We start from the raw sequence: 113,919 nt of genomic DNA, 5'->3' as shown, positions 1-113,919 counted from the left end.
GTCGGCCAGTTGCTGCGCGAACTCCTCACGCGCACTCAGGGCTGAGCGGTAGAAAAACCAGCCGCTGGCCACCACGATGGGCAACAGCACCAGCAGCAAGGCCAGGATCAGAAAGGTGCGGAAGGCAATGCGGCTGCGAAGGGACATGGCGCGAAAGTCAGGGCGCGAAGAACAGGGCGCAAAAAGGCGTCGGACGCCTCAGCGCTGCAGCGCCTTGCGGGTCATGCGATAACCCGCGGCCTGCAACTGGGCCACGGTCTCGCGCGAGAAATCGTAATCGCGGGAGGACGGGGCGTCATCGCTGTCCTCGCGCACGATGCGCGTGATGGTCATGGGGGCATCGTCACCCATCAGCTGAATGTAGCGCGGCTGATGGCGCAACCGCGCCGCGGCGTCGGGCGGCAGTTCGGCCATCAGGTCTTCCACCAGGCGCTGGTAGTCGCGGGCCTGCTCACGGGTGCGCACGTCGCTGCGCACCCGTTCTGAGTACAGGATCTCGTCGCGGCGGGCCATCACCTCACTCAGGTTACCGGGCAGGCGGCGGCGCTGGCCCGGGAACAAGTCGATGATGTAGACCTGCTTGCCCGCCGAACCGCAACGCTCGACCACGCGCTCCAGCGGCGAGTTGCTGACAATGCCGCCGTCCCAGTAATGGCGCCCATTGACTGTGGTCCAGGGGAAGGCGGGCGGCAGGCTGCCGCTGGCCAGGATGTGATCAGGCGTGAGCTCGTCGATGTAGCTGTCAAACACCACCAGCTCGCTGGTCTCCAGGTCAACCGCGCTGACCATCAGCCGCACCGGGCTGGCCTTGAGGCGACTGAAATCCACGTAGCGCGCGAGCAATGCCCGCATGGGGCTGGTGTCGTACAGGCTGGTCCAGTTCTGCGGCCACTGCGCCATGCCGAGCATGGGCTGCAGCCAGCGGGGCGTGAAGAACGGCTGCACGCCCCAGGTGGCAATCTGCTGGCAGGCCAGGGTCTGGCGCAGGGCTTCGTCGGGCACCGCCGGGGTCAAGGTCGCCAGCTCGGCCCAGAAGGCCTGCAGCGCCTCGGCCGGCCGATCGGGGTTGCCGGCGATGATGGCGCCATTGAAGGCCCCGATCGACACCCCGGCCACCACGTCGGGGCGCACGCCGGCCTCTTGCAAGGCCTGCACCGCGCCGCACTCGAAGGCCCCATAGGCCCCACCGCCCTGCAGAATCAGAAAGGTCTGATTCGGGATCTGCTGCAGCGTGAACTGCGGATCGGACAACTGCGGCTTGAGGCGGCTCAGGTTGACGCGCCGCTTGATCAGGTTTTCGACCAGCCGGGTCTCCTGCGAAGGCCGCCCCAGCGAGAACAAGGCCTGCGGCACGTCGTGGCGCAGGTAGAAAGCCGCAAACGAGCCCGCTTGCAGCGAGCCCCGGTCGATGCGCTGCAGACCGGGCTCGATCTCGCCCAGCAGGTTGAAGCTGTGCTCGAAGACCTGGCTGAAAAAGTAGCTGACCTCGTCATAAGGCAGACGCTGGCCCAGCATGTTGCGCGCCGCCAGGCGGCCTTGCTTGATGGCGTTGTCCCAGTGCTCCACCCGGTGGCGCCGGCCCAGCACCGGGTCGTCGAAGAAGGCCACATCGCCAGCGGCAAACACCCCGGGCTGGCTGGCCTGCAAAAAGCGGTCGACCACCACCCCCTCGTCAAGCTGCAGGCCGCTGCCCTCCAGAAAGCCAGTCTGGGGTTGCACCCCGGCACCGATCACCACCATGTCGCAAGCCAGCACCTGCCCGCCCTGGGTATGCACGGCCTGGACCCGGTCGCTGCCGCTGAAAAACACCGGGCTGTCACCCAGCAGCACCTGGGCGCCGCGCTCGGTGAAACAACGGTGGAAAAAATCGGACAAGGCCGGCGTGTTGAAGCGCCCAAACAAGTCGCCGCGTTCGATCAACGTGACCTCGATGCCGCGCTGGCGCAGCGAAGCAGCCACCTCCAGCCCGATGAAGCTGCCCCCGATCACCACAGCCCGGCGGGCCTGCAGCGCACTGGCCCGGAGGGCCTGGGCATCGGCCAGCGAGCGCAGGTAGTGAATGCCGGGCAGCTCCGCCCCGGGCAGTTCCAGCCGCAGGGGCCGGGCCCCGGTGGCAATCAGCAGTTGGCCGTAGGTCCATTGGGGGCCGGCCTCGGTGTGCAGCGTGCGCTGTGCCGTGTCGAGTCGACTGACGCGGCAACCCAGCACCAGCTCGATGCCCAGCGCTTGCCAGGCCCCGTCGGCCAACACGGTGCTGACGCGCGGGGGTTGGTTCAGTGTCAGGAAGCTCTTGGACAGCGGCGGCCGCTGGTAGGGCGGCTGGTCCTCGTCGCCCAGCACCACGATGCGGCCGGTGGCCCCCTCGGCCCGCAGGGTTTCGGCCGCGGTGGCACCGGCCAGGCCGGCGCCCACGATCAGGTAGTCGGCGTGCGGGTTGCTTGAGGGCGGTTTGGGAGCTCGGGTGGCTTGGGGCACAGAGGGCTTGGCAGCGCCACGTGGGGCTGGGCTCATGAACGACTCCAGAGGGCCGGGCCAGCGGTCCGGCAGAGGTTGGAAACCGGGCGAATCCGCATCACTTTGAGGCCATCCAGGCCTCGTAGCCGCCTTCGAGCGGTCGCACCGACAGGTAGCCCAGGTCCAGCAGGCGGCGTGCCGCCAGGATGGCGCCGGCATCTTGCGGGCAGGCGCACAAGGTCACGATGGGGTGGTTGCGGGGCCAGTCGCCCACAGCCTGTTCCAGCTGGCTGTGTTCGGCCACGCGGGCCCCTTCGATGGGGCCGGTCTGGGCCACCATCACGGCGCCGCGCAAGTCCAGCAACAAGGGGCGGGGCTCACGCGCCAGCGCGGCGCGCAACTCCTCGATGCCGATGCGGGGCACGGCGCTGAGGCGGCGAAAACGGTATTTCTGCCAGAACTTCCAGGCCAACCAGGCGGCGGCCAGCACCACCACCACGGTCAAGGCCTCGGCGGTGTTGCGCTCGAGCGCCGCAATCACCTGGCGCACGGTGTCGCGCAGCAGCCAGCCTGCCCCCAGCGCCAGGCCGGCCCACAGGCCCCCGCCGGTACCGGCAGCCATCAGAAAACTGGGCTGGTGCATGCGCAGGGCCCCCGCAATCGGTGGCGCCACGGTCGAAAAACCAGGCACGAACTTGGCCACCACCAGCGAGGCCGGCCCCCAACGCAGAAAGCGCGCCTCGGTCTGGCTGACGCAGGACGAGGGATTGATCGACAGCTTGCACAGGCCCGACAGCACCCGGTAGCCAAAGCGCTTGCCCGCGTGGTACCAGCCCCAATCGGCCAGCACGGAGGCCAGCATGGCGCCGGCCGCCAGTTTGCCCAGCGCCCCCGGCGTGGCGGCCAGGCTGCCCGCCAGCAGCAGGGTGGGCACCGCCGGCACCGGCAAGCCCAGTTGCTGCAGCAGCACGTTGAGAAACACCACGCCGAGCGCGTCGTGCTCCAGGGTTTGGCTGAGCTGCTGAAGGTCCATGGCGGAAAGGGTTGGGGAGTGGAGAGGCCGCTGGGCCTCAAACCGGCCCGCCCATCAGTTTAGCCCCAGGCTTCGAAGCACCGGGCCGCGGATGGGCCATGTCCCTCAGGCCTGCGAAGCTCGGTGCGCACAGTTTGCTGATCCAGGTGGGGTACCTCATGCGTCACGCTGAGCAGGTCCAGGCTTCTCGCAGCATGTCTAGAGGCTCTCAGAGGTACTCATCTTTCAAGCTTGCAGCGTCCTCGACCAGTTGCGTCAGCCGCCGGGCCTGTTCAGTGATGTAGCCAGCCAGGCCCTGCACAAACGCCCGTTCGGACTCGTCTTCATAGTCGGTACCCTGGGCCTGAGCCGCCGCCTCGGTGACGGCCAGCTTGGCCAGTCGCTGGCCTTCGCGGCGCATCAGCTTGCGGCTGATGCCACAGCGCGCCGCGAAATCCGCCAGGGCGAAGGGCGACACCTCGGCATGGCTGAACACATCGCCAAAGGCCATGGCCAACTCGGTGTCCAATCCGTCGTACTGCAGAACGCTCACCAGGTCGTACCAGGGTGCAGGTTCCAGCAGGCCGCCGGGGTGGACGAAAAATGAGAAGTTCTTGCCGTGCGCATCGCTGTTGCCAATCAGAAACTGAAAGAGGGCCCAGCGCAGCAGGGCCAGGCGCGCCGCAGCCGTGTTGGCTGCCAGCCCAGCGCAGCCGAACAGACGTTCAAAGCTCATGCCGTCGCGGATGTGTTGGACTGCAGGCGCGTTGCCCAAATACCGCTCATATTTGTAGGCCACCGGCAGGTCGCAAGCCTGGCAGGCATCGATGATGTGCCGACGGTGAACCCTGGGTGGGCCGTGATCGACTTCTACAGCACGGTCGAAGCGCCGAACGACCAGCACGGGTCGGGGCGTGCGCAGCAGCCCCACCTCGGCAGCCGGCAGGCCCATGCGGCGGGCGAGCGACATGCAAAAGTGCTCATTGACCGCCAGGTGCGGCGTTTTCGGATTGCCGGTGTCGGGCTTAAGGATGTGCGTCGACGCCAGGCCCGGCCCATCCACCAGGAACAGCCGCCCGCCATCATTCAGGGGTCGATCGAGATAGACCAAGAGCTTGTCCTGCAGGCCAGCCACCGACATGCGTACCCGGCCATCCCACACCGTCAGCGGCAGGTGGTCTCGCTCGCCGATGCGTTGTTCGAGTTCCTGGCGGGAGACTTCCCGCAGCACGGGTTCGCCCACCGGCAGCGCTGCCTCTGCATCGCCTGTGAAGCGCAAAGCGCCCGCGGTCTCGGCACCCAGTGCCCAGATCAGGCCAAAGAGGTTGGTCCTGTCCAGGCCGTTGTAGGCCACGGCCACATCCAACGCCCGACCTTCAGGCAACAGATGCTCGATGAAGCGTTTGATGGACGCAGAGGGCAGGTCAGCCGGCTGACGCGTCAGGGGCAGGGCCGGTGACAGGGGATAGGACTGGGCGTCAGAGACCCAGTGCCCGGCATAGCTCAAGCGCCAGCGGTCGTCCCGCCCCTCGTGTTCGAGGGTGGCGATTCGGTTCTGTTCGGCCCAGACGTTAAGTGCGTGGGTCATGACAGCCGCCTCATGCCTTGCCAGTGCTGAGCGGCTCCGATGCGTGAGCGCCGGCGGCCTCGCGGGCCCAGGGGTGCTCCTTGGGCAGCACCACCAGCGCCAGGCCGAGGCCATCGAGCACGGTCAGTGCCTTGTCCAGGCGCACCGACCCTTGGCCATTCTCGAGGCGAGACATGAGGTCCACTGAGACGCCAAGCAGCTCTGCGGCATCATCGATGCGAAGTGACTGCGACTTGCGTCGCTCACGCACGACCGGTCCCAACTCAGGGGCGGACATCAGTCGGGTGGGACTGCGGCTGGACGCATCACTCATTTCGGAATCTCCGGCAAAAGCCCCTTCAAGTGGACTCTGCAGTGAATATTTCTGCTATTCCGAAATATTAGGTGTATTTCTCGATTTTCACCAGTAGTTTCGGAAATTCAGAAATCACGAATTCCGATCGTCAACAAGAACAACTATTTCTGTTTCTCCGAAATCACCGCAGGGGTGTGGGTGGCAGCGCCGCCCCTCACGCGCCCATCGGCAATGCTTTCTCCAACATGGTGTAGTGCAGCGGCAGCCCTGTCGGCGGCGTGAAGCTGACCGGGAAGCGCCCGCTGACGGTGTAGCCCATGGCTTGCCAGAAACCGGCCACGTCCGTATCGGGTGGGTAGACCTTCAGCCGAATTCGGCGGGTCAGCGTCGACGCGATGGCCTCGAGTTGTTGCACGGCCTGCCGCGCCAGACCCGCACCTCGGAAACGTTCATCGATCACCAGAAAGTGGATGTACGCCCCGTCCCAATGGGCATAACCCAGGCCCAGTGTGATGAAGCCCACCGTTTTGCTGACGCCGTTGTGGAGATCGATGGCATAGACACGGTGCTCTGAAGCGTCGACATCGCGGTGCAGCAACTCAAAGAGTTGCGCGCCTTCAATGCCCACCAGGCGGTGACCAAATGACTCTTCAACATAACGCCGGGCATGGTTCAGCACCCCTTGCAAAAGCGCCTGGCCTGCCGCGTTCTCTTCAACCTGGGTCAACCCAATGTGTTGCACTACCACCTCGTCTCCTGCTCGCGATTCTTTCTGTTGCAAGGCATGCTAGGCTGGACCGGCGGGTGGTTCGCAAAGGCAGCAAATACATTTGTTACAAAGCATTTCTGCGATGAGAATCGATGACATAGCCCCGATTTGGGGCAGCGCCACACCATCACATCTGATCACTTCAATGGATTCATGACATGACTTTGCGCATCGTGAAGCTCGGCAGCCCCCGGACCGCGGACGAAGGCACCCGCATCGGCACGGTGCGGCGGCCCCCGCGGGGCGTGCCCAAGACAGAATTCGCCAGCCAGAACTGGTACGACGTCTGGTACCCCAACCTGTCCCCGACCCCCGAGACCATGAAGCTGGGCCAGGAGGCCGACACGCCGGCCCGGTGGCAGGCTTTTGAGCGCCAGTTCCGCAAGGAGATGGCCCAGCCCGAGGCCAGCCGCAGCCTGGACGTGCTGGCCGCCCTGTCCCACCACAGCAATTTCTCGCTAGGCTGCTATTGCGAGGATGAGGCCCGCTGCCACCGCTCGGTGCTGCGCGCCTTGCTGCTCGAAAAGGGCGCAGAGCTTGCGCCCTGAACTTCAGTGCAGGCTTGGCTGTGTCAATCCATGTGATGATCCAGGGCTGCAACCCCAATGGAGAGCCTGATGGCCAACTCACCCGATAACCTCAGCATGGCGCTGTTCTGTGATTTCGAAAACGTGGCGCTGGGCGTGCGTGACGCCAACTACGAAAAGTTCGACATCAAGCCCGTGCTCGAACGGCTGCTGCTCAAGGGCAGCATCGTGGTCAAGAAGGCCTATTGCGACTGGGACCGTTACAAGGGCTTCAAGGCCACCATGCACGAGGCGAATTTCGAACTGATCGAGATCCCGCATGTGCGCCAGTCCGGCAAGAACTCGGCCGACATCCGCATGGTGGTCGATGCCCTCGACCTGTGCTACACCAAGTCGCATGTGAACACCTTCGTGATCATCAGCGGCGACTCTGATTTTTCACCCCTGGTGTCCAAGCTGCGCGAGAACAACAAGCAGGTGATCGGCGTGGGCGTGAAGCAGTCGACTTCCGACCTGCTGATTGCCAACTGCGATGAATTCATCTTCTACGACGACCTGGTGCGTGAAAAACAGCGCGCCCTGGCCCGCCGCCAGCAGCCCGCCGATGCGCCGCAGCAAGCCCGCCGCACCCCGGAAGAGGAGCGCAAGCGCAAGGAAGCCAGCGACGCCCGGCGCAGCGAAGCGCTGGAGCTGGCTGTGGAGACCTTCGACGCCCTCATGGCCGAGCGCGGCGACAGCGGCAAGATCTGGGCCTCGGTGCTCAAGGAGGCCATCAAGCGCCGCCGCCCCGATTTCAATGAAAACTACTTTGGCTTTCGCACCTTCGGCAACCTGCTCGAAGAGGCCCACAACCGGGGCCTGATGGAGTTTGGCCGCGACGACAAGTCGGGCGCCTATGTGTTCCGCAGCAGTGGCGGCAGCAGCGCAGGCACAGCACCCTCGCAAACCTCCGGTTCCCAAGCCTTCAATTCGCAGGCCCCTGCCACCCAGGCGCCCCGCGCCGAGCAGCCCTATGAACGCCCGGTGTCGCGTTACTTCCCGCCGGAAGCATTCGCACCGGCCGCCGCCCCCACACCGGTCCCCGCCCCCGTGGCAGTCGCAGACCCGGTGGCGGATGCCCCAGAGGTCGAAGCCGAGAACGACGAGCAACCCCCAGCCAGTTATGGCCGCTCACGGGGCGGCCGCCGGGGTGGCCAACGTGACGGACGTGAAGGCCGTGAAGGCCGTGACAACCGCGACGGTCGGGACAGCCGGGACGGGCGAGAAAACCGCTCCGAAGCCGGTGCACCGCGTGGCGAGGGCCAGCCAGCCCAACAGCCCCCTCGCAGCCAGGGCCAGAACCCGCCAGCGCTGCCAGAGCATGACAGCGCCATTGCGGCGGCCGCCGCCGAGGCCGAAGCCCGGGCGCGCGCCCGCAAGGCCCGCGAACTGCGCGAGCGCCAGGAACAGGCGGCGGCCACAAGCCGCCGTACCGCAACTCCGACGCCCGAAGAAAACGATGCGCCAGCAGGGCTGCCCCCGGCCCCGGTGAACGAGCAGACCAGTGCCGCCCCCACCAATGAGGGCGCAACACCCGACGCCACCGCAGAAGACACCTCGACCCAGGCCTCGCCACGCCGCCGCAGCCGCGGTGGCCGCTCGGGCGCCAAGGCCCGCGCCCAGGCCAACGAAGCGCAGGCTGAGTTGCCCAATGACACGGTCGGCGCGCCGGTCGAAGCCGCCGAACCAGCAGCCACCGTCGTTGTGGCGTCGCCCGAGGCCACCCCGATCGATGCCGCGTCCGTGGACACGGCAGCGCCGGCGGCCAAAAAGGCCCGTCGCCCACGCGCTGCGGCCAAAAAGGCAGGCTGAGGCCTTCTTCAGCCTCTGGGCGACACCGGCTCGGCAAAGGCCGCGTCGGCCACCACCTCGCCGAGGCATTGGACAAAGCTCGCAGCCGCGGGTGACAGCTCTTTGCCAAGCTGGCTGTAGACACAGACCTCGCGGTAGAAGGCGGGCTCTTGCAGCGCCAGCATCTGCAGGCCATAGGCCTTCACCAGCGGCGCGGCATAGGTGGGACACAGGGTGACCCCCATGCCGGCTGAGACCAGGCCAAACGCGGTCGTGAAGTACGAGGTCTCCTGCCAGGGGTTCATCAGCAGGGCCTCGCTGTAGGCGCCCAGGCTGGCTTTCATGCGCGCAATGAAGTCGCGTGTGGGGGCGATGAAATGGCAGGCATCCAGGTCCTGCCAGCGCAACGGGTCTTGCGCGCACAGGGGATCGTCGGTGCGGCAGATCAGCCAATGCCGGTCCCTCAGAAACGGGTAGCGCCGCAAGCCGGCGTCGTCCAGCACGCCATCCGGACCGATGGCCAGTTCAACTTCACCGGCCTGCAGCCGCTCCATCAAGTGCTCAGGCAAGGTGTCCTGCAGGCGGATGTCCACGCCCGGATACTGCCGCCGGTATACCGCCAACACCCGGGGCACCAGGGTGCAGGCCATCAGTTGGGGCGCTGCCACGCGCAACACGCCTCGGCGTTTGTCGCGCAAGTCGATCATGCTGCCCACCGCCACGCTGAGCTCATTGAGCATGCGGCGCACATGCGGGTAGAAATCTCGCCCCGCCTCCGACAGCTCCACCCGCCGGGTATGGCGGTCAAACAACGACAGGCCGAGTTCGCGCTCCATGTCGCGCACCAGCACGCTCAGGGCCGACTGGGTCAGGAACAGGCGCTGAGCCGCTTTGGTGAAGCTGCCTTCGGCCGCCACCGCCTCGAACGCCCGCAACTGCCTGAGGCTCAGATTTCCATTCATATGAATCCTTCATCAATCGATGAAATTTTTTCGTTTGAATGATAAGACAGCTCTCGATGTAATGCGGTCCTCACCTCAAGGCCGCCCCATGACCGTCCCTGTCACCAACCCCATCACTGCATCGGAACCTGCCGGTTTCGTCCCCATCCGATCGCTGCATCACTTCGCCTGGCGCTGCCGGGATTGCGAAGAGACGCGCCATTTCTACGAAGACCTGCTGGGCCTGCCCCTGGTACACGTGATCAAGAGCGACGTGGTGCCCAGCACCGGCGAGTACTGCCCTTACGTGCACATCTTTTTCCAGATGCGTGACGGCTCGTACATCGCCTTCTTCGACCTGGGCGACGACACAACCGCCCAGCCCTCGCCCAACACGCCGGCCTGGGTCAATCACCTGGCCCTGCGCGTCGACTCGGTGGCCGAGTTGGAGCAAGCCAAGGCCCGGCTGCAGGCCGCCGGCGTCGAGGTGCTGGGCGTGACGGACCACCACATCATCCGCTCGATCTATTTCTTCGACCCCAACGGCATCCGCCTTGAACTCACCACCCCCACGGTGGACATGGCCGAAATGAACCAGTTGGCCAGGCAGGCCCATCAAGAGGTCCGTGAGTGGACGGCCTTCAAGGCCCGTCGCAAGGCCAGCCACTGACAGGACCGCCCTCCCCCCCCAGAACAAACCGGAGACAGACCATGACAAGCTATCGTTTTGCCCCGCCTTACGAGCTGCCCAGCTTCGCCTACACCCCCCCACCGGAGCACCAGGGCCAGGCCCCGGGCCGCTACTCCATCGTGATCGTGGGGGCCGGCCCGGCCGGGCTGACCCTGGCCTGCGACCTGGCCCAGCGCGGTGTGCGCAGCGTGCTGATCGACGAAGACAACACCGTGGGCGTGCGGGGCGCCTCCTCGCGCGGCATCTGCTACGCGCAGAAGTCGCTTGAGATCCTGGATCGGCTGGGCGTCGCCGAGCAAGCTCTCGCCAAAGGGGTGGCCTGGTCGCTGGGTCGCACTTTCTCGGGCACCCAAGAGGTCTACAGCTTCAACCTGCAAGACCACAGCGTCTCCAGCCAGCCCCCCTTCATCAACCTGCAGCAGTTCTATCTGGAGTGGTTCCTGGTGGATCGCATCCAGACTCTGGGGCTGACCGATCTGCGCTGGAGCAGCCGGGTGACGCAGATCGAGCCTCATGGCGACCATGTGCGCTTGCAGGTCGAGACCCCCGACGGCGCGTATGCCCTGGAGGCGGATTACCTGATCGACGCCACAGGCGCCAACAGCCCCATCCGCACCCAACTGGGCCTGGAAACACACGCCTCACGCAGCACCGATCGCTGGTGCATCACCGATGTGCGCTTCACCCACCCCTTGCCCACCGAGCGCTGGACCTGGGTGGACGCCCCGTTCAATGACGGGCGAGCGGTGTGGCAGCACCTGATGGCCGATGGCGTCTGGCGAATCGACTATCAAATGCCCGAGGATGCCGACCCCGAGGCCATCAGTCAGCCAGAAGTGGCGGGCTCCAGGCTGCGGTCGCAATTGGGGCCGGATGTCGACTTTGAATTTGTCTGGATCGGCCCCTATGGCTACCGAGACCACCTGCTGGACAACTTCCGGGCCGGCCGGGTGTTCTTCATCGGCGATGCTGCCCACGTGGTCAGCCCTTTCGGTGCACGGGGTGGCAACACCGGCATGCAGGATGCGGCCAACCTCGGCTGGAAGCTGGCCCTGGTGAACCAGGGCCAAGCCCCCGACGCCCTGCTGGACAGCTTCAGCGCCGAGCGCCGCGCCGCCTGTGTCGAGAACCTGCAGGTGACCAGCCGCTCGGCCCGTTTTCTGGCCCCTCGCAGCCCGGCAGAACACACCTTGCGCCGCGCGGTCCTGGCGCTGGCGCGCCAGCACCCCTTCGCCCGGGCCCTGGTGAACACGGGGCGCATGTCTGTGGCCAATGACTACCCGCCCTCAGCTTGCTTGCCCCAGGGGGCGCGCAGCGTGCAGAACCTGGCACTGCCAGACCGCCAGGGCCGCCCCACGACGCTGATGCACCTGCTGCGCCAGGGCAGCGATTGCCTGGGCCTGTGGTTTGCCCCCACAGCGGCCGCACGGGCCGAGACCGAGCGGCGCCTGCGACAGACCACGCTGCCGGCCCGGCTGCTGCTCATCGGGGGGCCCGAGGCCGACCTGCAAGACCCCGGCGGCGTGCTGGCCCGGCACCTGGGGCTCGACCCCGATCACAGCGCCGGCACCTTGTGCCTGCTGCGCCCCGACGCCTACCTGGCGGCCACCTTGCCGGCCTGTGACGCCGATGCCTTGATCCAGGCCCTGTGCCGCGTCACTGGCCAAACCACCCCGACCCTTGAACCCATGACCGCCTGAGCCTGGACCCCCATGAACACCAAACCCAACATCCCCGACCCGGACGCCTTCTACGCAGCCCTGGTGCAAGCCCATGAGGGCCTGAGCGAAGCCGCCAGCGCCGACCTCAATGCCCGCCTGCTGCTGCTGCTGGCCAATCAATGCGGGCAGCAAGACGTGCTGCTCGCCTGCTTGAACGCCGCCCGCGAGGCCGCCCCCGCCACCCCGACCTGAAAGCCCATCCATGAGCACCCATGCCCCTTCCTTTGCCTCGGCCTCCGACCTGCAGGAGCAAAAGCCCCAGGTCCAGACGCTGGCCCCAGGCGTCTACGGCTACATCAGCGCCTTCGACCCCAACTGCGGCTTTGTGGTCGGCGACGAGCATGTCGTGGCCATCGACACCCGCCCCACCCCCCGGCTGGCACGCGACTTCCTGGCGGCCATCCGCAGCGTCACCGACAAGCCTGTGAAGTTCATTGTGCTGACCCACTACCATGCCGTGCGTGTGATGGGTGCCAGCGCCTTCCCAGAGGTGCAGGCCATCATCGCCAGCCAGGGCACGGCCGACTGGGTGCGCACCCGGGGCCAGGCCGACTTCGACTCGGAAGTGGGGCGCTTCCCACGCCTGTTTGCAGGCGTCGAGGAGGTCCCCGGCCTGACCCGGCCCAGCCTGAGCTTCGAGCGCGAAATGCGTCTGAACCTGGGCTCGCGTGAGATCCACCTGCACTGCCTGGGCCGCGGCCACTCGGGGGGCGACACCGTCGCCTGGCTGCCCGACTGCGGCGTGCTGTTTGCGGGCGACGTGGTCGAGAACCGCTGCGGCGTGTATGCCGGGGATGCCTACCTGCAAGACTGGCTGGGCACGCTGGACGCCGTGCGGGCACTCCAACCACGCACCCTGGTACCGGGGCGTGGCGCCGTGCAACACGGCCAGGCCGCCTGTGCCGAAGCCATCGACCTGACCCAGGCCTTCTTGCGCACCCTGCTGGACAGTGTGCGACAGAGCCTGGCGGCCGGCCTCGGCTTGCGGGCCTGCTTCGAGAACGCGCAACAAGCCATGACGCCACGCTTCGGCGACTGGCCCGTGTTCCAGCACGTGCTGCCCTTCGACGTGGCCCGCGCAGTTGAAGAACTGCAAGGCACCGAGCATCCCACGATCTGGACCGCCGAACGCGACCAGCAACTCTGGGCCACGCTGCGCGGCTGAGGCCCGCCACCCGCCCACTATCGGCCCACCAACGGCCCCCAAGCACAACAAACCCACACCGGAGACAGACATGAACAAGCACCCTTCCCTGACCCGCCGAGCCTGCGCTGGCCTGGCCCTGACCTTGCTGGCTGGCGTCGCCGGGCAGGCCCAGGCCCAGACACCACCCTACCCCAACCAGCCCGTGCGTTGGCTGGTGCCCTACGCCGCCGGCGGCGGCACCGACGCCATGGCCCGAGCCCTGGCCGACGCCATGCAGCCCCTGCTGGGACAGCCCCTGATCATCGACAACCGCCCGGGCGCGTCGACCAACATCGCGGTATCGGTGTTGCTGCAGGCCAAGCCCGACGGCTACACCGTGATGCAGGCCGAAAACGCTGCACTGCTGTTCAACGAGCACATGTTCGCCCGCCTGCCCTACAAGCCCGCCACCGACTTCACGTACATCGGAGCCATCGGCCGCATTCCGGTGGCCCTGGTGGTGCACCCCGACTTTCCGGCCAAGACGCTGGCTGAATTCATCGCTTACGCCAAGGCTCACCGCGACGGGGTCAACTACGCCTCACCCGGCAACGGCTCACCTCACCATGTGGCGATGGAGCTGTTCAAGCAGAAGGCCGACATCAGCCTCACCCACGTGGCCTACAAGGGGGCCGCACCGGCCATGCAGGATGTGATGGGCGGCCAGGTGCCGGTGATGATGCTGGACCTGGCCTCGGGGCTGCAGATGATGCGCGCCGGCAAGGTGCGTGTGCTGGCCCTGGCCTCACCGCAGCGCGCCAGCGCCCTGCCCGACACCCCCACCTTTGCCGAGCTGGGCTACAAGGAGGTCAACGCTGCGGCTTTCCACGGCCTGGTCGGCCCTGCCGGCATGCCTGCCGAGGTGGTGAGCCGCCTGAACGCCGAACTGCGCCGAGCCACCCAGAACCCCAAGGTGGTGAAGCTGTTTGCCGATTTCGGCTTCGAGCCCCTGCCTGGCAGCCCGGCCGATTTTCAGGCCCTGGCCCGCAGCGAGAGCGCTCGCTGGGGCAAGGTGATCAAGGCCTCCAACATCCAGCTCGACTGAGGACACACACCATGCCCCAACACGATCTGCGACTGGCCACGCGCCACAACGGGCGCCGCGATGGCGAACTGATGCTGGTCAGCCCCTCACGCCAACGTTGGGCCCCGGCCGGCCCCGCCGCCCCCACCCTGCAAGCCCTGCTGGACGACTGGGCAGCGCTGGCCCCGGCCCTGGCCCGGCGCTCCCACAGCCTGGATGCCTCAGGTTGGCAGGGCTGCACGGCCTTGAAGCCGCAGCAATGCCTGGCTCCATTGCCCCGGGCCTACCAATGGGCCGACGCCTCGGTGTACCGCAACCACGCCCGCCTGATCTACCAATGGCGGCAGGAGCCCATCCCGCCGCGCTACGAAGACGAGCCCCTGGTCTACCAGGGCGGCTCGGACGTGATGTTGTCGGGCGCCGAAGCCATCGTGGCGTGCGATGAGGCCCACGGCATCGACCTGGAGGCCGAGATCGCAGTCATCACCACCGACGTGCCGATGGGGGTCAGCCCCGAACAGGCCCTGCAACACATCGCCCTGGTGGTGCTGCTCAACGACGTGTCGCTGCGCGGCCTGATCCCGGCCGAGCTGGCCCGCGGCTTTGGCTTCTACCAGAGCAAGCCGGCCACCAGCTTCGCACCGGTCGCGGTCACGCCGGCGGCCTTGGGCACGGCATGGCAGGGCGGCATGCTGCACCGGCCGGTGCACATCGAGCTCAATGGCCAATGGTTCGGGCAACCCGATGCGGGCGAAGAGACGGTGTTCCATTTCGGCCAGATCATGGCCCACCTGGCCCGCACCCGGGCCCTGGGCGCGGGCAGCATCATCGGCGCCGGCACCATCAGCAATGCAGCCCCCGAGACCGGCAATGCGTGCATCACCGAGGCACGGGTGCGCCAGATGCTGGCGGGCACCCCCGAGGCCGGGCTGCACCCCTACCTGCGCCACGGCGACCGTGTGCGCATCGAGGTGCGGGATACGCACGGTATTTCGGTGTTCGGAGCCATCGACCAGACCGTCCAGGTGCGACCGCGGGCTTGAGGCCGGCACCGGCCGCCCGGGGTCACAACAGGCCGCCCCGCTTGAGGCGGTAGGCCAGTTGGGCTCGACTCAGGCCCAGCACCCGAGCGGCTTCAGCCACGTTATGACGCGCCGCCACCCAGGCCTGGCGGTAACGCTGCAACTCGGCCGCAGCGCCTGCATCGCCGCCCGGGCCGCGGGCCTGCACGGCGGTCCCTGCATTTGATCGCCGCACGCGCCGGTTGAGCTCGGCGCCAGGCACCGGCGCCTGCGCGGTCACCTGGGTCAGTTGGCCACTCTCATCCAGGCCCAAGGCCTCGTGTGACAGCAACTCGCCCCCCCGGAACAGGTGGTGCACATCGATCGGTTCACCCGGCTCGACCATGATCACGCCGCGCTCCACCAGGTTTTGCAGTTCGCGGATGTTGCCCGGAAAGTCATAGCGCAACAGGGCCTGGACCGCCCGGGCCGTGAAGCCAGGAACCTCGCGCTGGTGCAGGGCGACATAGCGCTGCAGAAAATGTTCCATCAGCAGCGGGATGTCATCGCGCCGCTCCTTCAAGGGCGGCAAGGTGATGGGAAACACATTGAGCCGGAACATCAGGTCCTCGCGAAAGCGCCCGGCCCGCACTTCGTCGCGGAGATCAACATTGCTGGCGGCCAGCACCCGCACATTCACCGGGATGGACCGGGTACCCCCCACCCGCTCGATCGTGCGCTCCTGCAGAGCGCGCAGCAGCTTGCCCTGGGCCACATAGCTGAGCGAGGCCACCTCGTCGAGGAACAGCGTGCCCTCGTGGGCCCGCTCGAAACGGCCTGGCCTTGACACTGTCGCCCCGGTGAAGGCCCCCCGCTCCACGCCAAACAACTCAGACTCGATCAGGGTGTCGGGTATCGCCGCGCAGTTGATAGCCACAAACGGCCGCTCGGCCCGGGGGCTGATGCGGTGCAGGGTCTGGGCAAACAGCTCTTTGCCCACACCCGAGGCGCCGGTGAACAGCACCGTGGCCTGGGTCGGCGCCACGCGCTGGATCAGGTGGCACGCGGCACTGAAGCTCGATGAGATGCCGATGGGCTCGGACACCTCGGTGCCGGGCGTCGGGGCTACAGCCCCGGGCCCATGCAGCGTGCTCAAGGGGCTCAGGCCCGGGCCAGGGTTGAAGCCCCGGACTCTGGGTGCGCTGGCATCGGGCATGAAGTAATGCAGGTCCAGCTCAGGGTCCTCCCACTGGTCCGCGGGCCGGCCGGTGATGCGGCAGGCTTCGGCGCCCATCGAGCGGCAGGCGGTCTCCCGGTAGATGATGAGCTTGCCCATGAAGGCGCTGGCATAGCCGCTGGCGTAGCCCACCTGCATCCAGCAGGCCGGCTCGGTGCCGATGCCGAAGGCGGCGATGTGCTCGTCGTCCTCGCTGGAGTCGTGCCACCAGAAATCGGCAAAAAAATCGCCACGGGCGATGTCAAACTCGAAGCGGATGGTCTCGGGCCGCACCATGCCCTCCAGCCGGTGCAGGTTGGGCCCGGCATGAAAGGCATTGGCGGGATCGCTGTCCGGCCACATGCGGCGCACCAGTTCAGCGTCGCGGGCCCCCGCGGCATACCCCACGCGCGTCAGCAGCGAACGGGCCTGCTCCTGGCCCAGGCTGGCAATCAGTTCGCGGCGCAAAGAGCCATAGGTGGACGAGCGCCACAGCAACATGCGCTGATCGTTCATCCAGATGCGCCCATCGCCGGGGGAAAAGGTCAAGGTCTCGGCCAGGTCCCGCGGGGTGGGCACGGCCCCCTCGTCAAAGTCGGCACTGCTGCGCGACTGCAACAGGCTGTCTTGCAAGGCGGCCAGGCTGAGGCGGGGAGGCGTCTTTTTCATGGCGAGGGGGCTTTGCACCGCTGATTTGATTAAATTTTGATCATCATAATTGAATCAAAGCAAAGGCATTTGATTCAGGGTTTTTGCGGATCACCACTCGCAACCCATTGAAATCAAACCACTTTCTCACCAGGCCAGGCTGGCACCGCGATTGCATTGTCATGAGGGCATTCTTTTCATCACGACAACGGAGTCAACCATGCTTCAAGGCAAGAAAATCATCGTCACCGGCGCCGCATCGGGCATCGGCGCCGCCACTGCGGCTCTGCTCACCCGCCAAGGGGCAGAAGTCATTGGCGTGGACATCCAGCGCCCGACCCAGTTCATGGGGCAGTTCATGCAGGCCGACCTGTCGCGGCCGGACTCGATCGATGCACTGGTCGCCGCCCTGCCGAGCGGCCTCAATGGCCTGGCCAACATCGCCGGGCTGCCCCCCACCCGCCCGGCGCCGGCCGTGCTGCGCGTGAACCTGGTCGGCCTCAAATACCTGACCACCCAGGTGCTGCCCAAGCTGGCCGACGGGGCCTCCATTGTCAATCTGGCGTCACTGGCCGGCCTGGGCTGGGCCGATGCCAAGGACACCATCCTGGCCAGCCAGGGCCTGGGTTTTGACGAGGTGGAAGCCTTCTGCCAGCAGCATGGCATCGAAGGAGCACGCAGCTATTTCTTCTCGAAAGAGGCCCTGATCGCCTGGACGCTGCAGAACCGCTGGACCTGGCGTGCCCGCGGCATCCGCATGAACGCCGTGAGCCCGGGGCCGGTCGACACCCCCATCCTGCAAGACTTCATCGAGACCCTGGGCGCCCGCGCCGAAGAGGACATGCGCACCATGGACCGCCCCGGCACCCCGGCGGATATCGCGCCAGTGGTGGCCTTTCTGCTGTCCGACGGCTCGGGCTGGATCCGCGGCGCCAACATTCCCACCGATGGCGGCATGTACGCCAACGTGCTGTGCCAGATGAACGGGCTTTGAGCCACTGAAACAGGAGACCTCCGACATGAGCACGATTTCCATGCTGATCAATGGCCAGGCCGTGGCCGCTGCAGATGGCGCCACCTTCGAACGACTGAACCCGCTGGATGGCTCGTTGGCCACCACCGCCCCGGCGGCCAACGCCACCGATGCCCGCGCTGCCGCGGACGCCGCCGCCAAGGCTTTCCCGGCCTGGGCGGCCCTGGGCCCGGGCGAGCGACGCAAGCTGCTGATGAAGGCCGCCACCACCCTGGAGGCCCAAGGTGAGGCCTTCGCACAAGCCATGGCCCGCGAGACCGGCGCCTCGGGCCTGTGGGCCGGCTTCAATGTGCATCTGGCCGCCGACATGTTGCTCGAAGCTGCGGCCCTGACCACCCAGGTCAGCGGCGAGCTGATCCCCTCAGATATGCCGGGTAGTCTGGCCACCGCCGTGCGCCAACCGGCCGGCGTGGTGCTGGGAATCGCCCCCTGGAACGCCCCGGTGATCCTGGGGGTGCGGGCCATTGCCGTGCCCCTGGCCATGGGCAACACCGTGGTGCTCAAGGGCAGCGAGTTGTGCCCGGCCACCCACGGCCTGATCATCCAGGCCCTGCAAGAGGCCGGCCTGCCGCCCGGCGTAGTCAACTTTGTGACCAATGCCCCGGCCGATGCCGGCACCGTGGTCGAAGCGTTGATCGCCCACCCCGCGGTCAAGCGTGTCAACTTCACCGGGTCCACCCATGTGGGCAAGATCATTGCAGCCACCTGCGCCAAATACCTCAAGCCCTCGGTGCTCGAACTCGGCGGCAAGGCCCCCCTGCTGGTGCTCGATGACGCCGACCTGGAGGCTGCGGTCAACGGCGCCATCTTCGGCGCCTTCGCCAACTCAGGGCAAATCTGCATGTCCACCGAACGCCTCGTGGTGGACGAGTCGGTGGCCGACGAGTTCGTGGCCCGCTTCGCGGCCCGTGCCGCCGCCCTGCCCCTGGGCGACCCCCGCCTGGGCCCGGCCGTGCTGGGCTCGGTGGTGGGCCAGGCCACGGTGGACCGCTGCAACGCTTTGATCGACGACGCGCTGGCCAAAGGAGCCACCCTGGTGTGTGGTGGCCGCGCCGACAGCACGCTGATGCCCGCCACCGTGCTCGACCACGTCACGCCGGCGATGCGCCTGTACAGCGAGGAAAGCTTCGGCCCGGTGAAGGGCGTGGTGCGCGTGGCCGGCGAAGACGCCGCCGTGGCCTGCGCCAACGACAACCCCTTCGGCCTGTCGGCTGCGGTGTTCACCCGCGACACGGCCCGGGGCTGGCGCGTGGCACAACGCATCGAGTCGGGCATCTGCCACATCAACGGCCCCACGGTGCACGACGAGGCCCAGATGCCATTTGGCGGCGTCAAGGGCAGCGGCTGGGGCCGATTCGGTGGACGCGCCGGCATCGAGGCCTTCACCGAGCTGCGCTGGATCACGGTGCAGACCGGGCCGCGGCACTACCCGTTCTGAGTACCGCAAGCCCTGGCCAGGCCAGGGTGCCGCGCAGCAGCGTCGCGCGCGCGGAAACACCTCAGCCCCTTCAGATCACCCCCTCAAGTCGCCTGCGCGATGTTCAAACCACCCGCCACCCACAAAGGCTGGCCCGTCATGTAAGGCAGGCGCCCCTGGGCCAGGGTGCTGACGGCCAGGCCCACGTCTTCGGGCGTGCCCCAGCGGCGCTGGGGCACGCGGCCCTCTTCCATCCAGCGGTCGATCACCTCGGTGCCGGCCGAGGCCGTCATGGCCGTGCGCATGAAGCCCGGGCGCACCTCGTGCACATGGATGTTCTCGGCGGCCAGGCGCAGTGCGAACAGGCGGCTGACCATGGAGAGCGCCGCCTTGGTGGTGCAGTACTGGGCGCGGTCGGGCGACACCATTTCGGCCGCGATCGAGGTGATGAAGACCAGGCTGCGGTAGGCCCCCAGCTCGGCCGGATGCGCGATCAGGTGGCGCGCAAAAGCCTGGCTCAGAAAGAAGGTGCCACGCAGGTTGATGTCCACCGAGCGATCGAAGGCCTGCGGGCTCAGCGCCAGCAGGTCGGTCAATGGCCGCGCGGCAATGCCGGCGTTGTTGACCAGGCAGGTCAGCGGGCCCAGCGCCGCCTCAACAGCGCCCAACGCAGCCTCGTGGGCCCCCAGGTCGGCAATGTCCAGGCGCTGGTAGTGGATGCGCGCCTCAGGCGCCTCGGGCACCACCAGCGAGGTTGGATCCACGCTGCCGGCCTCGGGCAGGTCGAGCACCGCCACGTCAAAGCCATCGCGGGCCAGTTGCACGGTGATGCCGCGCCCCAGGCCTTGCAGGCCACCGGTGACCAGGGCCACCGGGCGTCGTGTGGCCGCAGACCCAAGGCGGGCCGTGGAAGAAGAAAGAACAGAGGTCGTCATGAAAAGGGTTCCGCTTGAAGAAAGAAAAGAAGGGCCGGGGGCAAGGCAGCGCTCAGTCGATCCACTCGCTCATCAGCGCGGCGGTCTTGAGCAGGCTGGGCGCCAGGGCCTGGACCCGGTCAGGGTTCAGGCGCGGCTCCACCGCCGAGATGGACAGGGCCATGTAGGGCGCCTGGCTGCGCGACAGCACGGGGGCGGCCATGCCCGCCACGCCCGGCATGACGGTGTTGGGGCCCGCGCAATAGCCCTGCCGCAGCGTGTCGGCCAGTTTGTCGCGCAGGCTGCGCTCCAACTGCACCCGGTGAGCCTGGATCCAGTCCTCAGGCGCATCCAGAGCCAGGCGATGCAAGGCCTCGCGTTGCAGCCCCTGATCCATGTGGGCCAGCAGGGCCAGGCCCGAATAGCTGGCCGTGAAGGGTTTGGTGTCGCCCACGCTGACCAGGTGGGTGCGGATGGGGTAGTCGCCCTCAGCACGCAACAAGTAGTGCACACCATGGAACTGACGCAGGCTCAGATAGACCACATCACCGCATTCGTCGGCGAGCGCCTGGGCCAGTGCACGCAGGCGTTGAAAGTCGCGGATCGGACTGGGTGCAGACAGGCCCAGCGAGAACATCGCCGGCCCCAGCGTGTAGCGGCGATCACTCCCTTGCTGCACCAGACGCACCGCACACAACTCGCCCAGCAGGCGGTGCACCGACGAGCGCGCAATGCCCGTGTCCAGCGCCAGGTCCTTCAGCCGGGCCCCACGCGGCCCCTCGCGCGAAATGCGTGACAGCAGCTCGGCCACCCTGGTCACCACCTGGGTCCTCTGCCCCTCGTCAGCAGGCGCCTCGTCCATCGGCTCGTCCAGGGGGTCATTCATGCAGCGTCTCCTTTTTGATGTTCCGTTATACGGACTTATTTGAGTGAAACAGCAGAACAGGCTGTCCTAGAATTTTTCACATCGTTGACATTGATCATAGTGAATGCACGGAGACAAGACGTGAAACAGTGCTGTTTGAGCTGGGTAAAGCCCGCAATTTTTATTCCATTCAACGGACTTATTATGAAAGGGCCAAAGCATGTCTGAGCCCTTGCCATCCGCCCTCCCCCTGTCCGGCCAGGTGGCCGTGGTGACCGGCGCCGGGGGCGGCATCGGCCGCGCCTGCTGCCTGCGCCTGGGCCGTGCCGGCGCCGCCGTGCTGGCCCTGGACCTGGATGAAGCCGCTGCCCATGAAACCGCGCGCCTGCTGCAGGCCCAGGGCAGCCCGGCCCTGCCCCTGGCCGCCGATGTGTGCGACCCAGGCCTGGGGGCCCGGGTGCTGGCCCAGGCCCTGGCCCACTTTGGCCGGCTCGACATCCTGGTGAACAACGCCGGGCGCGGCAGCGCGCAGCGCCCCTTGTGGGAGATCGAGCTGGAAGACTGGCAGCACGACCTGACGCTGAACCTCAGCAGCCAGTTCTACCTGTGCAAGGCGCTGGTACCGCACATGGTGGCGGCAGGCTATGGGCGCATCGTCAATGTGGCCTCGGCCGCCGGCATGGAGGGCCACCCCTTGAGCGGCGGCTACGCGGCCGCCAAGGCCGGCGTGATCGCCATGACCAAGACGCTGGGCAAGGAGCTGGCCACCCAGGGCGTGATCGTGAATGCCATCGCCCCCGCGCTGATCGACTCGCCCATGCTGCGCAGCGAGTGGTTCAGCGCCGAGCTCAAGCGGCAACTGCTGGAGCGCATCCCGATGCGCCGCCCCGGCCAGCCTGAAGAGGTGGCCGAGATGGTGCTGTTCCTGGCCAGCCCGGCGGTGAGCTTCTCCACCGGCGCGGTGTTCGACCTCTCGGGTGGCCGCGCCACCTACTGAGCCTCGCCGGCCGCCCCCGGCCCCTGTTTCTTCATTCGATGCTGCAACCCGCCCGGACGGCGGGAGGGCATCGCTTCGCCATCAGCAAAAGGAAAACGTCCATGACCCTCGCCTTGCAAGCCAGCGGCACCGTCGCGATCGACGGCGCCAGCGTGCCCTACTACGACGCCGGCCCCCACCAGAGCGGCCGCCTGCCCCTGCTGCTGGTGCACGGCACCGCCGGCAGCACCAACAGCCACTTCGGCTACCTGTTTCCCATGCTGGCCTACCGCCAGCGCGTGGTCTCTCTCGACCTGAGCCCGGGTGCCGACACCCAGGCCCCCCTGCAGGTGGAAGACCTGGTGCGCCAGGTGATGGCGGTGGCCGACCGGGTGCTGGGCCCAGGCCAACCCTTCGCCCTGGCCGGGTACTCCCTGGGTGCCGTGGTGGCCGCCGCCACGGCCGGCCTGCACCCCGACGTGGTGCACCAGTTGGTGCTGGTGGCCGGCTGGATCCAGACCGACACCCAGCAGCAGCTGCGCAGCCACGTCTGGCACGGCCTGCGCCAGGCCCTGCCAGACGGCCCGCTGCTGCGCGAGTTCATGGCCTTTTGCGCCTTCAGCCCCGCATTCATGCTGCCGCGCAGCCTGGGTGACCTGCAGGGCGCGGCAGCGGCCATCCCGCTGTCGCCCTGGGTGGACCGGCAGATGGCCCTCAACGGCCGGGTGGACATCAGCCCCCAGGTGGCTGCCATCCGCGCCACCACCTTGGTGATCGGTTGCAGCGAAGACCAGATGGTGCCGCGCCACCACAGCCTGGCCCTGTTCGGTGCCATCGAAGACGCGCGCTACCTGGAGCTGAGCTCAGGCCATGCCGTGGTGTTCGAACGCCCGGCCGAGTTGTTCCATGCCATCGACCAATTCACCCGCGCCCCACAGGCCCACGCAGCCGGCACGCGCATCCCCGCCACCCGTCCCTGAGCCAACCCCCTTTCAAATCCGGACCCACTCATCATGACCCCCTCCAACTCCACGCCTGACAGCGCCCAACGCCAGGCCCGCCTCATCATCATCGGCGCCGGCTTCGCCGGCCTGGGCCTGGGTATGCGCCTGCGCCAGCGCGGCGACACCGACTTTCTGGTGCTGGAACGCGCCGCCGACGTGGGGGGCACCTGGCGCGACAACGACTACCCGGGCTGCGCCTGCGACGTGCCCTCACACCTTTACTCCTTCTCGTTCCGCCCCAACCCGAACTGGTCGCGTGTGTTCTCGCCCGGCCCGGAGATCCAGCAATACCTGCGTGGATGCGCCCAGGAAAGCGGCCTTCTGCCGCACATCCACTTTGGCACCGACATGTTGGCCGCGCGCTGGCAGGCGGACCGTAGCCGCTGGGTGGTGGAAACCAACCAGGGAACCTACGAAGCCGAAGTACTGATCACTGCCACCGGCCACCTGGCCGACGAGCGACTGCCCGAAGTACCGGGACTGGACAGCTTCACTGGCGAGGTCTTCCACTCAGCCCGCTGGAACCACCAGGCCGACTTGGAGGGCAAACGCATCGGGGTGGTGGGCTCAGGGGCATCAGCCATCCAAATCGTGCCGCAAATGGCCGAACTGGCCCGTGAACTCGTGGTGTTCCAGCGCAGCGCGGCCTATGTGATCCCACGCGCCGACCGTTCCTACACCGCGGCAGAGCAGCGCCTGTTTGCCCGCGACCCCGAACGCATGCATGCACTGCGCTCCGAGTTCTTTTGGAATGGCGAATACAACTTTGCACAACGCCGCAATGTGCCGCGCTTTCTGCAAGAGGCCAAAGACCTGGCCCTGGGCCACCTGGCCCGCCAAGTCAGCGACCTGGCGCTGCGCCAAAAACTAACGCCCGATTACGAGGTGGGCTGCAAGCGCCTGCTGATCTCCAACGACTACTTCCCTGCGCTGACCCGCCCGAACGTCACGCTGGAGGCGTCTGCCCTCGCCCGTGTGGACGGATCACAAGTGGTGGCCGCCAACGGAGCCGCACATGAGTTGGACGTGCTGGTGCTGGCCACCGGCTTCGAAGCCACCCGCCCGCCCTTTGCCAAACGGGTGTTCGGCTCCCAGGGCCACAGCCTGGACGCCCAATGGGACCAGGGCATGCAGGCCTTCGATTCGATCGCCGTGAACGGCTTTCCCAACCTGTTCATCCTCAATGGCCCCAACACCGGCCTGGGACACAACTCGGTGGTCTACATCATCGAGGCGCAAGTGGATTACCTGCTCGAAGCACTGGACCACATGCTTGCACAGCAAGTGGCGGTGCTGGAGGCCGACGCCCAGGCAGAGAACGCCTACATGGACGCCCTGCACCAGCGCAGCCAGGGCACGGTCTGGCTGGCCGGCGGCTGCAAAAGCTGGTATGTGGACCCCCGCAGCGGTCGCCTGACCCTGGTCTGGCCCGACTACGCCCACGCCTTCCGCGATGCCAACGGGCACTTCCACCCCGAGGGCTACCGCCACACACCCTTGCACGCCTGAGCCTTACACCTTGAATGAAAGAGACAAAAACATGAGCAACCCACACACCACCACCTCCTCGCACCTGAGCCGCAGGGCAACCCTGCTGGCCGGCCTGACCGCCTTGGCCGCCACCTGCCTGCCTGCTCAGGCGCAGGAACCCAGCCCCGCCCGCATCCTGGTCGGTTTCCCGGCCGGGGGCGGCTTTGATGCCGTGGCCCGCCTGCTGGCCAACGAACTCAAGACCGTTCTCAAGCGGCCAGTCTTGGTGGACAACCGCCCCGGCGCCGGTGGCCGTCTCGCCGTCGATCTGCTGCGCGGCTCCAAGCCCGATGGCAGCGTGCTGATGTTAGGCCCCGATGCCCTGACGGCGCTGTATCCCTTCACCTACAGCAAGCTCAACTATGACCCTGCCAAGGACCTGGTGCCCGTGGGCACGGTGAGCGAGTTCCCCTTTGTGCTGGTGGCGGGCAGCGAGCCCCCGGTCAAGACCCTGGCCCAGTACATCGCCTGGGCCCGGGTCAACCCCGAGCGTGCCCAATACGGCGTGCCCGCCCGCGGGGCACCGCATCATTTCTTCGGCATGGCGCTGGGCAAGACCATCGGCGTCAAGCTGGAGGACGTGCCCTACCAAGGCAGCGCCCCCTTGATGCTGGGCCTGATGGGTGGCCAGGTGAGCTGCGGCATCGACGTGCTGGGCAGCGTGCTGGAGCAGTACAAGGCCGGCAAAGTGAGCCTGCTGGCCGTGTCCTCGCCACAACGCATGCCCCAAATCCCCGAGGTGCCCACTTTTGCCGAACAGGGGTTTCCCAGCATCAGCGGCATGGGCTTCAACGGCCTGTATGCCCCGGCCGGCACACCGCCCGCGGTGGTCACCAGCTGGAACCAGGCCCTGGCCCAGGTGCTGGCCCAGCCCGCCGTGCGCGAACGCCTGATGGTGTTGGGTGCCCTGCCGGTCGGCAAGAGCGCCGACGAGTTGAACCAACGCGGCCACGAAGCCGCCAAACGCTGGGGCCCCGTGATCAAGGCCTCAGGCTTCACGGCCGACTGATGGCCGCCCCCGCCCCTGGCGGGTGGCCCCCGAATCCCGTGCCGGGCCCGCGAGGCACGGCCTGGAAGCCAGGGCCTCGTCCGAGGCCCATTTTCAAGCACAGAAACCCGGTGCCACCCGGGTCACAAGGAGACAGAACCATGCCACGTCCACTTTCCATCTCTTGGGCCGCCGCTGCAGCCTTCGCTGCGCTGAGCAGCCTTGCGCTGGCCCATGACGGCCCCACCCCCGCGCCTTCACGCTTCGGCGCCGGCGACCAGATCGGCGCCGCCAACTACCTGACACCAGGCCTGGCGCTGCAGGCCAGCCGCCTGGTGCGCAGTGGCAAGACCTATTCCTTGGCCATCCCCACCACTCCTGACACGCCCGCCCTGGCGCCACGCAGCTTCCGCATGACCGTCGTGCAGCCCGGCCAGGTGGGTGGCGCCACCCTGGGGCCAAGTAAGTCCAGCTACAACGACGACATCCTGGCCGCCTGGGTGGCCGTGGGCACGCAAATCGACGGCCTGGGTCATGTCGGCATCGACAACGTCTACTACAACGGCAACAAGGCCAGCGATTTCGTGACCGCCACCGGCCTGACCCGGCTGGGCATCGAGGGCATTCCGCCCTTCGTGACCCGCGGCGTGGTGCTGGACATGGCCGGCTACTTTGGCAGCGAGCGCCTGAAGGAAGGCCACGCCTTCCAGCGCGCCGACCTGCAAGGCGCCGCCAAACGGCAAGGCATTGAGCTGCGCCGCGGCGACGTGGTGCTGCTGCACACCGGCTGGCTGGGCCTGATCGGGCAGGACAATGCCCGCTTCCTGGCCGGCGAGCCCGGCCTGGGCCTGGATGGCGCCCGTTACCTGACTGACCTGGGCGTGGTGGCCGTGGGGGCCGACAACTGGGCGGTCGAAGTACTGCCCAACGAAAAAGGCAATGAAGCCTTCGACATCCACCAGCACCTGCTGGCCCGCAGTGGAACCTACATCCTCGAATACGTGCGCACCGATGAACTGGTGCGTGACCAGGCCTGGGAGTTCATGTTCGTGCTGGGCACCCCGCGTTACGCGGGCGGCGTGCAGGCGGTGGTGAACCCGGTGGCGATCCGCTGATGGCCTGGGCCGGGCGCGCACTCAGTCCAACCGGATACCCCGCTCCTGGATGAGCGCGCCCCAACGCAGCAGCTCCTTGTTCAGGTGCTCAGCCAGCGCCTGAGGTGTCGAACCGATCGGTTCAGCCCCCACGCTTTCGAGCTTGCGCACGATCTCGGGCTGACGCATGGCGGTGATCAGTGCCTTGTTCAGCCTGGCCACCACGTCTGGGGGCGTCCCTGCAGGCGCAAACACGGCAAACCAGGGTGACACCTCGTAGCCCGGCACGCCGACTTCCGCGATGGTGGGCACTTCGGGCAATGCCGATGAACGCCGCGCCGAGGTCACGCCCAGCGCCTTCAACTTGCCCGACTGGATGTGGGGCCGCGCGGAGGTGATGCTGTCAAACATGAGATCGACCTGCCCACCGAGCATGTCGGTCACGGCCGGGCCACTGCCCTTGTAGGGGATGTGGAGCAGTTTCAGCTGAGCCATGGACGCAAACACTTCGCCGGCCAGATGGATGGACGTGCCGTTGCCGGCGGACGCATACGTCAGCTGGCCGGGCGCTTGCCTGGCGTGGGCCAGCACGTCCTTGACCGACTTGTCGCTGCTGCGGGCGGGATTGACCACCAGCACGTTCGGCACCACAGCGAGCAGGCTGACCGGCGTGAAGTCTTTCACCGGGTCGTAGCTGAGCTTGGGGTACAAGGCCTTGTTGGTCGCCATGCCGATCGAGGTGATCATGATCGTGTGGCCGTCTGCAGGCTGCTTGGCCACATAGTCAGCGCCGATGTTGCCCCCGGCGCCAGGTCGGTTCTCGATCACAAAGGCCTGCCCGAGGTCCTGGGCAAGGCGATCGCCGAGGGTACGAGCGATGACGTCCATCGCCCCACCCGGCGGGAACGGCACCACCCACTTCACGGGCTTGTTGGGCCATCGGGCTTCGGTCTGGGCTTGCGTGCCCCAGGGCAGCATGAGGCCTGCGGTCAGCATGGCCAGCGTTCTTCGGTTCATGGCCATGTCAGGCAATCGAAGACGGATGCTTGGCCAGCGGTGTGACCGTGATCTTCATGAAAGGAAACAGCGGCAGCTGGCTCAAGATGTCATGCAACTCGTCGTTGCTGGCGACGTCGAACACGCTGTAGTTGGCGTACTCACCCACCACGCGCCAGAGGTGAGGCCATTGGCCGGAGCGCTGAAGCTGCTGTGAGTAGGCCTTTTCGTCGGCCTTGATGCGGGCGGCCTCTTCGGGATCGAGGGTCGAGGGAATGTCGACGACCATGTGAACCAGGTACAGCATAGGATGTCCTCAAAGATCAGGAAGCTTGTTCCAGGGTTGCAAGAAACTGAAGCACCGCCTGATTGAATGCCTGCGGTGCTTCGAGGTTGGAAAGGTGGGAGGCCTCCAGCACGGACAGCTGGGCACCGGCGATGCTCGCCTCCATGGCCTGCGCATCGGCCACCGTGGTGACCGGGTCAGAGGCCCCCGCCAACAGCAAGGTGGGCGTGCTGATCCGGTGCAGCTCTGTGCGCAGATCGGACGTGGCCAGGGCCTCGCAGCAGGCTGCATAGCCTTGCGGCGCGATGCCGGCCATCCAGGATTGGGCACGTTGCACGACGGCCGGATGCGCCCGAACAAACTCAGCGCTGAACCAGCGGCCCGGCGCAGACTCGGCCAGGGCCAACAGGGCGGGTTTGCCGCCTTCACGCACCGCCTTGGCGCGCTCATGCCAGCCCTGCGCCGAACCGATCCGGGCCGCACTGTTGCAGACCGCAATGCCGTTGAACCGCTGGCCCGCATGGGCGCCCAGCCAAAGCCCGGTATGCCCCCCCATGGAGATGCCACAGAACGCAGCCTGCTCGATGTTCAGGGCGTCAAGCACGGCCAACACGTCCAGCCCCAGGTCCTCGAAGCTGAAGGACCCGGGCGTGATCGGGCTGCCACCGTGTCCTCGTGTGTCGTAGCGGATCAGGCGGTGGCTTTCTGACAGCGCCTCGACCTGCGGGTCCCACATCTCCAGGGTGGTCCCCAGCGAATTGGAGAGGATCAAAGCAGGCGCAGCGGCATCCCCATCGACGCAGACGCGGAACGTGCCGCGGGATGTGGCCAAGGGCGTTGGAAAGGAGGGGCTTGGTGGGGACATGGACTTCATCCTTCAAACACGTTCAGACACGTTCAAACATCGATCGAATGCAAGACAGCACACCGCCGTGCCGGCCGAAAGGCAGGCGGACAGTGTCGCCATTGAACACAGGCTCAGTCATGGGCCGTTCCACCGACTGAGGCCGGGCTGGGCGCACAGGGGGCAATGGGGACGATGGGCAGGCCCACGATGTTTTCCAGCGCCTCCCGGCTGAGCCCCTCGACGGCGTCGATCAGCTGCAACCCATGGGGTGTACAGGCCAACGTCGCGAGGTCGGTGTAGACACGCTTCACGCAGGCCAGCCCCGTCAGGGGGTAGCTGCACTGCGCCACCACCTTGCTCTGGCCCGACTTGCTCAGCAGGTCCATCATGACCCAGGTCTGCTTGGCGCCAATCGCCAGGTCCATGGCGCCGCCCACAGCGGGGATGGCGCCCGGCTCGCCGGTGCTCCAGTTGGCCAGGTCGCCCGTGGCCGACACCTGGAAGGCGCCCAGCACACAGATGTCGAGGTGGCCGCCACGCATCATGGCAAAGCTGTCGGCATGGTGAAAGAAGGCGCCGCCCGGCAGCAGGGTGACCGGCTGCTTGCCGGCGTTGATGAGGTCGTAGTCCTCTCGGCCAGGGGCCGGTGCCGGGCCCATGCCCAGGATGCCGTTCTCGCTGTGCAGCACCACCTCGACACCTGCGGGCAGGTGATTGGCCACTTGGGTGGGCATGCCGATGCCCAGGTTGACATAGGCGCCGTCGAAGATGTCCTGGGCGACCCGCGCTGCGAGCTGATCCTTGGTGCGAGCTTGGTAGTCCATGTTCATGCTGCCTTCTTGAAGCCGCCAGCCTGCGTGGCAACGCGGTCGATCTGCACGATCTTGTTGACGAAGATCCCAGGCGTGACGATGGTTTCGGGGTCCAGGGCGCCCAGTTCCACGATCTCGTGCACCGTGGCAATGGTGCGGCGTGCCGCCATGGCCATCACGGGGCCGAAGTTGCGCGCGGCCTGGCGGTACACCAGATTGCCCCAGCGGTCACCCGCCTCGGCCTTGATCAAAGCCACATCACCCCGGATCGGGTACTCGAGCACATGGTGTATGCCATCGATCTCGCGCGTCTCTCGATCACCCGCCAATTCGGTGCCGAAGCCGGTGGGGCAAAAGAAGGCCCCGATGCCCGCACCGGCCGCACGGATGCGTTCTGCCAGATTGCCCTGCGGAACAAGTTCCAGCTCCAGCTGGCCGGCCCGGTACAGGCCATCGAAGACCTGGCTGTCCGCCTGCCGCGGAAAGCTGCAGATGATCTTGCGCACCCGCCCGGTCTTGAGCAACGCGGCCAGACCGGTCTCGCCGTTGCCGGCGTTGTTGTTGACCACCGTGAGATCGCGTGCACCTTGCTCAATCAGGCCCTCGATCAACTCATTGGGAATGCCGGCCGTGCCGAAGCCCCCGATCAGGATGGTGGCCCCGTCGGGGATGCCGGCCATCGCCTCGGCCACCGAGTTGGCGATTTTGTTGATCATGAAAATCTGTCTTTCAAAGCAAGGATGGAAGAGGTCGCGGCAAAGCGTGGGCTCAGTTCAGCGCCACGCCAGCGGCCGGCACGGCCTTGGCTTGCGCAGCACGGCTGTGCTGGATGCAGAACACGGCCACCGCAGCGATCACAGCCGGCAAGGCGATGGCCAGAAAGTTCTTCTCCAGCGGCAAGGCCATGGCCACCAGGCTGCCGATGACGATCGGCGCCAGGATGGCACCGCTGCGCCCGACACCCGAGGCCCAGCCGATGCCGGTGGAACGCACAGCCATGGGGTAGTACTGACCGACGTAGGCATAGGTCACGATCTGGGTGCCGATGGTCGAAGCGCCGGCCAAGCCGACCAGAACAAACAACACCGAAGTGGGCACCGGATAGCCCAGCAGGGTGATCGACACCGCGGCCAGCAGGTACATGCCGACCAGCACGTACTTGATGGGAAAGCGGTCGGCCAGCCAGCCGCCACCGATGGCGCCGAACATGCCGCCGAAATTCAGCACCAGCACAAAGGTCAGCGCCGAACCCAGGGTGTAGCCAGCCCCCGCCATCAACTTGGTCAGCCACGAGCTCAGGGCGTAGACCATGAACAGGCACATGAAAAAGGCCACCCAGAACATCACGGTGCTGAAGCCACGGCCCTCTTGGAACAGCTTGCCAATGGGGGCACTCGCATCGCGGTCTTGCTGCGGCAGGTCGAAGCAATCACCCGGCTGCGGCTGGAAGGCCGGATCGAGCTTCACGGCAATGGCCTGCAGCCGGGCCACCTGCTGGGTTTTGATGAGAAAGGGCATGGACTCGGGCATGGCCTTCAAGATCACCGGGATCAGCAGCACCGGCAGGCCCGCGGCCAGGAACACCGAGGGCCAACCATAGCTCTCGATCAGCCCCTTGCCCACCACAGCCGCCAGCATGCCGCCCACGGCGTAACCGCTGAACATCAGCGTGACCATCGTGCTGCGGACCTTGCGGGGTGCGTACTCGGTCATCTGCGCCACCACGTTCGGCATCACGCCCCCAATGCCCAGCCCCGCCAAAAAGCGCATGACGCTGAAGGTCACCGGATCACTGCTGAAGCCCGCCGCTGCGGTGAACACGCTGAACAGGGCGATGCAGATCGCAATCGCCATCCGGCGCCCGATGCGATCGGCAACAGTGCCCAGGAAGATGGCGCCGAACATCATGCCGAACAGGGCTGAGCTGACCATGAAGCCCGCGTTGGTGGGGCTCACGCCCATCTGTTTCATGATCGAGGGCAAGGCAATGCCCGCCACGGCCAGGTCGTAGCCGTCAAAGATGATGATCAAGGCGCACCAGAGCAGCACGCCCCGGTGGAATCCGCTGAATCTGGCCTCGTCTGCCAGCTTGTGCAGGTCGATGTGTCTCATGGGTTGTCTCCGTTTTGTTGTTGTGGGGGTCAGCCCTGGTCGCCGCCGGCCACAGCCAAGACCGAGCCAGTGATGTAAGAAGACTCGTCGGACGCCAGGAACAGGATCGGGGCGACCTGTTCGTCGATGCTCCCGTAGCGGTGCATGAGGCTCGATTCCTTGGTCTGATCGATGACTCCCTGGTACCAGGCCGCCTCGGTGGCCGTGGGCTGGCTGGGAGCTGCCCGGTTGCGAGGCACGCGCCGTGGTGGGGCTTCGGTGCCGCCCGGGGCCGTGGCGTTGATGCGGATACCGTGCCGGGTGTGCTCCATCGCCAGGGAGGCCGTCAAGGCGTTCACGCCCCCCTTGGCAGCCGAGTACGGCACACGATGAACGCCCCGCGTGGCCACCGAGGACACGTTGACGATCACGCCCTGCCGGCGCTCCACCATGTGAGGCAAGACCGCCCGGCAGCACCACAGGGTTGGAAACAGCGAACGGCGGATCTCCGCTTCGATCTGCTGCTCTTCGTAGTGCTCGTAAGGCTTGGCCCAGATCGTGCCACCCACGTTGTTGATCAGCACATCGACGCGACCGAAATGGGCCAGACATTGCGCCACCGCGTGCTGCGCACCGGCATAGGTTTCGAGGTCGGCCTGGGCCGAGGCAACCACCCCGCCGGCTGCGCGGATCTGCGCCACCACCTCATCGACGATGTCGGAGCGGTCCACCGCCAGCACCAGGGCGCCCTCGGCCGCAATGCGCAGCGCGACACCACGTCCGATGCCCTGGGCCGCGCCAGTCACCAGCACCACCTTGTCTTGAAAGCGTTGCGTCTTGCTCATGCGGCCACCGTCTGGTTGGGGGTGAACTTCTCATAGTGGAAGCTGGCGGGCTCGATGGACTCGGCCCTGAAGTGCTTCTGCACCGCCTCCACCATCGGTGGTGGGCCGCACAGGTAGACATCGACGTTGCCGCCGTGCAGTGCCTGCGCCGGCATGTGCTGGGTCACATAGCCCTGGCGCTCGTGTCGGGTCTGCGGGTCCGCCACACAGGTGCCAAAGGTGAACCCCGGGATGCGCCGCGCGTACTCGACGAGCCGATCCACCATGACCAGGTCCTGGTCGCGCGTGACGCCATAGATCAGGTGCACGGCTTGCTGGGTGCCCTGCTGTGCCAGCACCTCGAGCATGGACAGGAAAGGCGCCAACCCGGTGCCGCCGGCCAGGAACAGCAAAGGCCGGGTCACGGCGCGCAGGTAGAAGCTGCCCAACGGGCCGCTCAGCTGCAGCGCCTGCCCTGCCTGGGCCGCCTCGAGCCAGCCGCTCATCAAACCCGCAGGCACCTGTTTGATCATGAAGCTCAGGCGCTGATGCCCTGGCGCAGAACTGAAGGAATACGCGCGGTGCTGGCCACTGCCGGGCACCTCGATGTTGACGTACTGCCCCGGCAGAAAGGCCGGGGCATCAGAGGCGACATCCAGCACCAGTTCGTAGGCGGCGTCACCAAAGGACGTGACCCCGCTCACCGTGGCAGCGAATCGAGCGGTGCCGGTCTTGCAGGCTGTCGATGGCACGGGCACAGCGATGACGCAGTCCGACGTCGGAACCATCTGGCAGGTCAGCACCAGGCCCTCGTCGGCCTCGTCCTGTGTCAACGCTTCTTCGATGTAGTCGTCGCCGAGCTCATAGCTGCCCGCTTCCGTGCGGCACTTGCAGGTTCCGCACACGCCGTCGGAGCAATCCATGGGCAGGTTGATGCGATGGCGAAAGGCGGCGTCCAGCACCTTCTCTTGGGCGCCGCACTCCACGAAGCGGGTCACCCCATCCTCGAAGTTCAAGGCGATGCGGTAGTTGTGGGTCATGTGGGTTCCCGCCTCTCAGATGTGATAGATGTCGACGACCTGGCTGATGTAGTCGTTCTTCAGCACGATCTTCTTGCGCTCAATCAGGTAGCCGGCGTCACCGCCCTGGCGCAGGGTCGCGTAGATCGTGCCGAAGTAGTGGTCGGTCGACTTGTAGCGGTGGCTGAGCGTGTGGAAGTTGTAGCGGATGTCCACGGCCCCACCCCGGTCTTCGAGCACCTCCACATTGGTGAGCATGTGGCTGGTGCGCGGCTCGGGCATGGAGGCGCTGGAGCGCTCGGTCTTGATGCGAAAGACCCGGTCTTCAAGCCCGTTGCGGTTCGGGTAGTAGATCAGCGAGATCTGGCTTTGCGGGTCGTCGGTGAGTTGGTCATCATCGTCCCAGGCCGGCATCCAGTACGTCACGTCCGGGGCATACAAGGCCAGCCAGGCATCGAACTCGCGGTCATCCAGGTGCCTGGCCTCGCGGTACAGAAAGGTGCAGATGTCTGCGTAGTTCGCGATCATGACTGAGCTCCTTCACGTTCCTGTTGCAGCCCTTTTTTCATGGTCTTGGCCCAATACTCGTGCTGGCACACGAACAGGCCTTCGTCTTCGCTGCGCTCACCACTGATCAGCGGCTTCATGCCCATCTTGCTGGCGTTCTCATCCGGGCCGGCCACCCACAAGGGGGCACCGCGACTCAGGTCGTTCCAGGGGGCTGCCTTGCCTGCATAGCCGGTCTGGCAGGATCGGAACTCCTCCAGATCATCGGCCGTGCCCATGCCGGACACGTTGAAAAAGTCCTCGTACTGGCGAATGCGCAATGCACGGTCCTCGGCGCTCTCACCCTTGGGGCCAAAGCAATAGATGGTGACCTCGGTCTTGTCGACGCTGATGGGGCGCGTCACGCGGATCTGCGTGGAGAACTGGTCCATCAGGTACACATTGGGGTACAGGCACAGATTGCGCGTCTGGCTGACGATGAACTCGGCCCGGCTCTCGCCCAGGCGCTGTTGAAGCTCCTCGCGGCGGTTGTAGACCGGGCGCACCTCGGGGTTCATGGTTTGGGTCCACAGCAGGATGTGGCCGTTCTCGAAGCCGTAGACACCGCCCACGCTCTTGCTCCAGCCATTGGCATCGACCGCCTTGGTGCCGCCGTCGGCGCGACGGCCCATGGTGGCCGCGTAGTTCCAGTGCACGGAGCTGACGTGGTAGCCGTCACTGCCGTTTTCCATCTGCAGCTTCCAGTTGCCGTCGTAGGTATAGCTGGAGTTGCCGCGCAGCACCTCCAGGCCCTCGGGCGCCTGGTCGACGATCTGGTCGATGATGACCTTGGTCTCGCCCAGGTAGTCATCCAGCGAAGGCACATCGGCGTTCAGGCTGCCAAACAGAAAGCCCTTGTAGCTCTCGAAGCGCGCGACCTTTTTCAGGTCGTGCGAGCCTTGCTGGTTGAACTGCACCGGGTACTCGGTGGTCTTTTCGTCCTTGACCTTGAGCAGCTTGCCGGTGTTGTTGAAGGTCCAGCCATGGAAGGGGCAGGTGAAGCTGCCCTTGTTGCCGTGCTTTTTGCGGCACAGCATCGCACCACGGTGCGCACAGGCATTGATCACGGCATTGAGCTGGCCATCCTTGCCACGCGTGATGACGATGGGCTGGCGACCGATGGTGGTCGTGAAGTAGTCGTTGATCTCGGGGATCTGGCTCTCATGAGCCAGGTAGACCCAGTTGCTCTCGAAGATGTGCTTCATCTCCAGCTCGAAAAGCGCAGGGTCGGTGAAGATGTCGCGACGGCAACGGAAGACGCCGGCATCTCGATCTTCCTGCAAGGCGTTGTCCAGCAGCTTTTCAACGTCGCCGTACTTGTCGGGGCTTGTGCTCGTGTTCATGGCTAGGTTTCTTTGGGGTGAGGTCATCCCCCACGACGAGCGTCGCGGCTTGCAGCAGGGGATGTGGGAGTGACTGCTGCGGCGGTGGCCTGCACCGCAGCACGATCACGCTCAGGCGGCCAGGCGGGGGCGGTCGACGATCTGGTTGTCAACGCCTTGGACCAGCGCGCTGAGGCGGATGTCAAAGACGATCTCGGCGAAGGGGCCGTTCAGCCCTTCTGCCTGGATGCTGGCCGCATCCGTGCGCTCGACCAGCGGAGGAACCAGGCCTTCGCGGGTGGCGTAAGCAAAGTCATCGAAGACCAGCGGATCACCGTCGATGTTGATTTGCGTGGTCAGCTTGCGATGACCTTCGGCCGTGACGAAGAAGTGGATGTGCGCCGGTCGATTGCCGTGACGGCCCAGCTGGTTCAGCAGGGCCTGCGTCGGGCCATCAGGCGGGCAGCCGTAACCCACGGGCACGATGCTCTGGAATTTGTAGCGGCCCTGTGCATCGGTGACGATGGTGCGGCGCATGTTGAACGGGCGCTGCTCGCCAGTGGGATCAAAGTGCGAATAGAAGCCCTTGGTGTTGGCGTGCCAGACCTCGACCGTGGCATTGGACACCGGCTGGCCGTCGGCGCCGTAGACCGTGCCGTGCATGATCAGAGTGTGGCCCTTGGCATCGCTGCCGTCATCGAGGCGGGCAAAGCCCTTTTCCACCGGAGCGCCAGCCACGTACAGCGGGCCCTCGATGGTCCGCGGCGTGCCATTCTCGACGCCCAGTGCGGCATCTTCTGCATCCATGCGCATGTCAAAGTAGCGGTCCAGCCCCAGGCCGGGCGACAGCAGACCGGCCTCGCCGCGTGCGCCAAGCTGATTCAGGTAGGCCATGCCGGCCCAGTATTCGTCCGAGGTGATGTCCAGGTCTTCGATGGCCTTGAACAGGTCAGAAAGGATGCGGAACACGATTCGCTTGGTGCGGGGGTTGCCGCCGTTCTGGTCCAGGCCGCTGGCCAGGCGCAGGAAATCCTGAACTTCCTGGGTTTTGAAAATTTGAACACTCATCGCAGTCTCCGTTGGGTAGGGGTTTGAAAGGGGTCAGGTGGGCCGCGCTCTGGGGCGCCAGGTCCCGTCAGCTCAGCGGCGCGGCGGCAGGGCCGACCGTTGTGCGGGTCCGGTCGCGGCGGAAGTGCTGGACACGATCCTCATCCAACGCGATGCCCAGCCCGGGCAGCGCAGGCACGGTGAGGTGGAAATCCTGGTACTCGAGCGGCTGGGCCAGGATCTCCTCGGTCAGCAGCAGGGGGCCGAACAGTTCGGTGCCCCAGCGCAGCTCGCGGAAGGTGGAGAACACATGGGCCGAGGCCATCGTGCCCACGGCGCCTTCCAGCATGGTGCCGCCGTACAGGTCGATGTGGGCCGCCTCGGCAATCGCTGCCACATGCTGGGCCGCCTGCAGCCCGCCGGACTGCTCGATCTTGATGGCGAAAACATTGGCACCGGCCACGCGGGCCAGAGCAAAGGCGGTCTCCGGCCCCATCAGGGATTCATCGGCCATCAACGCGATCGGGTACTTGCCTGTGAGGCGAGCCAGGGCATCCACGCTGGCCACCGGCTGCTCGACCAGCTCACAGCCCGCATCGACCAGGCCTGCCAGACCATGCTGGGCGTCCAGCTCGCTCCAGGCCATGTTCACGTCCACGCGCACCGAGGCCTGGTCGCCCAGCGCCTTCTTGATCGCGGCAACGTGCGCAACGTCCTCGCGCACCGGCCGGCGGCCGATCTTGAGCTTGAAAATCTGATGCCGGCGCAGTTGCAGCATGCGCTGCGCTTCGTCGATGTCACGACCGGTGTCGCCAGAGGCCAGGGTCCAGGCCACCGGCAGGCGATCCCGCAGGCGGCCGCCCAGCAGTTCTGACACCGGCAGGCCGGTGCGGTGGCCCAACGCGTCGAACAGCGCGGTCTCGACCGCACACTTGGCAAATCGGTTGTCGCGGATGGCGACGTTCAGGCGGGCCATCAAGGCGGCCACGCGGTTGGCATCGGCACCGATGAGCTGGGGTGCAAAGTAGGTGTCGATGGCCAGCTTCATCCCCTCGGGCGACTCGGCGCCATAGGCCAGACCTCCGATGGTGGTGCCTTCGCCAATGCCCACCGTGCCATCCGAGCAGCGGATGCGTACCAGCATCAGCGTCTGGCCGTTCATGACGGCCATCGACAGTTTGTGAGGACGGATCGTGGGCAGATCGACCAGCATCGTCTCGACACGTTCGATGACCACGGGGCCGGCGGCTGTTGGGCGGGCGGTGTTTTGCATAGCCCGTATTGAACGGAAACAGGCCGTTCAAGGCCAACACCATATTCATCTAATACGATACCTATTAGGTATGATCGCCATGCTTTTTGTTGAAAAACAAGCACTTAGATCAACAGTATCCCAACCGGCTATGGTTTTCCCCTATGGATCTGCGCCAACTCAGGTATTTTGTGGCGGTGGCCACCACCCGCAACTTCACACGTGCGGCCGAGCAGATGCACATCGCTCAGCCACCGTTGAGCCGGCAGATCCAGCAGCTTGAAGAGGAACTGGGCGTCCAACTCATCCAGCGCAACAGCCGTCCGGTGCGGCTCACCGAGGCGGGCAGGTTGTTCTACGAACAGTCGCTGCAGGTGCTGCACCGGGTCGATCAGATGAAAAGCACGGCACGGCAGGCCGGGCGCGACCACCGACAGTCGATCACGATCGGCTACGTGCCAACCACGCTGTACGGCGGTCTGCCGATGCTGGTGCGGATCTTTCGCCGCCGCTACCCCGACACCGATGTGCATCTGGTCGACCTGGGCTCGATCCAGCAGATCAGCGAACTCAAGTCGGGCCGCATCGACCTGGGGCTGGGGCGCCTGCGCAGCCATGACACCTCGGTGGCACGCAGGGTGCTGCGCGAGGAAAGGCTGGTGCTGGCCATCCCGCCGGCCTGGCCGCTGGCCGCCGAGAGCGGGCCAGTCCCGCTGCATGAGCTCGATGGCCTGCCCATGCTGGTGTTCCCCAAAGAGCCCCGCCCCAGTTTTGCAGACCATGTGCTGGGCCTGTTGCACGAGAAAGGCGTGAAGCTGGCCGAGGTGCACGAAGTGCGAGAGCTACACACCGCACTGGGCCTGGTCGCGGCCGAGGTGGGCTTGTGCATTGTGCCGGCGGCGGCGCGCCTGCGCTCTGATCTGGTCTATCGGCTGATCGCCGACGAGACCGCCACCTCGCCCATCATCCTGAGCCATCGCCTCAACGATGACTCGTGGTACATCGGGGCCGTCAAGCAGCTCATCGCGGAGATGTACGCCCAAAACCCGCCCTGGCTGGACTTTCAGACCAACGCCTTTCCATCGGATCTGACAACCGGTGGCGAGCTGAAGCTCGACCAGGATAGCGCCACGCTCAAGCAAGACCGCGGCAGCCAAGCCCACGGGCAGGATCAGGCAGCGGGCGTCAGCGATCCAAAGCGCTAGGCCGCCGTTCACGCCGCCATCCATCAAAAAGTCGCTGCCGGCGATGAAGCTGCCGGCTGGGCTCCTCATCTTCATCATCGATTTTTTTTCAGAAAGCAGGCCCTGAAAGCAGCCTGGCTCAGGATGCCGGGCGCTGCTGATATTGCGCGTCGGTCACGGCCTCCAGCCAGTCGGCGGCACTGCCGTGCAGGACCTCGGTGATCGCCGTGTGGGTCATGGCGCTGTCGGGGGCCGCCCCATGCCAATGCTTGGCATGGGGCGGGATGTGCACCACGTCACCGACGCGGATCTCTTCCACCGGGCCACCCCAGCGCTGGATGCGGCCGACGCCGGCCGTGACGATCAAGGTCTGGCCCAGCGGGTGGCTGTGCCAGTGGGTGCGAGCGCCGGGATTGAAAGTGACCGCGCCGGCCGAACTGCGCTCTTCGCCACTGGGCACTTGCAGCATCTCGACGCTGACACGGCCAGTGAAGTACTGCTCAGGGGCCGCATTGACAGGGCGGTGGCCCGCTCGGGTGATCTGCAGACCGGTGTCGGCGGCCAAGGCCGTATCGGGCGCGGCCTGGGGCAGGCCGCCAGCGGTGAAGAGAGGGTTCATGGGGTGTTCCTTGAAAGGGTTGGAGGTGATCAACGCCCGACACGAGCGGCCAGTTGCACAGGATAACGGGCGCCCTGCACAGGAATGCGTTCCAGCACCTCGGCGGTGTCGGAGAAGGTCACGCCACGCTCGATCGCCTGCCAGATCAGTTGCACGGCAGTCACGCGATCGACACCGGGTCCGTCGCCGTGGCCCATGCAGCCCAGGCCAAGGGCCGAGACTTGAAGGCCACTGCGGCCCGATTGACCTTGTTTCATGAGGCGTCCTTTCTGAAGCCGTGCGATGTCAGTACCACCGGGTCAGGGCCCCTGGCGGCGCGCTTTTGAAGCACAAACAGCAGCACCGTGACCAGCGACAGCGCCAGCAAAACCGCACTGGTGCCCAGGCAGTTGGCCACCCGATGGGCCAGGTCGGCCTTGCTGTCCGTGACGGAGCCCGTGCCTGGGTGGGCGCTGGCCGAAAACACCACGACCAGCCAAGCCAGGCCGAGCGAGCCGCCCAACTGATGCGCGGCATTGACCAGGCCAGAGGCCGCACCAGCGTCCTGGGCTCGCACGCCGGCCACTCCGGCGATGGTCAAGGGGCTGAGCGTCAGCCCCTGGCCCACCCCCAGCACCACCATGGGCCAGGCCACATTGGCCAGATAGCTGCCCTGGGGACCGAGCTGCGCCAGCCACGCCATGCCCAGCACCCCTTGCAGGTCTTGGGTCAGGTAGAACCAGAAGCCGATCACGCCGGCCAAGAACAAGACCCGGGCAGCATAAGACCCCGAGCGCACGCGGCTGTCAAAAAGCCGCAGCGGCAACAGAGGTTCTGCGGCACGGGCCTCATGGACGATGAAGCCGATCAGCAGCAGCCCCCCCAAACCCAGCGGACCCCAGCTGTGGGCCGACAGCCAGGTGGTCTCCGGCCCTCGACCAGGCCATACACCAGGGCCAGCATGCCCAGGGTGGACAACAAGGCGCCGGCCAGACATTGACAAGGCCCGGCACTGAGGCACCAAGCGCCCCCTGCGGACACGGTCAGCGCCAACTGACCTGCGCCATGAGCATGTAGCCCGCGCCATAGACGGTCTTGATGATTTTCGGGTTCTGTGGATCGGCTTCGAGCTTTCTGCGAATGCGCGAGATTCGGACGTCGATGGTGCGGTCAGCGGGCGACAGGTCGCGCTGGGCCAGCAAATGCTCGCGATTCAGGATCTGGTGGGGCCGCAACAGAAAGGCACGCAGCACCTCCGCCTCGGCCACGCCCAACAAGTGGGTGGCGCCATCGCTGCCCGTCAGGGTGTTGGACGACGCATCGAAAATCCAGCCTGCAAAGTGCGCATGACGCGCGGACTCTGCCCCCGGCGACGGGGCTCGGCGGCGACGCAGGATGCTGCGCACCCGGGCCACCAGCTCGCGCGGCTCGAAGGGCTTGACCACGTAATCGTCGGCACCCAGCTCCAGCCCCATGACCCGGTCGATCATGTGGCCGCGCCCGGTCAGGATGAGCAAGCCGCAACTGGACTGCAGGCTGATCTGTCGCAGCAGCTCGATGCCATCGATGTCAGGCAAACCGAGGTCGACGATGCACAGATCGGCGGATTCCTGTTTCAAGCGCCGCAGCACCGAGCTGCCATTGCGAAACCACTCGGTGGCAAAGCCGAACTCGGCCAGGCTGCGGGTCACGATCTGGGCCACGGCCTCGTCGTCTTCGATGACGTAGATCAGGGGCTGGGCCGGGCTGCCTGATGCTGGTTTCACCGGGCGCGTCATGCGCCGATCTCCCGCAACGCGGCACTGAGCTCGGCCTTGCCAAAGGGCTTGGCCAACAAAGGGGTGTCCAGAGGCCCTTCGGATTCTGCGGCGTACCCGCTCATCAATAGGATGTGCGCCACCTCGCCGGATCGTCGGGCATACCGGGCCAACTCCCGGCCATCAATGGCCCCGGGCATCACGATATCGGACAGCAACAAATGGATGTTGGGCGTCTGATCCAGGATGTCCCGGGCTTCGGCTCCGTTCTCGGCCTCCAGCACCGCGTAGCCCAGGTCAAGCAACAGGCGGCGCACCGTGACCCGGACCTGAACATCATCATCGACCAGCAAGGCCAACCCGGCCTGGGTCGGCGGCAACACGAGCGGCGCGGGGTCCAAGGCTTGCGCCACCGCATCAGGCGGTGCCTGCGGCAGCCAGAGGCTGACACAGCAGCCTTTGCCAGGACTGCTCTGGATGTCAATGCCGCCACCACTTTGCCGCACAAAGCCGTAGACCATCGACAGCCCCAGGCCCGTGCCCTGCCCTGCCGATTTGGTGGTGAAGAAGGGCTCGAACACGCGGGCCCGGGTGCTGGCATCCATGCCACAGCCGTTGTCACTGACCTGCAGGCAGGCGTAGGCACCAGGCTCCAGCCCCAAATGCGAGGCCTGAAGCCCATCGAGTTGCTGGTGCGTGCTGCGCACCTCGATGCGTCCGTGCCCGGCGGTGGCATCGTGAGCGTTGAGGATGAGGTTCAACAAGGAGTTCTGCAACTGCTGGGGATCAACCGACACCATGATCGGCGCCGGGCTCACCTGGGTCACCAGTTGCTGCGTGCTGGGCAAGGTGTGCTTGACCAGATCTTGCACCCCACCCACCAAGGGGTTCAGATCGACGATCCGTGCCTCAATGGCTTGCTTGCGCGAAAAAGTCAGCAAGCCCCGGATCAGCTTGGTGCCGCGGCGCACCGCCTCGATGGCTGGCTGGATGTACTCGCCCACGTGGGCCTGTGCCGGCGCCTGCTCCGCCAGTGCTGTGAGGTTGCCCAGCACGACCATGAGAATGTTGTTGAAGTCGTGCGCCAGGCCTCCGGTCAGCTGCCCCAAGGCCTCCATCTTCTGGGCCTGGACCAGCAACTCCTGGGCGCGCCTCTCTTCGGTGATGTCGAAGGTCAATTCGAAACAGCCGATCACCTGCGCATCGGCATTCAACTCGGGGATCAGCGTGGTCCGGGCCATCAAGGTTCGCCCGTCAATGGTGTGGATGTGGTACTCGAACGTGACCGGCCTGCCCTGGAGGGCCTGGGCCACATTGGGTTTGATCTGGGTGTAGGTCTCCAGGCCCAGGAACTCGCGGGCACTGACCTTTTCAGGTTGGCTGGGGTCCAGGCCAAACCAATCCTGGTAACCCCGGTTGATGAAGCGGTAATTGCGATGCTGGTCAAAGTACGCCACCAGCGCAGGGATCGAGTCGGTGATCAGGCGCATCTGCGCCTCGCTGCGGCGCAGCTCGATGGTTCGCTCTGCAACGCGGGTCTCCAGCAACGCGTTTTGATCGCGCATCATCTGCTCGGCACTGCGCTGCTCGGTGACGTCGGTGTACACGGTCAGAAATCCGTGCCCCGGCACACTCACGCCAGTGACCCGCAGCACGGCGCCTGAAGGCGTCACGTGCTCCAGCGAATGAGGCTCACCACGCCGCGCCACACGCAAGCGCTCCTGGATCAGGGCCTCGACATCGCCCCCCCCCTCATCGTGTCGGGCCGCGTTGAAGCGAATCACCGCCTCCAGCGGGCTGCCCCGCTGAACCAGGGCCGGGGGCAGGTCCAGCAGACGCAGAAAGGCCTCGTTCCAGGCCAGCAAGTGCAGGTCATCATCCACCAGGGTGAAACCTTGCTCGACCCGGCTCAGAGCGGCATACAAGGGCGTCGAGCGTTCCGCAGGGCGGATGGGCTCGACAGGGAACAGCGAACTCAAGAGCATCTCCTGCGCAGTTGAAATGCGTGCCGGCGGAATTGTAGGAGCAAGGCACGGGGCCGGGTTTGCATGCAAACATTCGTCACATTTGCCCAAAACTGCTGCAAACATGTTCTGTGAAGATCCTGCCCAAAAGCAGGAGACCCATGAACGAGCAGCGCGGCCACCCCATTGAAGACCCGAAGGTGAGCAGGCAGGCCGCCTTCGCCAAGCCCCTCACCGAAGCCGCCATCGTGCGGCTTGCCGGTGTTTCGGGTGGCCACAGCGCCGCATTTGCACACCTATTTGCGCACCTATTTGCGCACCTGTCCGGTCTGGTCACAGGGTGCCCCCCCCCATCACAGTCAAGCCCGTGGACCTCAAACAAGCCGGGGCGTGCCGCAAACGGCCTGTGACGTGAACAACACACGGGTGCATGACGGCAAAGCCAAGGCCATGCCCCCGTTCAGCGAACACAAAAAGCCCAACAACAGGAGCCATGAAATGAAGATTCTCGTCCCCGTCAAACGCGTGGTGGACTACAACGTGAAGGTCCGGGTGAAGTCGGACTTGCGCGGTGTGGACATTGCCAACGTGAAGATGAGCATGAACCCCTTTGACGAGATTGCCGTCGAAGAAGCGGTGCGCCTGAAGGAAAAAGGCGTGGCCACCGAGGTGATCGCGGTGAGCTGCGGCGTGGCCCAGTGCCAGGAGACCCTGCGCACGGCCATGGCCATCGGCGCCGACCGGGCCATCCTGGTCGAAACCGATGCAGAACTGCAGCCCCTGGCCGTGGCCAAGCTCTTGAACGCCCTGGTGGCCAAAGAGCAGCCGGGCCTGATCATTCTGGGCAAGCAAGCCATTGACGACGACGCCAATCAGACCGGCCAGATGCTGGCCGCTTTGGCCGACCTGCCCCAGGCCACCTTCGCCAGCAAGGTTGAAGTGGCGGGCGACAAGGTCAACGTCACGCGTGAAATCGACGGTGGCCTGGAAACCCTCTCCTTGAGCCTGCCGGCTGTTGTCACCACCGACCTGCGCCTGAACGAGCCGCGCTATGTGACGCTGCCCAACATCATGAAGGCCAAGAAGAAGCCGCTGGAGACCGTCAAGCCCGAAGACCTGGGTGTGGACGTGAGCCCGCGCCTGAAGACCCTGAAGGTCAGCGAGCCGCCCAAACGAGGTGCGGGCGTGAAGGTGGCCGACGTGGCCGCCCTGGTGAACAAACTGAAAACTGAAGCCAAGGTGATCTGAACATGACCGCACTCGCAAACATTCTGGTGGTGGCCGAACACGACAACGCGACCATCAAGGGCGCCACCCTGAACACCGTGACCGCAGCCATCCAGGCTGGTGGCGACGTGCACGTGCTGGTGGCCGGCCACAACGCAGGCGCTGCCGCTGCAGCTGCTGCTCAGATCGCCGGTGTCAGCAAAGTCATCCACGCCGACAGCGAAGCCCTGGCCCACGGCCTGGCCGAGAACGTGGCCGCCCAGGTGCTGGCCATCGCTGGTGCCTACAGCCACATCGTGTTCCCCGCCACTGCAGGCGGCAAGAACGCTGCCCCGCGCGTGGCAGCCAAGCTCGACGTGGCGCAGATCAGCGAAATCAGCAAGGTCATCAGCGCCGACACCTTCGAGCGCCCGATCTACGCCGGCAACGCGATTGCCACCGTGCAAAGCGCGGACGCCATCAAGGTCATCACCGTGCGTACCACGGGCTTTGACGCGGCGGCGGCCACGGGCGGCAGCGCCGCGGTGGAAACCATCGCAGCCCAGGCCGACAGCGGCAAAAGCGCCTTCGTGGGCAGCGAGATCGCCAAGAGCGACCGCCCCGAGCTGACGGCGGCCAAGATCATCGTGTCGGGTGGCCGTGCCTTGGGCAGCAGCGAGAAGTTCAACGAAGTGCTGACCCCGCTGGCCGACAAGCTGGGCGCGGCGCTGGGTGCCAGCCGCGCCGCGGTGGACGCGGGCTACGCGCCCAACGACTGGCAGGTGGGCCAGACGGGCAAGATCGTGGCGCCGAGCCTGTACGTGGCCTGCGGCATCAGTGGCGCGATCCAGCACTTGGCGGGGATGAAGGACAGCAAGGTGATCGTGGCGATCAACAAGGACCCGGAGGCACCGATCTTCAGCGTGGCCGACTATGGCCTGGAGGCTGATCTGTTTGCGGCCGTGCCAGAGTTGATCAGCCAGCTTTGAACGCCCCCCTGTGAGCCTTGACCTGAGGCCCCCGGCCTCAGGCGCCCCCGACACCCCAAGACACTCTGGAGAGAGACATGACATACCAAGCCCCCCTCAAGGACATGCTGTTCGTGATGGACCACCTGGCCGGCCTTGATGGCATCGCCGCCCTGCCCGGCTTTGAAGACCACGGCCGGGACACCGCCGAAGCCGTGCTGGAGGAATCTGCCAAGTTCTGTGAAGGCGTAGTCGCACCTCTGAACGCGCCCGGCGACAAGAACCCGTCGGCCTGGAAGGATGGCGAGGTCAGCACCACGCCGGGCTTCAAGCAGGCCTTCGAACAATTCGCGGCCGGCGGCTGGCAAGGGGTGGTGCATCCCGTCGAGCACGGTGGCCAAGGCTTGCCCAAGCTGATCGCCACGGGCTGCATGGAAATGCTGCATGCGGCCAACCTGTCGTTTGCGCTGTGCCCCATGCTGACCGATGGTGCCATCGAAGCCCTGCTGACGGCGGGCAGCGACGAGCTCAAGCGCATCTACCTGGAGAAGATGATCTCGGGCCAGTGGACCGGCACCATGAACCTGACCGAGCCCCAGGCCGGCTCGGACCTGGCCGCCGTGCGCACCCGGGCCGAGCGTCAGGACGATGGAAGCTACCGCGTGTTTGGCACCAAGATCTTCATCACCTACGGTGAGCACGACATGGCCGAGAACATCGTGCACCTGGTGCTGGCCCGGGTGCCGGGAGCGCCCGAAGGCGTGAAGGGCATCAGCCTGTTCGTGGTGCCCAAATACCTGGTGCAGGCGGACGGCAGCCTGGGCGCGCGCAACGACGCCCACTGCATCAGCATCGAACACAAGCTGGGCATCAAGGCCTCACCCACGGCCGTGCTGCAGTTTGGTGAGCATGGCGGCGCGGTGGGCCACCTGGTGGGCGAAGAAAACCGGGGCCTGGAGTACATGTTCATCATGATGAACGCGGCCCGCTTTGCCGTGGGCATGCAGGGCATCGCGGTGTCCGACCGGGCCTACCAGCAAGCGGTGGCCTTTGCTCGCCAACGCGTGCAAAGCCGTGACCTGGCAGGCTCTGCCGGGCCCGTGGCCATCATCGAGCACCCCGATGTGAAGCGCATGCTCTTGACCATGCGTGCGCTGACCGAGGGTGAACGCGCCCTGGCCTATGTGACGGCCGCCGCCAGCGACCAGGCCCACCACGCCCCCGATGCGCAGCGGCGTGCCCGGTACCAGGCGCTGTACGACTACCTGGTGCCGGTGGTCAAAGGCTTCAGCACCGAGCTGGCCATCGACGTGACCAGCCTGGGCGTACAGGTGCACGGCGGCATGGGTTTCATCGAAGAAACCGGCGCGGCGCAGCACTACCGCGACGCCCGCATCCTGAGCATCTACGAGGGCACCACCGCCATCCAGGCCAATGACCTGGTGGGGCGCAAGACCTTGCGCGATGGCGGCGCCATGGCGCAGCACCTGTGCGCCCTGGTGGCCAGCACCGAAGAAGACCTGGCCGTGCATGGCGAGCCCGAATGCGCGCTGATGCGCGCGGCCCTCACCCCGGCACGGCAGGCGCTGGAAGCTGTCGTGGCGCACGTGCTGGCCCATGGCAAGACCGACCCCAAGTCGGTGTACGCCGGCGCGGTGAGCTACCTCAAGCTGGCCGGCTACGTGTTGTGCGGCTGGCAGATGGCCCGTGCCTTGATGGTGGCCCTGGAAAAGCGCAACGAAGACCCCGCCTTCTACGGCGCCAAGGTGCACACCGCGGTGTTCTATGCCCAGTCACTGCTGCCCCTGGCCGATGCCCTGGCCAGCGCCATCGTGCAAGCCGGGGGCAACACCCAGGCCATGCCCGCCGATTTGTTCTGACCTGCCTCGGATCTGCCAACATGACACAAGACCTGCAGGCGCTCTACCGGCAAAAACGACTGAGCGCTGACGCCGCCGCGGCCCTGGTGCAATCGGGTGACACCGTGTTTCTGGGCGAATTTGCCCAGAGCGTGGAGGCCTTTGACGCGGCCCTCGCCCTGCGCGCCGGCGTGCTGCGTGACGTGAACCTGATCACCACCACCCGCGCCAAACCTCTGAAGTGCGTTGAAGCCGACCCCCAACGCGAGGCCTTCGTCTGGAACGACTGGCATTTCTCGGGCCTGGCACGCCAGGCCGCTGAAAAAGGCCTGGCCAGCTACATCCCCCTGTGCTACCACCAGGGCCCGCAGAACGTGATGCTGTACGAAGAGCCCGAGGTGGCGGTGGTGCAGGTCACGCCCATGGATGCCCATGGCTTCTTCAACCTCTCAACCAGTTGCTCGCTCACGCCCGCCTACCTGCGCAAGGCCCGCAAGGTGCTGGTGGAGGTGAACACCCGCGCACCGCGCTGTCTGGGCGGGCTCGATGAGGGCATCCACCTGAGCCAGGTGAATGGCGTGATCGAGGGCCCCAACAGCCCCCTTCTGCAACTGCCGGCCACCCAGGCCGGTGCGGCGGACACCACCATCGCCGGCTACGTCATGGGCTTGCTGGAAGACGGCGCCACGATTCAACTGGGCATCGGTGCCTTGCCCAACATCGTGGGCGCGCTGATCGCACAAAGCGACCTGAAAGACCTCGGGGTGCACACCGAGATGCTGGCCGACTCGTATGTGGACATGTACGAGGCCGGCCGCATCACCGGCCAACGCAAAGCGCTGGACCGCGGCAAGATGGTCTACACCTTTGCCATGGGTTCGCAAAAGCTCTACGACTTTCTGCACAACAACCCGGCCGCCGCCATCTACCCCGCGTCGTACACCAACGACCCCTGCGTGATCGGCCGCAACCCCAAGGTGGTGGCGATCAACAACGCCATCGAGATTGACCTGTTCACCCAGGTGTCCAGCGAGTCGACTGGCACCCGACAGATCTCGGGCACCGGTGGGCAGTTGGACTTCATCCTGGGCGCCTACAAATCGGAAGGCGGCAAGGGCCTGATCTGCCTCAACTCCACCTACCGGCAAAAAGATGGCACGCTGGCCTCGCGCATCGTGCCGACGCTGTCGCCAGGCTCCATCGTCACCTGCCCGCGCTCGCTGGTGCATTACGTGGTGACCGAGTTCGGCTGCGCCCAGTTGAAGGCCAAATCGACCTGGCAGCGGGCCGAAGCCCTGATCAACATCGCACACCCGGATTTTCGGGAGCAGTTGATCCAGGATGCCGCCCGCCTGGGGGTGTGGCGGCGTTCGCAGCGGGTGCTGTGACCTGAGGCAGCGGCCCGGGGGCCGTTTCAGGTCGCCGGGGCCTTGGCGGTGGCCCCCGCACATCGCTGCTGCGTGCCAGCGCCACAAAGGCCTGCAGGTAGTCCACCTGCACATCGGCCTCGCGGGCGCCCAGGTAGATCTGCTTGGCAATGCCTTGCTCGCCCAGGCGCACCGGCTGGATCGGCAAGCGGGCCGCGTACTCTTGCACCAGCCAGCGTGGCAGCGCGGCCACGCCCCGCCCGCTGGCCACCATCTGCAGCATGATGTCGGTGTTCTCGATCGGCTTGTGACGCCGGGGCAGCACGCCCGCAGGCACCAGAAACTGCTGGTAGATGTCGAGCCTTTCGGGCGATACGGGGTAGCTCAGCAGCACTTCAGACGCCAGTTCAGCTGGCTCGACAAAGAGGTGGTCAGCCAGCCAATGGCCCTGGCCCACCACCAGCACCTGTTCATAGTCAAACACCGGCTCGAAATGCAGGCCCGGCTTGAACACCGGGTCGGGCGTGACCAGCAGGTCGATCTCGTAGCCAAACAGCGCACCGATGCCCCCGAACTGGAACTTCTGCTTCACGTCCACTTCGACATCGGGCCAGGCCGCCAGGTAGGGCGCCACGATCTTCAACAGCCATTGGTAGCAGGGGTGGCACTCCATGCCAATGCGCAGCGTGCCGCGCTCACCCTGGGCAAACTGCTTCATGCGGGCCTCGGCCAGCTCCAACTGGGGCAGCACCCGGTTGGCCACTGCCAACAAGTACTGGCCAGCCTGGGTCAGGCGCAGGCTGCGGCCTTCGCGCAACCAGATGTCGGTGCCCATCAACTGCTCCAGCTTTTTCATGGCATGGCTCAGCGCGGGCTGCGTCAGGCACAGGGTCGAGGCTGCGGCCGTCATCGAACCCTGCCGATCCACGGCCTGGATGATGGCCAGGTGAATGCGTTCAATCATGCCGATCCATGAGCAAAATTTATCGAACTCTGAAATAAGATCATTTTACGTCATCGCATGTCGTCTCTAACCTTGCGTCATCTCCAACCTTGATGACATTGAAGAAGACAGCATGGTCCGCACACACAACCTCGGCTTTCCCCGCATCGGCGCCCAACGCGAACTCAAGTTCGGCCTGGAGGCGTACTGGAAGGGTCAATCCACACTGAACGATCTGAAGGCCTTGGGGGCCGCCCTCCGACAGCAGAACTGGGCCGATCAGGCCCCCCTGGACCTGGCCCCCGTGGGCGACTTTTCGTTCTATGACCAGGTGCTGGACCTGAGCTTCACCCTGGGCAATCTGCCCGAGCGGGTGCGCGGCTTTCAGGGCGACGCGCTGGACAACTGCTTCCGCGTGGCCCGCGGCCGCTCGGCACAGCCTGCCGAGGCCCATGCGGGCTGCGGTAGTGGCTGTGGTGGCGGTGTGGCGGCCGGCGAAATGACCAAGTGGTTCGACACCAACTACCACTACATCGTGCCCGAGTTCACGGCGGCCACCGCGTTCAAGCTCGATGCCAGCCGCCTGCTGGCGCAACTGGCCGAGGCGCAGGCCCAGGGCGTGAAGGCCAAGCCCGTGCTGATCGGCCCGGTCACCTACCTGGCCATCGGCAAGAGCAAGGACGGCTCGGATCGACTGAGCCTGCTGGAGCGCCTGCTGCCGGTGTATGCCGAGCTGCTTGACGCCCTGGCCGCCCAGGGCGTGGAATGGGTGCAGATCGACGAACCCATTCTGGCGACCGAGCTGGATGCCGATTGGCAACATGCCTTCAACACCGCCTACCACCACCTCAAAGCGGCCAAGGTCAAGCTGCTGCTGGCCACCTACTTCGGCCAGTTGCAAGAAAACGCCTACCTCGCAGCCAACCTGCCGGTGGCCGGCCTGCATGTGGACGCCATCAACGACCGCGAAGGCGTGCAACCCTTGATCAACCTGCTGCCCGCGCACAAGGTGCTGTCGCTGGGCGTGATCAATGGCCGCAACATCTGGAAGACCGACCTCCATACCACCCTGGACTGGCTGGAGCCCCTGGCTCAGCAACTGGGTCAGCGCCTGTGGATCGCACCCTCATGCTCGCTGCTGCACGTGCCGGTGGATTTGGCCAGTGAACAGAAGCTGGATGCCGAGATCCTGTCCTGGCTGGCCTTTGCGCGCCAGAAGCTGGTCGAGCTGCAGGTGCTGGCCCAGGCCTTGAACGAGGGCCGCGAGGCGGTGCGCGAGGCCCTGGACGCCAACCAGGCCGCCCTGGCGGCCCGCCGCGCCTCGCCACGCGTCAACAACCCCACCGTCAAACTGGCCGTGGCCCGCATCACCCAAGACCTGGGTCGCCGTGAAAGCACCTATGCCAACCGCGCCCCCAAACAGGCTGCGCTGCTGAAGCTGCCCAAGTTTCCGACCACCACCATTGGCTCGTTTCCGCAGACGGCCGAGATCCGCCAGGCACGCAGCGAATTCAAGGCCGGACGGCTGGACCTGCCGGCCTACCAGGCCGCCATGCGCCAGGAGATTGAGCGTGCGGTACGCGAGCAGGAGGCCCTGGGCTTGGACGTGCTGGTGCACGGCGAGGCCGAGCGAAACGACATGGTCGAATACTTTGGCGAGCAACTTGACGGCTATGCCTTCAGCCAGTTCGGCTGGGTGCAATCCTATGGCTCGCGCTGCGTGAAGCCCCCGATCCTGTTCGGCGACATCAGCCGCCCGCACCCCATGACGGTGGAGTGGACCACCCATGCCCAGTCGCTGACCCCCAAACCCATGAAGGGCATGCTGACCGGCCCGGTGACGATCCTGAACTGGTCTTTTGTGCGCGACGACCAACCGCGCTCGCAGTCGTGCCGGCAACTGGCCCTGGCCATCCGCAGCGAAGTGCTGGACCTGGAAAAGGCCGGCGTGCGCGTGATCCAGATCGACGAGGCCGCCCTGCGCGAAGGCCTGCCGCTGCGCCGGGCCCAATGGCAGAGCTACCTTGACTGGGCGGTGGAGAGCTTTCGCATCAGCGCCAACGGAGTGCGCGACGAAACCCAGATCCACACCCACATGTGCTATTCGGAGTTCAACGACATCATTGCCTCCATCGCCGACATGGATGCTGACGTGATCACCATCGAGACCTCGCGCTCAGACATGGAACTGCTCGATGCCTTTGACCACTTCAGCTACCCCAACGAGATCGGCCCCGGCGTGTACGACATCCACTCGCCCAACATCCCGAGCGAGCAGCACATGATCGATCTGATGAAGAAGGCCGCCGAACGCGTGCCCTCAGAGCGCCTGTGGGTCAACCCCGACTGCGGCCTGAAGACCCGCCAATGGCCCGAGGTGATCCCGGCGCTGACGCACATGGTGGCGGCGGCCAAGGCGCTGCGTGCAGAGCTGGTCTGATTGGGCTGTGTGGGACCCCCGGGGGGGGAGGGGCGAAGGCTGCGCACTGAGGGGGGATCCGAATATGCGCAACGAACCTCAACGACCGTTGTGCAGCGGGTGCTGTCCTACGACTTGATGAGTTCGACGCCTGACAGCAGCCATTCGCGAGGCGGCGCAGATGGCGCCGTCCTGACGGAGGACTGTGGAATACCCCGCGGGTGTGGCGACAGCCAACACATACGTCAATCAGGCCAGCCGCTTAGTAGCACTCCCATCCGACGACCTGTCCGCCATCGCCCTGGATCACAAGTAGGTTCCTTGCCGCGGCGGCTCTTGACCTGGCTGCGGTAAGAAGCACGTCTTTTGATGCCTCGATCTTTACCGCAGTGGATCGCCCCTCGAGCTCCTCTCGCCACTTACTCCCAGCGGGAAATACCTTTCGGATGGTGATGTCGGCGGCGCTTACCTTAGCTTGCCCTTGAAGATACGGTGCGTCGTGGAGACGTAGCTTTGAGAGCGCGCAGGACAGAAGGGCGTCGAAGCCAATTGCGATGGCAATAGCCTCCTTGCAAAACTGCTGTAAGTCAGTTTGAGGCGTGTCCGCGTGGGCGACATGCGCGGCGCGATGCCTCCGAATGGCGGCAGACTTGTAGGTCTCATCCAGGGGAAGTGCAGCAAGACCGAGACGCGACGCTATTCGAGTGATTTCACCCCAAGCATTGTCGATTTGAAAGCACTTCAGCATTCCCTTGATCGTCTCGTCTTGAATGTTGGCCTGGTCGTACCCAAGCGCAAGCGGCATCAAGTCGTACGCTGCCGTCGCCGTAGAGGCAATCTTTTGTGTGTGCTCCTGCACGTATGCAACGCGGTCGGGCTTATTGGGGCGAAGTCCCATCTGATAGCTGATCGCTGATAGGGCCTCGAATGTCACCGCATATTGCAGCTTCTCCGGAAGGCGACCAAAGGGGACGTTAGTTGGACCGACTTCGGACAGGACCTCAGAAATTCGCGACTTGATGAAATCTTCGAGGGCGGCAAAACCAACGACGGCCAAGCCGTTTCGGAGCATGCGCGCCACATCATTGTGCGCTTGTTCTGTCAACGGTCTCGCTTGGACTGCGTCAATTCTCAGCGAGTTGACCAGTGATGCAATCCTGGCATTGAACAATGAGCGGGCATTCGACATGATCAAGGTGCAGCAATGGCTCTCAGCATCTCGTGCATCCTTTGAACACGCATCCGAACGGCCGATGGCGTGTTCGTTCCTTGCGACACCGCCTTCGCAAACTCTAAGTCATCAAGAAAAAGTTTTTTAGTCCCGTTCACCACAAGCTTCTTGTGATTGACCAGCGTATTAATTGCGCTCTTTGGCAACATGGAAACGGCAATCATCTGCGCGTCATACAACGGTGAAATGAGCTGGTCACGCCATCCAGCGGCGTTGGGCTTATGAAAGGCGCGGTCCCCCCAAATTTGCTCGCATGTGCCCAGCGTATTGATGAATAGATTCCTAAGCGCTGCTGAAGCTTCTCCTCTATGCTTGGCCATGTAGTCATCCATAGCTTCGCTAAGCGAGCCACCTGTTGCCTGCCATCGCTCGTGGAGTGTGAAGAACCGGAGGACGTGCTCGATGTCATCCATGTTCCGGAACGCCGCGGACTTGTCATTTGCAATCTTCAGTCTCTCCCGAAGGAACGGTGAGGCTGAAAGTTCGAAGAGCATGTCATTGAGCGGTCCCGAATACGCCACATTCCGAATTTCTTGATCCTTCAGTGTGTCGCCGCCAGTGTTCAGTCGAAGGAACACCTCATACTTCAAGCTCGGGTCCGACTGCTTGAGAAGCGTGGTCACACGAATGTATGGACGAACCGTGAGTGCGTTCTGCAACTGGGCGGGAAGGTCGGCGAATCGTGCCCCCACCAACTCGGGAAACTTCTTGAGACCGCGAAGGCGCAATTCACCGCTCAAGAAATCCTGTATGGCTGTAATGCGCTGCTTCCCGTCGATGACGCTGTATTGCCCGTACTCGTCCTCAGACAAATAAACAGGTGGAACGGGGACATTCAGCAAAAACGACTCAATCAACGCTGACTGCTTTTCCGGGGGCCATCGGTCTCGACGCTGGTAGTGCGGTGAGACGTCGATTGCCCGTTTCTGGACCATGTCGTAGATGGCAAGCAACGAAAAGTCGGACTGCTGTATTACCAAGCTGTTCTGTGCGACCTTGAATCGATCAGTGATGTCTTTTTGCATTGATATTGATTCCCTCGCCGAATTGCAATGGGACATTATGTGGTCGATTTCAACATCAACTTGCGCTGGGCAAGTGGCGATGCGGGACGAGGTAGGTAGCCGAACCGGCGAATGTCTCTATTGGCGTAGGAGAGCACAGGCAGGTCAAAGCCCGTCTCACCCGATTGCCCTGCATGGTGCGGAGTTGCTTCGAAGCAGTCCTTGGTGGACTTCAACAACCAGCCTAAAGCTGCCCCCCGCTCCCAAAGGCCAGCAGACCGCCCCCGGGCCGATATTTCCCATTCGTCCGGACAATGAGCGAGAAAAGGGGTGCCCATCACAGGACCCGCCCCGTTGGCTTTGTCATACGCCTGTTCAGGCGCAACGCCACATGGTGCTCCTGGCTTGGACACGCCCGGCCCTCAGGTGTACTGCTTCTCCAGGGCGTCCCAGCCGGGCTTGCCCACCAGGCGTTGGCGCTCGGCAAACGGCGTGACCAGGCCGCTGGACTCGTGCACTTCCTTCTCGTCGCGCAGCACCGTCAAGGCCTTTTGCATGCCGGCCACCGCGCCTTGCAGGGCCGCGTTGGCATACAGCACGATGCCGTAGCCCAGTTCACCCAATTGCTCGGCATTGAAGATGGGGGTGCGGCCACCGATCACCATGTTCATGAGCTGGGGCTTGGCCAGGCGCTGGGGCAAGGCGCGCACCTCTTCGGCCTGGGTCACTGCCTCGACAAACAAAATGTCGGCACCGGCCTCGGCAAATTTCTGGGCGCGCTCCACCGCGGCCTCAAAGCCGTGGGTGGCGGCGGCGTCGGTGCGGGCCATGATGAGCAGGTTGGGGTCACGCCTAGCGTCGACGGCGGCCTTGATTTTGCTCACCGCTTCTTCGGTGGAGATGACCTCCTTGCCTGAAAAGTGACCGCAGCGCTTGGGCGCCACCTGGTCTTCGAGCTGGATGCAGTCGGCGCCGGCACGCTCCAGGGTTCGTACCGTGTGGTAGACATTGAGGGCGTTGCCAAAGCCGGTGTCGGCATCGACCAGCAGGGGCACGCTCACCGCATCGCGGATGCGCGCGGTGTGGTCGGCGATCTCGGCCAGGCCCATGAAGCCCTGGTCGGGCATGCCGAACCACATGTTGGTGACCCCGGCGCCGGTGACATAGATGGCCTGAAAGCCCAGGTCTTCGATGACTTTGGCCGACAGCGCATTGAAGGCGCCGGGCACGATCAGGCCACGGCGGGCTTCGACGAGTTGTTTGAGTTGTTGACGTGGGGACATGAACTGGAATCCGGTGAGGTTTGGAATCAAGGGGCGCGCGTTCAGAAGGCATCGCCGGGCACGCGCACCCAGCCTTCCATCAGCACGCGGGCGCTGCGGCTCATCAAGGCCTTGGTGACCAGCCACTGGCCGTCGCGCAGCTCGGCCTGGGCCCCCACGCGCAGGGTGCCCGAGGGGTGGCCAAAGCGCACCGCCTCGCGCGGGCCGCCGCCCGCGGCCAGGTTGACCAGGGTGCCTGGCACGGCCGCCGCCGTGCCAATGGCCACGGCGGCGGTGCCCATCATGGCGTGGTGCAGCTTGCCCATCGACAGGGCACGCACCAGCAGATCGATCTCGCCGGCCTGCACCGGTTTGCCGCTGCTGGCGGTGTAGCTGGCCGGCGGGGCCACAAAGGCAATCTTGGGCGTGTGCTGGCGTTTGGCAGCCTCACCCAGGTCGCGGATCAGGCCCATGCGCAGGGCGCCGTGGGCACGGATCGTCTCGAAGCGGGCCAGCGCGGCGGCGTCGCCGTTGATGGCCTCTTGCAGCTCGGTGCCGGTGTACCCCAGCTCGGCGGCGTTGAGGAAGATGGTGGGGATGCCGGCGTTGATGAAGGTGGCCTGAAAACGGCCCACGCCGGGCACATCCAGCGTGTCCACCCACTGGCCGGTGGGGAACATGGCACTGCCACCGTCGTCACCCTCGCCTTCGTCGGCCGGGTCGAGGAACTCAATCGCCACCTCGGCGGCCGGAAAGGTCACGCCGTCCAGTTCAAAGTCGCCCGTCTCCTGCACCTGGCCATGGGTGATGGGCACATGGGCCACGATGGTCTTGCGGATGTTGGCCTGCCAGATGCGCACGGTGCACACCCCGTTGTCGGGGATGCGGTCGGCCGGGATGAAACCGTTGGCGATGGCAAACGGCCCGACGGCGGCCGACAGGTTGCCGCAGTTGCCCGACCAGTCGACAAAGTCGCTGTCGATGGCCACCTGGCCGAACAGGTAATCCACATCGTGCCCGGGTTGGGTTGGGGGCGAGATGATCACCGTTTTAGAGGTAGACGAGGTGGCCCCGCCCATGCCGTCGACCTGCTTGGCGTAGGGGTCGGGGCTGCCGATCACGCGCTGCAGCAGGCGGTCACGGGCCGTGCCCGGCACCTGGGCCGCCGCAGGCAGGTCTTGCAGGCGAAAGAACACGCCCTTGCTGGTGCCGCCGCGCAGGTAGGTGGCGGCGATCTTGATCTGGGGTGCGTGGCTCATGCCGCGGCTCCTTGTAGTTGGGCCAGAAAGTCTTGGGCAAAACGTTGCAGCACGCCGCCGGCCTGGTAGACCGAGACCTCTTCGGCCGTGTCGAGGCGCGAGCGCACCGGCACCTGAAGCAGGCTGCCATCACGGCGTGTCACCACCAGGGTCAGGGGCGCGCGCGGCGCCAACTCACCGGCCACCGCGTAGGTTTCTCGGCCATCCAGGCCCAGCGTCAGGCGGGTGGTGCCGGGCAGGAACTCCAGTGGCAGCACGCCCATGCCGATCAGGTTGGTGCGGTGGATGCGCTCGAAGCCCTCGGCCACCACGGTCTCGACCCCGGCCAGGCGCACGCCCTTGGCAGCCCAGTCGCGGCTGGATCCCTGGCCGTAGTCGGCACCGGCAATGATGATCAGGGGCTGGCGTCGGTTCAGGTAGGTCTCGATCGCCTCCCACATGCGCACCACCTGCCCCTCGGGCTCGATGCGGGCCAGCGATCCCTTTTGCACCTGGCCGTTGACCACGGCCATCTCGTTGACCAGTTGCGGGTTGGCAAAGGTGGCCCGCAGGGCGGTCAGGTGGTCGCCCCGGTGGGTAGCGTAAGAGTTGAAGTCTTCCTCAGGCAGGCCCATGCGGGCCAGGTACTCGCCGGCCGCGCTGTCGGGCAAGATGGCGTTGGAGGGCGAGAGGTGGTCGGTGGTGATGTTGTCGGGCAGCAAGGCCAGCACGCGCATGCCCTTGAGGGTGCGCGGGTGGGCCGCCAGCGCGCCTACGCCCTCGGTGTCCCAGTAGGGTGGGCGGCGGATGTAGGTGGACTGCGGGCGCCAGTCGTACTGCGGACGCACGGTTTCACCGTCGTCGCGGCGCAGGGCGAACATGGGCTCGTACACCGCGCGAAACTGCTCGGGTTTGACGGCCTGGGCCACGATGGCATCGATCTCTTCATCGCTGGGCCACAGGTCCTTGAGGCGGATGTCACGGCCCTGCACCACGGCCAGCACATCGTTCTCAATGTCGAAGCGGATGGTGCCGGCGATGGCATAGGCGACCACCAGCGGCGGCGAGGCCAGAAAGGCCTGCTTGGCATAGGGGTGGATGCGGCCATCAAAGTTGCGGTTGCCCGACAGCACGGCGGTGGCGTACAGGTCGCGCTCGATGATTTCTTGCTGGATCTTCGGGGCTAGGGCCCCGCTCATGCCGTTGCAGGTGGTGCAGGCAAAGGCCACGATGCCAAAGCCCAGGGCCTCCAGATCGGCCAGCAGGCCGGCTTCTTTGAGGTACAGCTCGACGGCCTTGGAGCCCGGGGCCAGCGAAGACTTGACCCAGGGCTTGCGCGCCAGGCCCAGGCGGCGTGCGTTGCGGGCCAGCAAGGCGGCGGCGATCACGTTGCGCGGGTTGCTGGTGTTGGTGCAACTGGTGATGGCAGCAATGATGACAGCGCCATCGGGCAGCAGGCCCTGTGCCTCTTCGGCCTGGGCGGCAGCCAGCTTGTCGGGGCCGGCGATGCCGCGCTCCACCAGCGCCGTGGTGGGCAGGCGCCGGTGCGGGTTGCTGGGGCCCGCCATGTTGCGCACCACACGGGCCAGGTCAAAGCTCAGCACCCGCTCGTACTCGGCCGTGGCCAGATCGGTGTGCCAGAAGCCGGCCGTCTTGGCATAGGTCTCCACCAGCTGAAGCTGCTCGGGGCTGCGGTCGGTCAGGCGCAAATAGTCCAGCGTCTGCTGATCGATGTAGAACAGCGCTGCCGTGGCACCGTACTCGGGGCACATGTTCGAGATGGTGGCGCGGTCACCGATGGACAGGCTGTCGGCGCCTTCGCCAAAGAACTCGACATAGGCGCCCACCACCTTCTGCGCGCGCAGGAACTCGGTCAGGGCCAGCGCCATGTCGGTGGCGGTGATACCGGGCTGGCGGCGCCCCGTCAAGCGCACACCCACGATGTCGGGCAGGCGCATCCATGAGGCGCGGCCCAGCATCACGTTCTCAGCCTCCAGCCCGCCCACGCCCACGGCGATCACGCCCAACGCGTCCACATGCGGGGTGTGGCTGTCGGTGCCGACGCAGGTGTCGGGGAAGGCCACACCGTCTTGCACGTACACCACCGGCGACATTTTTTCGAGGTTGATCTGGTGCATGATGCCGTTGCCCGCCGGGATCACATCCACGTTGGCAAAGGCCTTCTTGGTCCATTCGATGAAGTGAAAGCGGTCTTCGTTGCGCCGGTCTTCGATGGCCCGGTTCTTGGCGAAAGCCTCGGGGTCAAAGCCGCCGCACTCCACGGCCAGCGAATGGTCGACGATCAATTGCACCGGCACCACCGGGTTCACGGCGGCCGGGTCGCCCCCCTCGTTGGCGATGGCATCGCGCAGGCCGGCCAGGTCCACCAAGGCGGTCTGGCCCAGGATGTCGTGGCATACCACGCGCACCGGAAACCACGGGAAATCGATCTCGCGGTGGCGCTCGATCAATTGGCGCAGGTAGCTGTCGAGCTGGGTCGGGTCAGCCCGGCGAACCAGGTTTTCGGCATGCACCCGGGCCGTGTAAGGCAGGCGCGCCCACGCGCCAGGCTGCAGGGCATCGACCGCGGCGCGGGCGTCGAAGTAGCTCAGGCCCAGGCCTGGCAAAGGGGATCTGAAACAGGAATTCATGGCAGGTTGCTGAAGAGGAATTGTGGCGCGGATGGGCTCAGGTGCGCTGATCCAGGGGCACGAACGCCTGATCTTCGGGGCCGACATACTGGGCACTGGGGCGGATGATCTTGCCGTCGATGCGCTGCTCGATCACATGGGCCGACCAGCCCGAGGTGCGGGCGATCACAAACAGGGGCGTGAACATGTCGGTGGGCACGCCCATCATGTGGTAACTGACAGCGCTGAACCAGTCGAGGTTGGGGAACATCTTCTTGGCCTCCCACATGACCGATTCCAGGCGCTCGGCGATGTCGTACATCTTGGTGTTGCGCTGCTCCAGCGACAGCTCATGGGCCACCTTCTTGATCACCCCGTTGCGCGGGTCACCGACGGTGTAGACCGGGTGACCGAAGCCGATCACCACCTCCTTGCGTTCGACGCGGTCACGGATGTCGGCTTCGGCCTCATCGGGGTTGTCGTAGCGTTTCTGGATTTCGAAGGCCACCTCGTTGGCGCCACCGTGCTTGGGCCCGCGCAGGGCGCCGATGCCACCGCAGATGGCCGAATACAGGTCAGAGCCGGTACCAGCCACCACGCGCGAGGTGAAGGTGGAGGCATTGAACTCGTGCTCGGCATACAGGATGAGCGAGGTGTGCATGGCGCGCACCCAGCTGTCGCGCGGCTTCGCGCCATGCAGCAGGTGCAGGAAATGGCCGCCAATCGAGTCGTCATCGGTCTCCACCTCGATGCGCTTGCCGTTATAGGCAAAGTGGTACCAGTACAGCAGCATCGAACCCAGCGAGGCCATCAGCTTGTCGGCAATGTCACGCGCGCCGGGGTGGTTGTGGTCTTCCTTCTCGGGCTTGACGCAGCCCAGCACCGAGACGCCGGTGCGCATCACATCCATCGGGTGGGTGGACGGGGGCAGTTGCTCGAGCGCGGTCTTGACCGCCGCCGGCAAGCCGCGCAAGGACTTGAGCTTGCCTTTGTAGGCGGCCAACTCGGCCTGGTTGGGCAGCTTGCCGTGCACCAGCAGGTGGGCCACTTCTTCGAACTCGCAGGTGGTGGCGACGTCCAGGATGTCATAGCCCCGGTAGTGCAGATCGTTGCCGCTGCGCCCCACGGTACACAGGGCGGTGTTGCCGGCAGCGGTGCCCGAGAGGGCGACCGATTTCTTCGGCTTGAAGGTGGCTGGCGCCGGGGCTTGCACGGTCTCGGTACTCATGTCGGGGTCTCCTGTTGGTTATCAAAACGATCCATCGCTGCGGGGCGGCCTGAGGCATCGACCGCCACCATCTCAAACACGCCCCTGAGGGCCTCGTCCAGCGGCACACCGGGCGCATCGGCTAGGCCGGTGACGCAGACCGTCATCGAGCTGCGCCCAACGCGACTGACCCAGGCCCGCAAAAGCAACTGATGGCCGACCGGCACGGGGTGGTGGAAATCCACAGCGCTGACACCGGCCATCACGACCTCACGCTGCGCCAGGCTGCGCGCGGCCAGAAAGGCCGCTTTGGCCAGCAGTTGGAGGCCCTGGCCTGCAAACAGGGTGCCGTGGTGATTGGCCAGGGCGGGCAACACCAGTTCTCTGAGCTCGACGGTTCCAGGGGGGCTTGTCATGCTTCGCAATTTACGCAAAATGCACCCGTTCAAACAGGCCTGAAAAGGCGAATATTTGCGAATGAATTTCGCAAATCAGCAAATTTTGCGAATTTTCAGGAAAGCCACTGCGGATGAAAAAGACCTTCATGGGCGTGAAACTGCGCCGACTGCGCGCAGAGCGCGGGCTGTCGCAGATCGGCCTGGCCCAGGCCCTGGGCCTGTCGCCGAGCTACCTAAATCAGTTGGAGCAGAACCAGCGCCCCTTCACGGTCTCGGTGCTGCTCAAGCTGAACCGGGCGCTGGGTGTCGACATCCAGGAGTTCTCTGAGGATGAAGAGGCCTGCCTGATGGCGGGGGTGCAAGAAGCCCTGGCCGAAGCCCCGGAGCCCATCTCGCTGCCAGAGTTCCAGGAGCTGGCCTCCCAGATGCCCGCGGTGGCGCGAGCGGTGATCGACATGCGGCGGCGCCAGCACGAACTGCAGGGCCGGTTGGAAGCCCTGTCGCTGCAACTGGGCGACAACCGAAGCCTGGATGAACCTGTCGTCCACCAACCTTTCGAGTTGGTGCGGGATTTCTTCTTCAACCACCAGAACCACTTCGACGGTCTGGACCGCGCAGCCGAGCGCCTGGCAGCAGAGGCCGACAGTGGGGATGACCCAATCGCGCGGCTCGCCTGGCTGACGCAGCGCCTGGCCGGGCACGGCATCCTGGTGCGGCACGATCCGGGGCCGCAAGGCAGCAAGCGCCGCTTCGATGCCAGGCACTCGACACTGACATTGGCTGGGCGCCTGGATCCCGCCCAGAAAGCCTTCCAGATGGCGACCCAGCTGGCGCTGACTGAGTTCCCCGCCGAGCTTGATGCCCTGACCCAGGTGGCCCCATTCACCCGCCATGAGCCAGCGCGCCAACTGGCCCGCCTGGGCCTGGCCAACTACTTCGCAGGCGCACTGCTGCTGCCCTATGGACGTTTTTTGCAGGCGGCCGAGACGTTGCATTACGACATCGAGCTGCTGGGCCGGCTCTTCGGCGTCGGCCTGGAGACGGTCTGCCACCGACTGAGCACTTTGCAGCGCCTGGGCGCACCGGGCGTGCCCTTCTTCTTTGTTCGGGTGGACCGGGCTGGCAACATCTCCAAGCGCCAGTCAGCCACCCACTTTCATTTCAGCCGCATCGGTGGCACCTGCCCGCTGTGGAATGTGTACGAGGCTTTCTCGCGCCCGGGTCAGATCCTGGCACAGCTGTCCAGCATGCCCGATGGTCGCCGCTACCTGTGGGTGGCACACGCGGTCACCCACGGCGAGGCCGGATATGGCTCACCGCGGCGCACCTTCTCGGTCGGACTGGGCTGCGATGTGCGCCACGCGCATCGCCTGGTCTATGCGCGCGGCCTGGATCTGCAAGACCCGGCGGCCGCCACGCCCATCGGCATGGGTTGCAAGGTCTGCGAACGACATAACTGCCCGCAGCGCGCCTTTCCCTTTGTGGGCCGCGCCCTGGCGGTGGACGAGCACGAGAGCCCGTTCGCGCCCTATGGCTCACTGGGCGGGGATGCAGCAGGGGGCGTTTGACCAGGCCCGCTGCCTGCAGCATTTCACACCGGCCTTTGAACCGGTGCCCTCGTCATACCCAAAGGCCTATTTTCAAGCTCCAACCTGCGTTCCATGTCTGCATGGACAATCGGGTGATCAGATGCCAACGATCTCACCCCCGATTGCTGCGCGACGCCTGCAACCATGACAGCAGTTTTCGCATTTGAGATGCGGCCTGCGAAACCTGCAAATATTATTTTTGGACATTTTCCCCATGGAAATCAAAGTCAACTTTCTGGATAAGCTTCGTCTTGAAGCCAAATTTGATGACTTCACGGTGATCGCCGATCAGCCCATTCGCTACAAGGGCGATGGGTCGGCCCCAGGGCCTTTTGATTATTTTCTGGCATCCTCCGCCCTGTGTGCCGCGTATTTTGTCAAGCTGTATTGCAACACCAGAAACATACCGACCGAAAACATCCGGTTGTCACAAAATAATATTGTCGATCCAGAAAACAGGTATCAGCAAATATTCAAAATCCAGGTGGAATTGCCACCGGACATCACGGCCAAAGATCGCCTGGGTATTTTGCGCTCCATTGAGCGCTGCACGGTCAAAAAAGTGGTTCAGACCGGCCCCGAGTTTGTGATCGAAGAAGTAGAAAATCTGGATGCCGATGCGCAATCGTTGCTGACGGTTAATTCAACCTCTGATATTGCCACCTACATCCCCGGAAAAGACCTGCCTCTGGAGCAAACCATCGCCAACATGTCTGGCTTGCTGGCCAACTTGGGCATCAAAATAGAAATTGCCTCTTGGCGCAACATCATTCCGAATGTCTGGTCGCTGCATATTCGCGATGCGCACTCACCCATGTGCTTCACGAACGGCAAGGGGTCCACCAAGGAAAGCGCCCTGGCATCAGCGCTGGGCGAATACATTGAACGGCTCAGCTGCAATCATTTTTATGCGGGCTCATTCTGGGGGTCAGACATTGCCGAAGCCAGCTTTGTTCATTATCCGAATGAACGTTGGTTCAAGGCCGGTAAAAAAGACAAATTACCACCTGAAATCCTGGATGAGCATTGCCTAGCCATCTACAACCCGAGCGGCGAGTTGCGTGCCTCGCATTTGGTCGACACCAACTCTGGCAACGCCGCGCGTGGCATCTGCTCACTGCCCTATGTGCGCCAGTCGGATGGCAAGGTGGTGTACTTTCCGTCCAATCTGATTGAAAACCTCTATGCCAGCAACGGGATGAGTGCCGGCAACACGCTGGCCGAAGCGCAGGTGCAATGCTTGTCAGAGATTTTCGAGCGCGCAGTGAAGCGTGAAATCATCGAGGGCGAGATGGCCCTGCCCGATGTGCCGGCGCAGGTCCTGGAGAAATACCCAGGCATTCTGGCGGGCATTCGAGCCCTGGAGGAACAAGGGTTTCCGATTCTGGTGAAGGATGCCTCTCTCGGGGGGCGTTACCCCGTGATGTGCGTCACCTTGATGAACCCTCGCACGGGGGGCGTTTTTGCCTCATTTGGTTCACACCCTAGCCTGCAGGTGGCACTGGAGCGCAGCCTGACAGAGTTGCTGCAAGGTCGCAGCATTGAAGGGCTCAATGACTTGCCTCAACCCACCTTCATCAGCAATGCGGTGACTGAACCCAATAATTTTGTGGAGCACTTCATTGATTCCAGCGGCGTGGTGTCTTGGCGGTTTTTCAGCGCGCAATCTGACTTTGAATTTGTCGAATGGGATTTTTCTGGCAAGGGTGAAAATTCCAATGCGCAGGAAGCGGCCACTTTGTTCGGCATCCTCGACAAAATGGGCAAGCAAACCTATGTGGCGGTGCATGATGAATTGGGCGCCACAGCGTGTCGAATTCTGGTGCCGGGTTATTCGGAGGTCTATCCCGTGGAAGACCTGGTCTGGGACAACACCAACAAGGCCTTGCTGTTCCGCAACGACCTGCTGAATCTGCATCAATTGACCGACGATCAACTGGAGGCCCTGCTGGATCGCCTGGAAAACGAAGAGCTGGACGAATATGGCGACATTGCCACCCTGATCGGGATTGATTTCGACGAAAACACCGTGTGGGGGCAACTCACCGTTCTCGAGTTGAAATTGCTGATCCAGTTGGCCTTGCAAAGGTTGGAGGAAGCCCACGAAGGGGTGAAGTCTTTCCTGCAGTACAACGACAACACGGTTGACCGGGGCTTGTTCTACCAAGCGTTGAATGCGGTGCTCGATGTGGTCCTGGACGAAGACCTGGAACTCGACGACTACATGGTCAACTTCCGTCGCATGTTCGGCGACCCGCGCATGGACGCCGTGACGGGCTCGGTCGACGGCACGGTTCGCTTCTTTGGCTTGACGCCGACCAGCCTGCAGCTCGATGGCCTGGACCGCCACAAGCGCCTGCTCGACAGCTACAAAAAGCTGCACGCCGCACGGGCGCGTGTGGCGCAACCCTGATGACTTGACGCAGGCCCACAGGCCACCCGGCCGCCAAGTGCTATCAGCCCGGCCTTTTGCCCAGCAGCCGCTGACTGCCCACAAAGACCAGCATCAGGCTGAACCCGGCCGCCAGCGTCGTCAGCCAGGGCCCGGGCGCCAGTGGCACAAAGTGGAACGGGGCCGCCAACCAGGGCACGGTGGTGATGGCACACAGCGCCAGCAGCGTGCCGCCCAGCACCCACAGGCTGACCGGTGTGAGGCCCTTGAACAAACTCAGCCCGTTCACGCGGCCCTGGCGGCTGGGCAGGATCAACACGGCATTGGCCACCACCAGCAACACAAAGGCCACCGTGCTGGCCAGGCCCGCCGGGTGGCCCTGGCTGAGCAGCCATGCATAGGCGCCCACCACCGCCCCACTGACCGCCCCCCCTTGCAACAAACTCAGCAACACGTGGCGCAGGCTGAGCAGCGGTTCGTCGGTGCGCCGCGGCGGCCGGTCCATGAGGCCGGTGGCCCCAGGCTCGGCCTCGAACACGATGGAGCAGGCCGGGTCGATCACCAACTCCAGGAAAGCAATGTGCAGGGGCGCCAGCACCAGCGGCAGGCCGAACAAAGCTGGCAGCAGGGCCAAAGCGATGATCGGGACATGCACGGCCAGGGTGTAGACCATGGCCTGGCGCAGGTTTGCAAAGGTGAGCCGGCCACGCGCAATGGCCTGCACGATCGCTGAAAAGTCGTCGTTCAGCAGCACCAGAGAGGCCGCCTCGCGGGCCACATCGGTGCCACGCTGCCCCATGGCGATGCCGATGTGCGCCGCCTTGAGCGCGGGTGCGTCGTTGACGCCGTCGCCGGTCATGGCCACCACTTCGCCCTGGGCCTTGAGCGCCTCGACCAAGGCCAGCTTTTGCTGGGGCCTGATGCGTGCAAACACACTGACCTGGCCCAGGCGGCCCGCGAGGTCAGTGGGGGACAGGCTGGCCAGTTCGTCGCCAGTGATGACCTGATCGTGCGCCATGCCCGCCTGGGCCGCCACGGCCCGGGCAGTGCGTGGGTGGTCTCCCGTGATCATGACCACCCGGATACCGGCCTGACGGCACTGCGCGATGGCGGCCGGCACCTCAGGTCGCAACGGGTCGGCCAGCCCGACCAGGCCCAGCCAGACAAACTCGAAATCGTGCTGGCCGGCCGGCCAGTCCTGGGCACTGCGGTGCCGGGCCTTGGCCACCCCCAGCACCCGCAGGCCCTGGTCGGCCAGTTGCGCCGCTTGCGCGCTGACCGCAGAACGCTCAGCCTCAGGCAGGTGGCACAAATCGGCCACGGCTTCCGGCGCGCCTTTGGAGGCCACCCAGTCAACCGGGCCGTTCTGATCACGCCACAGGTGCGACATGGCGAGCAAACCAGGCGACAGCTCGTACTCGCGCACCAGGCGCCATTCGGGGTGCAGGTGCTCGGTGCCCACCAGATGGGCCCCGGCAAAGCGGTGGAAGGCCTGCTCCATGGGATCGTGAGGGTCGATCTCGCTGGCCAGCACCGCGTACTCCAACAGCTCGTGGAAGGCCTCGGGCAGCGCGTCAGGGCCCTCTGCCATCGGGTCCAGGGTGTTCAGTGTCTGGGTGCCGGCACACAAGGCTGCCACGGCCATGCGGTTCTGCGTCAGCGTGCCGGTCTTGTCCACACACAGCACGGTGGTCTGGCCAAGCGTCTCGATGGCATTCAGGCGCCGGGTCAGCACCTGCTGGGCGGCCATGCGCCGGGCGGCAAGTGCCAGAAACACGATCATGATCACCGGGAGCTCTTGCGGCAGCAGCCCCATGGCCAGGGTGATGCCTGACAACACGGCCTGCAGCCAATCGCCCCGCAACACGCCCAGCAGGCCCACCAGCAAGGCGCACAACGCGAGGCCGATGAACACCAGCTGACGCGTCAGCCTGGCCATCTCTTCGCGCAGCGGCGAGGCCTGCAAGGCAATGGTGTCCAGCGATTGACCGATGCGGCCCAGCTCGGTTCGCTGGCCAGTCGAGGTGACCTGAAGCAGCCCTTGCCCGCTGACCACCAGGGTGCCGGCGTACACGGCTTGGCCAGGTTGTTTGGCCACCGATTCCGATTCGCCGGTGAGCATGGATTCGTCGGTGGCCAGCTCATGGGCCTGCAGCAGGGTGCCATCGGCCGGTATGCGGTCGCCTTCGGCAATCATGAGCAGGTCTTCGCGCACCACCTCGCGGCCCGCCACCCGCTGCGCCACACCGCCACGGACCACCAGGGCCCGCGGGCTGGACAGGTCGCGCAATGCGTTCAAGGCCTGGTCGGTGCGGCGCTCCTGCAGCACCGTGATCGTCATGATGACGACCACGAAACCCAACAGGATCATCGCCTCATGGGCATCGCCCATGGCCAGGTAAATGACGCCCGCGCCCAGCAGCAACAGGAACATGGGCTCACGCACCACATCCCAGGCCATGTCGCGCAGCGTGCGCCGCTGGCTGACACCGAGTTCGTTGGGGCCCTCGTCACGCAGACGCTGGGCCGCTGCGGCAGGCTCCAGGCCGGTGGGTGGCGTTGTCGCTTGGGAAGGCTCGGTCGGGGATGCGGACATGTCTGAAACTGTGGGGCAGGTGAGCGCCCCGAAGAATGACCTTGCGCAATTTATACGCCTGATCCGTGACACCGCCATCCGTGCAGCCTCGGCGCGGCGCTTATGCGGCCTTGTTGCGAGCGCCTTTTGCCTTTTGCCTCTTGGGCGGGGGATCCCCCTCCTCTGCACGGCCAAGCACCGGGTCAGGCCCTCGGCTCACCGCAAAACCCCATGAACGATTGGGATATTCACTGGCTAATAGACGACTGGTCTAATACATCCGTACCATTCACTCCTATGAAACCCGCCCACGCCGACACCCGCCAGCACATTCTGGACACTGGCAATCGCATCATTGCCAGCAAGGGGTTCTCCGCCGTGGGTCTGAACGAGATCCTGCAGGCGGCCGAGGTACCCAAGGGATCGTTCTACCATTACTTCAAATCGAAGGAGCAGTTTGGCGAAGCCTTGCTCGAATCGTTTTTTGAAGGCTATCTGGGCCGCATCGACAGCCTGTTCGAACGCACCGATCTGAACGCCCGCGAACGCCTGCTCGCCTACTGGCAGCAATGGCAGTCCACCCAATGCCCCAGCGGCGGCGACCAGCCCTGCCAGGTGGTGAAACTCAGTGCCGAAGTGTCCGACCTGTCTGAACCCATGCGCATGGCGCTGCATGACGGCACCCAGCGCGTCACGGCACGGTTGGCCGAGGTGATCCGCGCTGGGCAGACCGATGGCTCGATGGCCAAGCTCGAACCCGAGGCCACCGCGGGTCTGCTCTACCAGCTGTGGCTGGGTGCCAGCCTGCTGAGCAAGGTGCACCGGCAGACCCAATCGCTGGAGCAGGCCATGGCGTTCACTCGGCAACTCCTCACCCCTTGAATCGGCTCAGCCTTTCAGGATTTTTTGAAACCCAAACTAGACGACCGGTCTAATTTAAATGGACAACACTCACGCCATCACCCGCCGCACCCAGGCGCCCCGGGCCGTTGGCACCGCGGTCGTCCCCACCCTTTGCCTTTCTCTGTCTGCCTCAACCCGGGCCCCTGTGGCTCTCTCAACCTGAAAGTCCTTGACCTCATGACCACCTTGTTCGACCCCGTCCAAGCCGGCGACATCGCCCTGCCCAACCGCATCGCCATGGCCCCACTGACCCGCAACCGTGCCCCCGGCGGCGTGCCCACGGCTGCCATGGCCGACTACTACGCCCAGCGCGCCAGCGCTGGCCTGATCATTGCCGAGGCCAGCCAGATCAGCCCCATGGCGCAGGGCTACCTCGACACCCCCGGCATCTACTCGACCGAGCAAGTGGTGGCCTGGCGGCAGGTGACCGACGCCGTGCACGCCCAGGGCGGACGCATCGTGCTGCAGCTGTGGCACGTGGGCCGCATCTCGCACAACTCGCTGCTGCCGGGCGGCGCGGCCCCGGTGTCGCCCACCGCGGTGGCCGCCAAGACCCACACGTTCACCGCCGAAGGCTTTGTGCCCGTGTCCACCCCTCGGGCCCTGGCGGATGACGAGATCCCGGCCCTGCTGGAGGACTACCGCCGCGCCGCACGCAACGCCATCGAAGCCGGCTTTGACGGCGTTGAAGTGCACGGCGCCAACACCTACCTGCTGGAGCAGTTTCTGCGCGACAGCGTGAACGACCGCAGCGGCCCCTATGGTGGCCCGATCGAAAACCGCGCCCGACTGCTGCTGGAAGTGGTGCGCACCGTGGCCACCGAGATCGGCGCCGGCCGCACGGGTCTGCGCCTGAGCCCCATCACCACCTTCGGCGGCAGCGCCCCGGTGGACAGCCAGGCCCAGGCCCTGTATGGCCACGTGGTGCAACAGGTGGCTTCGCTGGGCCTGGCCTACCTGCACGTGATCGAGGGCGAAACCGGTGGGGCGCGCCAGCCTGAAGGGGCCCCTGCCTTTGACTACGCCGCGCTGCGACGCGCCTTCCCGGGCACCTGGATCGTGAACAACGGCTTCAGCCGCAGCGAGGCCCTGGAGGCCGTGGCCAGCGGCACCACCGATGTGGTGGCCTTCGGCCGCCCCTTCATCGCCAACCCCGATCTGGTGCGACGCCTGCGCGAAGACGCCCCGCTGAACCCCTTGCGCGCCGACAAGCTGTACGGCGGCGGGACCGAGGGCTACACCGACTACCCCACGCTGGACGCTGTGACGGCCTGAGCGTGGGCTTGAGTGGGGCTTTTCACGAGGGATGGCCTCGGTGTGAGCCGATCCGTGTGACATGCGGACCCACACGGCGCACCCCTGGCACCCCCGCCTGATCAAAGCGACCCCAAGTGCTGCCAGGGCCTCACGGGCATTTGATACTGCCCGCGCGGCCCGGGTCAACGCCGGGGCGCCAGGTGAATCCCTGCCAGCATGCAGCGCACCGAGCCACCGGCCATCTCAATGGTGGGCACGTTCAGCGGCAGCAGCCGGGCACTCTGGCCGATGAGGGCCTTCTGGGTCGGCGTCAGACTGTCGTGGGCACGCTGCGACAGGGCCAGCAGGCGCCCTTCCCGGCCCGACAACTCCAGCGCATTGCCCGCAAACTCGGCGATCTGGGCCGCACTCAGGGCGATCACCTCGCGGCCCGATTCCTCCAGGCGGGCCCGCAGTTCGGCGGCACGCCTGGCATCGGGGATCAGGTCCAGACCGACCAGCGCAAACTGGGTGGCAATGCACATCAGTACATTGGTGTGGTAGATCGGCTGGCCCTTGGCGTCGGCGGTGTCGAACACCAGGGGCTCGAAGCCGAAATGGGTGCAGAAACGCTCCAGGGCCACCGCATCGGCCCGGTTGGAGCGGGCCGTGTAGGCGACCCGGGCCACGTGGTCCAGCACCATGGCGCCTGTGCCTTCCAGAAACAGCCCGTCGGGCTCCAGCCCCGAGTAATCGATCACGTCCTGCACCCGATAAGTGCTTTTGAGCATCTCGATCACATCGCTGCGGCGCTCACGCCGGCGGCTGGGCGAGTGCATGGGATACAGCGCCACATGGCCGCCCGGGTGGGTGGAGAACCAGTTGTTCGGGAACACCGAATCGGGGGTGTCGCGCTCGCCATGGTCCTCAAACAGATGCACCCGCACACCCTCGGCCTCCAGCCGGGCCGCTGCTGCGGTGACCTCGTCACGCGCGGCTTCGGCGATGCGCTGGGCCGCCTCACGCTCGGCCGCCTGCTGAAAAGCATTGTCGGCCGCGGTTTCAGGGTTGGGGGTGAAGTGGTGCGGACGCACCATCACGACGGCCGCCGGGGCCTGGATCGAGGGCATGGAAGGCATGGGCTCAACGGTGTGCAAGCAACGGGAATAAGCGCGGGGCGGCCGTGGCCGCTCAGGCCACGCGGCGCAAGGCGACCCGCGCGGCACTGGCACGGGTGTGGCGAAACAGATCCTTGGGGTCATCGGCCTCAGGCACCAGCTCGACCTCCACGCCCAGTTGGTAGCGGGTGGACTGTGCCAGCACGTAGCGCAAGGTGGCGTAGTCCTCCAGCGCAAAGCCCACCGAATCAAACACTGTGACCTGTTCGGCACTCTGGCGCCCGGCTTCAGTGCCGGCCAGCACCCGCCACAGGTCCACCACCGGGAAGTCGGCCGGCAGTTGCTGGATGTCACCCTCCACCCGGGTCTGCGGCTCGTACTCGACAAACACGCGAGCGGCCCGCAACACATCGGCATGCAGCTCGGTCTTGCCCGGGCAGTCGCCCCCCACCGCGTTCAAGTGCATGCCGGGCTCGATCATCTCGGGCGTGAGAATGGTCGCGCAGCGCTTGTCGGCCGTGATCGTGGTCACCACATCGGCCCCGCGCACGGCATCGGCGGTCGAACTGGCGCGCCGGATCCGCAGCCCGGGGCAATGGGCCAGGTTGCGCACCAACTTGTCGGTAGCCCGAGGATCGAGGTCGAACGCGGCGATCTCATCAATGCCCAGGTGGTGGTGAAAGGCCAGGGCCTGGAACTCGCTTTGCGCCCCGTTGCCGATCAGGGCCATGCAGCGTGAATCGGGTCTGGCCAGCGCCCGCGCCGCCATCAGCGAGGTGGCGCAGGTGCGCAGCGCCGTGGCCAGGGTCAGCTCCGACAACAGCACCGGGTAGCCCGTGGCCACCTCGGCCAGCACCCCAAAGGCCATCACCGTGTACAGGCCCCGCCCCGTGTTGCCAGGATGACCGTTGACGTACTTGAAGGCGTAGTGCTTTGCATCGGACACGGGCATCAGCTCGATCACACCGATGTCGGAGTGGCTGGCCACGCGCGCCGTTTTGTCGAAATCGGCCCAGCGCACGAAATCGTCGCGGATGGCATCGGCCAGTTCGCCCACAAAGCGGGCTACGCCCACCTCCTGCACCAGGCGAGACATGGTCGGGACATCGATGAAGCGGGTCATGGCAGGGTCTTTCAGGCTGCGCTCAGCCAGTGGGGATGACAGAATTTTTCCCGTGAGACGCGCCAAAATGAACCCTTCAATCTGTCACTTTTTACGGTTTAATGCACAGATTGCTTTATTCAACCGTCAATCTGCCCATGGACGACATCGACCGCCAATTGCTGGCCCTGCTGCGCGACAACGCCCGCCTGCCAGTGGTCACCCTGGCCGCCAAGCTGCGCGTGGCCCGGGCCACGGTGCAGAACCGCATCGCCCGGCTGGAGGCCGACGGCACCATCGTGGGCTACACCGTGCGCCTGCGACCGGCCGCCGAGGCGCAGCGCATCCGCGCCATGACCAGCATCGCCGTCGAGGGCGCGCATGGCCCCGAGGTGCAACGCACCCTGCGCGGCCACCCCAACATCGTGGCCCTCTACAGCACCAATGGCCGCTGGGATCTGCTGGCCGAGATCCGGGCCGACAACCTCGAAGAGTTCGACCGCGTGCTGGGCACCCTGCGCACCGTGCCCGGCATCGCCAACACCGAGACCAGCCTGCTGTTGTCCACTTACAAGCTGGGATAGAGCATGTTCAGGCGCCACGACGTTCAGAGCCGGCGATCAGCCCCTTGGGCGCGACAAGCCCAGGTGGTCCCGCAGCGTCGAGCCCTCATACTCACGGCGTGCCAGCCCGCGCCAACTCAACGCCGAATCAACTCCGGCAGCACCCGCTCGGCAAAGTCACGCAGACCCTTGGGCAGCACCGGCGCCATCACATTGAAGCCATCAGCCCCATAGTTCACAAAGCGCTCTTCCAGTTGGTCGACACATCGCTGTGCGCCGTGCGGCTCAAGACTTCAGATCGATCGCCTCGGGTGCCCACGCCATTGGCCAGGAACAGCAGCTCGAAACGAGCCACCTCGGCGATCTCCGCCAATTCACGGTATTGACGGATGTTGAGGCCGGCGCCGGGCAAGGTATCCGGGTGGCGCCAGGCCGCGCTGTGATGCCCGGTGGGGTACAGAAAGGCGCCAAAGCGCAGAAAGCCAGGTCGCTTGGCCACAGGTCGGTCTCCGGGATGCGCTCAAGGCGCCAGGTCAACGTCAGCCAATCAATTGATGGGACGGTCGAATGGAGAACCTGAACCTCGGTCACAGTCCGAAAGCCAGGCCAGGCGACAGCATGCAATCAGCCAACGGCCAGCGCTGGATCGGCGAATTCAGACGGCGGCTGGCAGAACAAAAGGCACACGCCCCTCGACCGGGTGCCCGGGATCGGTATACCCAGGGGTAGAACTGTGACCAGCGGGCACCAGACGGTTCAACTGGGCTGCGCACAACGCAGCGCTGAAGGCACGAGGGTCGCTGACGATTTGGCTGGACAAAGGCATGCAGTGGTACGCCCCCGCCAATGGTCGCAGAGGTCGCCAGCGGGTCTTCTCCGACGCTGCCATCCGGTTTTGCCTGAGCATCAAATGCTTGTTTGGCCCGGCCCTGCGTCAAAGCCTGCTGCGCTTGGCGGGGCTGGCCTGGAAGGTGCCGGACTTCAGCACCGTGTTCCGGCGCCAGAAGACACTGCGGGTGCAATTGCCCTATCGATCCAGCGCCATGGCGCTGGACCTGCTGGTGCACAGCACCGGAAACATGGGCGTCAAAGTGGCTGGCGGCAGCGCCGCCGACCTGGCCACCAGCCTGCAGCAAGAGCGCCCACGCTACAGCCGGCCCATCCGCACGGCGGGGATCTCGCTGCGCTGAGGGGGCAGCCCCAAACCTCAGGCCAAGGCGCTGCGTTGGCTCAAGTGGCGAGCGGCAAACTCGACAAACCAGTCCAGGCTCTCGGGCTGCACCAGGGCGTCGCGGCGCACCACCTTGTCTGGCGCATGGCCGAGCATCAGCTTCTTCACGGGCAACTCGAGCTTCTTGCCGGTGATGGTGCGCGGAATGGCCGCCACCTGCACGATGTCGTCAGGCACATGCCGCACCGACAGCCCTGACCGCAAGGCCTGGCGGATGCGCTGGCGCAGAGGCTCGTCCAGAGTGAGGCCTGGGCGCAATTGCACGAACAAGGCCATCCAGGAAGGCTGGCCCAGATACTCCAGGTCGACCACCAGGCTGTCGGCCACCTCTTCGAGTTGCTCGACCACGCGGTACAGCTCGGCAGTGCCCATGCGCACGCCCTGGCGGTTGATGGTAGCGTCGGAGCGCCCATAGATCACGCCGCCGATGGCATCGGGCCGGGGCACCAGGCGCAGCCAGTCACCATGGCGCCACACCGCTTGGCCGGCCGCATCCTGGAAGGTCTCGAAATAACTTTCACGCAAGCGGCTGCCATCGTCGTCACCCCAGAAGTAAAGGGGCATCGAAGGCAGCGGGTTCACACAGACCAACTCACCGACCTCGTCGATCACCGGCCGCGCGTCGTCGCTCCAGGCCTCGACCCGTGCGCCCAGCGTGCGGCATTGCATCTCGCCGAGGTAGACCGGCAAGGTGGGCAGGCCGACCAGGAAGCCCCCGGCCAGATCGGTGCCACCAGAGACGACATTCAGCCAGAGGTCGAGCTTGACGGCGCTGTACAGCCAGGCGCACGCCTCGGGGGACAGCGGTGAGCCGGTGGAACCGACGGTCTTCAGGGCCGACAGGTCGGCAATGCGGGCGGGTATGACATCAGCCTTCATGCATTGCTGGTGGATGGCCGCGCCGGCGCCGAAGAACTGCACCTGAGTGCGCCCGGCCAGCCGCCACAGATGGCCCCAGTCTGGCTCGGCCCCCGCGCCTGTCACGCTGCCGTCGTACAGCACCACGCTAGCGCCGCCCAGCAGGCTCATGATGTGGGCGTTCCAGACCATCCAGGAGGTGTTCACCGCCCACAGCACGCGGTCGCCGGGGTGCAGGTCGTTGTGCAACACCATGTTGACCATGCCGTTGGCCAGCACGCCGCCATGGCCATGCACGATGGGCTTGGGCAGGCCGGTGGTACCGGAGGAATAGAGGATCCACAGCGGGTGGTCGGACGGCAAGGGCTGGGGCCTCAGCTCTGGGTCACCCGCCACGGCCTGGGCCCAAGGCAGCCAGCGCAATGGCATGGCGGTGGGTGGGGGCTCGGCCTGGGCATCGAGGTGCGCCACCCACAGCACGGCCTGCACGCTGGGCAGGCCCGCCAGGATCTCGCCCAACGCGGCGCGCCGATCAAAGGGCTTGCCGGCATAACGGTAGCCATCCACCGCTACCAGCACCTTGGGCGCGATCTGGCGGAAGCGGTCACCCACGCTCAAGGGCCCCATGTCGGGGGCGCACAGCGTCCACACCGCACCCAGACTGGCAGCCGCCAGAAAAGCCACCAGCGTCTGCGGGATGTTGGGCAGGTAGCCCGCCACGCGGTCGCCCTCGCCCACCCCCAGCTCGCGCAGGGTGGCCGCAACCGAAGCCACCTGGCGCCGAAGCTCTAGCCAACTCAGTTCCCCCGCGCCCATGGCTTCGCTCTCGTAGACCACGGCCGGTGTCGCCAGCGACGTGTGCCGTAGCATCTGCTCGACAAAATTGAGGCGAGCCCCCGGGAACCACGAGGCGTTCGGCATCTGCGAGCGCGCCAGCATGCGCTGCGGCGGCGGGTCGAAGCGCAGATCGAAAAACTGCAGGATGGCTGACCAGAAGCCCTCCGCATCGTCGACCGACCAACGCCACAGCGCTTCGTAATGGTCGAAGCGCAGGCCGCGCTCGCGCGCCAGCCAGGCTTCAAAGGCGGTGATCAGGGCCTGTGATCGACGTGCTTCATCAGGCACCCATAAAGGGACGGCAGCAGGCAAGTGGTCTGTCATGGTGATTCAGGACTCCGAAGTGAAGCCGATTTTCTTGATGTTGCCGCGCCACATCTCTGTCTCGGCACGCAACTGGGCCGCCAGCTCGCGCGGGCCCAGGTAGCGCGGGGTCATGCCAAAGTCGGCCAGGCCACGGGCAAAGTCGGCCTGCCCGACCACGGCACGGGCCGCGTCGGCCAGGCGCTGCACCACCGGTGCGGGCACCTTGCCCGGCAGGAACAGGCCGAACCATTCGGTCATGTCCAGTTCGTAGCCCTGTTCACGGTAGGTGGGCAGGGCGGGCATGAAGCTGCTGCGCTCGTTGCCCGACACGGCCAGCAGACGGATCCGGCCCGATTTAAGCTGGGGCAAGAAGCTGCCTAGCACCGAGGAATAGGCCGCCAACTGGCCGCCCATCAGGTCCTGCAGGCCCGGGGCATCGCCGCGGTAGGCGACGTGGGTCAGCTCCACGCCGGCCATCAAGCCCAGCAGGCAGCCCACCAGGTGGGGTGTAGAGCCGGCAGCCGGCGAGCCAAAACTGGCCTTGCCCGGGTTGGCCTTGGCCCAGACGATGAAATCGGGGATGCTGCGCACGCTCTCCGGCACCGCCGGCCCCACCGCAAAGGCAAAGGGAAACGAACAGACCATGGCCACAGGCACCTGATCTTCGGGCCCGTAAGGCAGCTTGCGGTAGGTGAAGGGGTAGATGCTGAAAGGGGCTGGCGGCGACAACAGCATCGTCAAGCCGTCGGGCGGGGACTCCTTGAGTGCCGCCACCGCGATCTGGGTTCCCGCACCAGGCTTGTTGTCCACCAGCACTTGGCCGGCGTAGGTGCCACGCAATCGGTCGGCCACCCGGCGTGCCACGTTGTCGGTGCTGCCCCCGGGCGGAAAGCCCACCAGCAGGCGGGCCAGTTCGGGCTGCTGGGCCCAGGCGGCATGGGGTAGGCCACCCAGCATGCCAGAGGCGCCCAAAAGGCCCAATCGGGCAGTGAATTGACGGCGGTTGCTCATGGTGATGTCTCCTTCGGCTGGGGTCTGTTGAGGTGTCCGTGGCGCATGGCCTCTCGATTCGGAAGCCTTTGACCCGGCAGGCGCCAATGTGCCTCAGAGCCCCAGGGCACTCTGTCGAAGGATTGCTGCGCCTGTCGAAACCCTGCGCTGCCTCGGGAAAACCCCGCCCTCGCGGATCAGGACGCGCGCCGGTAGGCCGACGGCGTCATGCCCCAGTGCTGGCGGAAGGACTGCGTGAAATGAGAGGCCGAACGATGGCCTGTCTGGCGGGCGATCTCCTCCAGGCTCTGTCGGCTTGCGCGCACCGCATGGGCGGCGGCCTCGAGGCGCTGCAGTTTCAGCCAGGCATGAGGTGCCGCGCCAAACGAGGCCCGGAAGGCACGCGAAAAATGAAAGGGGCTGAGGTCCACCAACTGCGCCATGCGCTCGACCGTCCAGTGCCCGGCCAGGTCGGTGCGCAAGGCCTCCTCAACCTGCTGCATCTGGTGCCTGGACAGCCCGGCCTGGGCCCGCGAAGCCCCCCGCACTGTGACGTAATGCCGCATCAGGTGCAGGGCGATGGCCTCGGCCATGTGCTGGCCGAACTGGCTGTCCAGCGAGGTGTTGGAGTCCAGAGAGGCCAGCAGCAATTGGGCAAACCCCGCCAACAAGGGATCATCGCGCCCGAAGCAGCTCTTGAGCGCCACCTGCTCGTGCGCCACGCGCTCGAGCCAGGCGGGTGACAGATCCATGTGCAGGTTGTCGCGAGGCAAGGCACTGCGCCAGAACGAGGGGAGCCCCGCAGGAACCACCACGGCCTGCCCAGGTTGCCAACGCGACGACTCGGTCACACCACCTTGACGTTGCAGCAATTGGGTGGGATGCGCCCGCCGCACCAGAATGCTGTGACTGGCCGTGGGCGGCACATACAAATCGCCCTCAGGCCCCACCTGGTGCCAGAACACCAGGCCCGGCCAGGGCCGATCGTGGCTGGAGCGTTTGACGGCGTGCGGCAACAGCTTCCAGGGAGTCGAATCAGGCGAAGCCTGCTCGAGCGCCTGCCAACGGCCCAGATCAAAGCCGCTGGGCACGTGTCTGGAGGCATCAAAACGCGAGTCGGATGGGTACATGGTCAGCCGCGGGCTCCGAACTGGAGACAGGGCACGCAACATGATGCCACGTGGCAGCCCTGGCCGTCTGGCTCAGCCCCCACCTTGCTTGCTTATGCAACAAACTTCTTTGGCTATGAAGACGGCTTTTCATAACATTTCGGCATGACTGGAGCGGAGCCTAAGGCCCGCCCAGACGCTCAACGAATCAAGCCCTTCTTTCATGCCCTTGAACCTTTCTCGCGGATCACGGCGTCAGTTGAAAGCCCTGTGGTGCTGATGGAGCAACACCCAGCGGCCGATCACCGACGAGGGCGTCACCCACAGCGTGACACCGGACCTTCAGGCCGAACGCTACCCGCCCGACCTGGCGCAGCGGGTTCTGGCTTGTCCGATCAGGGGCTCAACGACGGCACAAGCAGAACGGGTCTGCCCCTTACCTTCGGTCATGTCCCAAGGTGGCGTAGGCCACAGGGTCCAAGGACTTCAAGCGCAGAGCCGCGCCCCATCCTGCGAGCCCTGCACAGGGCAACAAGGCGAGCAGAGCCCAAGACAAGGTCTGGCTGGCCCCTGTCAAGACTTGAAAGTTGGGCACTGCGAGAGCAAACACAAAGCTCAGACCCAGCAGGGCCGCGAGCGGCATCCAGAAAATTCGAAACCGGGTGAAAGCGTGCGCATCGCGACGAAAAAACACGATCACTGCGATCGCGGTCGCCATCATCAACAGCAATAGGCACACGGTCGCGATGTTGCTGAGCCACGAGAAAAGGTGAAGAACGGGGTCGGCCTTGAACACAGCAAACAAGGCCACCACGATCAGGCACAGCACGGTCTGCAACAGCGAGGCCACATGGGGGCTTTTGTACTGTGGGTGGGTGCAGCCAAGGCGCCTGGGCAGCAGGCGTTCCCGACCCATCGAATAGAAATACCGGGCGGTAGAGTTGTGAAACGCGATCAATCCCGCATAGATGCTGATGATGAACATGCCGCGCAAGAGAACGGTCAATGAATGGCCCGCATAGGTGTCGGACAGCAGGTAGAGGAAATTGGTCGGATCACTCAGCCCGGTAATCGTCGCCTGCACGCGCTCGGAACCCGTGCCGATCACCAGGCACCACAGCGAAAACGAATAGAAGCACCCGACCAGTATCAGGGCCGAGTAGGTGGCAATCGGGATACTCCGTTTCGGATCCTTGGCCTCCTCGCTGTAGATGGTGGTGGCCTCAAAACCGATGAAGGCTGCGAAGCAAAACAGGATCCCGATCGAGGGATTCCCGGCACTGAGGGCCGCAGGCTGAAATGACGAAAACTCGATGCCATCGGCACCGCCACGGTTCAGAATCAGCACGTCCAACAGCAGCACAAATGCGTACTCGGCTACCACGAAGCAGGCCAGGATCTTGGCCGAAAAATCGATCTGGTGAAACCCGAAGTAGGCGACAGAGGCAATCGCCGCGATGGCGATCGCCCACCAAGGCACGCTGAGGTCGAACTGGGCACGCAATGACTCCGAAACCACCTCGCCGAGCAGGCCGTACAGCCCAAACTGCAAGGCCAAAGACCCCAGAATGGCGATGAATGCTGCAGCCCCGCCTGCCGAACCGCCAATCCCACGCGAGACCATGGCGTAGAAACCACCGGCGCTGGTGACGCAGGTGCCCATGGCGGTGTAGCCCGCAGCAAACATCAGCAGCAGCAGCAGGGCCAGGACCACCAGTGCGGGCGTGCCAGCGCCATTGCCCAACATCATCCCGATGGGAAAGCCACCGGCCACCACACTCAGCGGGCTGGCTGCGGAGATCACCAACAGCGTGATGAACCACGAACTCAGGGTTCCTGAGCGCAGGCCCGTGGCGTCATCGGGCAGGCGGGGCATCGAAGGGGTGCGTGAATCCATAGGTATTTTGATCAGCAAGTGAGGTCTGTTCGCGGGTGTCATGCGAACGATTCCGGTGTCGTTCACGCGTCCATTGGTCTGAGGGCTGACGCAAAGTCTAGGCCGACCTCCCTGGAGCCGATAGCCCAGATTGGCATGCGGGAACACCGGTCCAGGCACCAAAGGAGTGCAGCCAAAACGAAATTTCAAAACCCCTCACCAAAAGCGATCATTTCTCAAAACAAAATTTCAACAACACAAACTCAAATATTTTTCTATTTGTTTTGCTTTTTTATTTCATTGTGATAACTTTGCATTTCGCCATCCGTAACAAGAAAGACGGATGACAACCCGTACTGCTTGGCCCATCAGCTCAAGCCAGTGTCTTCCAGGAAGATTGACAAAGGACTTGGAATGCTTGCTGCACTCAAGAAATGGGCCGTGTTGGGCCTGTTGCTCGCCACCACCACGGCATGGACTGAATCGGCCGTGGCGCAAACGAATTGGCCTGCGCGGCCGGTGAAAATCATGGTGCCCTATCCCCCCGGCACTGGCCCGGATGTGATGGCCCGATTGGTCGCTGAAGGGCTGGCCAAAGAGCTGAACACCAGCTTCATCGTGGACAACAAGCCGGGTGCCAACGCCATCATCGGCACTGATGCGGTGGTGAAAGCCCCTGCCGACGGCTACACGTTCTTGCTGCTGGATCGCCTGACCTTGTCGGTCAACCCGCTGCTTTATCAACCGCTGCCGTTTGATGTCCGCAAAGACCTGGTCTCCGTCAGCAACATTGCCGATGTGAACCTGTATCTGGTCACCAGCGCTCAGTTGCCGGTGACCGATTTCGCCTCGTTTCTTCAGTACGTGAAGGCCAACCCAGGCAAGGTCACCTTTGGCACGGGAGGGGTGGGCAGCATCATGCATCTGAACATGGAACTGCTTCAGGCCCGGACCGGGATGGAGTTTCTGCACGTACCGTACAAGGCCCTTGCGGAGGTCATCCCGGCGATGCTGGGAGGCCAAGTGCAAGTGACTTCGGGCGGGGTCGAGGCACTGCTGCCCCATGTCGAAAAGGGCACGTTGAAATTGCTCGCGGTGGGCGCGCCTAAAAGAGCACCCATCACACCCCAGGTCCCCACCATCCTCGAAGCTGGCGGCGCCGACATGCTGCTCTCCACCTCTTACACCCTCCACGCCAAAGCGGGCACGCCGCCCGAAATACTGGCCAAGGTGAATGCCAGCCTGTTCAAAGTGCTGGGCAGCCCTGAATTGCAAGCCTGGACCGCCAAACGGGGGCTTCATGCGGCGGCATCAAAGCCGGCTGAATTGGACGCGCAGATTGCCCACGATTCAGAACGTGTCGGCAAGCTCATCCGCGAACGCGGCATCCGGGTGCAGTGAGCACAGTGTCGCGCCCACCGCAATCAACCCGCCCAAACCGCCCCCTAACCCACCCGACCTGTGCGCCATGCTGCAGGTCACATCACCTACCGGAGCCCTCCCTGTGTCATCTACCCGACAAGCCGAACACCCCATCCATCCACTGTTCACCCAACGCTGGTCACCGCGGGCCTTCACCGGTGAACCGATCACAGAAGAGCAGTTGCTGACGCTGCTTGAAGCAGCGCGTTGGGCACCGTCGGCCTACAACGCTCAGCCCTGGCGTTGGATCCATGTGCGCCGCGACACACCACACTGGCGCCCCATTCTCGAATCGCTGGTGGAGTTCAATCAGGGCTGGGCGCAGCACGCGGCAGCGCTTCTGGTGTTGGTGTCCGCCAAGCAGGCGGTGTTTCCAGGAAAGCCCGCGGCGGCGCCCAACGCCTGGCACTCATTCGACTGCGGCGCAGCTTGGGCCAGCCTGGCCTTTCAGGCCACCTTGTCCGGTTTGGCCAGCCACGCCATGGCGGGCTTTGATGAACCACGTCTGCGCGCTGCCATTCAACTGCCTGAGACCCACGCCATCGAAACCGTGATTGCGGTCGGGAAACCCGGACGCCAGGATCGCTTGCCCGAAGCGCTGCTCGCCCGCGAAAGTCCGAATGAACGCCTGCCGCTGGCAGACGTGGCCTTCGAGGGCCATTTCCAGAGCAAAGGCTGAAAGGTGTGGCGCCTCAGGCAGCAATCAAGCCGCTGAAATATGTGCCGTGATGCTCGCAGCCGCCCCGACGACCAGATTTGCAAGAAATTCTTCGTTGAAGGCTGCAAAGCGCTCGCTGGGGCCCACCAGGGTGATGCTGCCCAAAATGCGCTGCTTCTCATCAAAGATCGGCGCGGCCAGGCCTGTCTTTTCAGGATCGAGTTCACCCACGCTGATGCAGAACCCCTGTTTGCGGATCTGCAGCATGGTCTTGGAGAAGACCTTCCAGTCGCCTCCAATGCGCTGCACGCCGGGGTGATCGGTGTGGGCATCGAATATCTTGCGCAATTGGCGCGGCAACAGGTAGGCCAGGATCACCCGGGATGTGGCACTGCGAAACAGATCCATGGGTCGCCCGCGCCCAAAGTTCAGGGGATCGACGCTGGCCCCGGGCTGGTGATAAATTGAAATCACGGTCGAGCCATACAGCTCGCTGATCAGCACGCTGAGCCCGGTCTGCTCCACCAGGTGCTGAGTCAGATCGCGGCTGCTGGACAACAGCGGGTGGTACTCGGTCATCAGGCGATCCAGCTCGATCACTCTCGGACCCAGAGCGTAGCCACGGGGCAGACGCACCAGCAGACCGACGTCGCTCAACTCACGCACATAGCGGTAGGCGCTGGCCGGTGCATAGCCCAACTGGGAGCAGATCAACTCCACATCAATCACGGCCTGCTCGGGCTTGAACAGGCTCAAAACATCCAACATGCGTCGAAGGCTATTCATCAATTTATCGTTCTGTGGGAGGGTTGAAGGTCAGATCGACAAGCGTAATCGAACTGCAGTCGAAGCCCGAGACAAAACGCCAAAGAAGGCGCAACGGGCCCCTGCCTGACCCAGGCCCCCGACTTCAGACATGTTGCCGCTATTGGGCCACGATGCGATCCGTCAATCGGGCGGCGGCCCGCACGACCAGATCACACAAAAAAGTTTCCTGAAAGGCCTGAAAGCGCTCACTGCGCCCCACCAGGGTGATGCTGCCTAGCACCCTGCCCTTTTCATCGAACACCGGTGCGGCGACACCGGTGCGATCCGGGTGAAGCTCCCCCCGGCTCAGACAATATCCCTTTTTGCGGATGTCCAGCAGGCTGCGGGAGAAGTCCTTCCAGGCCAGCCCCAAGTGCAGCAATTGGGCACTTTCAGCATGCAGATCGTAGATCCGCCGTATCTGGCGCGGCAGCAGGTAAGCCAGCACGACGCGCGAGGTGGCGCTGTGGAAAAGGTCGATCGGCAAGCCCCGCCCACCGCCTACCGGTCCGGCATCGCTGCCCCGTTGAAGCAGCACATTGATGACAGAGTGACCATGGAACTCGCTGATCAGGGCGTCCAGCCCCGTCTGGGTGACCAAGTCGTCGACCAGGTCGCGACCCCATTGCAGCATGGGGTCATAGGCTGTCATCTGATGCTCCAGCGCGATGATGCGCGGCCCCAAGGCGTAGCCACGAGGCAAGCGCACCAACAAACCCACAGCACCCAATTCACGCAGGTACCGGTAGGCACTGGCTGGGGTATAGCCCAGCTCACGGCAGATGACATCGATGTCGATCACCGACTGGTCAGGCCTGAACAGGCCCAAGACATCCAGCATCCGGCGCAAGCTGTTCATGGTGGGTTCGGGAAGGCTAAGAATGAGAACGCATTGGCAGGACAGTCCAGCGCTGCCAACGATATCGAGGTACCTGAACAATCGGAACCATTGAACAGCAATCGGACAAGGCCGTCCGATATATTGCAGTATTTTGCCTATTGGATTCTATCGCACAATAAAGTGTTATTTTTTTGCCATATTAATACATTTATTTTCATCAATGAAGAACTCATGGACGAGTGATCGCACCAAACGAAAGTACTGTGCTGGACAGTGTCGATTCATGAAAACGGTGCCCGACAGACAGGACAGTCTCTCATTCGACCGCCATATGGCTTTGCCGTACAACGTCGACAATCAGGCCTCGTTCGCTGCGCATCAGGCGCTCGAAATCTGCCCCCACGATCAGCTGAGGCTCGATGCCCCGTGACTGCAGCATCTGCTGAAAAGCCTCGCCATCGGTCACCTTGCGGATGGCTTGCTGCAACCGATCAACCTCGCTCTGCCGCAGACCAGCCGGCGCCAGCAACCCCAACCATGAGCTCAGGGCCAGGCCCTTCATGGCCGGCAGTTCAGACAGTGCAGGCACCTGGGGCATCACACCGATCCGCTGCGCAGAAGTCACGGCCAAGGCTTTGATTCGGCCGTCTTGCACGTGCTGCTGCACCAAAGCCACGGGCAGGATCGCCAGGTCCAGTTGCCCGCCCACCACATCGGTCACGACCTGGGGCGCCGCCTTGTAGGGAACATGCACCCAATCAATGCCTGTGCGCAGATGGATCAGCTCACCCGAGATGTGCAACAAGGAGCCGCGACCATCGGTGCCGAAGTTCAACACCCCGGGATGGGCGCGCGCCCAGCGGATCAGCCCCTCCAGCGAGTCTGCCGGCAAGCCCAGGCGCCCCACCACGGCAAAGGGCATCTGACCCACCACGGCCAAGGCCCGGAAGTCGCGAAAGCTGTCATAGCGCACCGCACTGGGGGTGAGCACAGGAGCCACATTGAGCGGGCTGCTGACCGCGAAAAGCAGCGTCTGACCATCGGCAGCGGCATGGGCGACCTTTTGCGTCCCGAGGGTGCCGAAGGCGCCTGTGACGTTCTCGATCACCCAGGTCTGTCCCAGCAACTGGGCCACGGGCGCAGACAACTGACGGGCGACCCCATCGATGGCGCCCCCCGGTGCAAAAGGAACGATCACGGTGACCGGCTTGCCCGACACCGATTGCGCCATCAAGGGGCTCACCCCAGCCACCCCTGCAAGACCCAGACTCTTCAAGCAAAGCCGCTTGCTCAGCAACATACTGCCCTTTCAGGGCCGATTCAAGGCCCAAACGTTATGGAAACCCGACAGGACACCGGCCTCAGGGGAACTCAATGTGGGCGCGCTTCACCACCGGTTCGGCCTGGTGAAACGCCTCCGCCCAGATGCGCCGTGCCTGCTCAGGCGTACTGCCGATCGGCTCCACTCCCTGCGCCAGCAAGCGCGACCGCAGCTCGGGCGACTGCAGCACTTGACGCAAGGCTTTGGCCAAGGCCTCCTGGACCACGGCCGGCGTGCCGGTGGGCGCAAACAGCGCAAACCAACCCGACTCGGCCATTTGGGGCCAGCCCAATTCGACAAAGGTGGGGGTGGAAGGCAAGGATGGGAATCGACGGGTACCGGTCACGGCCAACGGGCGAACTCGAGCACTTTCAACGCCGGAGCCGATGGCTGAGACCGTGAGAAACACGCTGTCAAGGTGCCCGCCCAGCAAATCCGTGAGCGCAGGAGCAGAGCCTTTATAGGGTACATGCACCCACTGCAGATGGGCCGCATCGGCCAACACCTCGCCCATGACATGGCCCGAGGATCCCACCCCGAAGCTGCCGTAGCTCAGGCCTTGCGCCTTGGCCCGCTGCACGAACTCTCCCAGATCGCGCTCCTTGGCATCAGACCGAACGGCCAGAACCAATGGGGCCTGGCCCACGATGCAAACGATGGCAAACTGCGACATCACCGCCTGGGGACTCTGCGAAGGCTGTGCAGCCAAAGGCGCAATGACGTGCGTCGAATGGCTGCCCAGTAGCAAGGTGTAGCCATCGGCCGGCTGCCGCTGGACACTGCGCCAGGCCACCGCGCCATTGGCACCAGGCCGGTTGTCAACCACCACCGCCTGCCCCAACACCTGCTGAAGCTGCGTTCCCAGAAGACGGGCCAGCGCATCCGTTCCCCCTCCACTGGCAAAGGGCACCACCAATGTGATGGTCTTCTGGGGAAAGGCCAGATCGACAGCGCCGGCGTCGCGTAGCACGCCAGCCCAACCTACCAGTGCCAAGCCAAGCCCCACCAGGCCGGTGCGCAGCCAAGCGCCGCGCGCGCCAATGTGCGCCCGACACCGCAGAGCCAGCGCCGTGTTCATTGGATGCCTGCCATGTTGATGTACTTGATGACCAGGTAATCATCCATTCCGTAGTGCGAGCCTTCACGCCCCAACCCTGATTGCTTGACCCCGCCAAAGGGGGCCACCTCATTGGAGATCAGCCCTGTATTGACGCCAACCATGCCGTATTCCAGGCGCTCTGCAACCCGCCACACCCGCCCCAGATCACGAGCGTAGAAATAGCTGGCCAGACCGAACTCAGTGTCATTGGCCAGGGCTACGACCTCGTCCTCTGATTCAAAGCGGAACAGCGGCGCCAGCGGGCCAAAGGTCTCCTCCCGAGCGACCGCCATGTCCGAGGTGACATCCACCAGAACGGTGGGCTCGAAGAAGGAGCGCCCGAGCGAGTGGGGTTTCCCACCTGTCAGAACACGAGCCCCTTTGGCAAGTGCATCTGCGACGTGCTCCTCTACCTTGGCCAGGGCCTTTTCGTCGATCAGGGGCCCCACACGCACCCCCTCGGTCATGCCGTCGCCGACCGTCAAGGTCTGCACCGCAGCCGTCAATTTGGCAGCGAAGGCGTCATAGACCTTGGCATGGACATACAGGCGGTTGGCACACACGCAAGTCTGCCCCGCATTGCGGTACTTGGACACCATCGCCCCTTCGACCGCCGCATCGAGGTCAGCATCGTCAAAGACGATGAAGGGTGCATTGCCGCCCAACTCCATGGAAACCTTCTTGATGCTGTCCGCGGTCTGCTTCATCAACGTGCGCCCAACCTCCGTCGAACCTGTGAAGCTCAGCTTGCGGACCGCGGGATGGGTCGCCAACACCCGACCGATGTCGCCCGCCGAGCCGGTCACCACCGACAAGACACCCGCGGGAACGCCTGCACGCTCGGCCAACGCCACCAAAGCCAGGGCCGTCAAGGGCGTCTGCGAGGCCGGCTTGAGCACCATCGTGCAGCCCGCGGCCAGGGCCGGGCCTGCCTTGCGAGTGATCATGGCGGCCGGGAAATTCCAGGGCGTGATGGCGGCACACACACCAATCGGCTCCTTGGTTACCACGATGCGCTGACTGCTCAAGGGCGCCGGAATGGTGTCGCCATAGACCCGCCTTGCCTCTTCGGAAAACCACTCGATGAATGAGGCGGCATAGGCAATCTCGCCCCGGGCCTCGGCCAAGGGCTTGCCCTGCTCGGCGGTCATGATGCGCGCCAGATCGTCGACATTCGCCTGGATCAGCTCATACCAGCGGCGCAGGACCGCGGCACGCTCTTTGGCCGTGCGGGCTCGCCAGGCGGGCCAGGCCGCCTGGGCCGCCAGCACGGCCTGCTCAGCTTCGGCGGCACCCAGGCGCGGCACGGAGCCCACGCGCACGCCGGTGGCAGGGTTGCGCACATCAATTCGATTTTCAGAGGAAATCCACTGACCATTGATCAGGCATTGGTCGCGCAGCAGGAAAGGATTTTGAAGATTCAGCATCGCCATTGAGAGTAGAGAAAGCCCCCGAGGCGCGATGCCCCGGGGAAAAACCTGGAGAACAGGCCGCGAAACATTGGATAAGGAGCACGGGCGGTGAAGCCTTGCCCATGGCATGGGAAGCGGCAGGCTTTAGATCTGGGTGATCATCTTGGTTGCCAGGTAACCATCAAACAGCTCGGTTCCCCCCTCGCTGCCAATACCACTGTCCTTGATGCCGCCAAAAGGCAGCTCGGGATGCGCCATGCCAAAGTGGTTGATGTTGACCATGCCTGCCTCCAAACCGTTGGCCACGCGCGTGGAGGTTTGAATCGAGTGGGTAAACACATAAGACGCCAGACCAAACGGAACACTGTTGGCCCTGCGCAGCACCTCGTCCAGATCAGTGAACCGGGTGATGGGCGCAATGGGACCGAAGGGCTCCTCATTCATGACCCGGGCCGTGTCAGGCAGGCCAGTGATCACCGTCGGAGCAAAGAAGTGGCCGGCCCCCGGGAGACGGCCGCCACCGCTGAGCACCTCGCCCCCCTGGCGTGTGGCGTCATCCACCAAGGACTGCACGGCCTCAAGACGTCGTGCGTGCACCAGGGGGCCCATCTGCGACTCCGGCTGCAGGCCATGGCCCACCGTCACCGAGTTGATGACTTCGGCGAAGGTACTCACAAAGCGGTCATACACCCGGCTCTGCACATAGAAGCGCGAGGGCGAAACGCACACCTGCCCGGCGTTGCGCACCTTGAAACGGGCCAGCAAGGTGGCCGCCTGCTCCACATCGGCATCATCGAACACCAGCACGGGGGAGTGGCCCCCCAGCTCCATGCTGACCCGCTTCATGTGGGCACCAGCCAGGGCGGCCAGGTGCTTGCCCACCGGCACAGAACCCGTGAACGAAATCTTGCGCACGAAAGGCGACTCGATCAGGTGCTTGGAGATGGTAGAAGGCACGCCCCACACCACATTGAGCACGCCGGGCGGCAATCCGGCGTCATGGAACAAGTGGGCCAGGGCATCCACCGCACTGGGCGACTCTTCGGGTCCCTTGAGAACCACGGTACAGCCAGAGCCAATGGCGGCCACCACCTTCTTCATGGCCTGGCCCATCGGAAAGTTCCACGGGCTGAAGGCCGCGCACACGCCCACGGGTTCGCGCACCACCCACTGCCGCACGAGGGGATTGCGGGGCGGCACGACGCGGCCGTAGATGCGCCTGCACTCTTCAGCCGCCCACTCGGCGTGCTCGGCGCTGTTGAGCACCTCCGCCACCGCTTCGGCCAAGGGCTTGCCGTTGTCCTGCGTGATGGCCCGCGCAATGTCGCTTGCGCGTTCGCGGGCCAACTCGCCCACCCGACGCAAAACGGCGGAGCGCTCCATGGGTGAACTGCAGCGCCAGGTCTGAAAAGCATGGTCTGCAGCCTGAAGCGCGGCATCCAGGTCTTCAGGGGTGGCCCAGGGTAGTTCACCCAGGGGCTCCAGCGTGGCAGGATCCCGGATGGCCTGGACATCACGTCCTTGGGCGCTCAGGAATCGGCCGTTGATGTAGAGAGAAAGTGGTGGGTACATGGTGCTCAGAGAATGGATGGAGCGGAGGATCTGCCGCGCATCGGCGGCAAAGGCCCAGGGGGAGCGTGCGTCACTCCAGCTTGATGCCAGCCTCACGGATGATTTTTCCGTAGCGCACGGCATCTTTTTTCATGGCTGCCAGGGTCTGCTGCGGCGTTGTGGTCGCCACATCCATGCCCCGAACGGCATAGGTCCCACGGACCTGAGGCGACTCCATGACCTTGACCACGGCCTGGTTGATCTGCGACACCACTGCATCGGGCACCTTGGCGGGGGCAAACAAGGCGAAGACGGTCGAGGGAATGGTGCCGGGCTTGCCTCCGGCCTCCGCCAGCGTTGGCACATCAGGCAGGTACATGGCACGTTGCGTGTCACCCATGGCCAGCAATCGAATCTTGCCGCTCTTGGCGTGGGCCTGCATCACCATGCCACCCGCCATCACGGCATCCACTTCGCCCGACAACAAGCCCAGCACAGCGGGGGCCACACCACGGTAGGGCACGTAGGAGAAATTCAGGCCATGGGCCTGCTTGAGCATCTCCATGCCGATGTGGTTGACATGGCCATTGCCTCCTGTACCGATGTTGACACCACCCGGTGCGGTCTTGGCGTATTTCAGGAACTCGGCAAAGTTCTTGACCGGAAGACCCTCACGCACCCCCACGAACAGGTTGACCCCTGCCAGATCGGATACCGGCTTCAGGGCCATCTCCCACTGGTAAGGCATCTTGGCGTATAGCACCGGATTGGTGACCACGGCCAGGCGGTCCACCATCAGCAAGGTACTGCCGTCACCATCACCCTTGGTCACCACCTCCGTCCCGACGATGGCGTTCGCCCCGGGGCGGTTGTCCACCACAAAGGCCTTGCCGGTCTGCTTGCTGAGGGCATTGCCCAGGTCGCGGGCGAGCACATCAGGTTCTGTTCCTGGCGGGTAGGGGACCACAATGCGCACGGTGGCCGGCGGCCAGGACTGAGCCAACGCTGAGGTGGCACCGAGCGCCATCAGGCAGGCACTCAGAAGACAAAATTTCGAACGGTTCATGGGGGGGCTTTCTTGTTGGAACGAAACACGGAAAACAGCCATGTCGGCCGCCGCCTGAGCGCGGCCAGACACGACCCTGCAGTCACGACGCGATGGAAAAAATCAAGCCTGACGCACCACCGTGCGACAGAACTCAGCCAGCTGTTCAGCTGCACCCGCCGCAGTGCCGGCAGCAGCCACAAAGCGGTCAGGGCGTATCAACACCCAGTCCACACCTCGGGCCTGAAACCAAGTGCCCAGAAGGTTCTCGGTGTCCTGAATGACATTGACCATCGGTGCCTCACCTGTGCAGCGATTCACCTCCCACGCGCTGCTGCGGGCCCTGACGGCAACAAACTGATCGCACTTGAGCAGTCGCAGCTGTTCCGCCAACGCGGGACTCATCTGCGCCAAGGGGTTGCACCGCCAACTGACCAGCGCAAAGCACCCACCGATCACGTCGTCCAGCTTGCGCGGCTCACCCGAAATCTGTTCGACCACAGGCTGAATGAACATGCGCCCCACCAGCTCGTCGTGGCCGGCATGACCGCTGTTGAGCACCACACCCTTGACAAAGCGCGGCATGGGCTTGAATTTCATCTGAAGCACGTAGTCGCGCACGCGCGGGACATCCTTGATCGCCAGAAAAAAGCGGTCCCTCAGCCAGGCCAGCGCACGATTGCGCTGCGACAGCACCGACCCGAAGAGGTCTGCCAGATCGATCATGGCCTGGGCGTGGGCATGGCGCTCGTCGTGGTAGCTGGCCAGCAATTCGGGCTTCATGCGGCCGCGCACGATCCAGGCCAGCTTCCAGGCCAGGTTGAAGGCGTCGCGCAGGCCGGCATTCAGGCCCTGTCCGATCCAGGGCGGCGTGATGTGGGCCGTGTCCCCCGCCAGGCAAACCCGATCAATCACAAAATCCTTGGCCACCCGGGAGTTATGGGTGTACACCCGGGCTCGGATCACCTTGAGTCGCTCGGGGTGCTCTACATGAAGGCTCAGCAACATCTGCACCTTGTCAGGCGTCAGCATCTGGTCGCCGTCCTCGCCCGGGAACAGCATGAACTCCCAGCGCCGCAGGCCGTAGGGCAGGCGAAGGCAGACATAGGGCCGGCGGGGCTCGCAATGCAGCGCGGTGTAAGGGGCATCGAGGGGGTCGTCCTCGCACTCGATGACCACCCATTTGTGCGGGTGCGTCTTGCCCTCGTAAGGCACCTTGAGGATGCCTTCACGCACGGTGCTGCGTGCGCCATCCGAAGCCACCAGATACTGGGCGCGCACCGTGCTCAAGCTACCATCGGCCTGGCGCAGAGTCGCGTCCACGCCCTGGTCATCTTGCACCAAAGAGATCAACTCCACCCCCAGTGCCAACTCAACGTGCGGGTAACGAGCCAGCCCCTTGCGCAGGGTGGCTTCCCCCAGCGGCTGCGAGAACAGATTGCGACGGCACCAGCCGAATTCACGCGTGCTTGGCAGGATTTCGGCAAAGCACTGCTTGGCGGCCGTGTACATGCGCATGGGCACGTTCTGGATCATGTCGCGCAGCATGTCTTCGGCCAAGCCAGCGGCCTGAAAGGTACGCAAGGCTTCATCGTCCAGGCCTACTGCGCGCGGGAAATCCAGAATCGCCGGGCTTCGGTCGATCAGCAGGGTCTCGATCCCATAGCTGCCCAGCAGGTTGGCGATGGTGACCCCGCAAGGGCCAGCGCCAACGATCAGGACCGGAATTTCTTTCTTATCTTGGGTCATGTGGGGGTGATCGTGATTCGAGGGATGTCAAACAGGGCTCAGCAACTGGTTTTCCTGGCGGATCAACAGGTGTCGCACCGCTTTGCGAAACTCCGTGAAGCGCGGGTCTTGCAGCAACTGGGCACGCCGTCGGGCTCGTTCTTCGAAGTTGTCGAATGCCCACAGGAACTTCAGTTCATTGAGGTCGCCGCTCTCGGGCTGCAACAGGCTGACCAATTGCCCCAGGATGCCAACCTGGACCTCGCGCCCCAGTTCGTTGTAGGTTTTCACGTAGTCCCGCAGACCGCCAGGGACCAAGGTGTAGGTTCTCAGTTCGTAAATCATTTGTTCGGGTTTCCGTCGAGCAGAAAAGACATCAGGACTGCAGTGCGATCAAGGCTGACGCGACAGGAATTGCCGCACCACCTGGTTGAAACTTTCGGGTTGATCGTCATGGATGTAATGGCCTGCATCCGCAATCTCGGTGGCTTGCAGCGTCGGGTTGAGGCGCAACATTTCACTCACCATTTCCGGCTGCAAATAGTCTGAACGGCTGCCACGGACCACCAGCGCGGGGCATCGGATGGCTTGCACGCAGGGGCGCAAGTCGACCGCACGCGCCGGATCAGGCCCAAGCCGCGTTGCGGCGATGCCGGCATGGTCGTAACGCCAGGTCCATCGCCCCTCGGGGGTCTGTTTGAGCATCTGCTGCAGGCGCTGCTGCCGAGCCGCCTCAGACACGGTGGGACGAAGCGCCCGCATGAAGTCTGCAGCCAGTTCCCAGCTCTCGAAATGACTCGGGGTGGTCGCCAGTTCCTTGCGGATCCTGGTCGCACCAGCGCTGACGTCGAAGGCACCTGGGCCGGCATCCTCGATCACCAGCCGATCCACCCGACCCGGGTTTTGCGCGGCATAGACCAACGCATTGATCCCTCCCATCGAATGCCCGAGCAGGTCGAAGCGGGGCAGTTGCAGGTGATCGACGAGCGCCGCCAGATCGGCCACGTAGGCATCGGTGTAGTAGTTCCACGCGGGATCCCAATCCGTCTGTCCGCGGCCACGCTGGTCAAAGCCGATGACACGGCACCCAGGCTGGAGCGCCGCGGCCACACCGGCGAAGGTCTCTGCATAACCCCGGATGCCGTGCATCGTCACCAGCGGATGCGCGCTGGGTTCGCCCCACTCCGTGACATGAAAATTGAGCCCGTTGAGAGGCAGTGTGTAGTCGCGACGTTCCATCACAGCCTCAGATCAGACAAGTCCGTCCACGCCCTTGACGTCAGCCGCCTTCAAGCCTCCCAGGCGGGCGTTGAGACGACCACGCGTGGCAAACGCCCAGCACACGATCACCTCATCTCGATTCGGACCGTCATTGAACAGCGCGCTGACCGTGTCATAGTGAGAACGCACATACAGTGCGTCCTTGTGTGCCAGCGGAATGTCCAGCACCGTGCCTGGGCTGCCTCGCTTGCCCGTGGACGGCACCCAGGATTTGCCGCCGCCCAGCGCGTCGCGGATCGGATTGGCGGCGGGGTTGGTCAACAGGGCGTTGCCATGCTCGTATTCACCGTCGATGCCAACCAGGATCGCCTTGCCATAGCTTTCAATGGCTTGCCCGTTGGCAGCTTGCTGGATACGGCGGCCGAACTCCTGGCCCAGTGCCACAGAGCCTTCGATCCAGGCGCTGAGGTCTGCTTCATAGCGACCGGCATAGGGGTTGTGAATGCATGCCGCCAGCACGAACTTGCGCAAGGGTTCACCGTCCGCGGGCGCGCCGGTCTCGCCGGCCAAGGTGTCTTCGACCTGCAAATACCACTTGCGGATGTGGAAGGCACCGAAATTGGGGGTTCTCATGGAAAGGCTTTCAATTCAAAGTGGATGGATTCAAAGTGGCGTCAGATCAAAAGGGAGGCTCGGGGCGTCGTAGTCACCCAGCAAGCGTTTGCCCTCTTCGTCGTCGTGAACGGTCTCAAGGAAGAACTCGAAGCGATGCCCGTCCGGATCTGTGAAGTACAGGCCATAGCCCACCGCGTGGTCCGTGGTCTTCACCACCGGCACGTTCTTGCGCAGCAACATGCCGTAGAGCCGGCGCAGGTCGTCCATCGACCCCTCGATCTCCAGCCCGTAGTGCTGCATGTTGATGTCGCCCCGTACCTCCGCAGTCGGACTGGCCGGGTCGACCTGGATCAGAGCGATGTCGTGGTGCTTCTGCCCGAATGAGAGAAACACCCACCGATCGCCCCGCGCCGTGACCTCCATGCCCAGCACGTCCTCGTACCAGGAGGCGGTCTCGAAGGGGTCCTTGACGAACAACGCCAAGTGGGTACGTCGGATGCGGGGTCGTACTTCAGTTAGTGGCGTAGACATGAAGCTCCCAGGGATCAGTTGATGGATTGCGGATGCGCATGGACCGGGGCCTCAAACGGTGTCCAGGCAATCGAGGTGATTTCACTGAACTCGCGCCACTCCTTGAACCAGGTACGACCTGCATCCGTAGAACGCAGCAGGTCGCCATACTTGGTCCCGGCAAAGACCAGGTCGGGGTCGGACGCATGCGAGCCGAAAGCCCAGACCGTTGAGTTGGGCGCGGTGTGCAGCAAGGTCGTACGCCAGGTCTGGCCGCGGTCTTCCGAGCGGTAGATCTTGGTGCGCGTGCCCGGTGTGCCATCGCCAATGGCCAGCAACAGCGCCTGCCCTCCAGCCCCGGTCACCTGGACCGTGCGGGTGTAGTACATGCCGTCAAACCGTTCTCGCGAAGGCTTGTGGACATACGACTTGCCGCCGTCAGTGCTTTCGCAGACCGAGTTCACCGTCAGCACGAAATGACGCATCGGGTCCTGCGCCGTGGCTGGCAGGATGGTGATGGCATGGATGTCAGAATTGTTGATGCCTGCACCGGGCACGTCCATCCGTTCCCAATGGTCGCCCTGGTCGGTGCTGCGCCAGGCGCCGCCCTCCTCCACGCCGAACCACACTTCGTGGTGATTCACCGGGTTGACGCACATCGTCAGAATCCGCGGTCGGTTGACGCCCTGACAAAACTCCGGAAGCTCGACACCCAGCCGCTCCCAGCTCAAGCCGCCATCACGGGAGCGGCAGGTGAAAGCGCGAGAGGGCGCCCCGGTACCGGCGTAGACGACCTTCGGGTCCACCGGGTCGAAAGCGATCGCCCAGACCGTCTGACCATCCATGGGTGAGCTGACCCGGCTGAAATGAGCACCACCATCGGTGCTGAGGCACAAACCAGCATCGGCGCCCGCCAGCACTCGACTGGGGGCAGAGGGATCCACCGCCAGGGCTCGCACCGTGCCGTCGAACTCGATGGCCTCCTTGAGCCCCAGGCGATGCCAACTCGCACCGTTGTCAACGCTGCGCAAAATGCCCTGGCCCGCAGTGGCCACAAGAATGGTTCCCTTCATGGGTGCTCCTTTGGGGTTGAATGAGCCATCAGATGAAGATGCCGCGGGTGATGCCACCGTCGACAGCGATCGATTCGCCCGTGATGGCGCCCGCTCTTTCGGAAGCCAGGAACAGCACGGTGTCTGCGATTTCCTGCGGCTGGAGCACGCGACGGATCGGGGTCACCTTGGCGTAATTGGCCTCGACTTGCTCGGGCGTGAGGCCCTGCAACTTGGCTTCCTTGGCGTACAGCTCATGGATGTGGGGGGTTTCCACCACACCCGGGTGAATCACATTGACGGTGATGCCCGAGGGGCCCAATTGGTCAGACAGTGTCTTGGTCAGGTGGCAGATGGCCACATTGCGCATGCCCGACAGCTGCTTGCTGCCACGGCCGGTGAGGCCGCCGATGTTGATGATGCGGCCATAGCCGTTCTTCTTCATGTGTGCTGCCGCCGCCTTGGCGCAGCGCATGTAGCCCACCACCTTGATGTTGATGTCTTCCAGCAGGCCTTCAGGGCTGGCATGCTCGATTTCGCTGCGCACCAAACCGCCCGGATGGGCCGCCCCGTTGACCAGGATGTCGATGCGCCCGAAGTGCTGCGCAACCTGTTCAATCATGGCCTCGACCTGCTCGGTACTGCTCACGTCGGCCGGTGCGGCCAACACCTCGATACCGTACTGTTCGCTGATGTCGCGGGCCGCAGCCTGCAGAGGGCCCGCGCTGCGTGCGACGATCGCCACACGCACGCCTTCGGCGGCCAGTGCCTCGGTCACGGCACGGCCGATGCCCAGACTGCCGCCGGTGACCACAGCGACTTTTCCTTTGAGTTTCAGATCCACATTAGCTCCTGGTGATGGATGAGCGCAGTTGGCGCCCGGTTGGTTGGGATGACGCTGTTGAAGCCTGGGCTCACAGCGCCATTTCGATCAGGCTGGGCCCGGAAGCGGTGACCGCCTTGGCGAACTGCTCAGCCAATTCCTCGGCCGTCTGGGCACGCGAGGCTTTGACGCCGTAGGACTGCGCCAGCAAGACCCAGTCGATGCGTGGGTTCTCCAGACTGGTCATGGCAGCGGCTCGATCGCCGAGCGTGGCCCCGCCACGCCGCAGTTCGTTGCGCAAGATGGCGTATTGGTGATTGGCGGCCACCAGTACCACCACATTCAGCCCTTCATGCGCCATGCTCCACAGGGTTTGGATCGTGTACTGCGTGCTGCCGTCAGACACCAGGGCGACCACGCGCCGTTCGGGGCAGGCGATGGCGGCCCCCATGGCCACGGGCAGGCCCTGACCGATGGCCCCCCCCGTGTTGGTCAAGGTGGTGTGCACACGGGCCGCGGCAGAAGCGGCATAAAAGGGATACCCACAGGTTCCGCCTTCGACCGACACGATGGCCTGGTCTGGCAGCTCACGCGCCAGAACGGCCGCGATCTTCTGGGGCGTCAACTCACCCGTGGGCTGCTCCGGCATCGGCACCTGTGGCGCCACGTAAGCGGGTGCTGCCAGCGCCTCTGCCAGCGCCTCCAGCCGGGTGGCCGCGTCTTCGCCGGGCTGGCTCAGCAGCAGCAGACGGTCCTTGTTGACCATCTCACTCGCATGGCCCTCGTAGCCAAAGTAGGTCACCGGTGGCAACGCCCCTGCCAGCACCACCAGATCGGATGCGTCGAGCACCTGGCGGGCGGGTTCCGGGAAGTACGGCAGGCGATCAAAGACTGGCAAGCCCTGCCCACGCTCCGAGCGAGCCGGGAAGGTCTCTGCGTAGGCGCGGCCTTGCAGCACCTGGCACAGGCGGGCCACGGCCTTTTGAGCACGCTCACCCAATCCGCTCAAGGCACCGCCACCGCCCAGCAAGAACATGGGGGACTTGGCTTGGCGAAGCGCCTGCGCGCATGCGGCCAGGTCGAAATGCGAAGGCGACGAAACGGCAACGGCCTCGCACTCGCTGGCGCCGGCCTCTGTGCCAAGCGTGCCGTACTGGTAGTCGGCCGGGAAGATCAGCGTCGCTGACTGCCCGCCATGGGCCAGGCTCTGCCGCACGGCCTGCGCCGCAGCCGGTGCGGCATCGGACACGCTGTCAATGCGATGCACCCAGCCGGACACAGGACGGGCCAGGGACTCGATGTCGGAGCTCAAGGGCGCATCGAACGGCAAATGCCAACTGGTGTGATCGCCGATGAGGTTGACGATCGGGGTGTGGGCACGCTTGGCGTTGTGCAGGTTGGCGATGCCATTGGCAAATCCGGGGCCCAGATGCAGCAGGGTGGCCGCAGGACGACCCAGCATGCGGCCATAGCCATCAGCGGCGCCCGTGCACACGTTTTCCTGCAATCCGATCACACAACGGACCGCATCCTGCGTCTCCATGGATCGAACCACGTCCAGTTCCGTGGTCCCGGGGTTGGCAAAGCAGGTATCCACGCCCTGAGCGGCCAGTTCGGCCAAAAGCAGGTCTGCGCCAGTGGTGTATTTTTCAGTGGTCATGTTTGCCACTTTATCGCATAGACGAAAATTAGCAATTACATGCACTGATTGTCAGGATTTAAATTTGTGTTTTGCTTTGCATTTTTTTGTGATATGCGTATGTTGATATTTTTTCAAGCAATCAACAAAAGCTACTGATCACCATGGCTGATGGCACAAAAGGGGCACCGTGGCGGCATGGGGCGGCGCGAGTCCGCGCGGCACCATGGCCAAAAGGCCTCAAAAGGGGAGGTGGCGCACGTGTGGCTCAACCACCTGGCAAACGGCGCATGCGGCTGACAGTGGTCCGGGCTTCGTACTGTGCCGATCCGGTTCAAACCCTGGGTCGTGCCTCCCAGAAGTGCCAGGGCAGGCCGCAACGCTTCGCTCAGCCTGCTGACAAACGGGCAGCCTCGGCCTCACACAAACCCATCGACGTTTGTTGCCGACAGCGGCCGCCATGCGGCCCTGCCTCGTCCGGTGCGATGGCAGACGCCGCCCAAAACCTGGCCAAGATGAGGTGCCGAGGGCAATCACCCCGGTTGATCAGGCTCAAGACATTGCACGCCAATCGATGGCGTAATCCGCCCGCCGCGTGGGCACGGCCTTTGGGCGCCCCACTCCGGTCAAACAAATGCGTCCGCCGGCTTTGCCGGGCACGCCATCCGCTAAGATCCAAGTCAGTTTTCAACCCGGACAATCACGGCTGTGCGCTCTTCCAAACGCTCCAATCCATCCGACCCCGAATTTCATCGGGCCGATTGGCCCTTTTACTGGATTGCCCGAGTGAACACCCTCTACACGCAGGAAATTGAACGCGTGCTGAAGGCCGTCAACTGCGATGTACCGACCTACCGGGTCCTGGCCATCCTTCAGGAGCAAGGTGTCAGCAGCGTCTCCGAGATCGCCGTGCACGCAGTGGGCAAACTATCCACCACCACGAAGATCGTCTACCGCATGAAGGCCGAGGGTCTGGTGAGTACGGAGACGTCCAAAAGTGACGGCCGGGTGACGATGGTGTCGTTGACGGACGCCGGCCGAGTCGCCCTGGGGCGGGTGAAAGATGCCACCCACGGCCTGTTCGAGCGCAGCTTCGATGGCCTGACACCTGCCAAGCTCGAGAGACTGAATGAATCGCTGCGGATCGTGTTCCGCAACCTCAACGGCGGCGATCATCCCATTCTGGACGCAGTGGCATCAGACCCGGACCCTGCCTAGGTCCAGGTCGCCGCAATCACGCGGTGATGACCCGGTGCAGCGACTGCGCCACGGCAAGGAGCTTGCGTTCCTCGCGCGGGCGCCCCACCAGTTGCAGCCCCACCGGAAGCCCCCCAGGACCCAACAGCCCCGGGACGTTGACACAAGGCAGACCAAGCAGCGTCCACACCCGACTGAAGACCGGGTCACCTGTGGCACTCAGCCCGAGCGGCGCTTCGCCCGGCGCAGCGGGCACGAGCAGAGCATCGGCCTCGCCCATCAAGGCCAGAACCTCAAGCACACCTTGCTCAGCCAAGGCCTTCGCTGCGGCGTAAGCCTCCTGGGTGATGCCATGGCCAAGGGCAACCAGATCGCGGATGTGCTCGCTCACCCGGGTACCGTATTCGCTGATCTCGCGGCCCAGGTTCTGCGCCGCCTCTTTCGCCATCACAGTTTTTTGCGCCTGCAACAGGCCCGACAGCGACGCGGGCATGTTCAGGGAACTCACCGGCACCCCGGCGGCCGACAGCAAGCTGTGCGCCCTTTCCCAGACCTGCCCCCCGCCCGCATCGGCGCAGTCCCATTCATGGGTACGACAGCTCAGCAGGCGCATGCCGACAGCGTCTGGCAAAGGCTCGAAGCGCTCACCCGCGAGTGCCGCACGCATCAATTCCAGATCTTCCGTGCCGTTGGACAGCCAGCCCATGGTGTCAAGCGAAGGCGCAAACGCCTTCACACCCGCACCGCTGACCAGGTCATGGGTTGGCTTGAGGGCAAATACACCGCAATAGGACGCGGGGCGAATCAACGACCCCGCGGTCTGCGATCCAAAGGCCAGTGGGACCATGCCACTGGCCACAGCGGCGGCGGACCCACTGGACGACCCCCCTGGCGTGTGCGCAGTGTCCCAGGGGTTGGCCGTGGGTCCAGGAGTGAAATAGGCGAACTCGGTGGTGACGGTCTTGCCCACAATGACGGCATCGGCGGCTCGCACCAGCCGGACGACTTCTGCATCGGCAGCGGGGCGATGTCCCTCGTAGACCGCAGAGCCGTACCCGGTCGGCATATCTGCTGTGTCGATCAGATCCTTGATGCCCATCGGTACGCCGCCGAGCAGGCCTGCGGCTGAGCCAGTGGCCATGCGCGCATCCAGCGCACGGGCCTGTTGCAATGCGACGGCGGGATCCAGATGCTTCCAGGCCTGCAATACAGGTTCGGCGTTGGCGATGCGTTCCAGGCTGTCCAGGAGCACGGCTTCCGCCGTGGTTTCGCGGCGTGCGATGGCCGCATGGATGGCCACCGCACTGGAGCGCGGGTGAATATGGCGGGTCATGTCTGAATCAAGCTTTCGAATCGGTCAGTTGCAAATATCATGAGCTCAACATCGCTTGATGCTTCGCCTGACTACCGAGATAGGCCTGCACGACCCGCGGATCGGCAGCCACAAGGTCTGCCGGGCCCGCCATCGCAACCTGCCCCAACTCCAAGACATAGGCGTAGTCGGCGATCTTGAGGGCGGCGAGCGCGTTCTGCTCCACCAACAGGATCGAGACCCCCTGTTCACGCAGGCGCACGAGGATGCGGAAGATCTCACGAACGATCAGTGGCGCCAAACCCAAGCTGGGCTCGTCGAGCAGCAGCAGTCGTGGCCGGCCCATCAGGGCACGCCCCAGGGCCAGCATCTGGCGCTCGCCACCAGAGAGCGTCGAAGCCTCTTGCTGGCGGCGCTCCTTCAGGCGCGGGAACAGCGTGAAGACCTCCTCCAAGGCTTCGGCATGTCGGGCCTTGGGCTCTTTGCGAAACCGGAACGCACCAAGCCGCAAGTTGTCTTCGATCGACATACTTGAAAACAAGGCGCGGGTCTCAGGCACCATGCCGATGCCACTGCGCACGCGGCTGGCGATGCCGCGGCCCTCATCACGGCCCGAGCCGGTTTCATCTGCGACAACGATGCGTCCACTTGATGGCAACACCCCCATGATGGCCGACATCAGCGTGGTCTTGCCTGCACCGTTGGGCCCCACCACAGTGACGATCTCACCCTTCCGCACCCGCAGCGAGACACCGCTCACCGCACTGATCTTGCCGTAACTCACATGCAGATCGGACACATCCAGCAGCGGTGACTCGACCACCGCCGGTTTGGGCACAGCATTCATAGCGCAACTCCCAGATAGGCTTCAAGGACTCGCGGGTCCGACTGGACTTCAGCGGGCAGGCCTTCGACGATCTTGTCGCCAAACACCACCACCGCCACGCGATCAACCAGGTTCATGACGAAGTCCATGTCGTGCTCGACCAGCAGCACGGTCATGCCTTCTTCGCGCAGCTTCTGCAGCAACGCGCCCAGCGCCTGCTTCTCGCCATGGCGCAAGCCGGCTGCGGGCTCGTCGAGCAGCAGCACGCAAGGGTCACCACAAAGCGCGCGGGCAATTTCAATCAAGCGCTGCTGGCCCAAAGAAAGGCTGCCGGCTTCCGCTGCGAGATGGGCGCCCAAGCCCACGCGCTCCAGTTGGCGGCGAGCTTCGGCCAGCAAGCTCGCCTCTTCACGGCGGTCCAGCCTCATCACACTGGCCAGCAGGCCCTGTTGACCACGCAAGTGCCCACCAATGGCTACGTTCTCCAGCACGCTCATCTTGGGCAGCAACTTCACGTGCTGGAATGTACGCGCCAGACCCGCTGCTGCAATGCGCCGGGCATCCCAGCCTTGTACCGGCTGACCCAGGAATTCGATGTCACCAGAGGTCGGCACATCACAACACGAAAGAAGATTGAACAATGTGCTCTTGCCTGCGCCGTTCGGGCCGATCACGGCCAAGACTTCGCCCGCACGCAAGTCCAGGTCGATCTCCTTGTTGGCGACCAGGCCCCCAAAGCGGCGAGTCAGCCCACGTGCCTTCATCACCACACTGCCACGGCTGGGCATCTCCCGTCGCGGCAGCGACGCAGCAGCGCTTTCATCGATCCGCGGCAACGTGGCCCGGCGAGGCCCCAGATGGGCCTGACACCACCCCGCCACGCCAACCGGCGCTCGGTGCATCAGCCAGATGATGAGGGCCCCGAACACAATCGCCTCGTAGTTGCCGGTGCTGCCAAACAGCTTGGGCAGCAGGTCTTCCAAGCCGTTTTTTGCCAAGACAAACAGCCCGGCGCCAACGATGGCGCCCCACAATTGACCGACACCGCCAATCAGTGCCATGAACAGGTAATCGATGCCGGCGTTGATGCTGAAAGGGGTCGGACTGACAAAGCGCTGCGTATAGACGTAGAGCCAACCCGACACACTCGCCATCGCTGCGGCCAACAGAAAAGCGGTCAACTTGGCACGAAACACATGGACGCCCATCGAGGCGGCCATGGCCTGTCCGCCGTTCAGCGCGCGGATGGCGCGCCCCGAGCGGGAGTCCAGCAGGTTTCGGATAGCGACGGCTCCCAGCAACACCAGCAACCAGATCAAATAGAAGATTTGCTCACCGCGTTCCAACGCCACACCAAACAGACGCAATCCAGGCAGATTGGCCAAGCCGGAATAGCCCCCCAGAGATTGAAAAGTGCCGAACAGGTAGTACAGAGCAATCCCCCAGGCAATGGTGCCCAGCGGAAGGTAGTGGCCGGACAAGCGCAAGGTAATGGCCCCCAACAGGCCGGCCACAAACAGTGTGACCAAGGTCCCCATCAGCAGCGCCGCCAGCGGCGAGCCGCCAGCCCAGGCCAACCAGCCCGGCAACGCTGTGCTGCTGGCCAGCCAGGCCGTTGTGTAGGCCCCAATGCCGACAAAGGCGGCCTGGCCAAAGCTGGTCAGGCCGGCTACTCCGGTCATCAGCACGATGCCCAGCACAACCAATGCCGCGAGGCCGATGTTGTTGAACAAGGTGACATAGAAACTTGGCAACAGAGGCACGAGCGCCAACAGGGCCACCGCCACGAAGAGCAAGCCAATGCTTCGCAGACGGGAGGCTCCATGCCAACGGGCCGTGCCGTGTTCAAGGGTAGGGGTAGAAATGGCGCTCATGCTTCCTCTTCGGAATGGCGGGTTGTCAAAGAGCGCCACAGCAGGAAAGGCAAGATCAGTGTGAACACGATCACCTCCTTGTAGTCACTTGCCCAAAAGGTCGAGAACGATTCGACCAAGCCGACCGACGTGGCGCCAAGCGCAGCGATCGGATAGCTCAACAGCCCGCCGGTCACTGCACCGACAAAGCCCTTGAGGCTGATCAGAAAGCCGCTGTCGAAATACAGCGTGGTCAGCGGCGCAATCAGAATGCCCGAGAGGGCACCAATGAAAGCCGCCAGGCCAAAGCTGAGCTGCCCTGCGAACTCAGGCGAAATACCCATCAGCTCCGCCCCGAGTCGATTCACCGAGGTTGCACGCAGCGCCTTGCCGTACAGCGTTCGATCGAAGAACACATAGAGGGCCGCAATGAGCAGCACGGAAGCGGCGATGACCCAGAGCGCCTGTGACTTGAACATCACCGGCCCGATCTCCACGCCGCCCTCGGAAAACGGCTCGCTGCGCGCACCTTCGGCGCCGAACATCAGCAGCGACAGCCCCACCAACACACCATGCAGTGCAATCGACACGATCAGCAGCACCAGGGAGTGTGCGGACGCAATCGGCTTGAAGGCGATGTCGTACAGCAACGGCCCCATGGGCACCACCAACGCGAGCGTCAGCAGTGCCTGCACCACCATCGGCAAAGCTTGCAGTGGCAGGAGGCGCAACAGCGCCCAAAGGCCCGCGGCATAGCCCAGCATGAGCCAGTCGCCAGGACCCGGCCACTGACGCCTTGTCCAGAGGCCGCCCACGGCCCGTGCCACGGCCAGTCCCAACAACAGCCAGGCCAGGGCCATCGACTGCCCCGCCTGCATGCCCGCCATGGCCATGGCGCCGAAGGTGACAAACTCGCCCTGCGGTACCAACAGCACGCGTGTCACGCTGAACACCAGCACAATGGACAACGCAAGCAAGGCGTAAATGGCGCCGCTCGTGAGGCCATCCTGCCCCAGCAATAGAACGATCTGTGAATCCATGTCGATCAACTGTGGGCGGCTTACTTCAAGGCGGCCCACTGACCGTTCTTCACCGTGATGAGTTCGCGGCCCCGTTTGTCAAAGCCGCTGTGGTCCGCTGCGGTCATGTTGTAAACACCTTGGGTGGCAGCAAGCTCTTTGGTGTGCTCAATCGCATCGCGCAGCGCAGAGCGGAACTCCGGGCTGCCCGGCTTGCCCTTCTTCAGGGCGGCCGGAATAGCCGCCTGCAGCAACAGACCGGCGTCGTACACATTGGCGCCAAAGGTGGCTGGCTTGCTGCCATACAGTTTTTCGTAGTCGGCCACGTACTTGGTGGCGATGGCCTTGATGGGGTTGCTGGCTGGCATGTCGCCCAGCACCAGCATGCCGCTGGCAGCCAGGATGGTGCCCTCCACTTTCTTGCCGCCCAGTTTCAGGAAGTCGTCCAGCGCCGCACCGTGGGTTTGGTAGAACCTGCCTTTGTAGCCTTGATCGAACAGCGTGGTCTGTGGCAACACGGCCGAGCTCCCGGGTGCAGCGATCAGCACGGCCTCCGGGCGGGCTGCGAGGGTCTTCAGTGCCTGCGCCGTCACGGAGGTGTCACGGCGCTGAAAGCTCTCCGAAGTCAACAGCTTGATATTGGCTGCCGCCAGCAGCTCGGTCATGACCTTGGCCCAGTTCTCGCCATAGGGGTCGGCCGTGCCGATCAGGCTGACGCTCTTGATGCCGGTGGCCTTCATGTGGTCCACCAACGCGTTGGCGATCAGATCGTCGTTCTGCGTGGTCTTGAACACCCACTTCTTCTGTTCGGTCATGGGCAACACCACGGCTGCCGTGCCAACGGGCGCAAACATGGGCACACCGGCTTCTGCGGCGAACTGGATCACCCCCATGGCGTTGGGCGATCCGCTCGGGCCAATCAAGGCATCGACCTTGTCCTCGTTGATGAGCTTCTTGACGGCAGAAACCGAAGCCGTCGGATCTGAAGCGTCGTCCAGCGAGAAGTACTCGATCTTCTGACCCGCCACCTCCTTGGGCAACAACGCCACGGTGTTTTTCTGGGGAATGCCGACCAAGGCAATCGGACCACTGGCCGAGGACACAACGCCGATTTTGACCTGAGCGAGCGCGCAGCCGGCAAAGCACAGGGCGCCGGCAGCGGCGATCAAGGCGGGGAAAACGCTTTTCAGAACCATGGAGAACCTCTTTGTAGTGCGGGTGGAAAGTTTGAATTTTGGTGGCGCAAGTTCTGCATATTTCATGCCAGATTCACGTTCCCATTCATGCTTTTCGCCGAGATTACAGATGGAATACGTTTCCTTACCCTAGGGAATTCCCGAAGAAAAAGGTCCTTAAATCGATCCAAAAGCGGCGATCAATCCCACTTTTGGTGCGACTTTCGCCTCGTGGCTGCACCAACAATGTCTTCAATCGCCCTGTTCTTGTGCGAAAACTTTTTTCATTAAATAGTTGCCAATTCACGTTGTTTTGAGCTAACTTAAAAAATAGCTTCAACGCGTTGAGCCCTTTTTCGACGCAGCAACCCCACTACCGGAGACCCCGATGCTGACCCTGGAACCCGAGCGCACCACGCATGCCAGCCCCCCTTCGCCAGGCGGCGTGGCCCATCCCTCTTTTGACGATCTGCTGACCGACATCCGCACCCGCAGCGCCGAATTCTCGAAGCAGCGCTTCATATCGCCCGACGTCGTCGAGAGCTTCAAGCACCACGGCATGTACCGCGCGCTGGTGCCGCGGGCATTGGGAGGCGAAGAACGTTCGCCACGCTATTTCTGCGAAAAAGTGGAGCGCATTGCACAGGCCGACGGCTCGGCCGGCTGGGTGGCCAGCTTCGGCATGGGCATCACCTACCTGGCCTCGTTGCCCATCGAGACGCTGCGCCAGGTGTACGCGGCTTCGCCCGATGTGGTGTTCTGCGCGGGCGTGTTTCCACCCCAGAGCGCACCGGCCGTCGAGGGGGGCTTCGAGGTGTCAGGCCGCTGGAGCTTTGCCAGCGGTTGCATGGGGGCGAACCTCGTGGGTGTGGGCATTGCACCGACGGGCCTGGCGGGCCAATCCCTGCCGCGCCTGGCCGTGATGCCGATCGCCAAAGCACGAATCGACCCCACCTGGGACGTTATCGGCCTGACCGGCACAGGGAGCCACGACATCGTCGTGGACAAGGTTGTCGTCCCCGAAGAATGGACCTTCGTGCGCGGCAGTCCGTCCACGCTGGACGCCCCCATTTGCCGCTACCCCAGCCTGTCGTTCGCCACGCAAGTATTGAGCGTGGTCTCGCTCGGCATTGCCCGCGGAGCGATCGAAGAATTGAAGGACCTGGCCACAGGCCGCACCTCTGTCACGGGCGCCCCACGCACCGCGGACCGGCCGCAGGTCCAGATGGACCTTGCACGTGCCGAAGCCACCCTGCGCGCCGCACGCGCGTTCTTCTATGACGCCATGGACGAGGTCTGGGAAACCCTGCTGCGGGGCGACACCCCCACTCAGGAACAGATCAGCATGCTGCGCCTGTCGTCCACCCACGCCACCCGTGCGGGTGCCGAAGTCACCCGCAGCGTGCAGATGCTTGCGGGCATGACCGGCATCTACCGCAGCTGTCCACTGTCTACCCAGGTGCAAGACAGTCTGGTCGTGACACAGCACGCCTTCATGGGCGACATCACCTACCAAAACGCCGGCGCCATGTTGTTCGGCCTCAAGCCCTTGCCGGGCTACCTCTGATCTGACCTCATCGCCAAGGAGAACCCACACCATGACCACTGAAACCAAAATTCCACTGCGCACCCTGTTTTGCATCGGCGTGAACCAGAATTTCTTCGACGCCACCCAGGCGGAAACCAAGGACATCTGGAGCGCCTTCGTGCAGATGATGCAAGGCATTGCCGCCCTGCCCGGCGTCAAAGTTCTGGGCAACCTCGACGACGATCGCTCCATGGTAGGGCCGTCGGCGAGCTGGCCTTGGACGACCTACGTGCTGGCCGATGTGCCTGACCTGGAAACGGTGCATGCAGCTTGCAACCTGTTTCGCACCATCGGTGTCGGTGACGGCACCTACAAGCTGTGGAAGTACTGCAAGGTCGAAGCACGCGTGGGCCGCGAGCTGAGCATTCCGGCCTACGCGGCCTGAGCACCGCAATGACATTGCATCAGCAGATCGCCGACCTGCAACTGCAGGTGCAGCGCCTTCAGGCCGAAGGCTTGATCCGCGCCTGCATCACCCGCTACATGGCACTGTGCGATCGGCTCAACGCCGAGACACCGCTGCAGGAGCTGGCCGGCCTTTTCACCGACGACGCGACCTGGGAAGGCCGGGGTGCGCTCTATTCCGGCCGCTTTGGTGGCTACCGGGGCCGTGAAGCCATTGCTGCCATGTTCCGCACCTACATGCGGACCCCGGCGCACTTCGCCTTGAACGTCCACTTTCTCTGTTCCGAAACCATCGTGGTGTCGTCCGATGCCCTCAGCGCCGATGCGAGCTGGGTGATGTTGCAGACATCGACCTTTGCCGACCAGAGCTCCCACCTCAACGCCGCGCAGCTCACCTTGAAGCTGCGCTCTGAAGGCAGCGCCTGGCGCATCGCCCAGTTCCAGACCGAGAACCTCTTCAGCCGCCCCACCAGCGCCTGGAACAGCAGTGCGCTGCTGCCAGTCCCTGCCCAAGATCATTAATTCACAGAGCCACTCCCATGAATGCTCCTGCTCAACCGATTCATTTCCACCGCCCGATCGGCGACCTGGTCCAGTCCGACAAGGTCCACACCTCGCTCTACACCGACCCTGCCATCTTCGATGACGAGATGGAGAAGGTCTTCCGCAACACCTGGGTCTGGGTGGCGCACGTCAGCGAGGTGCCCGATGTCGGCAGCTACAAGACCCACTGGGTGGGCAAAGAGCCCGTCATCGTGGTGCGCGACCGCAAAAAGCAGGTGCGGGTATTGCTCAATCGCTGCCGTCACCGCGCCGCCACGGTGTGTGAACACAAGAAAGGCAAGGCCAACACCTTTGTCTGCCCCTACCACGGCTGGAGCTACGCGCTCGACGGCACCCTTCGCGGTGTGCCGCACCCAGAGAGCTATGGCGACATTCTCGACAAAGCGGAACACCCGCTGGTGAACCTGCGGGTCGAGGAATACGCCGGCATGGTGTTCGCCACCTTCAAGGACGACATCGAGCCCCTGGTCGACTACCTGGGCCCCGCCAAGAAGTGGATGGACCTGTTCATGAAGCAAGGTGGCAGCTTTCCGATCAAGGTCGGCGGCGAGCATCGCTTCACGTTTCCGGGCAACTGGAAGATCCAGCTGGAAAACACCACGGACGCCTACCACTTCCCCCTGGTGCATCGCTCATTTCTTCACTCCGTGGACAAACAGACCGAAGAGATGCTCGACTTCGTGGGGGGCAAGGGCTATGTCGAAGACCTGGGCAATGGCCACAGCGTGATGGTGATGATTCCGGACCTGATCGACCTGGAAGCGGATCTGGAGAGGTCCATCCCAGACCGGTACGTCGAGTTGGCCGACGCGTTGCGCGCCGAGGGCCACGAGGAGGCCAAGGTGCGACAGATCGTGCGCGCCGTGGGGGGCTCGGGCTTCAACCTGAACCTGTTCCCCAACATTGCCTGCTCGATGGCTTTTTTTCGGGTTCTGCAACCGATTTCGGTCAACGAAACCGAGATCCACCACAGCGTGATTCTGATGGACGGAGGCCCCCCGGCCGGCAACCGGGCCCGGCTGCGCATGCACGAGCACTTCCAGGGCCCCTTGGGCTTTGGCACGCCGGACGACTCGGAAGCCTGGGAACGGGTTCAGGCCGGCGCCCATGCCGGGCGGGACCTCTGGGTACTGCTCAACCGCGGCCTGCCCGCGGAAAAGAAGACCGCCGATGGTGTGGCCGGTGATGTGAGTGCCGAGACCGGCATGCGCGCTGCCTACCAGCAGTGGAAAAAACTGATGACCGCCTGAGTCACGGAAGAGAGAAAAAAATGAACACGACGCTGCTGCAAGAAGCAACCGCCTTCATCTGGGCCGAAAGCGATATGCTGGACCACAACGAGTACCAGGACTGGCTCCAGCTTTGGGCGCCGGAAGGCCTCTACGTGATCCCGATCGACCCGAACGAGACCGACCACGAGAACACCCTGAACTACGCCTACGACGACGCCCAGATGCGCAGCAAGCGCGTGGCGCGATTGACCGGTGGCGAAGCCATCTCATCCGCCCCGGTGGCGCGCACAGTGCGCAACGTATCGCGCCTGCGCCTGCTGAGCGACGACGGCACCAAGGTCACGGTGCGTTGTGCCCAGGACTTGCGCGAGTTCCGCAAGGACCGATTTCGCGAACACACCTCCGATGTCACCTACGAACTGCTGCGCGTGGGTGAGGGCTTCCGCATCCACCGCAAGATCGTCAAGCTCATCAACTCGACCGACACGCTCACCGCCGTCGGCTACATCCTCTGAGGCCAGGCCATGGCAGAACGACAAAACGCCCTGGTCACAGGTGCCGCCAATGGGCTGGGCCTGTTCATCGCACAGGCCTTGCACGCCGCCGGCTACCGCGTTGCGTTGAGCGACCGCGACGGCGTGGCCGCCGAACGTGCCGCGCGGGAGCTGGATCCCAGCGGCGACAGCACCCTGGGCCTGGCCCTGGATGTGGTGTCCAAATCAGCGTTCGAGCAGGCGGTCGATGCCCTTGCAGCACGCTGGGGGCAGCTGCATGTGGCCGTGAACAACGCAGCCGTGACGGTGACCACACCGGTGATGCAGATCACCCCTGAAGAGTTTGAAGAGGTGCTGCGAATCAACCTGCGCGGGACCTTCCTCGGTTGCCAGGTGTTTGGCGCCCGCATGGCCAGCCACGGCTATGGCCGCCTGATCAACATCGCCTCACTTGCCGGGCAGAACGGCGGCACGGCCTCGGGCGCGCACTACGCTTCTTCCAAGGCGGGCATCCTGACCCTGACCAAGATCTTCGCCCGCGAACTGGCCGCCAGCGGAGTCACCGTCAATGCCATGGCCCCCGGCCCGCTGGACTTGCCCTCCGTGCGCAAGGCCGTGCCGGCCGACAAGCTGGAGAAGCTGCTGGCAGCCATCCCCGTCCAACGCCTGGGCAATCCGCGCTTCATCGCAGCACAAGTCGTACAACTGGCCTCGCCTGAGGCTGATTCATGCACTGGCGCTGCATGGGACGTCAACGGCGGCATCTTCATGCGCTGAAGAGCATCGAGAGAAGGAAACAACCATGAACGCCACCACCCACCAGGTTGTCGTCAAGCGCAGAGAGATTCAAGGCGACAGCGTCGTTGTGCTGGATCTGCAAAGCGCAGACGGCCGCAGTTTGCCCAGCTTCGAGGCTGGCGCCCACATCGACGTCCATCTGGCGCCCGACCTCGTGCGCCAATATTCGCTGTGTGGCGACCCCGCCGAGAAAAGCCGGTATCGATTGGGCGTGCTGCGTGACCCATGCTCCCGCGGCGGTTCGCTTGCGGTCTTCGATCGGTTCAACGAAGGCACGGTCATCACCATCGGCGCGCCACGCAACCATTTCCCCTTGGTCCCGGAGGCGCAGCACAGTGTGCTGGTCGGTGGCGGCATCGGCATCACGCCCATGATCGCCATGGCGTATGCCCTGTCAGCGGCGGGCAAGGGCTTCGAGTTGCATTACTGCGCGCGCTCCGCCGCAAGCAGTGCCTTTTTGGAAGAACTGGCCACGGCCCCCTTCGCCGACAAGGTGTGCCTGCATTTCGACGATGCGGGTGACTCGGGCCGACTCCAGATCGCTCCGGTGTTGGCTGCAGCGGGCACGGCCTCTACCCACCTGTACGTCTGCGGCCCATCGGGCTTCATGGACTGGGTGATCGGCAACAGCGAACAACATGGCCTGCCCCCAGCGCAGATCCACCGTGAATATTTCAACGCCGACGTCGACACCCACGGTAGCGCCTTTGAAGTGGTGGCCGCGGCCAGCGGCAAAACAGTGCAGGTGCAAGAGGGACAGAGCATCGTGGCGGCGTTGAAGACGATCGGCATCCTGGTGCCGGTCTCGTGCCAGGAAGGCGTCTGCGGCACCTGCGTCTGCACGGTCCTTGAGGGTGAATGCGATCACCGCGACGTCTACCTCACCGACGAAGAAAAGACTGAAAACGACCAGATCATGACGTGCTGTTCGCGCGCCAAATCTGCCCGACTGGTGCTGGCCATTTGAAGGGGTTCACCATGATTTCGATTCCTGAATTCAGAAACGGCATGTCATTGCTGGCCGGTGCGGTCAACGTGATCACCACCGACGGAGCCGCCGGCCTGGCGGGCTTCACGGCGTCAGCGGTCTGCAGCGTCACCGATCAACCGCCCACCTTGCTGGTCTGCATGAACCGATCGTCTTTCGCGCATCGTTTCTTTGTGGAAAACCGCTCGATCTGCGTCAATGTGCTGTCGGCCGCGCAGCAGGACCTGTCGGCCCTGTTTGCCAACCGCGATGTGACGATGGAAAGCCGCTTTGCGCAGGTGGCCTGGCTGCCCTTGAGCACCGGCGCGCCCGCCTTGGAAGGCGCGCTGGTCAACTTTGATGGCGTCATCACCCACATCCACGACGTGGGCTCGCACAGCATCTTCATCACGGAATTGCGCGACATTCGCCTGGCCTCTGAGAGTTCCCAGGGACTGGCCTACTTCAACCGCGCCTACCACCGCTTGGGCGAAGCGCAAGCCAGCGTCTGACAAGATCAGGGATAAGGTCGACCATTCACAGGCCGGCCAACACAGGCCCCCAGCGCTCAGCTCAAGCGGGGAGGTGGGGGGTGACCCAGTGACCGTGGGTTGCCGTGCGCTTGGAACTTGGTGTCAAGTTGATGCAACGGCGGCTGACTGGCACCAACCTGGAAGAAAGCCAGCACGCTGTCCAGGGCCTCCGTCTGACTTCTGAGGCTGTCGGCCGCAGCAGCAGCCTCTTCGACCAAGGCAGCGTTCTGTCGCAGGCCCTCATCAATTTCGCTCACCACACCATGGATCTGAGCGACACCCTGAGCTTGCTGGGCCGTGGCCTCGGAGATCCGGATGATCAGATCAGCCGCCAACTCGCTGGCCTTCACCATCGACGCCATCGTGCTGCGGGCCTCAGTCACCTGCACAGATCCGGCTTTCACGGTCTGCAGATTGCCCTGAATCAGATCCTTGATCTCTTTGGCAGCCTGGGCGGAACGCTGAGCCAAGCCTCGCACCTCATTTGCCACCACCGCGAAGCCCCGCCCCTGCTCGCCCGCTCTTGCCGCCTCCACCGCCGCATTCAGGGCAAGTATGTTGGTCTGGAAGGCGATTCCATCAATCACACCCAGGATGTCTGCCATGCGCCTGGAGGACGCCGATATGGCCTCCATGGTCTGCACGATGTGCTCTGTTTGCTGACCTCCGGAGCGCGCCTGCCGCGAAGCCTCACGCGCCTGCACCTGCGCCTCTTGCGAGGCATCAGCGTTCTCGTGCACCGCGTTGGCGATCAATTCAATCGAGTGCGTGGCCTGTTGCAATGCAACGGCCTGCCGCTCGGTGCGGCTGGAAAGGTCCAGGTTTCCCGCCGCGATTTCTGTCGAAGCCGCATGGATCGAGGCAGACGAACGTATCACCATCTCCATGGCTTCATGCATTCGCTCGACCATCCGTCCAAGGGCACTCATCATCCGCCCAGTCTCATTGTTGGCCTGTGCCCCGATGTGAAGGGTAAGGTCACCGGCTGCCACCCGGTCGGCCATGTGGACCGTGGTGTTCAAAGCCATGGTCACTGATCGGTAGAGCAGCACGCCAGCCAATGTCGCCAACACAGCGCCCACCAGCGCCGTGATCCATGTGATGCGCCGACTCTTGTCGCCCAGCGTGACGATCTCGGCGAACGATTGATCCTCTGCTGCCTTTTGTTGCCTCGCGAACTCAAGGGCCGCTGCTTGACTTTGCTGAATCAAGGGATCCAGCTTGTCTTCAAAGACTTGGTTGACCTCATCGGTCTGCAGCTGCCGACCCAAGTCGATGACCTTGTCACGCGCAGAACGTGTGCTTTGAAGGGTCTGCTGGAGGCCTTTCAACGCTGTGGCATCTGCACTGCTCAGAGGCAGGGACAGCAGCCTCTTCAAGGCCTGGTCGATCTCTGCACTGGCATTCAACGCAGAGGCAATTTCTCGCTCCACCTTGTCGGGCTCAACCTGCACCGAAAGACGGCGCAGATACAGCTCTTCAGCCTTCCCAGCCGATTTCAGCATCATCGCCAGCTCATAGCGTGCGCGGGCTTGCGCCACCGGGCCCTGCACCAGATCCTGGGACTGGACGGCTGCCCAGTAACTCATGGCACTTTGCCCCAGCAGAATCATCACCACCAAACCAAAGGCCACACTGAGCCGGTGAGCAATCGTCATATCTCGAATCCCGTGGATGACTTCGGACGGCCCTGCTCCAATGAACAGTGGCGAAAGCCCCGACTGACGAGGCTGGAAATTGGAGCGTGGATCAGTCTTTCACCAGCCCCTGCTTGGACAGCAGCACCAGCTGCCCCTGCGCATTCACCACCCCCGCCGTCAGCCCCAGGTGATCGGGCCTCACCTCGGTCTTGAAGCTGGCCCCACCGTCCTGGCTTTGCAGGCGCAGCCCATCCAGCCCCACACCGGCCACCTGCTCGCCCTGCACCAGCAGCTGCGTGATCGACGACTCGCTGTGGCTGTCGATGCGGCTCCAGTGCCGCCCCTCATCCGTGCTGCGGTACAACGAGCCCCGCAGCCCCGCAGCCAGCAACTCACCCCCGGGCAGCGCCACCCCGGTCCAGAACGAGCCCTTGTAGCCCGTGCTCAGGTAGCTCCAGTGCCGGCCCTGGTCGCTTGAACGCAACAACATGCCCTTCTCGGCCGCCGCATACAGCACGCCCTGGCCCGTGGCAAACAGGCTCAGCAGGTTCAGGTCGGCCTTGCGTGCCCCCTCGGGCGGCGCGAGCGTGACCGGGCTCCAGCGCTTGCCGCCGTCCTCGGTCACCAGCACCAATGACCACAGCCCCACCGCCACCCCGTGGGTGGCGTCGAGCATGTGCAGCGCAAACAGCGGGCGGTCCTCGCCCGTGGCGCTGCGCTGCACGGCCCAGCTCTCGCCCCCGTCCTCGGTGTGCAAGATCACGCCCCAGTGGCCCGCGGCCCAGCCCTGGCGCGCATCGGCAAACGACACGCTGGTCAGGGTGCTGTCCACCGGCACGCTCTTGGCCTGGCGCCATTGGCGGCCCCCGTCGTCGGACAGCATCAC

General features: G+C 64.5%; 101 protein-coding genes and 3 pseudogenes (1 of these 104 only partly in view). 39 read left to right on the top strand and 65 right to left on the bottom strand.

All coding sequences use genetic code 11. The features are described 5' to 3' along the window. From AC3WUT_RS25210 to AC3WUT_RS25185, 6 genes are all read right to left on the bottom strand, one after another. Positions 1-147 carry the start of a cache domain-containing sensor histidine kinase gene (locus AC3WUT_RS25210; RefSeq protein WP_492349814.1) on the bottom strand. 1,869 nt of this gene lie to the left of the window's left edge, so the window shows 147 of its 2,016 coding nt (coding positions 1-147); its start codon is at positions 145-147; its stop codon lies beyond the left edge, outside the window. A gap of 51 nt (positions 148-198) precedes the next feature. Further along, positions 199-2,511, bottom strand: coding sequence for an FAD-dependent oxidoreductase (locus AC3WUT_RS25205; RefSeq protein ID WP_492349813.1), 2,313 nt, complete (start codon positions 2,509-2,511; stop codon positions 199-201). 61 nt (positions 2,512-2,572) lie between these two features. Further along, positions 2,573-3,487 carry a VTT domain-containing protein gene (locus AC3WUT_RS25200; RefSeq protein ID WP_492349812.1) on the bottom strand — a complete coding sequence of 305 codons (915 nt, stop codon included), beginning with the start codon at positions 3,485-3,487 and terminating at the stop codon, positions 2,573-2,575. A gap of 208 nt (positions 3,488-3,695) precedes the next feature. Continuing rightward, positions 3,696-5,054, bottom strand: coding sequence for a HipA domain-containing protein (locus tag AC3WUT_RS25195; RefSeq protein WP_492349811.1), 1,359 nt, complete (start codon positions 5,052-5,054; stop codon positions 3,696-3,698). A 10-nt stretch (positions 5,055-5,064) separates the two neighbouring features. Next, positions 5,065-5,367 carry a helix-turn-helix domain-containing protein gene (locus AC3WUT_RS25190; RefSeq protein ID WP_492349810.1) on the bottom strand — a complete coding sequence of 101 codons (303 nt, stop codon included), beginning with the start codon at positions 5,365-5,367 and terminating at the stop codon, positions 5,065-5,067. Positions 5,368-5,563: 196 nt separating this feature from the next. Next, on the bottom strand, positions 5,564-6,097 hold the full coding sequence (locus AC3WUT_RS25185; protein WP_492349809.1) for a GNAT family N-acetyltransferase: 534 nt from the start codon (positions 6,095-6,097) through the stop codon (positions 5,564-5,566). A gap of 179 nt (positions 6,098-6,276) precedes the next feature. Between AC3WUT_RS25185 and AC3WUT_RS25180 the strand changes: the two genes are divergently transcribed. Together AC3WUT_RS25180 and AC3WUT_RS25175 are read left to right on the top strand one after the other, a co-directional pair. After that, positions 6,277-6,666 (top strand): DUF488 domain-containing protein, encoded by a 390-nt coding sequence (locus AC3WUT_RS25180; protein ID WP_492349808.1) that lies wholly within the window; start codon positions 6,277-6,279, stop codon positions 6,664-6,666. A 69-nt stretch (positions 6,667-6,735) separates the two neighbouring features. After that, a complete protein-coding gene (locus tag AC3WUT_RS25175) occupies positions 6,736-8,496 on the top strand; it encodes an NYN domain-containing protein (protein ID WP_492349807.1) in 1,761 nt (586 codons plus the stop codon). Between the two features lie 8 nt (positions 8,497-8,504). Here the strand turns inward: AC3WUT_RS25175 and AC3WUT_RS25170 are convergent, their stop codons facing one another. Further along, on the bottom strand, positions 8,505-9,437 hold the full coding sequence (locus AC3WUT_RS25170; protein WP_492349806.1) for a LysR family transcriptional regulator: 933 nt from the start codon (positions 9,435-9,437) through the stop codon (positions 8,505-8,507). A gap of 88 nt (positions 9,438-9,525) precedes the next feature. Between AC3WUT_RS25170 and AC3WUT_RS25165 the strand changes: the two genes are divergently transcribed. The 6 genes from AC3WUT_RS25165 (at position 9,526) to AC3WUT_RS25140 (ending at position 15,081) form a co-directional block, all read left to right on the top strand. Continuing rightward, the gene (locus AC3WUT_RS25165) at positions 9,526-10,086 is read left to right on the top strand and encodes a VOC family protein (protein ID WP_492349805.1); all 561 of its coding nucleotides are present in this window, start codon (positions 9,526-9,528) and stop codon (positions 10,084-10,086) included. 41 nt (positions 10,087-10,127) lie between these two features. After that, positions 10,128-11,807: an FAD-dependent monooxygenase gene (locus AC3WUT_RS25160; protein ID WP_492349804.1), complete on the top strand. Its 1,680-nt coding sequence runs from the start codon at positions 10,128-10,130 to the stop codon at positions 11,805-11,807. Between the two features lie 12 nt (positions 11,808-11,819). Continuing rightward, the gene (locus AC3WUT_RS25155; protein WP_492349803.1) at positions 11,820-12,020 is read left to right on the top strand and encodes a DUF2783 domain-containing protein; all 201 of its coding nucleotides are present in this window, start codon (positions 11,820-11,822) and stop codon (positions 12,018-12,020) included. Positions 12,021-12,030: 10 nt separating this feature from the next. Next, positions 12,031-12,993: an MBL fold metallo-hydrolase gene (locus AC3WUT_RS25150; RefSeq protein WP_492349802.1), complete on the top strand. Its 963-nt coding sequence runs from the start codon at positions 12,031-12,033 to the stop codon at positions 12,991-12,993. 70 nt (positions 12,994-13,063) lie between these two features. Next, on the top strand, positions 13,064-14,059 hold the full coding sequence (locus AC3WUT_RS25145; protein ID WP_492349801.1) for a Bug family tripartite tricarboxylate transporter substrate binding protein: 996 nt from the start codon (positions 13,064-13,066) through the stop codon (positions 14,057-14,059). A 26-nt stretch (positions 14,060-14,085) separates the two neighbouring features. After that, on the top strand, positions 14,086-15,081 hold the full coding sequence (locus tag AC3WUT_RS25140) for a fumarylacetoacetate hydrolase family protein (RefSeq protein ID WP_492349821.1): 996 nt from the start codon (positions 14,086-14,088) through the stop codon (positions 15,079-15,081). Between the two features lie 22 nt (positions 15,082-15,103). On the opposite strand, the gene AC3WUT_RS25135 is transcribed toward AC3WUT_RS25140, so the two are convergent. Continuing rightward, the gene (locus AC3WUT_RS25135; protein ID WP_492349800.1) at positions 15,104-16,924 is read right to left on the bottom strand and encodes a sigma 54-interacting transcriptional regulator; all 1,821 of its coding nucleotides are present in this window, start codon (positions 16,922-16,924) and stop codon (positions 15,104-15,106) included. A 199-nt stretch (positions 16,925-17,123) separates the two neighbouring features. Here AC3WUT_RS25135 and AC3WUT_RS25130 point away from each other — a divergent pair, with 199 nt between their 5' ends. Beyond that, complete coding sequence (locus tag AC3WUT_RS25130) at positions 17,124-17,897, top strand: coniferyl-alcohol dehydrogenase (RefSeq protein WP_492349799.1); 774 nt, start codon at positions 17,124-17,126, stop codon at positions 17,895-17,897. A gap of 25 nt (positions 17,898-17,922) precedes the next feature. Then, positions 17,923-19,374 carry an aldehyde dehydrogenase gene (locus AC3WUT_RS25125; protein WP_492349798.1) on the top strand — a complete coding sequence of 484 codons (1,452 nt, stop codon included), beginning with the start codon at positions 17,923-17,925 and terminating at the stop codon, positions 19,372-19,374. An 83-nt stretch (positions 19,375-19,457) separates the two neighbouring features. Here AC3WUT_RS25125 and AC3WUT_RS25120 read toward each other — a convergent pair whose 3' ends face one another. After that, positions 19,458-20,288 (bottom strand): 3-ketoacyl-ACP reductase, encoded by an 831-nt coding sequence (locus AC3WUT_RS25120; protein WP_492349797.1) that lies wholly within the window; start codon positions 20,286-20,288, stop codon positions 19,458-19,460. Positions 20,289-20,340: 52 nt separating this feature from the next. Next, positions 20,341-21,153, bottom strand: a complete 813-nt coding sequence (locus tag AC3WUT_RS25115) for an IclR family transcriptional regulator (protein ID WP_492349796.1) — start codon at positions 21,151-21,153, stop codon at positions 20,341-20,343. Positions 21,154-21,352: 199 nt separating this feature from the next. On the opposite strand from AC3WUT_RS25115, the gene AC3WUT_RS25110 reads away from it, so the two are divergent. The 5 genes from AC3WUT_RS25110 to AC3WUT_RS25090 all read left to right on the top strand — a co-directional run bounded on the left by AC3WUT_RS25110 (position 21,353) and on the right by AC3WUT_RS25090 (position 26,745). Continuing rightward, positions 21,353-22,129 (top strand): SDR family NAD(P)-dependent oxidoreductase, encoded by a 777-nt coding sequence (locus AC3WUT_RS25110; RefSeq protein ID WP_492349795.1) that lies wholly within the window; start codon positions 21,353-21,355, stop codon positions 22,127-22,129. 101 nt (positions 22,130-22,230) lie between these two features. Further along, positions 22,231-23,088: an alpha/beta fold hydrolase gene (locus tag AC3WUT_RS25105; RefSeq protein WP_492349794.1), complete on the top strand. Its 858-nt coding sequence runs from the start codon at positions 22,231-22,233 to the stop codon at positions 23,086-23,088. Positions 23,089-23,121: 33 nt separating this feature from the next. Further along, on the top strand, positions 23,122-24,621 hold the full coding sequence (locus AC3WUT_RS25100; protein WP_492349793.1) for a flavin-containing monooxygenase: 1,500 nt from the start codon (positions 23,122-23,124) through the stop codon (positions 24,619-24,621). 31 nt (positions 24,622-24,652) lie between these two features. After that, a complete protein-coding gene (locus AC3WUT_RS25095) occupies positions 24,653-25,651 on the top strand; it encodes a Bug family tripartite tricarboxylate transporter substrate binding protein (RefSeq protein WP_492349792.1) in 999 nt (332 codons plus the stop codon). A gap of 140 nt (positions 25,652-25,791) precedes the next feature. After that, a complete protein-coding gene (locus AC3WUT_RS25090) occupies positions 25,792-26,745 on the top strand; it encodes a cyclase family protein (protein WP_492349791.1) in 954 nt (317 codons plus the stop codon). A 21-nt stretch (positions 26,746-26,766) separates the two neighbouring features. Here AC3WUT_RS25090 and AC3WUT_RS25085 read toward each other — a convergent pair whose 3' ends face one another. The 12 genes from AC3WUT_RS25085 to AC3WUT_RS25030 form a co-directional block, all read right to left on the bottom strand. Continuing rightward, positions 26,767-27,747 carry a Bug family tripartite tricarboxylate transporter substrate binding protein gene (locus AC3WUT_RS25085; RefSeq protein WP_492349790.1) on the bottom strand — a complete coding sequence of 327 codons (981 nt, stop codon included), beginning with the start codon at positions 27,745-27,747 and terminating at the stop codon, positions 26,767-26,769. Between the two features lies 1 nt (position 27,748). Beyond that, positions 27,749-28,027 (bottom strand): muconolactone Delta-isomerase, encoded by a 279-nt coding sequence (gene catC / locus AC3WUT_RS25080; protein ID WP_492349789.1) that lies wholly within the window; start codon positions 28,025-28,027, stop codon positions 27,749-27,751. A 16-nt stretch (positions 28,028-28,043) separates the two neighbouring features. Next, positions 28,044-28,871, bottom strand: coding sequence for a 3-oxoadipate enol-lactonase (gene pcaD / locus AC3WUT_RS25075; RefSeq protein WP_492349788.1), 828 nt, complete (start codon positions 28,869-28,871; stop codon positions 28,044-28,046). Positions 28,872-28,984: 113 nt separating this feature from the next. Beyond that, positions 28,985-29,677 carry a 3-oxoacid CoA-transferase subunit B gene (locus AC3WUT_RS25070; protein WP_492349787.1) on the bottom strand — a complete coding sequence of 231 codons (693 nt, stop codon included), beginning with the start codon at positions 29,675-29,677 and terminating at the stop codon, positions 28,985-28,987. Between the two features lie 2 nt (positions 29,678-29,679). Further along, a complete protein-coding gene (locus tag AC3WUT_RS25065; RefSeq protein ID WP_492349786.1) occupies positions 29,680-30,381 on the bottom strand; it encodes a 3-oxoacid CoA-transferase subunit A in 702 nt (233 codons plus the stop codon). Between the two features lie 52 nt (positions 30,382-30,433). Beyond that, positions 30,434-31,777 (bottom strand): MFS transporter, encoded by a 1,344-nt coding sequence (locus AC3WUT_RS25060; RefSeq protein WP_492349785.1) that lies wholly within the window; start codon positions 31,775-31,777, stop codon positions 30,434-30,436. 29 nt (positions 31,778-31,806) lie between these two features. Continuing rightward, entirely contained in the window at positions 31,807-32,601 is a 795-nt protein-coding gene (gene benD / locus AC3WUT_RS25055) for a benzoate diol dehydrogenase BenD (RefSeq protein ID WP_492349784.1), read from the bottom strand. Continuing rightward, a complete protein-coding gene (benC, locus tag AC3WUT_RS25050) occupies positions 32,598-33,620 on the bottom strand; it encodes a benzoate 1,2-dioxygenase electron transfer component BenC (RefSeq protein ID WP_492349783.1) in 1,023 nt (340 codons plus the stop codon). Before benC ends, benD begins: the two co-directional genes overlap by 4 nt. A gap of 15 nt (positions 33,621-33,635) precedes the next feature. Beyond that, a complete protein-coding gene (gene benB / locus AC3WUT_RS25045; protein ID WP_492349782.1) occupies positions 33,636-34,127 on the bottom strand; it encodes a benzoate 1,2-dioxygenase small subunit in 492 nt (163 codons plus the stop codon). Continuing rightward, the gene (locus AC3WUT_RS25040; RefSeq protein ID WP_492349781.1) at positions 34,124-35,488 is read right to left on the bottom strand and encodes a Rieske 2Fe-2S domain-containing protein; all 1,365 of its coding nucleotides are present in this window, start codon (positions 35,486-35,488) and stop codon (positions 34,124-34,126) included. Before AC3WUT_RS25040 ends, benB begins: the two co-directional genes overlap by 4 nt. 111 nt (positions 35,489-35,599) lie before the next feature. Further along, entirely contained in the window at positions 35,600-36,535 is a 936-nt protein-coding gene (catA, locus tag AC3WUT_RS25035; protein WP_492349780.1) for a catechol 1,2-dioxygenase, read from the bottom strand. 67 nt (positions 36,536-36,602) lie between these two features. After that, complete coding sequence (locus AC3WUT_RS25030; protein ID WP_492349779.1) at positions 36,603-37,787, bottom strand: muconate/chloromuconate family cycloisomerase; 1,185 nt, start codon at positions 37,785-37,787, stop codon at positions 36,603-36,605. Positions 37,788-37,930: 143 nt separating this feature from the next. Here AC3WUT_RS25030 and AC3WUT_RS25025 point away from each other — a divergent pair, with 143 nt between their 5' ends. Continuing rightward, a complete protein-coding gene (locus AC3WUT_RS25025; RefSeq protein ID WP_492349778.1) occupies positions 37,931-38,971 on the top strand; it encodes a LysR family transcriptional regulator in 1,041 nt (346 codons plus the stop codon). 118 nt (positions 38,972-39,089) lie between these two features. On the opposite strand, the gene AC3WUT_RS25020 is transcribed toward AC3WUT_RS25025, so the two are convergent. The 5 genes and pseudogenes from AC3WUT_RS25020 to AC3WUT_RS25000 all read right to left on the bottom strand — a co-directional run bounded on the left by AC3WUT_RS25020 (position 39,090) and on the right by AC3WUT_RS25000 (position 43,290). Then, positions 39,090-39,569 carry a (R)-mandelonitrile lyase gene (locus AC3WUT_RS25020; RefSeq protein ID WP_492349777.1) on the bottom strand — a complete coding sequence of 160 codons (480 nt, stop codon included), beginning with the start codon at positions 39,567-39,569 and terminating at the stop codon, positions 39,090-39,092. Between the two features lie 95 nt (positions 39,570-39,664). Next, positions 39,665-39,826, bottom strand: a pseudogene (locus AC3WUT_RS25015) (aldo/keto reductase); the annotation flags it as partial. Beyond that, positions 39,823-40,434 carry a hypothetical protein gene (locus AC3WUT_RS25010; protein WP_492349776.1) on the bottom strand — a complete coding sequence of 204 codons (612 nt, stop codon included), beginning with the start codon at positions 40,432-40,434 and terminating at the stop codon, positions 39,823-39,825. The gene AC3WUT_RS25010 and the pseudogene AC3WUT_RS25015, both read right to left, overlap by 4 nt. Positions 40,435-40,591: 157 nt before the next feature. Next, the gene (locus AC3WUT_RS25005; protein WP_492349775.1) at positions 40,592-41,326 is read right to left on the bottom strand and encodes a response regulator transcription factor; all 735 of its coding nucleotides are present in this window, start codon (positions 41,324-41,326) and stop codon (positions 40,592-40,594) included. Continuing rightward, on the bottom strand, positions 41,323-43,290 hold the full coding sequence (locus tag AC3WUT_RS25000) for a PAS-domain containing protein (RefSeq protein ID WP_492349774.1): 1,968 nt from the start codon (positions 43,288-43,290) through the stop codon (positions 41,323-41,325). The genes AC3WUT_RS25005 and AC3WUT_RS25000 overlap by 4 nt, the downstream gene beginning before the upstream one ends. 140 nt (positions 43,291-43,430) lie before the next feature. Here AC3WUT_RS25000 and AC3WUT_RS24995 point away from each other — a divergent pair, with 140 nt between their 5' ends. The 5 genes from AC3WUT_RS24995 (at position 43,431) to AC3WUT_RS24975 (ending at position 48,690) form a co-directional block, all read left to right on the top strand. Further along, positions 43,431-43,679: a hypothetical protein gene (locus tag AC3WUT_RS24995; RefSeq protein ID WP_492349773.1), complete on the top strand. Its 249-nt coding sequence runs from the start codon at positions 43,431-43,433 to the stop codon at positions 43,677-43,679. Between the two features lie 88 nt (positions 43,680-43,767). Beyond that, positions 43,768-44,517, top strand: a complete 750-nt coding sequence (locus AC3WUT_RS24990; RefSeq protein ID WP_492349772.1) for an electron transfer flavoprotein subunit beta/FixA family protein — start codon at positions 43,768-43,770, stop codon at positions 44,515-44,517. 2 nt (positions 44,518-44,519) lie between these two features. After that, positions 44,520-45,464, top strand: coding sequence for an electron transfer flavoprotein subunit alpha/FixB family protein (locus AC3WUT_RS24985; RefSeq protein WP_492349771.1), 945 nt, complete (start codon positions 44,520-44,522; stop codon positions 45,462-45,464). Between the two features lie 77 nt (positions 45,465-45,541). Beyond that, a complete protein-coding gene (locus AC3WUT_RS24980) occupies positions 45,542-47,323 on the top strand; it encodes an acyl-CoA dehydrogenase (protein ID WP_492349770.1) in 1,782 nt (593 codons plus the stop codon). 20 nt (positions 47,324-47,343) lie between these two features. Further along, positions 47,344-48,690, top strand: a complete 1,347-nt coding sequence (locus AC3WUT_RS24975) for an acetyl-CoA hydrolase/transferase family protein (protein WP_492349769.1) — start codon at positions 47,344-47,346, stop codon at positions 48,688-48,690. Here the strand turns inward: AC3WUT_RS24975 and AC3WUT_RS24970 are convergent. Continuing rightward, positions 48,602-49,633: a LysR family transcriptional regulator gene (locus AC3WUT_RS24970; RefSeq protein ID WP_492349768.1), complete on the bottom strand. Its 1,032-nt coding sequence runs from the start codon at positions 49,631-49,633 to the stop codon at positions 48,602-48,604. The two genes, AC3WUT_RS24975 and AC3WUT_RS24970, sit on opposite strands and share 89 nt — an antisense overlap. A gap of 112 nt (positions 49,634-49,745) precedes the next feature. On the opposite strand from AC3WUT_RS24970, the gene metE reads away from it, so the two are divergent. Continuing rightward, on the top strand, positions 49,746-52,052 hold the full coding sequence (gene metE, locus AC3WUT_RS24965) for a 5-methyltetrahydropteroyltriglutamate--homocysteine S-methyltransferase (RefSeq protein WP_492349767.1): 2,307 nt from the start codon (positions 49,746-49,748) through the stop codon (positions 52,050-52,052). Positions 52,053-52,293: 241 nt separating this feature from the next. Here metE and AC3WUT_RS24960 read toward each other — a convergent pair whose 3' ends face one another. The 7 genes from AC3WUT_RS24960 to AC3WUT_RS24930 form a co-directional block, all read right to left on the bottom strand. Then, complete coding sequence (locus AC3WUT_RS24960) at positions 52,294-53,220, bottom strand: hypothetical protein (protein WP_492349766.1); 927 nt, start codon at positions 53,218-53,220, stop codon at positions 52,294-52,296. 2 nt (positions 53,221-53,222) lie between these two features. Beyond that, a complete protein-coding gene (locus tag AC3WUT_RS24955) occupies positions 53,223-54,287 on the bottom strand; it encodes a DUF262 domain-containing protein (protein ID WP_492349765.1) in 1,065 nt (354 codons plus the stop codon). A gap of 401 nt (positions 54,288-54,688) precedes the next feature. After that, entirely contained in the window at positions 54,689-55,549 is an 861-nt protein-coding gene (locus AC3WUT_RS24950; RefSeq protein WP_492349764.1) for an isocitrate lyase/PEP mutase family protein, read from the bottom strand. A gap of 41 nt (positions 55,550-55,590) precedes the next feature. Next, positions 55,591-56,787 (bottom strand): 2-methylaconitate cis-trans isomerase PrpF, encoded by a 1,197-nt coding sequence (prpF, locus tag AC3WUT_RS24945; protein ID WP_492349763.1) that lies wholly within the window; start codon positions 56,785-56,787, stop codon positions 55,591-55,593. Continuing rightward, positions 56,784-59,417 carry a Fe/S-dependent 2-methylisocitrate dehydratase AcnD gene (gene acnD / locus AC3WUT_RS24940; RefSeq protein WP_492349762.1) on the bottom strand — a complete coding sequence of 878 codons (2,634 nt, stop codon included), beginning with the start codon at positions 59,415-59,417 and terminating at the stop codon, positions 56,784-56,786. Before acnD ends, prpF begins: the two co-directional genes overlap by 4 nt. A gap of 37 nt (positions 59,418-59,454) precedes the next feature. Next, the gene (gene prpC, locus AC3WUT_RS24935; RefSeq protein ID WP_492349761.1) at positions 59,455-60,624 is read right to left on the bottom strand and encodes a bifunctional 2-methylcitrate synthase/citrate synthase; all 1,170 of its coding nucleotides are present in this window, start codon (positions 60,622-60,624) and stop codon (positions 59,455-59,457) included. Further along, positions 60,621-61,019 (bottom strand): acyl-CoA thioesterase, encoded by a 399-nt coding sequence (locus tag AC3WUT_RS24930; protein WP_492349760.1) that lies wholly within the window; start codon positions 61,017-61,019, stop codon positions 60,621-60,623. Before AC3WUT_RS24930 ends, prpC begins: the two co-directional genes overlap by 4 nt. Positions 61,020-61,132: 113 nt before the next feature. Between AC3WUT_RS24930 and AC3WUT_RS24925 the strand changes: the two genes are divergently transcribed. Together AC3WUT_RS24925 and AC3WUT_RS24920 are read left to right on the top strand one after the other, a co-directional pair. Further along, positions 61,133-62,569 (top strand): short-chain fatty acyl-CoA regulator family protein, encoded by a 1,437-nt coding sequence (locus AC3WUT_RS24925; RefSeq protein WP_492349759.1) that lies wholly within the window; start codon positions 61,133-61,135, stop codon positions 62,567-62,569. Between the two features lie 235 nt (positions 62,570-62,804). Beyond that, on the top strand, positions 62,805-65,003 hold the full coding sequence (locus AC3WUT_RS24920; RefSeq protein ID WP_492349758.1) for an OsmC domain/YcaO domain-containing protein: 2,199 nt from the start codon (positions 62,805-62,807) through the stop codon (positions 65,001-65,003). Between the two features lie 43 nt (positions 65,004-65,046). On the opposite strand, the gene AC3WUT_RS24915 is transcribed toward AC3WUT_RS24920, so the two are convergent. Then, complete coding sequence (locus AC3WUT_RS24915) at positions 65,047-67,578, bottom strand: cation-translocating P-type ATPase (protein WP_492349757.1); 2,532 nt, start codon at positions 67,576-67,578, stop codon at positions 65,047-65,049. A 276-nt stretch (positions 67,579-67,854) separates the two neighbouring features. Between AC3WUT_RS24915 and AC3WUT_RS24910 the strand changes: the two genes are divergently transcribed. Both AC3WUT_RS24910 and AC3WUT_RS24905 read left to right on the top strand, forming a co-directional pair. Further along, on the top strand, positions 67,855-68,439 hold the full coding sequence (locus AC3WUT_RS24910; protein ID WP_492349756.1) for a TetR/AcrR family transcriptional regulator: 585 nt from the start codon (positions 67,855-67,857) through the stop codon (positions 68,437-68,439). Between the two features lie 198 nt (positions 68,440-68,637). After that, a complete protein-coding gene (locus tag AC3WUT_RS24905; RefSeq protein WP_492349755.1) occupies positions 68,638-69,735 on the top strand; it encodes an alkene reductase in 1,098 nt (365 codons plus the stop codon). A gap of 164 nt (positions 69,736-69,899) precedes the next feature. Here AC3WUT_RS24905 and ctlX read toward each other — a convergent pair whose 3' ends face one another. Both ctlX and ocd read right to left on the bottom strand, forming a co-directional pair. Beyond that, entirely contained in the window at positions 69,900-70,835 is a 936-nt protein-coding gene (ctlX, locus tag AC3WUT_RS24900; protein WP_492349754.1) for a citrulline utilization hydrolase CtlX, read from the bottom strand. Between the two features lie 52 nt (positions 70,836-70,887). Beyond that, positions 70,888-71,937 carry an ornithine cyclodeaminase gene (gene ocd, locus AC3WUT_RS24895; RefSeq protein ID WP_492349753.1) on the bottom strand — a complete coding sequence of 350 codons (1,050 nt, stop codon included), beginning with the start codon at positions 71,935-71,937 and terminating at the stop codon, positions 70,888-70,890. A gap of 137 nt (positions 71,938-72,074) precedes the next feature. On the opposite strand from ocd, the gene AC3WUT_RS24890 reads away from it, so the two are divergent. Beyond that, positions 72,075-72,500, top strand: a complete 426-nt coding sequence (locus AC3WUT_RS24890) for an Lrp/AsnC family transcriptional regulator (protein WP_492349752.1) — start codon at positions 72,075-72,077, stop codon at positions 72,498-72,500. 238 nt (positions 72,501-72,738) lie between these two features. On the opposite strand, the pseudogene AC3WUT_RS24885 reads toward AC3WUT_RS24890, so the two are convergent. Next, positions 72,739-72,978, bottom strand: a pseudogene (locus AC3WUT_RS24885) (nitrilotriacetate monooxygenase); the annotation flags it as partial. A gap of 283 nt (positions 72,979-73,261) precedes the next feature. Between AC3WUT_RS24885 and AC3WUT_RS24880 the strand changes: the two are divergent. Further along, a pseudogene (locus AC3WUT_RS24880) lies at positions 73,262-73,579 on the top strand (transposase); the annotation flags it as partial. A 107-nt stretch (positions 73,580-73,686) separates the two neighbouring features. Here the strand turns inward: AC3WUT_RS24880 and AC3WUT_RS24875 are convergent. From AC3WUT_RS24875 to AC3WUT_RS24860, 4 genes are all read right to left on the bottom strand, one after another. Continuing rightward, on the bottom strand, positions 73,687-75,729 hold the full coding sequence (locus tag AC3WUT_RS24875) for an acetoacetate--CoA ligase (protein WP_492349751.1): 2,043 nt from the start codon (positions 75,727-75,729) through the stop codon (positions 73,687-73,689). 6 nt (positions 75,730-75,735) lie between these two features. Next, entirely contained in the window at positions 75,736-76,722 is a 987-nt protein-coding gene (locus AC3WUT_RS24870; RefSeq protein ID WP_492349750.1) for a Bug family tripartite tricarboxylate transporter substrate binding protein, read from the bottom strand. 176 nt (positions 76,723-76,898) lie between these two features. After that, entirely contained in the window at positions 76,899-77,831 is a 933-nt protein-coding gene (locus AC3WUT_RS24865; protein ID WP_492349749.1) for an AraC family transcriptional regulator, read from the bottom strand. 415 nt (positions 77,832-78,246) lie between these two features. Further along, on the bottom strand, positions 78,247-79,707 hold the full coding sequence (locus AC3WUT_RS24860; protein ID WP_492349748.1) for an APC family permease: 1,461 nt from the start codon (positions 79,705-79,707) through the stop codon (positions 78,247-78,249). A gap of 339 nt (positions 79,708-80,046) precedes the next feature. Here AC3WUT_RS24860 and AC3WUT_RS24855 point away from each other — a divergent pair, with 339 nt between their 5' ends. Further along, positions 80,047-81,087: a Bug family tripartite tricarboxylate transporter substrate binding protein gene (locus AC3WUT_RS24855; RefSeq protein WP_492349747.1), complete on the top strand. Its 1,041-nt coding sequence runs from the start codon at positions 80,047-80,049 to the stop codon at positions 81,085-81,087. A 103-nt stretch (positions 81,088-81,190) separates the two neighbouring features. Next, positions 81,191-81,787 carry a nitroreductase family protein gene (locus AC3WUT_RS24850; protein ID WP_492349746.1) on the top strand — a complete coding sequence of 199 codons (597 nt, stop codon included), beginning with the start codon at positions 81,191-81,193 and terminating at the stop codon, positions 81,785-81,787. Between the two features lie 24 nt (positions 81,788-81,811). On the opposite strand, the gene AC3WUT_RS24845 is transcribed toward AC3WUT_RS24850, so the two are convergent. The 15 genes from AC3WUT_RS24845 to AC3WUT_RS24775 all read right to left on the bottom strand — a co-directional run bounded on the left by AC3WUT_RS24845 (position 81,812) and on the right by AC3WUT_RS24775 (position 97,451). After that, positions 81,812-82,552: an IclR family transcriptional regulator gene (locus AC3WUT_RS24845; protein ID WP_492349745.1), complete on the bottom strand. Its 741-nt coding sequence runs from the start codon at positions 82,550-82,552 to the stop codon at positions 81,812-81,814. A gap of 139 nt (positions 82,553-82,691) precedes the next feature. Then, positions 82,692-83,432, bottom strand: coding sequence for an IclR family transcriptional regulator (locus AC3WUT_RS24840; protein WP_492349744.1), 741 nt, complete (start codon positions 83,430-83,432; stop codon positions 82,692-82,694). Positions 83,433-83,730: 298 nt separating this feature from the next. Further along, on the bottom strand, positions 83,731-84,657 hold the full coding sequence (locus tag AC3WUT_RS24835; RefSeq protein ID WP_492349743.1) for a Bug family tripartite tricarboxylate transporter substrate binding protein: 927 nt from the start codon (positions 84,655-84,657) through the stop codon (positions 83,731-83,733). A 118-nt stretch (positions 84,658-84,775) separates the two neighbouring features. Next, a complete protein-coding gene (locus tag AC3WUT_RS24830) occupies positions 84,776-85,813 on the bottom strand; it encodes a Bug family tripartite tricarboxylate transporter substrate binding protein (RefSeq protein WP_492349742.1) in 1,038 nt (345 codons plus the stop codon). Beyond that, entirely contained in the window at positions 85,810-87,261 is a 1,452-nt protein-coding gene (gabD, locus tag AC3WUT_RS24825; RefSeq protein ID WP_492349741.1) for an NADP-dependent succinate-semialdehyde dehydrogenase, read from the bottom strand. Before gabD ends, AC3WUT_RS24830 begins: the two co-directional genes overlap by 4 nt. A 129-nt stretch (positions 87,262-87,390) precedes the next feature. Then, positions 87,391-88,818, bottom strand: coding sequence for an NAD-dependent succinate-semialdehyde dehydrogenase (locus AC3WUT_RS24820; RefSeq protein WP_492349740.1), 1,428 nt, complete (start codon positions 88,816-88,818; stop codon positions 87,391-87,393). 70 nt (positions 88,819-88,888) lie between these two features. After that, positions 88,889-89,863: a Bug family tripartite tricarboxylate transporter substrate binding protein gene (locus AC3WUT_RS24815; RefSeq protein ID WP_492349739.1), complete on the bottom strand. Its 975-nt coding sequence runs from the start codon at positions 89,861-89,863 to the stop codon at positions 88,889-88,891. A 102-nt stretch (positions 89,864-89,965) separates the two neighbouring features. Beyond that, on the bottom strand, positions 89,966-91,591 hold the full coding sequence (locus AC3WUT_RS24810; RefSeq protein ID WP_492349738.1) for a bifunctional 3-(3-hydroxy-phenyl)propionate/3-hydroxycinnamic acid hydroxylase: 1,626 nt from the start codon (positions 91,589-91,591) through the stop codon (positions 89,966-89,968). Positions 91,592-91,618: 27 nt separating this feature from the next. Continuing rightward, positions 91,619-91,915: an NIPSNAP family protein gene (locus AC3WUT_RS24805; RefSeq protein WP_492349737.1), complete on the bottom strand. Its 297-nt coding sequence runs from the start codon at positions 91,913-91,915 to the stop codon at positions 91,619-91,621. Positions 91,916-91,963: 48 nt separating this feature from the next. Next, positions 91,964-92,809, bottom strand: coding sequence for an alpha/beta fold hydrolase (locus tag AC3WUT_RS24800; RefSeq protein ID WP_492349736.1), 846 nt, complete (start codon positions 92,807-92,809; stop codon positions 91,964-91,966). A 12-nt stretch (positions 92,810-92,821) separates the two neighbouring features. Further along, a complete protein-coding gene (locus AC3WUT_RS24795) occupies positions 92,822-93,424 on the bottom strand; it encodes an amino acid synthesis family protein (RefSeq protein WP_492349735.1) in 603 nt (200 codons plus the stop codon). A gap of 30 nt (positions 93,425-93,454) precedes the next feature. After that, a complete protein-coding gene (locus AC3WUT_RS24790; protein ID WP_492349734.1) occupies positions 93,455-93,937 on the bottom strand; it encodes a VOC family protein in 483 nt (160 codons plus the stop codon). Between the two features lie 14 nt (positions 93,938-93,951). Beyond that, entirely contained in the window at positions 93,952-94,989 is a 1,038-nt protein-coding gene (locus AC3WUT_RS24785) for a WD40/YVTN/BNR-like repeat-containing protein (RefSeq protein WP_492349733.1), read from the bottom strand. Positions 94,990-95,017: 28 nt separating this feature from the next. Then, on the bottom strand, positions 95,018-95,812 hold the full coding sequence (locus AC3WUT_RS24780) for an SDR family NAD(P)-dependent oxidoreductase (protein ID WP_492349732.1): 795 nt from the start codon (positions 95,810-95,812) through the stop codon (positions 95,018-95,020). A 70-nt stretch (positions 95,813-95,882) separates the two neighbouring features. Then, the gene (locus AC3WUT_RS24775) at positions 95,883-97,451 is read right to left on the bottom strand and encodes an acetolactate synthase large subunit (RefSeq protein ID WP_492349731.1); all 1,569 of its coding nucleotides are present in this window, start codon (positions 97,449-97,451) and stop codon (positions 95,883-95,885) included. A gap of 765 nt (positions 97,452-98,216) precedes the next feature. Here AC3WUT_RS24775 and AC3WUT_RS24770 point away from each other — a divergent pair. Further along, on the top strand, positions 98,217-98,648 hold the full coding sequence (locus AC3WUT_RS24770; protein ID WP_492349730.1) for a MarR family winged helix-turn-helix transcriptional regulator: 432 nt from the start codon (positions 98,217-98,219) through the stop codon (positions 98,646-98,648). 16 nt (positions 98,649-98,664) lie between these two features. Here AC3WUT_RS24770 and AC3WUT_RS24765 read toward each other — a convergent pair whose 3' ends face one another. Genes AC3WUT_RS24765 through AC3WUT_RS24745 form a run of 5 tightly spaced genes read right to left on the bottom strand, consistent with a single transcriptional unit; the run spans position 98,665 to position 104,833 of the window. Beyond that, positions 98,665-99,960 carry an amidase gene (locus AC3WUT_RS24765; RefSeq protein ID WP_492349729.1) on the bottom strand — a complete coding sequence of 432 codons (1,296 nt, stop codon included), beginning with the start codon at positions 99,958-99,960 and terminating at the stop codon, positions 98,665-98,667. Positions 99,961-99,997: 37 nt separating this feature from the next. Next, complete coding sequence (locus AC3WUT_RS24760) at positions 99,998-100,786, bottom strand: ABC transporter ATP-binding protein (RefSeq protein ID WP_492349728.1); 789 nt, start codon at positions 100,784-100,786, stop codon at positions 99,998-100,000. Continuing rightward, on the bottom strand, positions 100,783-102,639 hold the full coding sequence (locus tag AC3WUT_RS24755) for a branched-chain amino acid ABC transporter ATP-binding protein/permease (protein WP_492349727.1): 1,857 nt from the start codon (positions 102,637-102,639) through the stop codon (positions 100,783-100,785). Before AC3WUT_RS24755 ends, AC3WUT_RS24760 begins: the two co-directional genes overlap by 4 nt. After that, complete coding sequence (locus AC3WUT_RS24750; protein WP_492349726.1) at positions 102,636-103,658, bottom strand: branched-chain amino acid ABC transporter permease; 1,023 nt, start codon at positions 103,656-103,658, stop codon at positions 102,636-102,638. The genes AC3WUT_RS24755 and AC3WUT_RS24750 overlap by 4 nt, the downstream gene beginning before the upstream one ends. 20 nt (positions 103,659-103,678) lie before the next feature. After that, entirely contained in the window at positions 103,679-104,833 is a 1,155-nt protein-coding gene (locus AC3WUT_RS24745) for an ABC transporter substrate-binding protein (protein WP_492349725.1), read from the bottom strand. Between the two features lie 367 nt (positions 104,834-105,200). On the opposite strand from AC3WUT_RS24745, the gene AC3WUT_RS24740 reads away from it, so the two are divergent. From AC3WUT_RS24740 to AC3WUT_RS24705, 8 genes are read left to right on the top strand one after another with little or no spacing between them, the layout of a single operon-like run. Then, positions 105,201-106,379: an acyl-CoA dehydrogenase family protein gene (locus AC3WUT_RS24740; protein ID WP_492349724.1), complete on the top strand. Its 1,179-nt coding sequence runs from the start codon at positions 105,201-105,203 to the stop codon at positions 106,377-106,379. A gap of 31 nt (positions 106,380-106,410) precedes the next feature. Next, entirely contained in the window at positions 106,411-106,785 is a 375-nt protein-coding gene (locus AC3WUT_RS24735) for an IacB protein (RefSeq protein WP_492349723.1), read from the top strand. 8 nt (positions 106,786-106,793) lie between these two features. Then, positions 106,794-107,327, top strand: coding sequence for a nuclear transport factor 2 family protein (locus tag AC3WUT_RS24730; RefSeq protein WP_492349722.1), 534 nt, complete (start codon positions 106,794-106,796; stop codon positions 107,325-107,327). A 17-nt stretch (positions 107,328-107,344) separates the two neighbouring features. Beyond that, the gene (locus AC3WUT_RS24725) at positions 107,345-108,619 is read left to right on the top strand and encodes an aromatic ring-hydroxylating oxygenase subunit alpha (RefSeq protein WP_492349721.1); all 1,275 of its coding nucleotides are present in this window, start codon (positions 107,345-107,347) and stop codon (positions 108,617-108,619) included. 20 nt (positions 108,620-108,639) lie between these two features. Beyond that, complete coding sequence (locus AC3WUT_RS24720) at positions 108,640-109,116, top strand: aromatic-ring-hydroxylating dioxygenase subunit beta (RefSeq protein WP_492349720.1); 477 nt, start codon at positions 108,640-108,642, stop codon at positions 109,114-109,116. 9 nt (positions 109,117-109,125) lie between these two features. Continuing rightward, the gene (locus AC3WUT_RS24715) at positions 109,126-109,872 is read left to right on the top strand and encodes an SDR family NAD(P)-dependent oxidoreductase (protein ID WP_492349719.1); all 747 of its coding nucleotides are present in this window, start codon (positions 109,126-109,128) and stop codon (positions 109,870-109,872) included. A gap of 25 nt (positions 109,873-109,897) precedes the next feature. Beyond that, positions 109,898-110,860, top strand: coding sequence for a PDR/VanB family oxidoreductase (locus AC3WUT_RS24710; RefSeq protein ID WP_492349718.1), 963 nt, complete (start codon positions 109,898-109,900; stop codon positions 110,858-110,860). An 11-nt stretch (positions 110,861-110,871) separates the two neighbouring features. Continuing rightward, complete coding sequence (locus AC3WUT_RS24705) at positions 110,872-111,372, top strand: flavin reductase (RefSeq protein WP_492349717.1); 501 nt, start codon at positions 110,872-110,874, stop codon at positions 111,370-111,372. 56 nt (positions 111,373-111,428) lie between these two features. Here AC3WUT_RS24705 and AC3WUT_RS24700 read toward each other — a convergent pair whose 3' ends face one another. Together AC3WUT_RS24700 and AC3WUT_RS24695 are read right to left on the bottom strand one after the other, a co-directional pair. Then, entirely contained in the window at positions 111,429-113,051 is a 1,623-nt protein-coding gene (locus AC3WUT_RS24700) for a methyl-accepting chemotaxis protein (protein ID WP_492349716.1), read from the bottom strand. 91 nt (positions 113,052-113,142) lie between these two features. After that, a partial coding sequence (locus AC3WUT_RS24695; RefSeq protein WP_492349715.1) for a WD40/YVTN/BNR-like repeat-containing protein occupies positions 113,143-113,919 on the bottom strand: 777 nt, incomplete at its 5' end.

Source organism: Curvibacter sp. EU05-FHT14A10 (assembly GCF_058791075.1).
This window is presented reverse-complemented; position numbering and strand designations above follow the sequence as displayed.

Excerpts from the sequence above, each read along its gene's own strand:
- AC3WUT_RS25205 (WP_492349813.1), bottom strand. The coding sequence starts at position 2,511 with ATGAGCCCAGCCCCACGTGGCGCTGCCAAGCCCTCTGTGCCCCAAGCC.
- AC3WUT_RS25200 (WP_492349812.1), bottom strand. The coding sequence starts at position 3,487 with ATGGACCTTCAGCAGCTCAGCCAAACCCTGGAGCACGACGCGCTCGGC.
- AC3WUT_RS25195 (WP_492349811.1), bottom strand. The coding sequence starts at position 5,054 with ATGACCCACGCACTTAACGTCTGGGCCGAACAGAACCGAATCGCCACC.
- AC3WUT_RS25190 (WP_492349810.1), bottom strand. The coding sequence starts at position 5,367 with ATGAGTGATGCGTCCAGCCGCAGTCCCACCCGACTGATGTCCGCCCCT.
- AC3WUT_RS25180 (WP_492349808.1), top strand. The coding sequence starts at position 6,277 with ATGACTTTGCGCATCGTGAAGCTCGGCAGCCCCCGGACCGCGGACGAA.
- AC3WUT_RS25175 (WP_492349807.1), top strand. The coding sequence starts at position 6,736 with ATGGCCAACTCACCCGATAACCTCAGCATGGCGCTGTTCTGTGATTTC.
- AC3WUT_RS25170 (WP_492349806.1), bottom strand. The coding sequence starts at position 9,437 with ATGAATGGAAATCTGAGCCTCAGGCAGTTGCGGGCGTTCGAGGCGGTG.
- AC3WUT_RS25165 (WP_492349805.1), top strand. The coding sequence starts at position 9,526 with ATGACCGTCCCTGTCACCAACCCCATCACTGCATCGGAACCTGCCGGT.
- AC3WUT_RS25160 (WP_492349804.1), top strand. The coding sequence starts at position 10,128 with ATGACAAGCTATCGTTTTGCCCCGCCTTACGAGCTGCCCAGCTTCGCC.
- AC3WUT_RS25155 (WP_492349803.1), top strand. The coding sequence starts at position 11,820 with ATGAACACCAAACCCAACATCCCCGACCCGGACGCCTTCTACGCAGCC.
- AC3WUT_RS25150 (WP_492349802.1), top strand. The coding sequence starts at position 12,031 with ATGAGCACCCATGCCCCTTCCTTTGCCTCGGCCTCCGACCTGCAGGAG.
- AC3WUT_RS25145 (WP_492349801.1), top strand. The coding sequence starts at position 13,064 with ATGAACAAGCACCCTTCCCTGACCCGCCGAGCCTGCGCTGGCCTGGCC.
- AC3WUT_RS25135 (WP_492349800.1), bottom strand. The coding sequence starts at position 16,924 with ATGAAAAAGACGCCTCCCCGCCTCAGCCTGGCCGCCTTGCAAGACAGC.
- AC3WUT_RS25130 (WP_492349799.1), top strand. The coding sequence starts at position 17,124 with ATGCTTCAAGGCAAGAAAATCATCGTCACCGGCGCCGCATCGGGCATC.
- AC3WUT_RS25125 (WP_492349798.1), top strand. The coding sequence starts at position 17,923 with ATGAGCACGATTTCCATGCTGATCAATGGCCAGGCCGTGGCCGCTGCA.
- AC3WUT_RS25120 (WP_492349797.1), bottom strand. The coding sequence starts at position 20,288 with ATGACGACCTCTGTTCTTTCTTCTTCCACGGCCCGCCTTGGGTCTGCG.
- AC3WUT_RS25115 (WP_492349796.1), bottom strand. The coding sequence starts at position 21,153 with ATGAATGACCCCCTGGACGAGCCGATGGACGAGGCGCCTGCTGACGAG.
- AC3WUT_RS25110 (WP_492349795.1), top strand. The coding sequence starts at position 21,353 with ATGTCTGAGCCCTTGCCATCCGCCCTCCCCCTGTCCGGCCAGGTGGCC.
- AC3WUT_RS25105 (WP_492349794.1), top strand. The coding sequence starts at position 22,231 with ATGACCCTCGCCTTGCAAGCCAGCGGCACCGTCGCGATCGACGGCGCC.
- AC3WUT_RS25100 (WP_492349793.1), top strand. The coding sequence starts at position 23,122 with ATGACCCCCTCCAACTCCACGCCTGACAGCGCCCAACGCCAGGCCCGC.
- AC3WUT_RS25095 (WP_492349792.1), top strand. The coding sequence starts at position 24,653 with ATGAGCAACCCACACACCACCACCTCCTCGCACCTGAGCCGCAGGGCA.
- AC3WUT_RS25090 (WP_492349791.1), top strand. The coding sequence starts at position 25,792 with ATGCCACGTCCACTTTCCATCTCTTGGGCCGCCGCTGCAGCCTTCGCT.
- AC3WUT_RS25085 (WP_492349790.1), bottom strand. The coding sequence starts at position 27,747 with ATGGCCATGAACCGAAGAACGCTGGCCATGCTGACCGCAGGCCTCATG.
- catC (WP_492349789.1), bottom strand. The coding sequence starts at position 28,027 with ATGCTGTACCTGGTTCACATGGTCGTCGACATTCCCTCGACCCTCGAT.
- pcaD (WP_492349788.1), bottom strand. The coding sequence starts at position 28,871 with ATGTCCCCACCAAGCCCCTCCTTTCCAACGCCCTTGGCCACATCCCGC.
- AC3WUT_RS25070 (WP_492349787.1), bottom strand. The coding sequence starts at position 29,677 with ATGGACTACCAAGCTCGCACCAAGGATCAGCTCGCAGCGCGGGTCGCC.
- AC3WUT_RS25065 (WP_492349786.1), bottom strand. The coding sequence starts at position 30,381 with ATGATCAACAAAATCGCCAACTCGGTGGCCGAGGCGATGGCCGGCATC.
- AC3WUT_RS25060 (WP_492349785.1), bottom strand. The coding sequence starts at position 31,777 with ATGAGACACATCGACCTGCACAAGCTGGCAGACGAGGCCAGATTCAGC.
- benD (WP_492349784.1), bottom strand. The coding sequence starts at position 32,601 with ATGAGCAAGACGCAACGCTTTCAAGACAAGGTGGTGCTGGTGACTGGC.
- benC (WP_492349783.1), bottom strand. The coding sequence starts at position 33,620 with ATGACCCACAACTACCGCATCGCCTTGAACTTCGAGGATGGGGTGACC.
- benB (WP_492349782.1), bottom strand. The coding sequence starts at position 34,127 with ATGATCGCGAACTACGCAGACATCTGCACCTTTCTGTACCGCGAGGCC.
- AC3WUT_RS25040 (WP_492349781.1), bottom strand. The coding sequence starts at position 35,488 with ATGAACACGAGCACAAGCCCCGACAAGTACGGCGACGTTGAAAAGCTG.
- catA (WP_492349780.1), bottom strand. The coding sequence starts at position 36,535 with ATGAGTGTTCAAATTTTCAAAACCCAGGAAGTTCAGGATTTCCTGCGC.
- AC3WUT_RS25030 (WP_492349779.1), bottom strand. The coding sequence starts at position 37,787 with ATGCAAAACACCGCCCGCCCAACAGCCGCCGGCCCCGTGGTCATCGAA.
- AC3WUT_RS25025 (WP_492349778.1), top strand. The coding sequence starts at position 37,931 with ATGGATCTGCGCCAACTCAGGTATTTTGTGGCGGTGGCCACCACCCGC.
- AC3WUT_RS25020 (WP_492349777.1), bottom strand. The coding sequence starts at position 39,569 with ATGAACCCTCTCTTCACCGCTGGCGGCCTGCCCCAGGCCGCGCCCGAT.
- AC3WUT_RS25005 (WP_492349775.1), bottom strand. The coding sequence starts at position 41,326 with ATGACGCGCCCGGTGAAACCAGCATCAGGCAGCCCGGCCCAGCCCCTG.
- AC3WUT_RS25000 (WP_492349774.1), bottom strand. The coding sequence starts at position 43,290 with ATGCTCTTGAGTTCGCTGTTCCCTGTCGAGCCCATCCGCCCTGCGGAA.
- AC3WUT_RS24995 (WP_492349773.1), top strand. The coding sequence starts at position 43,431 with ATGAACGAGCAGCGCGGCCACCCCATTGAAGACCCGAAGGTGAGCAGG.
- AC3WUT_RS24990 (WP_492349772.1), top strand. The coding sequence starts at position 43,768 with ATGAAGATTCTCGTCCCCGTCAAACGCGTGGTGGACTACAACGTGAAG.
- AC3WUT_RS24985 (WP_492349771.1), top strand. The coding sequence starts at position 44,520 with ATGACCGCACTCGCAAACATTCTGGTGGTGGCCGAACACGACAACGCG.
- AC3WUT_RS24980 (WP_492349770.1), top strand. The coding sequence starts at position 45,542 with ATGACATACCAAGCCCCCCTCAAGGACATGCTGTTCGTGATGGACCAC.
- AC3WUT_RS24975 (WP_492349769.1), top strand. The coding sequence starts at position 47,344 with ATGACACAAGACCTGCAGGCGCTCTACCGGCAAAAACGACTGAGCGCT.
- AC3WUT_RS24970 (WP_492349768.1), bottom strand. The coding sequence starts at position 49,633 with ATGATTGAACGCATTCACCTGGCCATCATCCAGGCCGTGGATCGGCAG.
- metE (WP_492349767.1), top strand. The coding sequence starts at position 49,746 with ATGGTCCGCACACACAACCTCGGCTTTCCCCGCATCGGCGCCCAACGC.
- AC3WUT_RS24960 (WP_492349766.1), bottom strand. The coding sequence starts at position 53,220 with ATGTCGAATGCCCGCTCATTGTTCAATGCCAGGATTGCATCACTGGTC.
- AC3WUT_RS24955 (WP_492349765.1), bottom strand. The coding sequence starts at position 54,287 with ATGCAAAAAGACATCACTGATCGATTCAAGGTCGCACAGAACAGCTTG.
- AC3WUT_RS24950 (WP_492349764.1), bottom strand. The coding sequence starts at position 55,549 with ATGTCCCCACGTCAACAACTCAAACAACTCGTCGAAGCCCGCCGTGGC.
- prpF (WP_492349763.1), bottom strand. The coding sequence starts at position 56,787 with ATGAGCCACGCACCCCAGATCAAGATCGCCGCCACCTACCTGCGCGGC.
- acnD (WP_492349762.1), bottom strand. The coding sequence starts at position 59,417 with ATGAATTCCTGTTTCAGATCCCCTTTGCCAGGCCTGGGCCTGAGCTAC.
- prpC (WP_492349761.1), bottom strand. The coding sequence starts at position 60,624 with ATGAGTACCGAGACCGTGCAAGCCCCGGCGCCAGCCACCTTCAAGCCG.
- AC3WUT_RS24930 (WP_492349760.1), bottom strand. The coding sequence starts at position 61,019 with ATGACAAGCCCCCCTGGAACCGTCGAGCTCAGAGAACTGGTGTTGCCC.
- AC3WUT_RS24925 (WP_492349759.1), top strand. The coding sequence starts at position 61,133 with ATGAAAAAGACCTTCATGGGCGTGAAACTGCGCCGACTGCGCGCAGAG.
- AC3WUT_RS24920 (WP_492349758.1), top strand. The coding sequence starts at position 62,805 with ATGGAAATCAAAGTCAACTTTCTGGATAAGCTTCGTCTTGAAGCCAAA.
- AC3WUT_RS24915 (WP_492349757.1), bottom strand. The coding sequence starts at position 67,578 with ATGTCCGCATCCCCGACCGAGCCTTCCCAAGCGACAACGCCACCCACC.
- AC3WUT_RS24910 (WP_492349756.1), top strand. The coding sequence starts at position 67,855 with ATGAAACCCGCCCACGCCGACACCCGCCAGCACATTCTGGACACTGGC.
- AC3WUT_RS24905 (WP_492349755.1), top strand. The coding sequence starts at position 68,638 with ATGACCACCTTGTTCGACCCCGTCCAAGCCGGCGACATCGCCCTGCCC.
- ctlX (WP_492349754.1), bottom strand. The coding sequence starts at position 70,835 with ATGCCTTCCATGCCCTCGATCCAGGCCCCGGCGGCCGTCGTGATGGTG.
- ocd (WP_492349753.1), bottom strand. The coding sequence starts at position 71,937 with ATGACCCGCTTCATCGATGTCCCGACCATGTCTCGCCTGGTGCAGGAG.
- AC3WUT_RS24890 (WP_492349752.1), top strand. The coding sequence starts at position 72,075 with ATGGACGACATCGACCGCCAATTGCTGGCCCTGCTGCGCGACAACGCC.
- AC3WUT_RS24875 (WP_492349751.1), bottom strand. The coding sequence starts at position 75,729 with ATGACAGACCACTTGCCTGCTGCCGTCCCTTTATGGGTGCCTGATGAA.
- AC3WUT_RS24870 (WP_492349750.1), bottom strand. The coding sequence starts at position 76,722 with ATGAGCAACCGCCGTCAATTCACTGCCCGATTGGGCCTTTTGGGCGCC.
- AC3WUT_RS24865 (WP_492349749.1), bottom strand. The coding sequence starts at position 77,831 with ATGTACCCATCCGACTCGCGTTTTGATGCCTCCAGACACGTGCCCAGC.
- AC3WUT_RS24860 (WP_492349748.1), bottom strand. The coding sequence starts at position 79,707 with ATGGATTCACGCACCCCTTCGATGCCCCGCCTGCCCGATGACGCCACG.
- AC3WUT_RS24845 (WP_492349745.1), bottom strand. The coding sequence starts at position 82,552 with ATGAATAGCCTTCGACGCATGTTGGATGTTTTGAGCCTGTTCAAGCCC.
- AC3WUT_RS24840 (WP_492349744.1), bottom strand. The coding sequence starts at position 83,432 with ATGAACAGCTTGCGCCGGATGCTGGATGTCTTGGGCCTGTTCAGGCCT.
- AC3WUT_RS24830 (WP_492349742.1), bottom strand. The coding sequence starts at position 85,813 with ATGAACACGGCGCTGGCTCTGCGGTGTCGGGCGCACATTGGCGCGCGC.
- gabD (WP_492349741.1), bottom strand. The coding sequence starts at position 87,261 with ATGCTGAATCTTCAAAATCCTTTCCTGCTGCGCGACCAATGCCTGATC.
- AC3WUT_RS24820 (WP_492349740.1), bottom strand. The coding sequence starts at position 88,818 with ATGTACCCACCACTTTCTCTCTACATCAACGGCCGATTCCTGAGCGCC.
- AC3WUT_RS24815 (WP_492349739.1), bottom strand. The coding sequence starts at position 89,863 with ATGAACCGTTCGAAATTTTGTCTTCTGAGTGCCTGCCTGATGGCGCTC.
- AC3WUT_RS24810 (WP_492349738.1), bottom strand. The coding sequence starts at position 91,591 with ATGACCCAAGATAAGAAAGAAATTCCGGTCCTGATCGTTGGCGCTGGC.
- AC3WUT_RS24805 (WP_492349737.1), bottom strand. The coding sequence starts at position 91,915 with ATGATTTACGAACTGAGAACCTACACCTTGGTCCCTGGCGGTCTGCGG.
- AC3WUT_RS24800 (WP_492349736.1), bottom strand. The coding sequence starts at position 92,809 with ATGGAACGTCGCGACTACACACTGCCTCTCAACGGGCTCAATTTTCAT.
- AC3WUT_RS24795 (WP_492349735.1), bottom strand. The coding sequence starts at position 93,424 with ATGAGAACCCCCAATTTCGGTGCCTTCCACATCCGCAAGTGGTATTTG.
- AC3WUT_RS24790 (WP_492349734.1), bottom strand. The coding sequence starts at position 93,937 with ATGTCTACGCCACTAACTGAAGTACGACCCCGCATCCGACGTACCCAC.
- AC3WUT_RS24785 (WP_492349733.1), bottom strand. The coding sequence starts at position 94,989 with ATGAAGGGAACCATTCTTGTGGCCACTGCGGGCCAGGGCATTTTGCGC.
- AC3WUT_RS24775 (WP_492349731.1), bottom strand. The coding sequence starts at position 97,451 with ATGACCACTGAAAAATACACCACTGGCGCAGACCTGCTTTTGGCCGAA.
- AC3WUT_RS24765 (WP_492349729.1), bottom strand. The coding sequence starts at position 99,960 with ATGACCCGCCATATTCACCCGCGCTCCAGTGCGGTGGCCATCCATGCG.
- AC3WUT_RS24760 (WP_492349728.1), bottom strand. The coding sequence starts at position 100,786 with ATGAATGCTGTGCCCAAACCGGCGGTGGTCGAGTCACCGCTGCTGGAT.
- AC3WUT_RS24755 (WP_492349727.1), bottom strand. The coding sequence starts at position 102,639 with ATGAGCGCCATTTCTACCCCTACCCTTGAACACGGCACGGCCCGTTGG.
- AC3WUT_RS24750 (WP_492349726.1), bottom strand. The coding sequence starts at position 103,658 with ATGGATTCACAGATCGTTCTATTGCTGGGGCAGGATGGCCTCACGAGC.
- AC3WUT_RS24745 (WP_492349725.1), bottom strand. The coding sequence starts at position 104,833 with ATGGTTCTGAAAAGCGTTTTCCCCGCCTTGATCGCCGCTGCCGGCGCC.
- AC3WUT_RS24740 (WP_492349724.1), top strand. The coding sequence starts at position 105,201 with ATGCTGACCCTGGAACCCGAGCGCACCACGCATGCCAGCCCCCCTTCG.
- AC3WUT_RS24735 (WP_492349723.1), top strand. The coding sequence starts at position 106,411 with ATGACCACTGAAACCAAAATTCCACTGCGCACCCTGTTTTGCATCGGC.
- AC3WUT_RS24730 (WP_492349722.1), top strand. The coding sequence starts at position 106,794 with ATGACATTGCATCAGCAGATCGCCGACCTGCAACTGCAGGTGCAGCGC.
- AC3WUT_RS24725 (WP_492349721.1), top strand. The coding sequence starts at position 107,345 with ATGAATGCTCCTGCTCAACCGATTCATTTCCACCGCCCGATCGGCGAC.
- AC3WUT_RS24720 (WP_492349720.1), top strand. The coding sequence starts at position 108,640 with ATGAACACGACGCTGCTGCAAGAAGCAACCGCCTTCATCTGGGCCGAA.
- AC3WUT_RS24715 (WP_492349719.1), top strand. The coding sequence starts at position 109,126 with ATGGCAGAACGACAAAACGCCCTGGTCACAGGTGCCGCCAATGGGCTG.
- AC3WUT_RS24710 (WP_492349718.1), top strand. The coding sequence starts at position 109,898 with ATGAACGCCACCACCCACCAGGTTGTCGTCAAGCGCAGAGAGATTCAA.
- AC3WUT_RS24705 (WP_492349717.1), top strand. The coding sequence starts at position 110,872 with ATGATTTCGATTCCTGAATTCAGAAACGGCATGTCATTGCTGGCCGGT.
- AC3WUT_RS24700 (WP_492349716.1), bottom strand. The coding sequence starts at position 113,051 with ATGACGATTGCTCACCGGCTCAGTGTGGCCTTTGGTTTGGTGGTGATG.